Genomic DNA, 115,343 nt, shown 5'->3' with positions numbered 1-115,343 from the left:
CGTGCGCATCGCGGAACGCCCGGACGTGGCGGCGGTGGTGGGCCTCGGCTCCATGATCGAGAACGGCGCGCCGCCGGCGACCATCCCCGACGCGACCTCGGGCCCCGCGGGCTTCCACGAGCCCGCCCCGGCGGCCGGCCCGGCCCCGCAGCCGAACCAGACCCCCGAGGTGGCCACGGAGGTGGCGACGGACTAGCCCGCGGCCCCTCGCCGCGGCCCGTACGGCGGGCCCGTGCCGCGGGCGCGCCTCAGGCGGGGACGTGGACGGCCGAGACGCGGCTCGCCACCAGGCGTTCGCGTTCGCGGCGGTGGGCCCGGCGGCGCAGGCGCAGAATCTGGGTGATCCCCAGGATCTGCAGGACGAAGATGCTCGCGAAGGCGATGCCGTAGCGGTCGCCCGTCGCGTCCAGCAGCAGGCCCACCGCCAGCAGCGTGGTGATCGACGCCGTGAAGCCGCCCATGTTGACGATGCCGGACGCCGTGCCCAGCCGCTCCGGCGGGTTCGCCGGGCGGGCGAAGTCGAAGCCGATCATCGACGCGGGCCCGCACGCGCCCAGCACGCAGCAGAGCACCACCAGCAGCCAGCCCGGCGCGTGCGCCCCCGGCCAGCTCAGCACCGTGCCCCACACCAGCGCCGTCGCCGCCACCGTGCCCAGCGCCAGCGGCAGCCGGGCCGCGTGGTGCCGGGCGACGAGCTGGCCGTAGACGAGGCCGACCGCCATGTTGGAGAGCACCAGCAGCGTCAGCAGTTGGCCGGCCTCGGCGCGGCTCGCGCCCTGGGCCTCGACGAGGAACGGCAGCCCCCACAGCAGCAGGAAGACCATCGCCGGGAACTGGGTGGTGAAGTGCACCCAGAAGCCCAGCCGGGTGCCCGGCTCGCGCCAGGCGCCGGCTATCTGCGCCCTGATGCCGCGGCCGTGGTGGCCCTCGGGGGGCGGGGGCACGTAGTCGCGGGGCTGGTCGCGCAGGAAGAGCAGGACGAGGACGAGCATGACCGCGCCGGCCACCGCGCTGCCCGCGAAGGTCGGGGTCCAGCCGAACTCCTGGAGCATGCGGGAGAGTACGAGCGTCGAGACCAGGTTGCCCGCCATCCCCACGAGCCCCGCGAGCTGCGCTATCAGCGGCCCGCGGCGGGCCGGGAACCAGCGCGCGCCCAGCCGCAGGATGCTGATGAACGTCATCGCGTCGCCGCAGCCGAGCAGCGCGCGGGAGGCGAGGGCGGTGCCGTACGTGCCGGAGAGCGCGAAGCCGAACTGCCCCGCCGTGTAGAGCACGATGCCCATCGCCAGCACCCGGCGCGTGCCGAGCCGGTCGACGAGCAGGCCGACGGGGATCTGCATCCCGGCGTAGACGAGGAGCTGGAGTATGGAGAAGCCCGACAGGGCGGAGGCGCCCACGTCGAAGCGCTCGGCGGCGTCGATGCCGGCGACGCCCAGGCTCGTACGGTACGTGACGGCGACGAAGTAGACGGCGACGCCGAGGCTCCACATGGCGGCGGCCGTCAGGCCGCCGGGCGGGTCGCCGGGCAGGCCGCGGCCGCCCCCCTCGCGCACGGCGGTCACCGCAGGTCCCCGCGGAGCAGGTCCCGTACGGAGGCGACGTGGCCGTGCACCGCGGCGGCGGCGGTGTCGGCGCTGCCGCTGCGCAGCGCCTGGAGGATCTCGGCGTGCTCGGCGAGCGAGCGGCGCATGCGGTCGGGCTGGGCGTTCATGAGCGCGACGCCCATGCGGAGCTGGCGGTCGCGGAGTTGGTCGTAGAGGCGGACGAGGATGGCGTTGCCCGCGTTGCGGACGATCTCGGCGTGGAAGCAGCGGTCGGTGACGGACGCGGCGGCACGGTCGTCGGCCTCCACGTGCCGGCGCTGCTCCTCCAGCAGCTCTTCGAGCCGGGTGAGCAGCGCGGCGGGCGCGGGCACGGACCGGCGGGCGGCGTGCTCCTCGACGAGCATCCGGGTCTCGACGACGTCGGCGATCTCCTGCGCGGAGACGGGCAGGACGAACGCGCCCTTCTTCGGGTACAGCTCCAGCAGCCCCTCGGCCTGCAGCCGCAGCAGCGCCTCGCGCACGGGCGTGCGGGAGACGCCGACGGCGTCGGCCAGCTCGCCCTCGGTGAGCATCGTGCCGCCCTCGTAACGCCGTTCCAGCACGCCTTGTTTGACGTGGGCGTAGACGCGGTCGGCGGCGGGCGCGGGCTTGGCGGGGGCGGCGGGGCTCGGCGGCATGCGCACAGCATAGATACAACAGGTATGCGTACGTGGCCGCCGTCCGCGATGCGGGACAGGAGTAGACGGGTACGTACGCACGCGCACGCCCCCGGCGCCCGTGGGAACGGGACCGGGGGCGTGCGCCTTGCCGGGGGTCAGCCCCAGGTGAGCAGCCGCTTCGGCCGCTCCAGGACCGCCGCGACGTCCGCGAGCACCTTCGAGCCCAACTCTCCGTCGACCAGCCGGTGGTCGAACGAGAGCGCGAGCGTCGTCACGTGCCGCGGCTTGACCTTGCCCTTGTGCACCCACGGCTGCTGCTTGATCGCGCCGAAGGCGAGGATCGCCGGCTCGCCGGGGTTGAGGATCGGCGTGCCGGTGTCGATGCCGAAGACGCCGACGTTGGTGATGGTCACCGAGCCGTTCTGCATCGCCTCCGGCGTGGTCCTGCCCTCGCGGGCGGTGGCCACCAGCCCGGCCAGCTCGGTGGCCAGCTCGGGCAGCGATCTGGCGTGCGCGTCCTTGATGTTCGGCACGATCAGGCCGCGGGGGGTGGCCGCGGCGATGCCGAGGTTCACGTAGTGCCTGCGGACGATCTCCTGACGCTCCTCGTCCCAGGCGGAGTTGACCTCGGGGTTGCGCCGGATCGCCAGCAGCAGGGCCTTGGCGACGATCAGCAGCGGGTTGATCCGCAGCCCGGCGAGATCGGGGTCCTCCTTCAGCTCCCGTACGAGGTTCATCGTGCGGGTGACGTCGACGGTGACGAACTCCGTGACGTGCGGCGCGGTGAAGGCGCTCGCGACCATCGCCTGGGCGGTGGCCTTGCGGACGCCCTTGATGGGGATCCGGGTCTCGCGGGCGGTGGTCGCGGGTTCCGCGGCGGGGGCCGGGTGGGCGGCGGGCTCGGCGGCCGGTACGGGCTGCGCGGGCGCGGCCGGCGCCGGGGCCGCGGCGGCGTGGACGTCGTCACGGGTGATGACGCCGCCGTCGCCGGTGGGGACGACGGCGGCGAGGTCGACGCCGAGGTCCTTGGCGAGCTTGCGCACGGGCGGCTTGGCGAGCACGCGACCGCCGGCGGCGGGCGCGTCGGGTGCCGCGGCTGCGGGCGCGGCCGGCTCCGCGGTGGAGACGTGCGCTCCCGGCATGTCCGTGCCGCCCGCGGCGGTGGCCCCGTGGCCGGCCGCGGGGGCAGCCGTGCCGGTACCGGCCGGGCCGCCGGGCGCCTGCGGCGCCGGCGGCGGTGCCGCCCGGCCGTTCAACTCGCCCTGGATCGACGCCGATGCCTCGGCGCCGGGCTGCGGCTTGCGCGGCCGGCGCTTCGTCGAGCCCTGCGCCACGCCGTAGCCGACGAGCACCGGCTCCCGCTTGGGGGCGTCGCCGGCCGCCGCGGCGTCACCGCCGTCCGGCGCGGCGGCGGCGTCGGACGCCGCCTCCGTCCCGCCGGCGGGCTCCCCGGCTTCCGGGGCCGCCCCGGGTTCCGTGTCGACGGCGATGATCGGCGTACCGACGTCGACCGTGTCGCCCTCGGCGAAGCGGATCTCCTGCACCACCCCGTCGTACGGGATCGGCAGCTCGACGGCCGCCTTCGCCGTCTCCACCTCGCACACCACCATGCCGTCGTGCACGGCGTCGCCAGGCTGGACGTACCACTTGAGGATCTCCGCCTCGGTCAGGCCCTCACCCACGTCGGGCAGCCTGAACTCGCGGAGGCGCGCGGTGTTGCTCATGGTCACGGACACGCTCCCTGTTCAGTACGCAAGCGCGCGGTCGACGGCATCGAGCACCCGGTCCAGGTTGGGGAGGTACTCCTCCTCCAGCCTCGCCGGCGGGTACGGCGCATGGAAGCCGCCGACGCGCAGCACCGGGGCCTCCAGATGGTAGAAGCACCGCTCCGTGATGCGTGCGGCGATCTCCCCGCCGGACCCGTAGAACACCGGGGCCTCGTGCACGACGACCAGCCTGCCGGTCTTCTCCACCGAGCGCTGCAGGGTGTCGAAGTCGATCGGCGACATCGACCGCAGGTCCACGACCTCCAGCGACGTGCCCTCCTCCGCGGCCGCGGAGGCGACCTCCAGACACGTCTTCACCATCGGCCCGTACGCGGCGAGCGTGAGGTCCGTGCCCTCCCGGGCGACCCGCGCCTCGTGCAGCGGGCCGGGGATCGCGGAGGTGTTGACCTCGCCCTTGTCCCAGTAGCGCCGCTTGGGCTCGAAGAAGATCACCGGGTCGTCGCTGTGGATGGCCTGCTGGAGCATCCAGTACGCGTCCGCCGGCGTCGAGGGCGAGACGCACTTCAGCCCCGCCACGTGCGCGAACAGCGCCTCCGGCGACTCGCTGTGGTGCTCGACCGCGCCGATGCCGCCGCCGTAGGGGATCCGGATGACGACCGGCAGCTTGACCCTGCCCAGCGCCCGCGCGTGCATCTTCGCGAGCTGCGTGACGATCTGGTCGTACGCGGGGAAGACGAACCCGTCGAACTGGATCTCCACCACCGGCCGGTAGCCCCGCAGCGCCAGCCCGATCGCGGTGCCGACGATGCCGGACTCGGCCAGCGGCGAGTCGATGACCCGGTCCTCGCCGAAGTCCTTCTGCAGCCCGTCGGTGACGCGGAAGACGCCGCCGAGCTTGCCGACGTCCTCGCCGATGACGAGCACCTTGGCGTCGTCCTCCATGGCCGTGCGCAGCGACGCGTTGATCGCCTTGGCCAGCGCCATCTTCTCGACCGCCATGGTCAGTGCCCCTTCCCGGCGGCGGCGCCCGCCTCGTCCGCGAAGGACGCCTGGTACGCCGCGTACTGCGTCCGCTCCTCGTCGACGAGGGCGTGCCCGTCGGCGTAGATGTTCTCGAACATGGCCATCGGGTCCGGGTCGGCCATGGTCCTGATGGCCTCGCGCACCCGCTTGGCCAGCGCGTCGCTCTCCTCGTCGAGCTCGGCGAAGAACGCCGCGTCGGCGAGGTCCTCCCGCTCCAGCAGGGTGCGCAGCCGCAGGATGGGGTCCTTGGCCTCCCAGGCCGCGCGCTCGTCGTCGCGGCGGTAGCGGGTGGGGTCGTCGGAGGTGGTGTGGGCGCCCATGCGGTACGTGTACGCCTCGATCAGCATCGGGCCCTGGCCGGAGCGGGCGTGCTCCAGCGCCTTGCGGGTGACGGCGAGGACGGCGAGCACGTCGTTGCCGTCGACGCGGACGCCGGGGAAGCCGTAGCCGGCGGCGCGGCGGTAGAGCGGGACGCGGCTCTGGCGCTCGGTGGGCTCGGAGATGGCCCACTGGTTGTTCTGGCAGAAGAAGACGACCGGGGCGTTGTAGACGGCGGCGAAGGTGAACGACTCGGCGACGTCGCCCTGGCTGGAGGCGCCGTCGCCGAAGTACGCCACGACGGCGGAGTCGGCGCCGTCCTTGGCGACGCCCATGGCGTAGCCGGTGGCGTGCAGCGTCTGGGAGCCGATGACGATCGTGTAGAGCTGGAAGTTGTTGCTGTTCGGGTCCCAGCCGCCGTTGTTCACGCCGCGGAACATGCCGAGCAGCAGCGTCGGGTCCACGCCGCGGCACCAGGCGACGCCGTGCTCGCGGTAGGTGGGGAAGACGTAGTCGTCCTCGTGGGTCGCCCGGCCCGAGCCGACCTGGGCGGCCTCCTGGCCGAGCAGCGAGGGCCACAGGCCCAGCTCGCCCTGGCGCTGGAGGGTGACGGCCTCGGCGTCGAAGCGGCGGGTGAGGACCATGTCGCGGTAGAGGCCGCGCAGCTCTTCCGGGCTCGGGTCGACCGCGTACTCGGGGTGCTCGACACGTTCGCCCTCGGGGGTGAGGAGCTGGACCAGCTCGGGGGCGTCGGCGGCGCCGTGCGGCAGGGTGCCGGCGGATGCGGCCGCCTTCCCGGCGGCCTTCGCCGTCTTCGCCGCCGGGGCGGCCCCGGCCTTCTTCGCGGGCCCGGCGGCCCCGGCCGCCTTCTTCGCGGGCACCGTCTTCTTGGCCGCGGACTTCTTGGCCGCGGTCTTCTTGGCGGCGGCCTTCTTCGCGGGCGGCTTGGCGTTCGCCGTCGCCTTCCCGGCCGCTGCCTTCTCCGCGGGCGCCGCGGGCGCCGCGGGCGCTGCCGTCGCGGCGGCGCTCCCGCCGTCGCTCCCGCTGGTGCGCTTGCTGCTGCGGCGCGGGTCGCGCGCGGCAGTGCTCTCGGTCACGGTCTCTCCTGACGTCTCTCCGGCCCCCGGGATCGCCGGTGGCCTTCGGTCCCCCGCGGCAGCGGAGGGCGGCTCACCCGATTCCCATACGTGCACGGGGTGGGTGCACCGATGGGGACGGGGGTGACAGGCGCCCGGCATCCTTCCCACTGGCAGGCACGTTACACAGTGGTCCGCTGCTTCGCGAAGCGGTCCTGACCTGCGGTTTTGCTTTGATTTCCTAGTAACGCAGGAGCCGGCTCGCCTCGTCGGCATCAGGTCCACTGGTCACAGCCTCGCAGGCTGCCGGGACACTGGCACGTTATCCCGGCGGCCCTGAGCGCGGGAAGACCCGGTATGTGAGACTGGGACAGTGGCCATAGATGGAAAAATCACCGTATTCCTACTCGATGACCACGAAGTGGTCCGTCGGGGGGTACACGAGATGCTTCAGGCCGAGCCGGACATCGAGGTCGTCGGCGAGGCCGGCACCGCTGCCGACGCGCTGGTCCGCATCCCCGCGGTCCGGCCCGACGTGGCCGTGCTCGACGTCCGGCTGCCCGACGGCAGCGGCGTCGAGGTCTGCCGCGAGATCCGCTCCCGGGACGAGAGCATCAAGTGCCTCATGCTCACCTCGTTCGCCGACGACGAGGCCCTCTTCGACGCGATCATGGCGGGCGCGTCCGGGTACGTGCTGAAGGCCATCCGCGGCAACGAGCTGCTCACCGCCGTACGGGACGTGGCGGCCGGCAAGTCGCTGCTCGACCCGGTGGCAACGGCGCGGGTGCTGGAGCGGCTGCGCGCCGGCGGGCGCGGCCGGGAGGACGAGCGGCTGGCCGGGCTGACGGACCAGGAGCGCCGGATCCTCGACCTGATCGGCGAGGGGCTGACGAACCGGGCCATCGGCGAGCGGCTGCACCTGGCCGAGAAGACGATCAAGAACTACGTGTCCAGCCTGCTGTCGAAGCTGAACATGGAGCGCAGGTCGCAGGCGGCGGCCTACGTCGCCCGCCGCCAGGCGGAACAGGGCGGCAGCGGCGACCGGGACAGGCCCCGGGAGGAGTAGGGCCGGAGGCGGCGACGCCCCGGCCGTGACCGGGAGGGGCGGCTGCCCCTCCCCTCGGCCTTTGGTGCTCAGCCTTCGGTGTTCAGCCTTCGGTGCCGGCCGCGCCGCCGTTGGCCTGGCCCCCGTCGACGACCTCGCCGCCGATCTCGCCGCCCTCGACCTCGCCCGTCGTCTCCCCGGTGGTCTCGCCCGTGGTCTCGCCGGTCGTCTCCCCGGTGGTCTCGCCCGTCGTGCTGCCGCCGCTCTCGGTCGTACCGCCGCTGCCCTCGCTCGTGCTGCCGCCGACGTCGTCGGTCGGCTCGCTGGGCGATCCCGTGGGGCTGCCGGTGCCGGTCGGGCTGTCCGTCGGCGAGGTGGTGGGCGGAGGCTCGGAGGTCTCCTCCCACGTCGGCTCGTCGTCGTGGTACGTCGGCTCTTCCTCCGTGGGCGAGGGCGAGTCCTCCTCCTTCTCCTTGTCCTTCGTCGGACTCTGCTCCTGCTTCGTCGGCGTCGGCGGCGCCTGCTTCTTGTTCTCGTCGTCCCCGCCGCTCAGCGCGAAGGCCACGCCCAGCACTATGGCGACCACCGCCAGCGCCGCGATCGCCCACATCCGGCCGCGCCCGCGGCCCGCCCGGCGCGGGCCGGGGTCGAAGCCGCCGTCGTCCGGGCCGCTGGGCCGCAGCATCCGCGGCGGGGTGTCGCCGCCCGCGGAGGCGAGCGCCGCGGTGGCCGCGGTGGCGCCGACGGCCGGGGTGCCCATCGGCGGCGTACCGCCGACGGCGACGGCGCCGGTGTCCCACGTGCCGGTGTGCGGGCCGACGTCGCGCAGCATGCGCAGCGCGTACTGCAGGAGGCCGAGCATCTCGTCGGCGGTCTGGAAGCGGTCCTCGGGCTCCTTGGCCAGCGCCCGCATCACCAGGCCGTCCAGCTCCGGCGGCGCGTCCTCGCTGATCTGGGACGGCGGCACGGCGTTGTCCTGCGCGTGCTGGTAGACCACGGCCAGCGGGGTCTCGCCGATGAACGGCGGGCGGCCGGTCAGCAGCTCGTACAGCAGGCAGCCGACCGCGTAGAGGTCGGAGCGGGTGTCGACGGCCCGGCCGAGCGCCTGCTCGGGGGAGAGGTACTGCGGCGTGCCCATGACCATGCCGGTCTGCGTCATGGTGGAGGCCGCGCCGTGCAGCGCGCGGGCGATGCCGAAGTCCATCACCTTCACCGCGCCGGTGGTGGTGATGATGACGTTCGCCGGCTTGATGTCGCGGTGGACGATGCTGTGCTGGTGGCTGTACGCCAGCGCCTCCAGCACGCCCGAGATGATCAGCAGCGCCTGGTCGGGCGGCGGGATCTCGGCGCCGGTGAGCAGCTCCTTGATCGTCCGGCCCTCGACCAGCTCCATGACGATGTACGGCACGGTGCTGCCGGCGACCTGGTCCTCCCCCGAGTCGTACACCGCGACGACCGCGTGGTGGTTCAGGCCCGCGACCGACTGCGCCTCGCGCGTGAAGCGGGCCTTGGACACCGGGTCCTCGGCCAGGTCGCTGCGGAGCAGCTTGACCGCGACCTCGCGGCCCAGGCGCACGTCCTCCGCGGCGAAGACCTCGGCCATGCCGCCGCGGCCGAGGCGGCGGGTGAGCCGGTAGCGCCCGTCCCCGACGAGCCCGCCGACCCCCCAGTTCTCGGGAGAGTCAGCCATACCGCCGCGGCCCGGCCCGTTCGCCGACGGCTCCTCGGGGGGCTCCGTCTGTGACATCAGTTCCTCGCGGTGGTTTGGTCTCGTCGTCGTCTCGTCGTGGTTCCGTCGTCCGTCCGGTTACGGGGAACGCTACCTCCTGCCCCTGACACCGGATCCCGCTGAACGGAACATGCAACCGGGTCCGGGGGTCCGTACGCAAATCCCGGACGGGGCCGGTGGTGGGGAGGGGCGCGCGGTCCGCGGGGCGGGAGGGGCGGCGGTGCGCGGTGGGTGAAGCGTGGGTGAAGCGGCGGGGGACGCGCCGGGGGGACGCGGTGGGTAAAGGGGGTGCAAAGGGACGTCGCAAGGGGGCAGGTGGTCACGGAACGGGCAACCCGCTTGACCTCTCCTCTGCCTGAGGCAGACTTTCTGCATCAGGCAGGCACCCGGGGGAGATCCAGCATGACCGAATACGGCGGCCAGGACGACTACGCCGGCCGATCCGTGGGGGGCGGCCGCTACCGGCTGCTCGACCTGCTGGGCACGGGCGGCATGGCCTCCGTCCACCTCGCCCACGACACCGTCCTCGACCGCCAGGTCGCGGTGAAGACGCTCCACACCGAGCTGGGCCGCGAGGACTCCTTCCGCGAGCGCTTCCGCCGCGAGGCCCAGGCCGTCGCCCGGCTGTCGCACCAGAACGTCGTCTCCGTCTTCGACACGGGCGAGGACCGCTTCGCGGGCGACGGCGGCGGGCCCGTGCCGTACATCGTCATGGAGTACGTCGAGGGCCGCCCGCTGCGCTCGGTGCTCGACGAGGACGTGGCCCAGTTCGGCGCGATGCCCACGGAGAAGGCGCTGCGGATCGTCTCGGACGTGCTGGCCGCGCTCGACGCCAGCCACGAGATGGGGCTCGTCCACCGCGACATCAAGCCGGGGAACGTCATGATGACGCGCCGCGAGCAGGTGAAGGTGATGGACTTCGGCATCGCCCGCGCCGTGCAGTCGGGCGTCACGTCGATGACGCAGACCGGCATGGTCGTCGGCACCCCGCAGTACCTCTCGCCTGAACAGGCCCTGGGCCGCGGCGTCGACGCCCGCTCCGACCTGTATTCGGTGGGCGTGATGCTCTTCGAGCTGCTGACCGGCCGGCTGCCGTTCGACGCCGACTCGCCGCTGGCCATCGCGTACGCGCACGTGCAGGAGCCGCCGCCGGCGCCGTCGTCGATCAACATGACGGTGCCGCCGGTGGTCGACGCGCTGGTGGCGCGGGCGCTGGCCAAGAACCCCGACGAGCGGTTCCGCAGCGCCGAGGAGATGCGCGAGGAGGTGCGCCGGGCGGGCGGCATGACGCCGCCGGGCGCCATGCCGTCCGTCGTCGCGGGGGCGCACGCGCGCGACTCGGGCGCGGGGATCGGCTCGGCGGTCTTCCCGCCGGTCAACCCGTACCACTCGCCGCCGCCCGGCGCCCCCACCCCGTACCAGCCGATGCAGCAGCAGGGCTTCGGCCCGCCGCAGCCTCAGCAGCAGCAGCCGCACGGCGGGTACGCGACGCCCCAGCCGTACTCGCTCAGCCCGCAGGGCGGGCCGGGCGGGGGTCACGGCGGTGGCAAGGGGAACCGGAACGCCGCGGTCATAGGGCTGACCGTCGTCATCGCCATGGTGGTGATCGCGGCCACCGCCATCATCCTCGTACTCAACGGCGGCGACGACGGCGACCCCGAGGCCAAGCCGACCGGCCAGACGGAGCAGCCCAACTCCGACCCGACCGCCGGCACCGGGGACGACAGCGGCGGCGAGGGCGACGCCGGCGGCAAGGGCGACAACGAGATGATCCCGCCGGACCGCTCCCGCACGATCGACAAGACCCGCTGCACGGAGCCGATGACCGACCCCCAGAACGAGAAGCTGGTCCGGGTGCCGGACTTCACCTTCAAGGACTACCAGTCGGTGCGCGAGTGCCTGCGCGCCGCGCAGTGGTCGTACGAGGTGGACGAGGAGCCCGACGAGCTGTGGGGCAAGGACACCGTGCTGGAGCAGAACTTCGACGAGTACGACGACTACTTCGACCCGTCGAAGGACAAGCTGGAGCTGGTCATCGCGACGGGGTACAAGCAGTAGGGCACCCCGTCCCGCACAGGACTACGGGCCGGTCCGTACCGCGGTACGGACCGGCCCGGTGCCGTGTGGAGGCCGGGACTCACGCGTCAGAGGTACGGGCCGCCGGTGCGCCCGTGCTCGGGACCCATCTCGCCCTGGTCGTCGCCGCCGAGGCCGCCGCCGGGCGGCAGCGCCCGGCGCATCTGCTCCAACTGCGCCCGCGCGGCCATCTGCTGGGCGAACAGCGTCGTCTGGATGCCGTGGAAGAGCCCTTCGAGCCAGCCGACCAACTGCGCCTGCGCGATGCGCAGCTCCGCCTCCGTGGGCACGGTCTCGTCGGTGAACGGCAGCGTCAGCCGCTCCAGCTCGTCGATCAGGTCGGGCGCGAGGCCGTCCTCCAGCTCCTTCACGGAACTGGAGTGGATCTCCTTCAGCCGGGCGCGGCTCGCCTCGTCCAGGGGCGCGGCCCGCACCTCCTCCAGCAACTGCTTGATCATGCTGCCGATGCGCATGACCTTCGCCGGCTGCTCGACCTTGTCGGTCAGCGGGATCTCACGGCCCTCCTCGTCCGCGCCGCCGTCGCCCGGCGCGACGGTCCCGCGTGCCATGCCGTCGGGTCCGACCACCACCACCTGGGGGGTCTCGGGCGGGCGCTCGTTGCTCGGAGTATTCATAGGGCCATTGTCGCGCACGAGCCGGGCGCCGGGGGTATCGGGATCCTGGGCGGCGGAGGGGCGGACGGGGCCCGGTCGGGTGCGGTCACTGGTCGGAGGGCCGGGCGCGCCACCGGGCTAGCCGTGCGGCGGACGGCGGAGGTCCAGCATGTGGAAGACCTTGTCGTAGCGGCGCTCCCCGACGGCCACGAACCCGGGCAGCCTGCCGTACTCCGTGAAGCCCAGCGAGCGGTACAGGCGCAGGGCGGCGTCGTTGTCGCCGCGGGCGTCGAGGGTCAGCACCTCGATCCCGGCGGCCCGCGCGTCGGCGACGAGCGCGGCGGCCAGCGCCCGGCCGACCCCGCGGCCGTGCGCCTCGGCGGCCACCGCGAGCTTCTCCAGGTCGGCGTGCGGGCGGTGGGTGGGGCGGGCGTAGCGGAGCCAGTAGCCGACGCCGAGGAGCCGGTCGCCGAGGTACGCGGCACGCAGCGCGGCGTCGCCCGCGCGGGCGGCGGCGGACACGTCGTCGAGGAGCGCGGCCACGTCGGCTGCGGACGGCGGCTCGACCCAGCCGAGCGCGGCACCGCCGCGGACGAGGTCGGCGAGGAGCCGGTGAGCGGCGGCGGGGAAGGCGGCGGGGAGGCGGGGGGTGGCGGCGAGGGCGGGGGCGGTGAGGAGGGTGAGTTCCTCCGCGGCACTCGCGGCACCAGTCACCCTCACGCCCGCCCCAGGGTATTCGCCTGCGCTGACAACGCCCGGGTCACCGGCGTCGCCGGGTGGCCGGGCGCGGAGGCGGGGCGGGGCCGGGGAATCCGCGCCGGCTGCGTTGGCCTGGGCGTTCGTGGGTTTCGCCGGGTCCATGCGGGCAGCGTAGTCGCGCTGCGGGCTCAGCGGCGGCGGAGACGGAGGGCGAAGTACGCCAGGCCCAGGCCGACGAGGGTCATGCCCGTACCGAGGGGCAGGACGCGGTCCGCCGTGCCGGAGCCGCGCCGCGGGACTCGTTCGTCGGCGTCGGCCTGGGCGTCCGGGACGAAGGTGAGGCTCTGCGCCGGGTCGGGGGTGCGGTCGGTGCCGGGGACCGGGGGGTTGCTGCTGCGGTACGGGCCGGGGGCGCGGGGAGGTACCGGGCGGGCGTGCGGGTGGTCCGGGTCCGCCCGGCGGGCGCCGGGGGCGGAGGCGCGGGGGCGAGGGCTGCGGGGGCGGTCGCGTTCGGCGCGGGGCAGGTCGGCGTCGCGGCGTTTGCCGTGGGGGGTGGGCGTGAGCGCGGGGGAGCGGTCGGAGCGCGGCGGGCGGTCCGGACGGCCCTGGTGCGGTGCCGAGGAGTCGGGGCGGGCGGTGCGGTCTTCGCCGGAGGGCCCGGGGCGGTCGGGACGGTCCGGGCGGTCGGGACGCTCGGGGCGCTCGGGGCGGTCAGGGCGCTCGGGGCGGTCAGGGCGCTCGGGGCGGGCTGGCGCGGTGATGTCGCCGGGGGGTGCACCGGGGTGGGGGTGACCGGGGTGGCGGCGTCCTTCGCCGGCGCCGTTGCCGGCGAGGCCGCCGGGGCGGCGGGGGCGGTCGGGTTCGCCGTCGGCGTCCGCGTCGGGAGGACGCGCCGCGGTGCCGCGGACGGCGTCCGCGACAAGGGACTGGCCGGCTGCGGAGCCGGGCCGGTCGGCTGCGGACCCCGGTCGGTCGTCCGTGACGCGCGGTCGGAGGCCGGTCGCGCGGGGCCGGGCGGCTGCGCCGCGGGAGCGCCCGGCTACGGGCCCGGGGCTGCCGTCTGCCGCGCGGGGCCGTCCGTCCGTAGCGCCGGGGCGGCCGGCCGCGGAGTCGGCGTACCGCGGCGGTGCGGCGGGGCCGCGGAGGGCCGCAGCGCTCGCCGGAGGGCCGGCGAGACGGGCGGGCTGCGCCGCCGTGACGGCCCGGGGCGTCTCGTGCCGGGTTCCGGTCGGCGCCGCCTCGCTCACCCCGTACGCGACCCCCTGCCCCGCCACGACCCCCTGCCACAGCGCCACCGCCACCATCCCGGCCGCGGGGCGCAGGCGACGTGCGGGAGCAGCCACGGCGGGGACCCTTCCGTGCCGGCAGTGCTGACGTAACCAGAGTCACATAAGCTAACAAAGCCGACATTCGGGACTACGCCGCACGGCGCACCGCCCGTCCCTCACGTCGTCAGCAGCAGCTTCCCCACGTGCGCGCTCGACTCCATCACCCGATGCGCCTCCCCCGCCTGCTGCACCGGCAGCGTCCGGTCCACGATCGGCCGCACCCGGTCCGCCTCCACCAGTGGCCACACGTGCTCCCGTACCGCCGCCACGATCGCCGCCTTCTCGCCCGGCGGCCGCCCCCGCAGCGAGGTCGCCGTGATCGCCCCGCGCTTGGCCAGCAGCGCCCCGAGGTTCAGCTCCCCCTTCGCGCCGCCCTGCAGCCCGATCACCGCGATCCGGCCGTTGACCGCCAGCGCCTTCACGTTCTGCGCCAGATACGCGGCCCCGACGATGTCCAGGATCACGTCGGCGCCCGCGCCCCCCGTGGCGGCCCGTACCTCCTTGACGAAGTCCTGCTCGCGGTAGTTGATCAGCACGTCCGCGCCCAGCTCGCGGCAGTACTCCAGCTTCTCCACGCTGCCCGCCGTCACCGCCACCCGGGCGCCGACCGCCTTGGCCAGTTGCACCGCCATCGTGCCGATGCCGCTGCCGCCGCCGTGCACGAGCAGCGTCTCGCCCGGGCGCAGATGCGCGATCATGAACACGTTCGACCAGACCGTGCACGCCACTTCGGGCAGTGCGGCGGCGGTCACGGCGTCGTGCCCGCGCGGTACGGGCAGCAGTTGCCCGGCGGGCACCGCGACCAGCTCCGCGTACCCGCCGCCGGCGAGCAGCGCGCACACCTCGTCGCCGACCTGCCAGCCGGCCACGCCGGCGCCGAGCGCGGCGATCCGGCCTGCGCACTCCAGTCCCGGGTACGGGGATGCCCCGGCGGGCGGCTCGTAGAACCCCTGGCGCTGCAGCACGTCTGCGCGGTTCACGCCGGCGGCAGCCACCTCGATCAGCACTTCGCCTTCCGCCGGCACGGGGTCGGGGACCTCGGCCCAGACGAGCGAATCGGGGCCGCCTGGCTCTGAGATGGTGATGGCATGCATGGAGTGGACGCTACTACTCCGCGTCGTCCGTGCCGCCCCCGTCCTCCCCCGGACCGCGGTCGCCGTTCCGGTTCCGGCCGCGGTCCCGGTCGCGGTCGCGGTCGCGGCCCCGGTCCACGCCGCCCAACTCCCCGTGCGCGCCGTAGCCCCTGGCGCCGCGGGGGTCGCGGGTGTCCTCGTAGTCCCGGTAGCCGCGGTCCCGGCGCCCGCCCAGGTCCCAGCCACCCTCGCGGGTGACTACGCGCTCCTTCTCCGGCGTCGTCGCAGGTCCCGCGGCCCGGCTGATGGTGATCAGACGGTCCGTCATCTCCAGCCGGCCGACGTCCGGATCGTCGTACGCCATCAGCCGGTGCCCGCGCTTGACCGCCACCACCAGGTCGTCGGTCTCGCGCGGGTGGAGGCCCGACTCCGCCTTGGTCGCCGGGCGCTCGATGAGATCCAGCCCCGAGCCCTGCACGATCAGGTCCTCCAGCACCGTGCCCGCGCTGGGGCTCAGCACCGACAGGCCGAGGAGCCGGCCCGCCGCGCTGGAGCTGGTGATCACCGCGTCCGCGCCGGACTGGCGCAGCAGCGGGGCGTTCTCCTCCTCCCGCACCGCCGTCACGATCTTGGCCCGCGGGTTCAACTGCCGGACCGTCAGCGTCACCAGCACCGCCGTGTCGTCGCGCTGCGGCGAGACCACGAACTGCGCGGCCCGCTGCCCCTCGGCGCGCAGCAGCACGGCGGAGCGCGTCGCGTCGCCGACGACGCCGGCGAAGCCGTCGGCGTTGGCCGCCTCGATGACCTTGCTGCTCGGGTCGATGATCACGACCTGGCTCTTGTCGAGCCCCTTCGCGCGCAGCGTCTGCAGCGCGGAGCGGCCCTTCGTGCCGTAGCCGACGATGACGGTGTGATCGCGCAACGTGGACCTCCAGCGATCGAGCCGCCACTGCTGGCGGGTGCGCTCGGTGAGCACCTCAAGGGTGGTGCCGACGAGGATGATCAGGAAGAGCACGCGCAGCGGGGTCACCACGAGGACCGTGGTGAGCCGGGTGCCCGGGGTGGCGGGGACGATGTCGCCGTAGCCGGTGGTGGAGAGCGAGACGGTCGCGTAGTACGCGGCGTCCAGCAGGCCGACCTTGCCGCCGGCGTTGTCGTGGTAGCCGTCGCGGCCGAGGTAGACGACGAAGATCGCGAGGGCGAGGACGAAGAGCGCGGCCAGTATGCGGCCGCCGACCTGACGCAGCGGGGCGCGGGGGCGGCGGGGGAGGGCGACGCGTTGGTCGGGGTATTTCACGCGGGGCCTGCCGGGGTGGTCGCGGCCGGGGGGGCGGCGGCCCAGGGGAGGCGGAGGACGCGTACGGGGGTGCCGGCGGGGGCGCCGCCGGGCGGGACGACGGCGAGGGCGTCGGCGACGGCGAGGCCGCGGAGCATGGCGGGCCCCGTGAAGTGCAGGGGGCGCGCGGCGGGGTAGGGGGCGCCGGAGGCCGCGGCGCGGACGGGCGCGGCGTGGGCGCCGCCCGCGGGGGTACGTGCCGGACGCTGGGCGCCCGGGGGCGGGATCTGCGCGGCGGGTGCGGTGGGCGCGGGGCGCTCGGTACGCGCGGGCCGGTGCGCCGCGGGTGCGTGTGCGCCGTGCTCCAGGGCGACCGGCACCAGCCGGGTGTCCGTCGGGTGCCCCTTCACGTCCGCGATGAGCACCGCCTCCGGCGACTCCGGCACGGGCGCGCCGCCGAGCACGCGCACCAGCGGCTCGGCGAGCGTGAGGAGCCCGGAGACCGCCGCCAGCGGGTTGCCGGGCAGCCCCACGACGTGGGCGCCGGTGGGCAGCACCGCGAGCAGCATCGGGTGCCCCGGCCGTACCGCGACGCCGTCGACGACCAGGTCCGCCTTGAGGCGGCGCAGGGTGCCGTGGACGTGGTCGACCGGGCCCGCGGCGGTGCCGCCGGTGGTGACGACGACGTCCGCGGTGGACGTGGCGACGGCCTCGTACAGCAGCTCCGCGTCGTCACCCAGGCGCCGGGTGACGAACGGCTCGGCGCCGCACGCGCGCAGCCACGGCTCCAGCATCGGGCCGAGCGCGTCGCGGATCCGGCCCTCGCGGGGCAGGCCGCGGTGCAGCAACTCGGCGCCGAGGACGAGGATCTCGACGCGGGGGCTTCGGACGACGCGCAGCTCGTCGTGGCCCGCGGCGGCGGCGAGCCCGAGGACGGCGGGGGTGACGCGCGCGCCGGCGGGCAGCAACTCGGCGCCCGCGCGGCACTCCTGGCCGCGGGGGCGGATGTCCTGGCCGGTGCGGACGTCCTGGGCGACGGTGGCCCCGGTGGCGTAGAGGCTGCCGTCGTCGCGGAGTTCGGCGTGCTCGGAGCGGAGGACGCCGGTGGCGCCGGGCGGGACGCGGGCGCCGGTCGCGATGCGGACGGCGTGGCCGTCGGGCAGCGCGGGGTGGGCGGCGTGGCCGGCGAGGATGCCCTGGCCGGAGGCGTCGAGCCGCCAGGGGCCCGGCCCCGCGACGGCGTAGCCGTCCATGGCGGAGGTGTCGAAGGGGGGCAAGTCGGCGAGCGCCCTGAGCGGTTCCGCGAGCACCTGCCCGTACGCCCCGGCCACCGGCACCGCGACGGCACCCAGCCGCCGCCCGGACCGCACGGCCACCCGGCGGGCGGCGTCCCAGGACAGTCCGCGCGGGTCGCCCGGCTCCCGCCGGGCGCGCCCGGCGAGCCCGAGGGCGACGTCCAGCGGATCCCCGCCGCGCCCCGATCCGGTACGCGCCGCGGGCGCACCGGCGCCGTCGGAGCCCGCACGCCCGTCGGGGCGCCGCCCCGGGCCCGTACGGGGAGGAGTCGGGGCGGAGCCGCCCGCGCGTTCCCGGGGGTCACGGTCCGATCCGTCACGCGCCCCGCGACCACTGCTGCGCCCCTCGGCGCGGGGCCCCGGACCCGTACGCGCCGAAGGCGCGGCGAAAGCGTCCCCGCGCCCCCGGGCGCCACGGTCCGCACGTGCACCGGCACCGCGCGCGGCAGCGCCCTCCGTGCCGTTCCGGTCCGTGAACGCCAGGGCGTCGCCGAACTCGTCCGTGCGCGCCCCCTCCCGGGACGTACCCGGCCGGACGCGGCCGGCGGGAGCCTCGGGCGGCGGGGGGTCGGCGAGGGTGAAGGCGTCGCCGTAGGCGGCGGCCAGGTCGCGGCGGTCGTTCGCCAGCGCCAGCGCGTCCGCGAACTCGTCGCCGCGGGCCCCGGTTTCGCCGTCGCTCCCGTTCCCGCTGCCGCCTCCGGCGCCCGCCCCCGGGGTGCGCCGCTCGCCCCGCCGACCAGACGTCATGTGCCCGACCGGCCCTCCTCGGCCGCCTCCTCCGCCCACCGCTCCGTCAGCGCCGTGACCTTGCGCGCCGCTTCCGCGACCGCCTCGGGGCCGCCGCCGGCCCGCCCCGCCGCGTAGCCGACGAGGAACGTCGTCAACGGCGCCGCGGGGCGCGCCACTCCGTGCGCGGCGTCGCGCGCGAGGTCGAGCAGGACGCGGGTGTCCACCTCGGTGTCGAGACCGAGTTCTTCCTTGACCGCTGCGAGCCATTCATCCAGCACGTGCCCATGCTCCCTGATCCGGTCCCTGGCCGTGGCCAGATCTTCCCAGGTGTCGCAGTCGAACGTGGCACCGGATGCCGACCGGACGAGCGTCAGCTCCCCGGTGAGCAGCCGTAGCGGCAGCCCGGCGACCCCTCCGTACTCGACGGCCAGCAGCGCGAGGCCGCGCCGCAGCGACTCGCTCCGGTATGCCGCGACCAGCGGCTGGTCGCGCCCGGTGCCGTCCACGAGCATCGCCCCGTCCACGCCGTCGCCGGCCGCCGCGAGCGCTGCGCGGAGGGTACGGACCGTGCCGTCGTCCAGGAACGGCAGGTCGGCGGAGAGCAGCACGACGGTGCCGGCGGAGGTGAACGGCAGCGCGGCGGCCAGCGCGGCGACGGGGCCGCCGCCGGGCGGCGCCTCGCGGGTCCACGTCACCGGCCGGACCGTGGGGCGCCGGGGCCCCACGACGACGGTCTGCCCGGCGCCGCGGCACGCGCGCAACACCCGGTCCAGCAGGGTTCGCCCGCCGACGCGCAGGGCCATCTTGTCGACCCCGCCGAGCCGCCGTGCGGCGCCTCCGGCGAGCACGACGGCGGCGTACGCCCCGGCCGCCCCGGCGCCCGCACCCGCGTGCGCCGCCCCGGACCCCGTACCACCGGACTCCTCCATGGCACGGGACCCTACCCGCCGCGCGCCGTTCCGCTAGAGCGCCCTGAGCAGCACCGCGGGATGCTCGACGCAGTCGGCCACGTACCGCAGGAAGCCGCCCGCCGTGCCGCCGTCGCACACCCGGTGGTCGAACGTGAACGACAGCTCCACCACGCGCCGTACCGCCAACTCGCCGCCGTACACCCACGGCTTCTCCGCGATCCGCCCCACGCCGAGCATGCCCGCCTCGGGGTGGTTGAGGATCGGGGTCGAGCCGTCGACGCCGAAGACTCCGTAGTTGTTCAGGGTGAACGTGCCGCCGGTCAGCTCCGCGGGCGTCAGCGTGCCGGCCCGTGCCGCCTCCGTCAGCCGCGCCATCTCCGCGGAGAGGCGCTCGGCGGAGAGCGCGTGCGCGTCGCGTACGACCGGGACGACGAGCCCGCGGTCCGTCTGCGCGGCGAACCCGAGGTGGACGGCGGGCAGCCGGACTATCTCCCGGCCTTGCACCGTGGAGTTCAACTCGGGGTAGCGCGCGAGCGCGGCGGTGCAGACACGGCCCAGCAGCGCGAGCAGCGACACCGCGGGGCGGTCCCCCGCCGCGGCGTTCATCGCCCGCCGGGCATCGAGCAGTTCCGTCGCGTCGGCGTCCACCCAGCACGTGACGTCGGGGATCTCCCGGCGGCTGCGCGACAGCTTGTCGGCGATGGCCCCGCGCACTCCCCGCAGCGGCACCCGCTCGCCCTCGGCGAGCCCACCACCCGGGGCCACGGCCCCGGCCTTCCCGGGACCGGCGGTACTGGCCCCGGCAACGGCTGCCCCGTCATCGACGGCCGTACGTCCCGCAGCCGCGGCGGCACCGCGCCCCGCGGGCGTTCCGGCCCGTACCGCGGCCTCGACGTCGGCGCGCAGGATCAGCCCGTGCGGCCCACTGCCGGTGATCGCGCGCAGGTCGAGGCCGGACTCCCGGGCGATCCGCCGCACCAGCGGCGAGATGACCGCCACCGGCCCGTCCGCCGGGACCGCGGGCGCCTTCGCGCCCCGCGGTGCCGGCGCGCCCGCTCCGGGACGGACCGGGCCGCCGCCGAGGGCGGTTCGCCCGGCACCGGCGCTCCGCCGCCGCCTGCGCGCACCGCCGGCGCTCGTGCCGTAGCCGACGAGGACGTTTCCCGAGCCGCCCGTCTCCTCCCCGGCGAACTCCGCCGCGGCCCGCGCGTCGGCCACCGCGCCGTCGTCCGCGCCCGCCGGGCCGCCGTCCGCCGCACCGGCGCTGCGGATCCTGTCCTCGATCCGGTCCCGGTATCCGCCACCGGACCCGGACCCAGGCCCGGGCCCGGGCCCGGTGCCGGCCTCCACCGCCACCGTGACCAGCACGGACCCCACCGGCACCTCCGTGCCCGGGTCGCCGTGGCGGGCGGTGACCACGCCCCCGTAGGGGCACGGCACCTCGACCATCGCCTTGGCCGTCTCCACCTCCACCACCGGCTGGTCGACGGCGATGACGTCGCCCACGTCCACCAGCCAGGTGACGATCTCCGCCTCCGTCAGGCCCTCCCCCAGGTCGGGCAGCGCGAACTCGCGGACCTCCGGCATCAGCCGCCCTCCGTCCACTCGGCCTCCCACTGCAGCCGCGACACCGCGTCCAGCACGCGGTCCACGCCCGGCAGGTGGTGCTTCTCCAGCATCGGCGGCGGGTACGGGATGTCGAGGCCGGCGACGCGCAGCACGGGCGCCTCCAGGTAGTGGAAGCACCGCTCGCCGATGCGGGCGGCGATCTCACCGCCGGGGCCGGCGAAGCCGGGCGACTCGTGGACGACGACGGCCCGGCCCGTGCGCCGTACGGACGCGGTCACCGTCTCCTCGTCGAACGGCACCAGGGAGCGCAGGTCGACGACCTCCAGGTCCCAGCCCTCCTCCCGCGCGGCCTCGGCGGCCTCCAGGCAGACCGGCACCGACGGCCCGTACGTCACGAGCGTCGCCGTCGTGCCCGGCCGGCGCACCACCGCGCGGCCGATGCCGGGCACCTCCTCGGGACGGTCCGGGTCCCAGGCGGCCTTCGACCAGTAGAGCCGCTTGGGCTCCATGAAGACCACGGGGTCGTCGGAGGCGATGGCCGCGCGCAGCAGCCCGTAGGCGTCGGCGACGGTGCCGGGCGTCACCACGTGCAGCCCGGGGGTGGCCATGTAGTACGCCTCGGAGGAGTCGCCGTGGTGCTCGACGCCGCCGATGCCGCCGCCGTACGGGACACGGATGGTCAGCGGCATCGGGGTGGCCCCCCGGGTCCGGTTGCGCATCCGGGAGACGTGGCTGACGAGCTGCTCGAACGCCGGGTACCCGAAGGCGTCGAACTGCATCTCCACCACGGGCCGCAGCCCGTACATCGCCATCCCCACCGCCGTGCCGAGGATGCCGGCCTCGGCCAGCGGGGTGTCCGCGCAGCGATCCTCGCCGAACTCCTCCGCCAGGCCCTGGGTGATGCGGAAGACGCCGCCGAGCTGCCCGACGTCCTCGCCCATGACGTGGACCGCGGGGTCGGCTGCCATGGCGTCGCGCATCGCGCGGGTGAGGGCCTGCGCCATGGTGGCGGGCTTGCGTCCGGCTGCGGTGCCGGCGACGGCCGTCGTCGTCATCGCTCGCCCTCCTCCGCCTGGAGGTCCGCCTCCAGCTCTGCGCGGAGCATGCTCTCCTCCGCGCGGAGCTGCGGGGTCGGCTCGGTGTAGACGTGCGCGAAGAGGTCCATCGGGTCCAGCTCGGCGTCGGCGTGCAGCCGCTCGCGCATGCCCGCCGCCAGCTCCTCCGCCGCCGCGCGGGCCGCTGCGGCGCCCGCCTCGTCGAGCAGCCCGCGGCCTGCCAGCTCGGCCTCCAGCAGCGCGATGGGGTCGTGCGCCCGCCAGGGCTCGACCTCGCTGTCCGTGCGGTACCGCGTGGCGTCGTCGGCGTTGGTGTGCGCGTCCATCCGGTACGTGACGGCCTCGACCAGCGTCGGGCCGCCGCCGCCCCTGGCCCGCTCGACGGCCTCGGCGAGGACCTCGTACGCGGCGACCACGTCATTGCCGTCGACGAGGCGGCCCGGCATCCCGTACCCCACGGCCTTGTGGGCGAGGGAGGGGGCGGCGGTCTGCTTGGCGAGGGGGACGGAGATCGCGAAGCCGTTGTTCTGCACGAGGAAGACCACGGGGGCGCGCCAGACGGCGGCGAAGTTCAGCGCCTCGTGAAAGTCGCCCTCGCTGGTGCCGCCGTCGCCGACCATGGCGAGGGCGACCACGTCGTCACCCTTGAGCTGCGCGGCGCGGGCGAGGCCGACCGCGTGCGGGAGCTGGGTGGCGAGGGGGGTGCACAGCGGGGCGATGCGGTGCTCCGCGGGGTCGTACCCGGTGTGCCAGTCGCCGCGGAGCAGGGTGAGGGCCTGCACGGGGTCGAGGCCGCGGGCGACGGCCGCGAGCGTGTCCCGGTAGCTGGGGAAGAGCCAGTCCTGCGGGCGCAGGGCACGGGCGGCGGCGACCTGGCAGGCTTCCTGGCCGGTCGTGGACGGGTAGACGGCCAGGCGGCCCTGCTTGGTGAGGGTGGTGGCCTGTTCGTTGTACCGCCGGCCGGTGACCAGCGCGCCGTACAGCTCGCGGAGCAGTCCGGCGTCGCTTTTCTCCGCGGCGGAGGTGCCGAGCACGCGGTACGGCTCGGGGTCGGGCAGCAGGGGGGCCGCTTCCGTACGCGGCTTCCAGGCCGGCGGGGGCGCCGGTTGGTAGGCGCGGCCGGGCTGCTCAAGAACCGTCATGACGTCCACCTCCTTGTGGGCGTGGCTGAGTCCTCATGCACTCCCTACCGATTGTTCGGTTGACGGCACATTTTGGCTACAGGGAACCCCAGCCTGTGGACAAACGGTTCTGCACAGCTTCCAATACCAGCAGGTCGTCCAGACAGGGGAGGCGGTACGGCATGGCGGAAGAACAGTTGGCAGGCGACACCCCTGACCTGCCCGCGCCCGCCCCGGCGGTGCCCGCGCCGCGCCCGCCGGCCCGCCGCCTGGACTCCGTCGACCGCGAGATCGTCCGCATCCTGCGCGCCGACGGCCGCGCCTCCGTACGCTCCGTGGCCGAGCAGGTCCACGTCTCCCGCGCCAACGCCTACGCCCGGATCAACCGCCTCATCGACGACGGCGTGATCCGCGGCTTCGCCGCCCGTATCGACCAGGAGCGGGCGGGGCAGGGGACCTCCGCGTACATCACGCTGAAGATCGTCCAGAACACCTGGCGCACCGCCCGCCGCCAGCTCGAACAACTGCCGGGCGCGGCGCACATCGCGCTCGTCGGCGGGGACTTCGACGTGCTGCTGCTGGTACACACGGAGGACAACCGCGCGCTGCGCGACCTGGTGCTGACCCGGATCCAGTCGATCCCGGAGGTGCTGTCGACGCGCACGCTGCTGGTCTTCGAGGAGACGGACGTGCAGAACGACCTGCTGAGCTGAGTACGCACCCGGAGCCCCGCCCGGGGCGGCGGACCCGCCGGGCCGTCCGCCGTCAGGTCCGCAGGCCCGCGAAGGCAAGCGTCACCACGGCCGCCGTGACCTCGGCGTCGTCGTGCGCGTTGCCCGCGCGCGGGCGGTACCACTCCGCGATCGAGTTGATCATGCCGAAGAGCAGTCGCGTGGCCAGCCGGACGTCCACGTCGGCGCGGAGGTCGCCGTCCGCCACCGCCTCCTTGAGCAGCGCCGCCACCCGGGCGTCGAACTCGCGCCGGCGCTCCATCGCCCAGCGCTCCGTCTCGGTGTTGCCGCGCACGCGCAGCAGCAGCGTCACGTACGGCAGCTCCGCCATCAGCACCGCGGTCGTGCCCCGGGCCACGGCCTCCAGCCGGTCCACCGCCCGGCCGGTGCGCGCCGCGGGCTCGTCGAGGACGCCGAAGAGGCCGTCGAGCGCCCGGCTGACCGCCCGGTGCAGCAGTTCCTCCTTGCCGCGCACGTGGTGGTATATCGAGGACTTGGAGATGCCCGCGGCGCGCGAGAGGTGTTCCATCGAGGTGCCGTCGTAGCCCCGCTCCAGGAAGACCTCGACGGCCACGGCGAGCAGCGTCTCAGGGGTGTACGTGTCCCGTTTCGCGCCGCTCTGCGCGCCTGTCCGCCTGCTCTCGGCCACTTATCCACAGCCTCTCTTGCCCCGACCGATCATTCGGTTACTCTAGCCGCGAAGCCCGTTTTCCGCCCAGCTCGACGAGGAGTTGGTTCCGCATGCCCGCCCCCCTCACGCCCGACGCGCTCGCCGAGAAGCACCGCCCGATCCTGGACCAGGCGCTGGACGCGATCCGCACCCGCGCCTTCTGGTCGCCGCACCCCGAGCACCCGAAGGCGTACGGCGAGAGCGCGCCCGCGGACGGCCAGGCGGCCTTCGAGGCGCTGCGCGGCACCCGTATCGACCTCAGCCAGCCCGGCACGGACGGCTGGGCGGGGGACGAGGTCTCGCCGTTCGGGCTGGAGCTGGGGATCACGTATCCGCACGCGGACCCCGACGTGCTGCTGCCCGTGATGCGGGCGGCGACGGGGGCGTGGCGTCAGGCCGGGCCCGAGCTGCGGGCGCTGGTCTGCCTGGAGATCCTGGCCCGGATCAGCGCCCGCACCCACGAGTTCGCGCACGCGGTGATGCACACGTCGGGCCAGGCGTTCATGATGGCGTTCCAGGCCGGCGGGCCGCACGCGCAGGACCGCGGCCTGGAGGCCGTCGCGTACGCGTATGCGGAGCAGAGCCGCACGCCGCTGGTCGCCGAGTGGTCCAAGCCGCAGGGCAAGCGGGACCCGCTGCACCTGCGCAAGACCTTCACGGCCGTGCCGCGCGGCGTCGCGCTGCTCGTGGGGTGCAACACGTTCCCGACGTGGAACGGCTATCCCGGCCTCTTCGCCTCCCTGGCGACGGGGAACGCGGTGCTAGTCAAGCCGCACCCGCGGGCCGTGCTGCCGCTGGCTCTGACCGTGCAGGCCGCCCGCGAGGTGCTGGCGGAGGCCGGCTTCGACCCGAACCTGGTGTGCCTCACCGCCGAGCGGGACGGCGAGGGCGTGGCCAAGTCGCTGGCGCTGCACCCCGAGATCAGGATCGTGGACTACACCGGCTCGTCCGCCTTCGGCGAGTGGCTGGAGGAGAACGCCCGCCAGGCGCAGGTCTACACGGAGAAGGCCGGGGTCAACACGGTCGTGGTCGACTCCACCGACGACTACCGCGGCATGCTCGCCAACCTCGCCTTCTCCCTCTCGCTCTACAGCGGCCAGATGTGCACCACCCCGCAGAACCTGCTGATCCCCCGCGACGGCATCGACACCGACCAGGGCCGCAAGTCGTACGACGAGGTGGTCGCCGGCCTCGCCGCCGCGGTCGACAAGCTCCTCGGCGACGACGAGCGGGCGGCGGCGCTGCTCGGCGCGATCGTCAACCCGGGGGTGAGGGAGCGGCTGGAGGCGGCCCCGGGGCTCGGCGAAGTCGCCCTGGCCACCCGGGCGGTGGTCCACCCGGAGTTCCCCGGGGCCACGGTGCGCACGCCGGTGATCGTCAAGCTCGACGGCGCGAAGCCGGAGGCCGAGGCGGCGTATATGGAAGAGTGCTTCGGCCCGGTGTCGTTCGCGGTCGCGGTCGACTCGACGGGCGACGCGGTGGAGCTGCTGCGGCGCACGATCCGCGAGAAGGGCGCCATGACGGTCGGGGCGTACACGACGTCGACGGAGGTGGAGCGCCAGATCGAGGAGGCGTGCCTGGAGGAGCCGGCTCAGTTGTCCTTCAACCTCACCGGCGGGGTGTATGTGAACCAGACCGCGGCCTTCTCCGACTTCCACGGCTCGGGCGGCAACCCGGCTGCGAGCGCGGCGCTGACGGACGGCGCGTTCGTGGCGAACCGCTTCCGGATGGTGGAGGTCCGCCGCCCCGCGTAGCGCTACTGCGGTCGTTCAGGCCCCGGATTCCCCGCTTGGACACCACACGCACGTAGTGGTCAGGACTTCGCCGCCGCGGGCTTCTCCGGTCGGCGGGGGACGGTCCCGGTCGTGCCGGAGTGGCCGAATACCGTCCGAGACAGGAGCACGGGCCCGTCACGACAGCGTGTAGGTGTCCGACCGTCCTCCCACGCCGCCCCAGCTGATGGTGAGGACGTCGTCAGCGCAGGAGAAGAAGCCGTCGGAGAGCTTGAGGTTGCTGCGGGACGGGTCGACGCCGTCGCCGTTTGTATACTGGGTGATCTTTCCTTTCTTCTGGATGAAGGTAACCATCAGACCGGTCTCGTCTTCTTTGATGCCGTACCGGAACGCGATGGTACCGTTCTGTTTTCCATGAATGGGCGCCCAGGGGGCTGTATTCTCCTCGATTTCTTCATAGCTCGTTGTTGTCTTCAGGGCCTGATCAACCCTGGTCCCAGTGCCATCCGCATGGAACGTGAATACGCTCGATCCGGTGAAGCTGATATTGACACTGTGGGCATCGTGCGGCTCTTCCGTCATCTGCTTGAGCTTCCACGATCCGGGCCGGGCAAGGCATCGTTGGGCAGCGCTCGTCGCGTCGCCTCCCCCGGGGCCGGCGGCGTCGCCACCCTGGACAGCGTAGGCAACGAGAACAGCGGCGCCGACGAGGGCGATCGCCAGACCACCGAAGGCGAGCTTGCGCCGGGTTCTCCACTGCCCGGACGGTGCAGACGGACCGTGGGCGAAGGTCTCGTTGCCGGTGGGAGGGCCGTCAGACATTGTCCTGGACAATTCCTGAACGGCCTCGGACCGGGCCGGCAGAGGGGCGGGGCCCTGCGCCGGGGTGTGCTCGGTGACGACGGTGCCACGAAGGATGCGGGGGCCGTCTTCCTCCGTCTCGGGGTCCAGACCCGATTGCTCAAGTACCTCGGAGAGCATCACTCCGCGCTGTTCGCGGTCGGTGCCGATGAGGTCGAGCTGCTCGTCCATTCTGCGGTCGATCTCCTCGTCCGACATCTGCGGCTCGGGCGCGCGTTCCGGCAGGAGCGTCGGCTCGATGTCCGGGTCGGACGCGGCTTGCTGAAGCTGCTCGAAGTCCCGGTAGATCTCCTGTTGTTCCCGCATGAGCGTCGTCTGCGCCTGCTCGGCGGTATAGCGGTCGCTGCGCGCCCGCTCCAGTTCGGCCTGGACACGGGAGAGACGGAACCGCGCCCGGTCCAGGCTTCGCGCGGCCTGCGCGCGTTCCCTCTCCCGCAACTGCTCGACCTCGTGGGCGAGGTCCGCGACCCTTCTCTCCTGCCATCCGGCGAACTGGAGCAGCAGCCGGATGACGCTCTCGCTGTTCATCGCGACCGACTGGGCCTTGTACAGGGCTTCCGTGGTCTCGGTGAGCCGACGGTAGAGGCTGACCAACTCGCTGCTGGAGCTGTCCTGTGGTGGTGGGGTGCCCTCGGCAGCGGCCTTCCACAGCGCGTTCGCCTCGACCAGGAGGCGCCCGCTCCACTTGTCCGGCCGCATCCGGCGCAGCTCTTGGAGTACGTCGCGCAGGACCGGTTGGGGAATCCGCTTCGCCCCGTTGAGGTACTCCGCCCACGTCGAGCGGCTCCCGATGTGGGGAAAGTGCCCTGCAGCCTTCTTCACGGTGTCGAGCCCGAGGCTTTCGGTGATATCACACAGGAAGCGGGCTAAGGCGATCTCCGCGTCCGTGCCCTTGAACTGGCGTTCTCGCCCCACGATCTCCCCGAGGTTGTCCGGATCTGACCAGGATTTTATCCAGTCAGCGCGCTGGCCACCTGGTCTTTTCCCCGACGAGCCGACGGACAATCAGATCACTCGGCAGGCTTCGTGTCCACGTGCTCGCCATGCGCGCACAAGGCCCCTGCTGGTACGGCAGCTCCGCACCGCCACGGGCGGCTTGCAGCGGTAGGCAGTGCCCTGAGCAGCGTGGCGCGGCGTCGAAACGAGAGGAACGGATCATTGACGAGACACAACCATGTGACGACAAGGGACCCTCAGCGGCGGTGGATCACCGCCGTGGCCGCCCTCGTGGTCACGCTGGCAGGACTGGTCACGAACGTCACGATGACCGCCACGGAGGCGGAGGCCGTGAACTACGGCGACCCTCAGTCGTTCAGCTCGTACAACATGCACGGCCAGTTCCAGGGAACCGAAGGAGAGCCGGGCACTCCGGAATCCCGCTGGACAAACGCCATCCGGACACGGATGGCTGAGACCGATGTCCTGGCACTCCAGGAAGCGGGCAGCGCACCACCGGACACGGCAGGGTGGACGCAGGGTGACCCGAGGTTCGCAGACACGGGGGTAACCGAGCACATCTATCAGATGGGCACCGAATCCAGACCGCACATCGTGCACATCTACTGGGCGGACCCTGGTCAACAGCGAAACGGCTTGGCCTTTGTCACGCGACTACAGGCGGACGAGGCCGTACAGCTTCCCGTCCATTCAAGGTTCGATTCCAGGCCCATCATGGGTATTCGGCTGGGCGATTACTGGTACTTCACCGGTCATGCCAGGTCCAACGGGCCCGATGCGCCCAACGACGCCGAAGACATGATCGAGACCGCCCGGCAGTACATGCAGCGTCGAGGAGTCCCCGACCAGAACTGGATGTTCCCGGGAGACTTCAACCGCCACCCTTCCAGGCTCCCGCGTAGCTTGCAGGACCACGTCCTTGCTGCCGACGCGCCCACGCATCAAAGCGAGAACCAACTCGACTGGATCTACACGGGGCAGCCCACCAACCAGTCGATGCGCCTGAACCGGGAGGGCGTGAACTCCGACCACTTCTGGCTGAAGTACAACGTCAACGACTGCCGCAAACGCGATCTGCGCTGTCAGCAGCCGCTCTCGGGTCACACGTACCGATTCGTCTCGGCCCAGCAGCCTGATCTGGCCATGGCCCGCGGCAACCCGTCACTACTGCCGTACGGGCCGTACCCGAAGGGAGGCCCTGACTTCCAGGTGCAACTGCTGTTCACCGCCGATCCCGAGCAGTACCTGCTGGCCATCGGGGACGCATGCATCCAGCGTCACTCTTTCCGGGATACCACGATGCAGCCCTGTGACCCCGGAAACCACGACCAGCACTGGACTGTGACAGACAGTACGATTCAATCTCCTGACCTGGGTAGCTTCCTGCAACCTGGCCCCGACAACAACCTCATCTCCAGTTACGACTACTTCGCTTGGGCCGCGATGCCGTTGGAAGACAGGGCGGAAACCCCCCGCGACGAGTTGAGGAAGCGAAAGCCCGGAGACGTCGAGGAAGCAGAGCCCGATGACGCATACGACACCGATGTCGGCCAGAGCGACGACATCAGTGGTGCCGGAGAGCAGCCGGGCACGGAAGACTCCTACGCGGACGTAGAAGAGCGCACCAGCGAAAGGCTGGCTGCCACGGACGAGTAGGGGTTCGGTGAGCTAGCGGGGGAAGCCGGGCCGAATCTGGGCGTTCGGCCCGGCCGTGGGCACCAAGGTCGAGGCACGGCTCACCGCCCGGTTACGTGCTCCCAGATGTCTGAGCCGGGACTCCGGGGCCGTCCCCGGTGTCCGGGCCGTCGGTCTGGGACCAGTGGTAGAGGGTCATGGCGACGCTGGTGGCCAGGTTGTAGCTGGAGACCTGCGGGCGCATCGGGAGCGAGACGAGCCGGTCCGCGCGTGTGCGCAGGGCCGGGGAGATGCCGTGCCGTTCGGAGCCGAAGGCGAGGAGTGCGCCGGGCGGCAGGCGCAGGGTGCGCAGGTCGTCGCCGGCGGGGTCGAGGGCGTAGAGCGGGCCGGGGGCGGCGTCGGGGAGGTCGCCGAGCGGGAGGCGGGCGACGGCGGTGGCGTAGTGCAGCCCGGCGGCGCCCCGGACGGCGTGGGGGTGCCAGGGGTCGGCGTCGCCGGTGGTGACGACGCCGGTGGCGCCCATGCCGGCGGCGAGGCGGACGACGGCTCCGACGTTGCCGAGGTTGCGCGGGTTGTCGAGGACGACGACCGGCGCGGAGCGGGGCGCGCGCAGCGCGGCGCGGACGGCGGCCGGTTCCGGCCGGTCGGCCAGCGCGGCGATGCCGGTGGGGTGCCGCCGGGGCACCAGCTCGCGCAGCTCCCGGTCGGGCACCTCGGCGAGCAGGGAGTCGAGGCGGTCGGCGAGGTCGGGGGCCAGTTCACCGGCGAGCGCGCGGGCGTCGGCGCGGGAGGCGGTGACGGCGATCCGGACCCGGGCGCCGAAGCGCAGGGCGTGCTTGAGGGCGTGGAAGCCGTCGAGCAGCACGGCGCGGTCGTCCGCGGCGGCCTCGCGCCACTGCCGTACGACGTCTCCGCTCATGCGCCGAGCCTACGCGTCCCGGCCCGTCGCCCGTCCGGCGGTCTGGGGCCCCGTACGGGCCCGCGGGGCGGGCGCGTACGGAGGCCGTGGCCACGTCGAGTCCGTACCGCGTCAGGGAGCCGCGCCCGGGCGCCGTGTCCACGCCCGCGCCCGCCGTGTCCGGGCCGGGCCTGCCCACCCCGAGGCCCGCGTCCCGGTCCGCGCGCGTCCGCGTACCTCCGCGGCCCTCAGGCCCGGCCGGCGTCCGCGTGCGCTTCCGGGGAGCCCGCCTGGGCCGGGATCCCGGGGTCCGGCCGTTCGGCCTCGGGCCGCTGCGGCGGGTGCTTGTCCGGCGGGGCCGTGCCCGGCACCCTGCCGAGGAGCAGGTTCTTCAGCCCCGTGACCTTGGCGCCCGTCCACACCAGGAAGATCGTCGGCAGGAAGACCAGGTCCGCCGAGATCATCGCCGCCGAGAAGAACGGCAGCCCCATGATCACGGCGATCGACGCGTGGTCGATGATCATGACGGTCAGCAGCACGTTCTTCAGCCGGCGGTTGAAGAGCGTGAACGGGAAGGCGACCTGCACGATGACGGTGCCGTAGCCGAGCAGCATGATCACGGCCCCGTTGCCCGCCATCATGTCCGCGAGCCCCGGCCAGGGCGTGAAGTAGTCCAGCTTGAGCGGGTAGTAGACGGCGGTGCCGTCCTGCCAGCGGGTGCCCTGGACCTTGTACCAGCCGGCGGTCGCGTAGATGAAGCAGACCTGGGCCATGATCACGAGCAGCCCGGCGTTGTGCGCGAGGTTCGCCAGCACGTCGCAGACCGTCCGCGGCTCGGCGGACCTGGCGCGCCGCACCGCCCACCACACCGCGTGCGCGACCCACAGCCCCCAGAAGATCAGCGCCCAGCCCCAGGTCAGATGCCCCAGCACGGTCGCGGCGGCCAGCGCGGCTCCGGTCACCGCCCACAGCACCGTCCCGACCCGGTCCCGCGCCGGAGCGGCCGTGCCGAGCGCCGCCTGCCGCCGCGCGCGCCGCGCGTCGAGCGACCACACCTGGCCGCAGCGCGTGATCACCAGGTACGTGGCCATGAGGTGGATGACGTTGTCGCCGCCGTCGCCCATGAAGATGCTGCGGTTCTGGAGCGACAGCACGCCGATCATGAACAGCACGGACGCCGTCCGCGTCCGCCACCCCAGCAGCAGCATCACGCTGGCGGCGATGGCCAGCAGGTAGACGATCTCGAACCAGAACTCGCTGCGCGACCACATCAGCAGCGTGAACGCGTCGGTCTGGCTGATCAGCCGCTTGCCGAGGTCGTAGCTCCACGGCCCGTCGGGACCGTACAGCTCGTGCCGGTGCGGCAGTTCGCGCAGCAGGAAGCAGAGCCAGGTGAACGCGAAGCCGATGCGCACGACGGCCGTCTGGTACGGGCCGAGCGCCCGTGTCGTGACGTGGCCGAGGCCGCGGGTGAGGGCGTCCTCGAAGCGCCGGCGCAGCTCGCTCGCCGAGGGCACCTTCGGGGGCGTGGGGGGTGTGTGCGGTGCCGAGGTCACTGGGCGCTCTCCTCCCACACCTCACGGTCGCTCTCCATCAGGTCCTCCCCCGTGACGATCCACCACGGCAGCTCCCGGTAGACCGGCGCGGTGTCCCACTGCTCGCTGCTCCACGGCGGCGGCGCGATCCGCCGGCTGGTCTGCCGGAGCTGGATCTTCTCGACCCGGCCCTCGTTCAGCACCGGGCCCAGGCGCCGCATCACGATGCGCTTGACGTAGTCCTCGGCGAGGTCGGCGCGGTCGGAGATGGCGCGGTTGTCCTCGTCGTGGGTGTCGGTCCAGTAGTCCCAGCCGCGGCGCAGTTCGTTCTGCACGGTGTGGCTGGGGGCCGGGTTGCCCCTGATGTTCTCGTGGTCCATGGCGGTGAGGTCGACCCAGCCGGTCTCCTCGGTGTCGCCGCCGGGCATCCGCAACTGGGCGCGTACCTCGACGTGGATGTTCGTCTGCAGCGGGTTGGGCGCGAAGAGCCGCCAGTTCTGCTCGAACTCGGGGAAGACGATGCGGTCGATCGTCTCGTCGTGCTTCTTGCTGAGCGTGTTGGCCGGGGCGACGTGCAGGAAGCCCGCGCCCAGGTGCACGGTGACGACGCCGACCAGCACCGCGATGGCCAGGGCGACGATGATCCGCGAGACCGGCGACAGCCCGGCGACGCCGAGCACCGGCCGCGGCGAGGCCGCCGCCCCGCCCTCCGCGGGCTCCGCCTGCGCCGCCGCTTCCGCCCCCGTGACGCCCCCGCCGTCGGGTATGCCGGCGCGGCTCTCGTCCGGCTGGCGCGATTCCATAACCCCCGGGCTCCCGTCTCCTCCGGTCCTTAGGACCGGCACGCTACCCACCCCGACCGCCTCCGCGCAGTGTACGGGCGCAGAAACCGACCTTGACAGGGTAAGGCCGGGCAAGGAGCATGGAACCGAACGATCGGTCGGTAGGGAGGGCACGGGAGCCGAGATGCCGGAGACGATCAGCGAAAGAGGCCGCGGGCCGGGAGCCGAGCCGGGTCCCCGATCCCGTACGGGCACGGGCACTGCGGAAGCCGCGCCGCAGGCCACCGCCGCGTTCGAGGCGAAGATCGCCGCGGACGAGCGCATCGAGCCGCGCGACTGGATGCCGGACGCCTACCGCGCGACGCTCGTGCGCCAGATCGCCCAGCACGCGCACTCCGAGATCATCGGCATGCAGCCGGAGGCGAACTGGCTGACGCGCGCCCCCTCCCTGCGCCGCAAGGCGATCCTGCTCGCCAAGGTGCAGGACGAGGCGGGCCACGGCCTGTATCTCTACAGCGCCGCCGAGACCCTGGGCACCGGCCGGGACCAGCTGCTGGACAAGCTGCACGCCGGCCGCCAGAAGTACTCCTCGATCTTCAACTACCCCACGCTCACCTGGGCCGACGTCGGTGCCATCGGCTGGCTCGTGGACGGCGCCGCGATCATCAACCAGGTGCCGCTGTGCCGCTGCTCCTACGGCCCGTACGCGCGCGCGATGGTCCGCATCTGCAAGGAGGAGTCCTTCCACCAGCGCCAGGGGTACGAGCTGCTCCACACCCTCGCGCACGGCACCCCGGGGCAGCGCGCGATGGCGCAGGACGCGGTCGACCGCTGGTGGTGGCCGTCGCTGATGATGTTCGGCCCGCCCGACGACGAGTCGGCGCACTCGGCGCAGTCCATGGCCTGGAAGATCAAGCGCCACTCGAACGACGAGCTGCGCCAGCGCTTCGTCGACATCTGCGTGCCGCAGGCCGAGATCCTGGGCCTGACGCTCCCGGACCCCGACCTGCGCTGGAACGAGGAGCGGGGACAGCACGACTTCGGTGCCATCGACTGGACGGAGTTCAAGGAGGTCCTCCGGGGGAACGGGCCGTGCAACGAGCAGCGGACAGGCCGCAGGCGGCAGGCGCACGAGGACGGCGCATGGGTGCGCGACGCCGCCGCGGCGTACGCCGCGAAGCGGGCGCGCGCCGCGGAGTCCGCGGAGGCGGCGGCATGACGGCGCCGGCCGCCGGCGGCGGTGCGGAGCCGGCCGCGGCCACGGGGCGTACGGGCGCGGAGACCGCCCCCGGGTCCGACGGCGCGGAGGCGGCGGGGGACTGGCCGCTGTGGGAGGTGTTCGTACGCAGCAGGCGCGGCCTGTCGCACGTGCACGCCGGCTCGCTGCACGCCCCGGACGCCGCCATGGCCCTGCGCAACGCGCGCGATCTCTACACCCGCCGCCAGGAGGGCGTCTCGGTGTGGGTCGTGCCGTCCGCGGCGGTCACGGCCTCCTCGCCCGACGAGAAGGACCCGTTCTTCGCCCCCGCCGCCGACAAGCCGTACCGGCACCCCACGTTCTACGAGCTGCCGGAGGGGGTGCGGAACCTGTGAGCACCGCCCAGGACCCGGCCACCGCCGCCCCGGCCCCCCTCGACCCGGCCGCCGCCGCGGGCGCGCTGGCGCTGGGGGACGACGCGCTCGTGCTCTCCCACCGGCTCGCGGAGTGGACCGGCCACGCGCCGGTCCTGGAGGAGGAGGTCGCCCTCGCGAACATCGCGCTCGACCTGCTCGGCCAGGCGCGCACGCTGCTCTCCCTCGTCGGGGACGAGGACGAGCTGGCCTTCCTCCGCGAGGAACGCGCCTTCCGCAACGTGCAGTTGGTCGAGCAGCCGAACGGCGACTTCGCGCACACGGTCGCCCGCCAGTTGTACTTCTCCGTCTACCAGGAGCTGCTCTACGGGCAGTTGGCCGCCGCCGGTGAGCCGTCGCCCCTGGCGCCGCTCGCGGCGAAGGCGGTGAAGGAGGTCGCGTACCACCGCGACCACGCCGAGCAGTGGACCCTGCGCCTCGGCGACGGCACGGAGACCTCGCACGCCCGGATGCGGGCGGGCCTCGACGCGCTCTGGCGGTTCACGGGCGAGTTGTTCCGGCCCGTCGGGGGCCTGGCGGTGGACTGGGCCGGGCTGGAGGCGGCGTGGCTGGCGACCGTGGGCGGCGTGCTGGAGCGCGCCACTCTCGCGCTGCCCGAGGGCCCGCGCGGCACCGGCTGGTCGGCCGGGGCCGGCCGCGAGGGCGTGCACACGGAGCCGTTCGGCCGGATGCTCGCGGAGATGCAGCATCTGCACCGCAGCCACCCGGGGGCGTCGTGGTGACGGACGCCCCGGGGGACACCCCGCTGGAGGAGCGGCTGCGGGAGCTGGCCGGCAGTGTGCCGGACCCGGAGCTGCCGATGCTGACGCTCGCGGAGCTGGGCGTGGTCCGCGGAGTGCGCAGGACCGGGGCGGCGGCGGTGGAGGTCGAGCTGACGCCGACGTACACGGGCTGCCCGGCCGTGGAGTCCATGGCCGAGGACATCGAGCGGGTGCTGCGCGAGCGCGGCGGGATGGCTGAGGTACGGGTGCGGCGGGTGCTGGCGCCGCCGTGGACGACGGACGACATCACGCCGGAGGGCCGCCGCAAGCTCGCCGAGTCGGGCATCGCCCCACCCCGTACGACGCGCCCCGAGGGCCCGGTCCCGGTCACGTTCCGCCCCCGGCGCGCCCCGGCTACGCCGTCGCCGGGCGACGGGTCGGCCCCGGCGCCGGGCCGTGCCGGCTCCATGACGCCGGGGACCGCCGTCCCCGTCGCGCCCGCCGCAGGCGTCCCGTGTCCCCACTGCGGCTCCGCCGAGACCGAGTTGCTGTCGCCGTTCTCCTCCACCGCCTGCAAGGCGCTCCGCCGCTGCACCGCCTGCCTGGAGCCCTTCGACCACTTCAAGGAGCTGACGTGACCTCCGCCGCCGCACCCCGGGGGCACGCCGTCTTCCACGACCTCAAGGTCGCCGACGTCCGCCGTCTCACCGACGACGCCGTCGCCGTGACCTTCGCCGTGCCGCCCGAGCTGCGCGCCGCGTACGGCTTCCGGGCCGGGCAGCACGTCGCCCTGCGGATCCCCACCGGCACCGAAGGCGGCACGAGCGACCGGCGGACGTACTCGATCTGCTCCCCCGAGGACCCCGCGCCCGCCGAGCTGACCGTCGGCGTCCGCGAGGTCGCCGACGGCGCCTGCTCGCCGTACGTCAACCGGCGGCTCGCGCCGGGGGAGACCCTGCCCGTGCTCACGCCCGCGGGCCGCTTCGGGCTGCGCGAGGCCCCCGTCCCCGGCGGGCGCTACGGCGCGGTGGTCGGCGGCAGCGGCATCACGCCCGTGCTCTCGATCGCCGCGACCCTCCTCGGGCACGACCCGCGGGCCCGCTTCTGCCTCGTCCGCAGCGACCGCTCGACCGACTCCGCGATGTTCCTGGAGGAGGTCGCCGACCTCAAGGACCGCTATCCCGACCGGCTCCAGGTCGTGCAGGTGCTCAGCCGCGAGGAGCAGCAGGCCGGGCTGGCCGCGGGACGGCTGGACGCGGCGCGGCTGGCGGAGCTGCTGCCCGCGCTGCTGCCGGTGGCGGACGTCGCGGGCTGGTTCCTGTGCGGGCCCTTCGGGCTGATCCAGCAGGCGGAGCGCGGGCTGCGCGGCCTCGGCGTCCCCCGCCGCCGGATCCACGAGGAGATCTTCCACATCGACGACGCCCCGGCTCCCGAGCCCGCAGGCGCCGCGCCCGAGCACAGCACGCTGACCGCCACCCTCGCGGGCCGCTCCGGCAGTTGGCCGCTGCGGCCGGGCGAGAAGCTGCTCGACGCGGTGCTGCGGGCCCGCCCGGACGCCCCGTACGCCTGCAAGGGCGGCGTCTGCGGTACGTGCCGGGCGTTCCTGGTCCGCGGCGAGGTCCGGATGGACCGCAGCTACGCGCTGGAGCCCGACGAGCTGGCCGCCGGCTACGTGCTGGCCTGCCAGTCGCACCCGGTGACCGAGCAGGTGGAGCTGGACTTCGACCGCTGACCGGGCCGTGTCAGAGCACGTGCCCCGCGGCGCCCTTGTCGTCCACGACCGGCCGCCCGGCGGCGGCCCACGCCTCCATGCCCCCGGCGACGTTGACGGCGTCCATCCCCTGCTGCACCAGGTACATCGCCACCTGCGCCGAGCGCCCGCCGGAGCGGCAGATCACGTTGATCCGGCCGTCCTGCGGCGCCGCCTCGGTCACCTCGCCGTAGCGCGCGGCGAACTGGCTCATCGGGACATGCAGGGCGCCCTCGGCGTGACCTGCCTGCCACTCGTCGTCCTCGCGGACGTCCAGGAGGAAGGCGGTCTCCGTCAGCTCGTCGATGCCGACCGTGGGTACGTGACCAAAGCTCATGCCCCGACGCTACCGGACCGCCGCCCGTGCCCGTCCCGGCTCTGTCCGGGCCCCGGCCCCGGCTCAGCCGCGGGCCAGCTCCGCGAGCGCCGCTTCCTTCTCCGACACCCGCGCCAGCAGCTCCTCGGCGATCTCCTCCAGCAACCGGTCCGGATCGTCGGGCGCCAGCTTCAGCATCTGGCCGATCGCGCCCTCCTCCAACTGCGTCGCGACCGACACCAGCAGCTCCTTGCGCTGCGCCAGCCACTCCAGCCGCTCGTACAGCTCCTCGGCCCGGCTGCGCCGGGGCTCCTCGGGCGCGGGCCCGGCCTGCCACTCCGCCTTGAGCGCGGTCAGCACCTCGACGTCCCCGGAGGCGTACGCGGTGTTCACCCGGGCGATGAACGCGCTGCGCCGGTCCGACTCGTGCTCGTCCTGGGCGAGGTCGGGGTGCGCCATGCGGGCCAGCTCGCGGTAGAGCCGCCGGGCCTCCTCGCTGGGCCGCACCCGCGGCGGCGGCGACACCGGCCGGCCGGTGAGCATGTCGGCGGCCTCCGGCGAGAGCCCGTCGGAGTCGAGCCAGCCGCCGAAGAGCTCCTCGACGCCGGGCATCGGCATCACCAGCGCCCGCGCCTCGTCGGCCCGGCGCTTGTCCTCCGGGTCGCCGGTCCGCTCGGCCCTGGCCTCGGCGATGAGGGCGTCCAGCTCGTCGAGGCGGCTGTACATGGGGCCGAGGCGCTGGTGGTGCAGCCGGGAGAAGTTGTCGACCTCGATACGGAACGTCTCGACGGCCACCTCGAACTCGATGAGGGCCTGCTCCGCGGCCCGTACGGCGCGCTCCAGCCGCTCGGCGCCGGTGTCCTCGCCGCCGTCCGCGTCCTCGGCGCGCTCGCCGCCGCCGGGTGTCCCGTCGGCGCGCGCGTGCTCGTCGTCGGGGGGCGTCTGCTCGTCGGGCTCCGCGGGTTCCGTCACCCCGCCAGCGTACGGGGTGGGCCTCCGGGCGGGACGGCCGGTTCCGGGAGGTGTGGCCCGCCGCATACGGCGCCGCCCGCCCCGGTCGCGGTCCGGTCGCGGAAACGGCGGGACCGGCGACGGCAGTGCCGTCGCCGGTCCGCTGATCGGGCAGGGCGGGAGGGCGCGGGCCCGGGGGCTCCGCGGCTCCGCCGCCTCAAGAGCCGTCACCGGCTCGGACGTTGACTCAGACGTTGACGCCGAAGTCCTGTGCGATGCCGCGCAGCCCCGAGGCGTAGCCCTGGCCCACGGCGCGGAACTTCCACTCGGCCCCGTTGCGGTACAGCTCGCCGAAGACCATGGCGGTCTCGGTCGAGGCGTCCTCGCTGAGGTCATAGCGGGCGATCTCGTTGTTGTCGGCCTGGTTGACGACGCGGATGAACGCGTTGCGCACCTGGCCGAAGCTCTGCTGGCGGCTCTCGGCCTCGTAGATCGACACCGGGAAGCTGATCTTCTCGATCTCGGCGGGCACGCCCGCGAGGTTCACCTTCACCTGCTCGTCGTCACCCTCGCCCTCACCGGTGAGGTTGTCACCGGTGTGCTCGACGGAGCCGTCGGGGCTCTTGAGGTTGTTGAAGAAGATGAAGTGCTGGTCCGAGAGGACCTTCCCGTCGGCGCCGAGCAGCAGCGCGCTGGCGTCGAGGTCGAAGTCCGAGCCGGTGGTGGTACGCACGTCCCAGCCGAGACCGACGACGACGGCCGTGAGCCCCGGCGCCTCCTTCGTCAGCGAGACGTTTCCACCCTTAGCGAGGCTGACACCCATGACTTACCCTGCCCCAATCCGGCGCGGGCCGCGCCGCTTGACGAACATTGCTGGGCCCGGCTGACCGCGGCACCCATCGGTGCAACGAGCACCCCGGGACCCCGGTTCCCGCCAGCGTACGGCGACGAATCGGACCTCGTGCCTTTGGGTCTACCACCTTCGCCGATCGCCCCGGAACCCCCCGGGCGGCGCGTTACGCCGTCCGGGCGTTTCACGTGAAACCAGACCGGGCCGCCCCGCGGCGGCCCGACGCTCCCCTCAACCGTTTCACACATCGCCGACCGGCGCCGTGCTGCCGGGAAAGAGCGCAAGCGCATCCGGGCCCCTCGGCCGCGGCACACGCCCGACGAGCGCCAGGCGCGGGGCGCACAACAAAACGACGGAAGGCTCCCCGCACCGGTGACTTGCGTCACCGGGCCGGACACCTTCCGTCGATGCCGTCTGTGTGCGCGAGGGGGGAGTTGAACCCCCACGTCCTTTCGGACACTGGAACCTGAATCCAGCGCGTCTGCCTATTCCGCCACCCGCGCAAAGGGTGTGCCGTACGCGACTGGAAGCCGCCCCGGCGTTGTGCTGACGTCAGGAAGACTAGCACGCGGTCCGGGCCCGAATCACATCCGATTTGCCCGCACCGAGGCCGCTCGGGGCCGCGGGTGCGGGACACTGGGAGGAGCCGCCCGTACCATCCCAGGGGACGCCTGGGCGGACGGTGGAGGAGCAGGGCGGGGCGGCCGGCTGGACGGCCGTCCCGACAGGTGCGAGACAGGTGTGAGAGAGGACACCAGGTACCGGCGGCGGGGACCGGGAACCAGTCCATTCGCCCGCGCGTGGATACGATCAGCGTGCAGTTTCGAGCAGCATGTTCGAGGGCCCGGCGGGAAGGCCCGTAGGAGAGGAGGTGCCCCGTGGGAGTACTCAAGCGCTTCGAGCAGCGTCTCGAGGGTCTCGTCAACGGCACCTTCGCCAAGGTGTTCAAGTCCGAGGTGCAGCCGGTGGAGATCGCCGGCGCCCTGCAGCGCGAGTGCGACAACAACGCCACGATCTGGAACCGTGAGCGCACCGTCGTACCCAACGACTTCATCGTGGAGCTGAGCGCCCCCGACTACGACCGGCTCGCTCCCTACTCCGGCCAGCTCGGCGAGGAGCTGGCCGCCATGGTCCGCGACTACGCCCAGCAGCAGCGCTACACCTTCATGGGCCCGATAAAGGTGCACCTGGAGAAGGCCGAGGACCTCGACACGGGCCTCTACCGGATCCGCAGCCGCACCCTGGCGGGCAGCCACTCCCAGGCGCCCGCGCGGGGCCGGCCCGGCGGGGCGCCCACCATGCCCCCGGGACCCGCGGGCCCCGGCAGCTACGGCTCCCAGCCCAGCGACTACGCCGCCTACGGCCGGCCGCCGCAGCACCAGCCGCCGCCCATGCCCGCAGGACCGCCGCCAGGACCGCCCGGCGGCGCCCCCGCCGGTGCCGCAGCCGGCGCGCGCCGGCTGCGGCACTGGCTGGAGATCAACGGCGTACGCCACCAGATGACCAGGCAGTCGCTGGTCCTGGGCCGCAGCACGGAAGCCGACGTGCGGATCGACGACCCCGGCGTCTCCCGCCGGCACGCCGAGATCCGCACCTTCGACGGCGGCGCGATGGTGCAGGATCTCGGGTCCACGAACGGCATCGTGGTGGACGACCAGCACACCCAGCGCGCTACGCTCCGCGACGGCTCACGCATCCGCGTGGGCAACACCACCGTCCTCTACCGGCAAGAAGGGTGAAGCGGGGCCGATGTCAGAGCTGACCCTGACGGTCATGCGGCTGGGTTTCCTCGCCGTACTGTGGCTGTTCGTCATCGTCGCCGTACAGGTCATCCGCAGCGACCTGTTCGGCACCCGGGTCACCCGGCGGGCGGCGGCCGCCCAGGACCGGCCGCCGCCGCGGCCACAGGCGCCGCCGCAGGACGCCAGGGGCGGCCGCGGCGGGCGCCGGGGCCAGCGCGGGGCCCCGACCAAACTCGTGGTCACCGAGGGGTCGCTCACCGGCACCACCGTCACCCTGCAGGGGCAGACCATCACCCTGGGACGGGCCCACGATTCGACAATCGTGCTGGACGACGACTACGCCTCCTCGCGGCATGCCAGGATCTATCCGGACCGTGACGGGCGCTGGATCGTGGAGGACCTCGGTTCCACCAACGGCACCTACCTCGACCGGACCCGGCTGACCGTGCCGGTGCCGATCCCGCCCGGCGCACCGATCCGGATCGGCAAGACCGTCATCGAGCTGCGGAAGTAGAAGACCATGACCGGAGGGCGGGCACCATGCGGATGTACCCGGAGCCGACCGGCGAGGTGCGCATGAGCCTCTCTCTGCGCTTCGCCGCCGGGTCGCACGAGGGCATGATCCGTGACCACAACGAGGACTCCGGCTACGCCGGTCCCCGGCTGCTCGCCATCGCCGACGGCATGGGCGGCCAGGCCGCCGGCGAGGTCGCCAGCTCCGAGGTCATCTCCGTCATGGTCGCCCTCGACGAGGACGTCCCGGGCTCCGACCTGCTCACCGCACTCGGTACGACCGTGGAGCACGCCAACGACCGGCTGCGCCGCATGGTCGAGGAGGACCCGCGCCTGGAGGGCATGGGCACCACGCTCACGGCCCTGCTCTGGACGGGCCAGCGGCTGGGCCTCGTGCACGTCGGCGACTCCCGCGCGTACCTGCTGCGCGACGGTGCGCTGACGCAGATCACCAAGGACCACACCTGGGTGCAGCGGCTCGTCGACGAGAACCGCATCACCGAGGAGGAGGCGACCACCCACCCGCAGCGCTCGCTGCTCATGCGCGCGCTCGGCAGCGGCGACCAGGTCGAGCCCGACCTGTCCATCCGCGAGGTGCGCGCCGGCGACCGCTACCTGGTCTGCTCCGACGGCCTGTCGTCCGTGGTCAGCCACGAGACGATGGAGAACACCCTCGCCGGTTACGCCGGGCCGCAGGAGACGGTGCAGGAGCTGATCGAGCTCGCGCTCCGCGGCGGCGGCCCGGACAACATCACCGTCATCATCGCCGACGTCCTCGACGCCGCCGACGACGACACCATGGCCGGCCGGCTCAACGACGCCCCCCTGGTCGTCGGCGCCGTCGCCGAGAACCAGCACCAGATCGACACCGCCGGCATGCAGACCCCGGCCGCCCGCGCCGCGGGCCTGGGCCGGCCCACGCCCCCGCAGGCCGGCGGCTTCGGCCCGGCCGGCGACGGCGGCGACCCGTACGGGCTGTCGTACAACGACGAGGACTTCGTCAAGGCCCCGCCCCGCTTCAAGTGGCTCAAGCGCGGGCTGCTGATCGCCGTGGTCCTCGGCGGGCTGGGGTTCGGCGGCTACAAGGCGTACGACTGGACCCAGTCCCAGTACTACGTGGGCATGAAGGACGACCACGTCGCCGTCTACCAGGGCATCGACCAGAAGCTCGCCTGGATGAGCCTCTCCTCCGTCCACCAGGACCACCCCGACATCGAGCTGAAGTACCTCCCCACGTACCAGCAGAAGCGTGTCGAGGACAACATCGCCGAGGAGAGCCTCGGCGACGCCCAGGCGAAGGTGGCCGACCTCCAGGAGCAGGCCGACGTCTGCCGTACGGTCGCGGAGGCCGAGGCCGCCGACTCCCGTGCACGGGAGGAGGAGCGGCGGCAGCAGGAGCAGGAGAAGCAGAACCCCGACAAGCAGGGCGACGCAGGGGACAAGGCCGGAGACAGGGCGGGGGACGAGAAGCCCGAGTCGCCGGCGCCCGGAGCCTCGTTCACCGAGGAAGAGCAGAAACTGGCGAGGCAGTGCCCGAACCAATAACCCGTTGGGGGGCGGACCGTACATGAGCAGCAGCCACACCAGCACCATCAGTTCGGTGGCTGCGCCCAGTCGGCGCAACACAGAGCTGGCGATGCTCGTCTTCGCCGTGCTGATCCCGGTCTTCGCGTACGTGAACGTGGGTCTGGCGAAGGAGGACACGGTCCCGGCCGGCGTCCTCGGCTACGCGGCGGGGCTCGGCTGTCTGGCCGCCGTCGCGCACCTGGTGGTGCGGAAGTTCGCCCCGTACTCCGACCCGCTGCTGCTGCCGATCGCCACCCTTCTCAACGGCCTGGGCCTGGTGCTGATCTGGCGCCTCGACCAGGAGCCGTCGCTCACCACGCCCGCGCTCGGCGGCCCGATGGCGCCCGGCCAGCTCATGTGGTCCGCGGTCGGCGTCGGGCTCTTCGTCGTCGTGCTGCTCTTCCTTAAGGACCACCGGGTCCTGCAGCGTTACACGTACATCTCCATGGCCGCGGCGCTGATCCTGCTCATCATGCCGATGGTGCCGGGACTGGGCGCGAACGTGAACGGCGCCCGCATCTGGATCCGCATCCCGGGCCTCGGCTCGCTGCAGCCGGGCGAGTTCGCGAAGATCGTCATCGCGGTCTTCTTCGCCGGCTACCTGATGGTCAAGCGGGACGCGCTGGCCCTGGCCAGCCGCCGCTTCATGGGGCTGTACCTGCCGCGCGGCCGCGACCTCGGCCCGATCCTGGTGATCTGGGGCCTCAGCCTCATGATCCTGGTCTTCGAGACCGACCTCGGCACCTCGCTGCTCTTCTTCGGCCTCTTCGTGATCATGCTCTACGTGGCCACGGAGCGCACGAGCTGGATCGTCTTCGGCCTGCTGCTGTCCGCACTCGGCGCGGTGAGCGTGGCCTCCTTCAACAGCCACATCGGCGACCGCGTCGACAACTGGCTGAACCCGCTGGCACGCAGCCCCGTCAACGACGGTGTCACCGAGACCGCCCAGGCGATGTACTCCTTCGGTTCCGGCGGCCTCTTCGGCTCCGGCCTCGGCCAGGGCTTCTCGCGGCTGATCGGCGGCATCGCCACCAAGAGCGACTACATCCTCGCCACCGTCGGCGAGGAGCTGGGCCTGACCGGCCTGATGGCGATCGTCGTCCTCTACGGGCTCCTCATCGAGCGCGGCATGCGCACGGCCCTCGCGGCCCGCGACCCGTTCGGCAAGCTGCTCGCGGTCGGCCTCTCCGGCGCGTTCGCGCTGCAGTGCTTCGTCGTCGCCGGCGGCGTCACCGCGCTCATCCCGCTGACCGGCATGACGATGCCGTTCCTCGCCCAGGGTGGCTCCTCGGTCATCGCCAACTGGGCACTGATCGCGATCCTGCTGCGCATCAGCGACACCGCGCGCAGGCCGGCACCGGCGCCCGCACCTTCGCCCGACGCCGAGATGACCCAGGTGGTACGCACATGAACAAGCCACTCCGCCGCGTCGCCGTCTTCTGCTGCCTGCTGGTGATAGCCCTGCTCGTCCGGGTCAACTGGATCCAGTTCGTCGAGGCCGACGAGCTGCGCAACCACGAGGACAACCGGCGCGTGGCCATCGAGCGCTACGCCCATCCCCGGGGCAACATCATCGTCGGTGACAAGGCGATCACCGGCTCGGCCGAGACCTCGGGCAGCGACTTCAGGTACAAGCGCACCTACAAGGACGGCCCCCTGTGGGCCCCCGTCACCGGCTACGCCTCCCAGGCGTTCGGCGCCAACCAGCTCGAGGCGCTGAACGACGGCATCCTCACCGGCAACGACGACCGGCTGTTCTTCAACCGCACGATCGACATGATCACCGGCAAGGACAAGAAGGGCGGCAACGTCGTCACCACCCTCGACGCGAACGTGCAGAAGGCCGCGTTCGAGGGCCTGGGCGACCGCAAGGGCGCCGTCGCCGCCATCGACCCGGAGACCGGCGCGATCCTCGGCCTGGCCAGCAGCCCCAGCTACGACCCGTCCTCCTTCGCGGGCAACTCCGACAAGGACTCGGAGAACTGGGTCGCGCTGAACAAGGACAAGGACAAGCCGATGCTCAACCGGGCGCTGCGCGAGACGTACCCGCCCGGGTCGACGTTCAAGGTCGTCACCGCCGCGGCGGCGCTGGAGAGCGGCGAGTACGACATGGACGAGCCGACCGGCGCCCCCGAGACGTACAAGCTGCCGCTGTCGACCAACACCCTGGGCAACGAGGTCAAGAACGTGTGCGAGGACGCGACCCTGCGCGAGGCGCTGCAGTGGTCGTGCAACTCCGTCTACGCGATGATCAGCGACAAGGTCGGCAACGAGGGCATGATCGAGATGTCCGAGAAGTTCGGCTTCGGCAACTCCGAGCTCGACACCCCGGTCCGCGCCGCCGAGAGCATCTACCCGGAGATGGACCGCCCGCAGAACGCCATGGGCGGCATCGGCCAGGCGTCCAACCGCGCGACGCCGCTGCAGATGGCGATGGTCGCCTCGGCCGTCGCCAACGACGGCGAGCTGATGAAGCCGTACATGGTCGAGAAGCTGGTGGCGCCGAACCTCAACGACATCGAGGTGACGCAGCCGCAGACGCTGAGCGAGCCGCTCTCCGGCGAGAACGCGCAGAAGATGCAGCAGATGATGGAGACCGTCGTCAACGAGGGCACGGGCTCCAACGCCAGGATCGACGGGGCCACCGTCGGCGGCAAGACGGGTACCGCGCAGCACGGCATCGACAACCGCGACCTGCCGTACGCCTGGTTCATCTCGTACGCCAAGGACCCCGACAGCGACAAGCAGATCGCCGTCGCCGTCGTCGTCGAGGACGCGAGCGCGAACCGCGACGACATCTCCGGCGGCGGCGTCGCGGCGCCGATCGCGAAGAGCGTCATGGAAGCCGGTCTGGGGCGGTAGCGGACCGCACGCAAGCGGAACGCAGGCGGGGAACGAAAGGGTGAGGAGTGGAGCGGCGGGGGATGTCACCCGGGGGGAGTGCCGGGAAAGTGACCGCATGAAGGGAACCGCGGAGCGGGTGCGCGGCGTCACCCGATAGCGGTCGGATACCGGTCGGATATCGGCTGACGGTCTGGCCCGAGCGGTGTCATCCGCGCCCGGTACGGTATGCCGAGCAGCACGAGCCGGACACCCCGTGCCGGTGCTCCACTTCGGCACGGGGGCAGGAACGGAAGAGGGCTGGGAGAAGCTATGGAAGAGCCGCGTCGCCTCGGCGGGCGGTACGAGCTGGGCCAGGTGCTCGGCCGCGGCGGGATGGCCGAGGTGTACCTCGCCCACGACACCCGCCTCGGCCGTACGGTCGCGGTCAAGACGCTCCGCGCCGACATGGCCCGCGACCCCTCGTTCCAGGCCCGCTTCCGCCGCGAGGCCCAGTCCGCGGCCTCCCTGAACCACCCCGCCATCGTCGCCGTGTACGACACCGGCGAGGACTACATCGACAGCGTCTCCATCCCGTACATCGTCATGGAGTACGTCGACGGCTCCACGCTGCGCGAGCTGCTGCACTCCGGGCGCAAGCTGCTGCCCGAGCGCACGCTGGAGATGTGCACGGGCATCCTCCAGGCCCTGGAGTACTCGCACCGCAGCGGCATCGTCCACCGCGACATCAAGCCGGCGAACGTCATGCTGACGCGCACCGGCCAGGTCAAGGTCATGGACTTCGGCATCGCCCGCGCGATGGGCGACTCCGGCATGACGATGACGCAGACCGCGGCGGTCATCGGCACCGCGCAGTACCTCTCCCCCGAGCAGGCCAAGGGCGAGCAGGTCGACGCCCGCTCCGACCTGTACTCGACGGGCTGCCTGCTGTACGAGCTGCTGACCGGCCGGCCGCCGTTCGTCGGCGACTCCCCGGTGGCGGTGGCGTACCAGCACGTACGCGAGGAGGCGCCGCCGCCGAGCACGTTCGACCCCGAGGTCACGCCCGAGATGGACGCCATCGTGATGAAGGCGCTCGTCAAGGACCCGGACTACCGGTACCAGAGCGCCGACGAGATGCGCGCCGACATCGACGCCGCGCTGGAGGGCCTGCCCGTCGCTGCGGCCGCCGCGATGGGCGCCGTCGGCTACGGCGGCGACACCCCGACCACCGCCATGACCCCGCAGAACGGCTACGGCACCACGATGCTGCCGCCCGCGCGGGACGACGACGGCGGCATGGGCTACGACGGCGGGCAGGGCCGCCGCCGGCAGCAGAAGCGAAGCGGCGCGACGTCGACGGTGCTGCTGATCCTCGCCGGCATCCTGGTCCTGGTGGGCGCCATCTTCATCGGGAAGTCCCTCTTCGGCGAACAGGGGGCGGACCCGGTCACGGTGCCGAACGTCGTCGGCGACAAGTTCGCGGACGCCCAGAACGCCATGAGCAACGTCAAGCTCACCCTGACGAAGTCCGGCGAGGAGCGCTGCGACGAGCCCAAGGGCACGGTGTGCAGCACCACCCCGGCGGCCGGCGAGGACGTCGACCGCGGCTCGACGGTCACGGCGGTCGTCTCCAAGGGCCCGGGCACGCAGAAGGTCACCGTCCCGAACGTGGAGGGCGTCGACGCCGACGAGGCCGAGGACACCCTGCGGGAGGCGGGCTTCGACGTCGAGCAGGAGGACCAGGAGTCCAGCGAGCCGGAGGGGCAGGTGCTGAGCCAGGACCCCGAAGGCGACACCAAGGCCCCGAAGGGCGCGACCGTGACGCTCACCGTCGCGGTCGAGCCGGAGGAGACGGAGCCGGCGACGATCAACATCCCGCGGGTCATCGACCTCTCGTACGAGGACGCGAAGTCGACCCTGGAGGGCCAGGGCTTCGTCGTCTCGCGCACCGACCAGCAGACGGCCGACGCCGCCCCGGAGACGGTCATCGCGCAGAGCCCGGAGGGCGGCACCGCGGCCACGGAGGGCGACACGGTCACGGTGACCGTCGCCGTCGAGCCGGACGAGCCGTCGACGGTGGCGGTGCCGTCGGACCTGGTCAACAAGACGGTCGGGGAGGCGAAGGCCCAGTTGCAGGGCATGGGCCTGGTCGCCGGCTTCATCCCCGGCGCCCCCTCGGACGACGCCGCGATCGTCATGGCGCACGACCCGCCGGCGGGCACCGAGGTGGAGCCGGGCAGCACCGTGAACCTGGTCACGCGGCCGGGCGACGGCAGGTAGGGCCCCCGGGCCCGGCTCCCGGCCGGGGAGATCACCGCGATGCGAGCGCCCCCGCCGAGCGGGTAGGCTGGGGGCCGCTTCGGGGCCTTAGCTCAGTTGGTAGAGCGCTGTCTTTGCATGGCAGATGTCAGGAGTTCGACTCTCCTAGGCTCCACGACCTGCGCCCGCGGACCGGATGCAGGGGAACGCCCTCCGGAAGGGATCTTCCGGAGGGCGTTCCTTTGTGTGGGGAAGGGGTCCCGGTGGTGACGGCCGCGGCGGCTTCGGCGTGATCGACGCCACACGGGCCGGCGGCTGGAGCGTCACCCGCCGTCAGAGGTCGTCCTCGCGTTCGTAGTACGCGCGGCCGGTGTCCGTGGGCTCGCCCGCCTCCGAGCGGGCCGTGCCGCCGCCCTCGGCGTCCATGTCCGCCGCCTGGCGGGCCTCGGCGTCCGCGTCCCGGCCTGCGTCGGCGCGGTCGACGCGGGTCTCGCGGTCCATGTACGCGGTGTCGTCGACGATCCGGGTGGTGGAGGCGTCGCTTCCGGGTTCCGTGGCCTCCGGGGGTTCGACCATCCAGTCCGGGTTGACCTGGCGGTCCCACCAGTGCCAGGCGACGACCGCCGCGGCGCCGAGGGCGCCGACGACGGCGGTGCGCTTGACCGTACGGCCGACGGCCGCGCGGCGCTGCCGCCTGCGCGCCAGCCGGTCGATCTCCGCCGGGCTCACCTCGCCGCGCAGCGCCGACAGCGCCGCGGTGCCGCGGACGGCGGCCTGCCTGGTCGCGGGGCCCGCGGCGGCCTTCGTCGCCACCGCCGCGGCCTTCGTCGCCGCGGCGGCGCCCAGGACGCGCGGGGCCGCGTACGCCGCCGCCCCGCGCGCCCGGCGGGCCATTCCGGAGGCGGTCCTGTCCAGTTCGCCGGGCACCGCCTGGCGCACCTTCCGTACCTGGGGCTCCAGGTGGGCGCCGTACGCCACCTGGGCGTTCGCGGCCATGTCGGAGACCATCGGGCGGAAGCGCTCCAGCGCCTCGTGCGCCATGTGGGCGCATTGGTCCCTGGCGGTGGCGGCGTACGGCGCCACCGCCTCGGCCGCCTGCTGCACGCTCTGCTTCGCCGTGTCAGTGGCCGTGCGCGCACCGTTCTTGCGGGTCACGGATCTCTCCTTCGTACGGGCCGGGTGGCACTGTGCGCCTCTTCACTGCGTACAGATCATGCCCAGATTCAACCTTTTAAGCATGTTATGTCACGCCGATCACTTGGCAGGAGGCTGGGGATCGCCCGGGCGGGCGTGCGAGGATCGGGGGACGCAAATGAATCCGTAAGGAAGGCACATCGTGGCCGAGCAGCTCTACGCCACCCTGAAGACGAACCACGGCGACATCGAGGTGAAGCTCCTGCCGAACCACGCGCCGAAGACGGTGCAGAACTTCGTCGGGCTCGCCACCGGCGAGCGCGAGTGGACCCACCCGGCGACGGGTCAGGTCTCCCACGAGCGTCTGTACGACGGCACCGTGTTCCACCGCGTCATCAGCGGCTTCATGATCCAGGGCGGTGACCCGCTGGGCAACGGCACCGGCGGCCCCGGCTACGAGTTCGGTGACGAGTTCCACCCGGACCTGGCCTTCGACCGCCCGTACCTGCTGGCGATGGCGAACGCCGGGCCCGGCACCAACGGTTCGCAGTTCTTCATCACCGTGGCGCCGACCGCCTGGCTGACCGGCAAGCACACCATCTTCGGTGAGGTCGCCGACGAGGCCGGCAAGAAGGTCGTCGACGAGATCGCGGCCGTCCGGACGAAGCGGGCCGACCGCCCCGAGAAGGACGTGGTCATCGAGTCCGTGGAGATCACGCGCCGCTGACCCCGGGAACCTGAGCGCCCCGCCCGTCGTACCACCAGCAGGTGAGTCGACGGGCGGGAGTGCGGGGCGGGGCCGTGCGGAGAACCAGAGGGGACGCGGTGCAATGACGGACCAGGCGCCGGGAGGGGCGGAGAGACCGGCCGGGGACAGCGGGCTGCCCGGCTGCTACCGGCACCCGGACCGCGAGACCGGCGTGCGCTGCGTCCGCTGCGACCGGCCCATCTGCCCGGAGTGCATGATAAGCGCGTCGGTCGGCTTCCAGTGCCCCGAGTGCGTCCGCGGCGGCTCGGGTACGGGTGCCGCGCCGGGCGCCTCCGCGCCCCGTACGCTCGCGGGCGGCGTCATGTCGGAGGACCCGCGGCTCATCACCAAGATCATCCTCGGTCTCAACCTCGCGGTCTTCCTCGCCGTGCTCACCGGCGGCGACCGGGTCAGCGACCCGATGCTCCTCGTCGGGAAGGCCATCTTCTCCTTCGGCGGGTCGCTCGAAGGCGTCGCGGAGGGCCAGTACTACCGGCTGCTCAGCTCCGTCTTCCTGCACGAGGAAGTCGCCCACATCGCGCTGAACATGCTGGCGCTGTGGTTCCTCGGGCCGCCGCTGGAGGCCGCGCTCGGCCGGCTGCGGTTCGTCACGCTCTACGTGCTCTCCGGCCTCGGCGGCAGCGCGCTGTTCTATCTGGTCGCCGCGCCCAACGACGCCGCGCTCGGCGCCTCCGGCGCCATCTTCGGCCTCTTCGGCGCCACCGCGGTGCTGATGCGCCGGATGAACTACGACATGCGGCCCGTGCTGGTGCTGCTGGCGATCAACCTGGTCTTCACCTTCACCTGGTCGGGCATCGCCTGGCAGGGCCACATCGGCGGGCTGGTGATCGGCACGGCCGTGGCGTACGGGTTCGTGCACGCGCCCCGCGACAAGCGGGTCCTGGTGCAGCGGGCGGTGGCGGCGGCGGCGCTGCTGGCGATCGTCGCGGTGGTCGTGATCCGCACCCTGCAACTGACGTAGCGCCCGCCGCGGCGGGCCACGTAACCTCCGGGCCGCAGCCGCGTTGAGAGGGGTGGGGCAAGCAGCCACGCCCGAAGTTGTCCACAGGTAGTCAGCGATCCTGTGCGTACCGTGGGGACAGCCGTTCGCTATCGAACGCCCCTGCGTTTTCCTTGGCAGGTCGCGGAATCACCGCTGGTCCGGACGGTGTACCGCGGTCGGACCGGCGTCAACGCCGCTGAGGTTATCCACAGATCTTCTGCTTTCTGCACAGCATGTGGATGACCTGTGGATAACTCTGCCCGCGGGGGCCGCGAGGGGGAGTCCGGCAGCTACTTCCACTGCGTGGAGACGACGAACCCCGCGAGGATGAAGCCGAAGCCGACCACGATGTTCCAGTTGCCGATCGATTCGAGCGGCAGGTCCCCGGTGGTGACGTAGAACACGACGATCCAGGCGAGTCCGATGACGAACAACGCCAGCATCAGCGGTGCCACCCAGCTCCTGCCGGTGCCTGACAGCTTGAACTCGCCCGACTTCGCCGGCGGCGGGGTGTAATCGGCCTTCTTACGGATCCGTGACTTCGGCACGAGAGACTCTCCTGTCGACGCTGCGGTTGCGGGCCTGTCGGGGAGGCCCCGAGCCGCGGGGGCGGCTCCTTCCCCGGGCGTGTCCGTTAGCGTAGTCCTTCCACCGGGGGTAAGGAGACAAGGGTACGGTGACCAATTCCGCACGGCGGCTCCGTATCAGGCCCGCACGGCTGTTCACCTTCGCCGCCTTCGCCCTCGCCGGGCTGATCTTCTGGACCAGCTTCAACACCGCGCAGGGCACCAACCTGCGCACCGACGACTCCATGCTCCGCCTCACCGACCTCATCTACGAGCGCGACCGTGCCAACCAGCGCCTCGACGGCGGCAACGCCTCCCTCCGCGAGGACGTCGACTCCCTCGCCGAGCGCGACCACGGCGCCGGCTCCGCCCCCCGCAAGGAGTTGCGGGAGGCGGAGCGGGCGGCCGGGGCCACCGAGGTCGACGGCGCCGGGCTCACCGTGACGCTCACCGACGCCCCGCCGGACGCCACCGCGCTCATCCCCGGGGTGCCGGACCCCACGCCGGACACCCTCGTCGTGCACCAGCAGGATCTCCAGGCCGTCGTCAACGCCCTGTGGGCGGGCGGCGCGGAGGGCATCCGGGTCATGGACCAGCGGCTCATCTCCACCAGCGCGGTGCGCTGCGTCGGCAACACCCTGATCCTCCAGGGCCGGGTGTACTCACCCCCGTACAAGATCACCGCGGTCGGCGACCGGCAGGACCTCCAGGCCGCCCTGGACGCCGAGCCCGCGGTGCAGAACTATCTGCGCTACGTCGAGGCGTACGGCCTCGGCTACGAGGTCGACCGGCACGATTCCGTGACGCTCCCCGGCTACTCCGGCACCGTCGGCCTGCACCACGCCCGCCCCGTGGAGTGACCACTCCCACGTCCCCCCGGCCGGTGGCGCGGGCGAAGCCCGCCGCTTCGTGGGGCACGGGTCGTTAGTCTGGTGACTCGTACGGACGAATTCGGCAGCGGCGCACGGCCGCACGCGGGCCGCGGAGGGCCCCGCGAGGGCAGTGCGAGGCAACGCAGGGACAACGGCGAAGATCGGCGAAGAGGGACGCATGTACGGCTGGATCTGGCGGCATCTGCCGGGCAACGCGCTGGTACGGGCGCTGATCTCGCTCATCCTCGTCCTCGGCATCGTCTTCCTCCTCTTCCAGTACGTGTTCCCCTGGGCCGAGCCGCTGCTGCCGTTCAACGACGTCACCGTCGACGAGGGAGCCGCCCGGCGATGAGCGCGCGCATTCTGGTCGTGGACAACTACGACAGCTTCGTCTTCAACCTGGTCCAGTACCTGTGCCAGCTCGACGCCTCGTGCGAGGTGCTGCGCAACGACGAGGTGACGCCGCGGCACGCCGTGGGCCCCACCTCGCCGAAGGCGGGCGAGGGAGGCTTCGACGGCGTGCTGCTCTCCCCCGGGCCCGGGACCCCGGAGCAGGCGGGGGTGTGCGTCGACATGGTGCGGCACTGCGCGGAGCGGGGGCTGCCGGTGTTCGGGGTCTGCCTCGGACTGCAGTCGATGGCGGTCGCGTACGGCGGTGTGGTCGGCCGGGCGCCGGAGTTGCTGCACGGCAAGACCTCGCCGGTGACGCACGGCGGCGCGGGCGTGTTCGCCGGGCTGCCGTCGCCGTTCACGGCGACGCGGTACCACTCGCTGGCCGTCGAGCGCGAGTCGCTGCCCGACGAACTGGCGGTCACGGCGGAGACGGACAGCGGCCTGGTGATGGGGCTGCGCCACCGCGATCTGCCGGTGGAGGGCGTGCAGTTCCACCCGGAGTCGGTGCTGACGGAGTGGGGCCACCGGATGCTGGCGAACTGGCTGGTCGAGTGCGGCGACGCCGGTGCCGTCGAGCGGTCGGCGGGGCTGGCGCCGGTGACGGGCGGGCCGGTGACGGGCCCGGCACAAGGGCCGGCACCTGACGTGGCGCCCGTGGGCGGGTTGGCGCCCGCGGGCGGCGGGGCGGCCGGGACAGCGGGGTGACCGACACCCGGCCGGACGACAACGCACCGGGGCGCGCGGAGGAGCGCGAGCCGGGGCGCGAAGCGCGTTACCGCGGCTTCCACGACTCAAGCGCCCCCGGCCGGCCGGCGGACGACGCCGCGGACCCGCTCACCGACCCGCAGTCCGGCGGCCGGCCGCCGCTGCCGCGCCGGGACACGTCGGGAGCGGGCGGGCGTGCGGGCCCCGGTGCGGGGGGCCGCGGGCAGGGCGCCGGGATGTCCGGCGCGGGTGCCGGATCGTCCGGTACGCGGCCGGGGTTCGGCTCCGGTACGGGGCCGGGGCCCGCCGGTTACGGCGCGGGCGCCGAGGGCGGCTCCGGGACGTACGAACAGGGACAGGGCGGCCGGGGCCGGGGGCGCGGGAGCTACGGCGCCGGCGGACAGGATCCGCTGGAGCAGGGCCACCTGCCGGAGTACGCCCACCGCAACCCGCTCCGCGGCGACCCCCTGCCGCCGCCGCGCAGCGCGGACGCGGGGCCGCGGCCGGAGCAGGGCGCACTGCCGCCGCAGGGGCAGGATCCCTTCACGCGGCAGCCCTCGCAGGGCGAGCACCCGCGGCCCCGGCATCCGCAGACCGCCTACCCGCAGCCGCAGGTGCCGCGGCAGGAGCCCGCTGCCGTGGAAGGACCGCGACCGCGGCCGCTGGAGCGGCCCGAGTCGCCGACCTCGGCGGTCTCGCGCTGGTTCCGCCCGCACACCCCGCCGGACGGCCGCGACCCGAACGCCGCCCCGGCCGCCTACGCGCCCCCCGCGCACGGCACCCCGCGAAACGATCCGCCGCCCCACGACGGCCCTCACCCGGGCGACCACCACCCCGGCGGCTACGCGCCCGACCCGGACCCCGCCCCGCACGCCCACCACCCGGACGACCGCGCCGCCCCCGGCGCCCACGCGCCCCCGGCGTACCCCGCGCACACCGATGCGCCGGCCGGCCAGACGGCGATCGTGCCGCAGGAGGGGACCGCGGCGCAGTACCCGATGTCGTCGTACGACGCGGGCCACCCGTCGCCGTACGCGGAGGCGCCGCAGGCGGCCGCGTACGGGCAGAGCACCTCCGCGTACGACCCGCAGGGCCCGGCGGCGTACGACCCGCAGCTCCTCGGCTACGACCAGGCCCCCGCCGACCCCCTCGGCGCCTCCTACCCGGCGGCGACCGGCGACCCGCTGACCGACCCCCTCGACCCGGCACCCCCGACCGGCCGCCGCCGGGCCGGGACCGGCGACCCCCTCACCGATCCGCTCGACCCGCCCGCCGCCCCCCAGCCCTCCCCGCGGCGTCACGCCGGGCGGCCCGCGGTCGAGGAGCAGCAACAGCCGTACACCGTGCCCGCCCAGGGCCGGCACGCCGGCGGCGCCGCCCCGGCGAGCGCCGCCGCCTCAGGTGCAGCCGTCGGCGCCGACCCCTCGGCGCACCGCGACCCCTCCCCCTGGGGCGACCTCTCCGCCGCCGCCCACGCCGGCGGCCCCGCCGCAGCCGACCCGGCGCAGGCCCCGGCAGCAGCCCAGCCGCACGCCCAGGCCCAGACCGCGGTGCAGCCACGGACCCGGGTGCAGCCGCCGGCCCCCGCCCCCGACCAGCCCGCGAACGGCGACCAGCGCCTCACCTGGGGCACCGCCCCCGCCACCCGCCGCCGCGGCATGGGCGACGACGTCCGCGAGGGACGGGGCGACCGCGACGACCGCACCGTTCAGACGATGTCCCTGAACGTCGCCCGCGCGCTGGGCACCCGGATGTCCGCCCGCAAGGCCGCCCGCGCCGCCAAGCAGCAGCGCACCGTGCTGATCAGCCGCATCACCGGCGAGGCGTTCATCACCCTGGGCGTGCTGATGCTCCTCTTCGTCGTGTACCAGCTCTGGTGGACCAACGTCCTGGCCGACCGCGAGTCCCGGCAGGAGGCCCGGCAACTGGAGGAGCAGTGGAAGCGCGGCGACGGCGCGGGCAAGGAGAACGCCCGCGACCCGGGGGCGTTCGAGGCCGGCGAGGGCTTCGCGATCATGCACATCCCGTCGCTGGACGTGAACCGCCCGGTCGCGCAGGGCATCGACAAGCAGAAGGTCCTGGACCGCGGCCTCCTCGGCCACTACTCGGAGGGCGACCTCAAGACCGCGATGCCGTGGGACGAGAAGGGGAACTTCGCGGTCGCCGGGCACCGCAACACCCACGGCGAGCCCTTCCGGTACATCAACCGACTGGAGAAGGGCGAGGAGATCATCGTCGAGACCAAGGACACGTACTACATCTACGAGGTGGCCAGCACGCTCCCGTCGACTTCGCCGTCGAACACCGATGTCATCGACCCGGTGCCCGAGGGGTCCGGATTCACCGAGCCGGGGCGCTACGTCACACTAACGACCTGCACGCCTGAGTACACGTCCAAATATCGGCTTATTGTCTGGGGCAAGATGATCGAGGAGCGTCCGCGCAGCGAGGGCAAGCCCGACGCGCTCATGGACTGAGCGGTACGGGCGGCCGGAGGCCGGCGGACGGAACGGACGGGGAAGCGGTGGCAGCGACGGACGATGAGCGGGAGAGCAGACCCGCAGCGGAGGCCGCGGGAGAGGCTGCGCCGAAGGCCCGGGAGCCGGAGGACGCCGGGGAAGAAGCGGCCGGGCCCGTACGGGACGACGGGGAAACGGCCGCGGAGGAAGAAGCCGGAGAAGCGGCCCCGCCCCGGCCCCGCCGCCGCGGTCTCCTCGCCGGGGCCGTCAGCCTCTTCGGCGAGGTGCTGATCACCGTCGGCGTCCTGATGGCCCTCTTCGTCGTCTACTCCCTGTACTGGACCAACGTCCAGGCCAACCGCGAAGCCGGCCGCATGACCGACGACCTCCGCGACTCCTGGGAGAACACCCCGGACGACGGCAAGCCCCGCCCCGTGGACATCGGCGACCTCAAGGGCGGCATCGGCTTCCTGCACGTGCCCGCGATGGAGGAGAACATCCTCGTCCGCAAGGGCACGGCGACCGACGACCTGAACAAGGGCGTCGCCGGCTACTACACCGAGCCGAAGAAGTCGGCCATGCCCTGGGACCGCCGCGGCAACTTCACGCTCGCCGCCCACCGCGACGGGCACGGCGCGAAGTTCCACGACATCCACCGCATAGAGGAGGGCGACCCGATCGTCTTCGAGACGAAGGACCGCTGGTACGTCTACAAGACGTACGCCGTGCTCTCCGAGACGTCGAAGTACAACACCGCCGTGCTGGACAAGACCCCGGAGGAGTCCGGGAAGACGAAGCCCGGACGGTACATCACGCTCACCACGTGCACCCCGATGTACACCTCCCGGCACCGCTACGTCGTCTGGGGTGAGCTGGAGCGCGTGGACCGCGTCGACGAGGAGCGCACCCCGCCGCCCGAGCTGTCCTGAGCCCCCGGCGGGTGCCCGGAGTGGCACGCGTAGACCGTCGCGGACGTGGAAGAACGCGTCCCGGTTATCTCACCTCCCCGAGGTCTGTCTGGGGGCGGTCCCGCTCCGTAGGATGCAGTTCGCAAGCGCGAATCTGGACTCGGGGACATCTGGGGAGGCCGCACGGCATGGGAGCTCCACGGCAGGACACCAGCGAACGCGCACGAGAACTACAGCGAAGCTGGTATGGCGAACCGCTGGGCGTGCTGTTCCGGCGGCTGATCGACGATCTCGGCCTGAACCAGGCACGGCTGGCCGCCGTGCTCGGCATCTCGGCGCCGATGCTGTCGCAGCTCATGAGCGGGCAGCGGGCGAAGATCGGCAATCCGTCGGTGGTACAGCGCGTACAGGCGTTGCAGGAGTTGGCCGCCGAGGTGACGAGCGGCAGCGTGTCCGCGGCGGAGGCGGCGGAACGGATGGAGGGGATCCGCAAGAGCGCGGGAGGCGCGGTGCTCGGGACGGCGCAGACGCAGTCGTCGACCGGATCGACGACGGTGCGCCGGGTCGTACGGGAGATCCAGTCCCTGCTGCGCTCGGTGGCCGCCGCCGGCGACATCATCGACGCGGCGGACAGGCTCGCGCCGACGCAGCCGGAGCTGGCAGAGTTCCTCCGGGTGTACGGCGCCGGGCGCACCGCCGATGCCGTAGCACATTACGAAGCACATCAGTCATAACCGGGTGAATTACTAACGAAGCCGTACAAGGGGCGGGCGCAGCAGCATGGGTGAGGTCTTCGCTGGGCGGTACGAGCTGATCGATCCGATCGGCCGGGGCGGGGTGGGCGCGGTCTGGCGCGCCTGGGATCACCGGCGACGGCGCTATGTGGCGGCCAAGGTGCTGCAGCAGAGCGACGCGCACACGCTGCTGCGCTTCGTCCGCGAGCAGGCGGTGCGCATCGACCACCCGCACGTGCTGGCACCCGCCAGTTGGGCGGCCGACGACGACAAGGTGCTCTTCACGATGGATCTGGTGGGCGGCGGCTCACTGGCCCATCTGATCGGCGACTACGGACCGCTCCCGCCGCGGTTCGTCTGCCTGCTGCTCGACCAACTGCTCGCCGGCCTGGCCGCGGTGCACGGCGAGAACGTCGTGCACCGCGACATCAAGCCGGCGAACGTGTTGCTGGAGGCGACCGGCACCGGCCGGCCGCACCTCCGGCTCTCCGACTTCGGCATCTCCATGCGCAAGGGCGAGCCGCGGCTGACCGACACCAACTTCGTCGTCGGGACGCCCGGTTACTTCGCGCCCGAGCAGATGCTGGGCGCCGAGCCCGACTTTCCCGCGGACCTGTTCGCGGTGGGTCTGCTGGCGCTGTACCTGCTGACCGGGGAGCGTCCGGACAGCCAGGCGCTGGTGGAGATGTATCTGAAGAACGGCGTGCCGCCGGCCCCGAAGGACGTGCCGGAGCCGCTGTGGCAGGTGCTCGCGAGCCTGCTGCAGCCGGATCCGGAGATGCGGTTCCGCACCGCGACGGGTACGCGGAAGGCGCTGGCGGAGGCGGCGGAGCTGCTGCCGGAGCTGGATCCGGCGGAGGAGCCGGTGGAGGTCTTCGACCAGCTCGGGCCGCTGCCGGTGGGGTTCGGGCCGCGAGGTCCCGAGCGAGCGCAGGAAAGGGCGGCGGAGGCCGCGCCGGGGCCGGGTCCGGGACTTGGTGCCGGTGCGGGTCTCGGCCCTGGTGCCGGTGCGGGGCCCGGTCCCGGTGCCGGTTTCGGTCCCGGTACGGGTACGGGGCCGGCCGGTGACGCCGGCGCCGCGGGCCCGGCGGGGCCCACGTACGCGCCGCCGGGCGGCGCCGGATACGTACCCCCGCCCGCGGCCGCCGCGCCCGAGCCGGGCACGGCGGGGCCCGGCACCGCGCACCCGCCCGCGGCGGGCCCGCCCGGCCCCGGCGACCCGGCCGAGGCGACCAGCTACGGCATCGCGCCACCCGCCGCGTCGCAGCCGCCGACGCCCACCGCCCCGTACACGACGGCCCGGCCGCAGCCGCGGTCCCAGCCGCCGCAGCCCCGGCCCGGCGCCGCGGTGCCGCAACGGCGACCGGGACCGCCGGCGAAGGTGGCGATCCCGGTCGCGGTGCTCGCGGTGCTGCTGATGGCGGCCGGCGTCTGGGCGCTGGTGTCGGGCTGACGCCCGTACGCCCGCGGTCCCGCTGGGCGGCTTCCCCTACTGCCGCCAGTTCTGCTGCGGCGGCAGCGGCGGGTGCCCGTCCCCGTACGGCCGCTCGCCGTACGCCGGACCGCCGGCTCCGCTCCCGTACGCCCCGGGCGCCGTCTGCGTGTCCGCGCCCGCCACCTGCGGGCCGCCCGCCGCGCCCGGCACCGCCCGGCGCCGTGCCAGCAGCGTCCACAGGCCCAGACCCGCCAGCAGGACCACGCCCGCGCCGATCCCGGCGATCGCCAGGATCTTCTTCCCGGCACCGTCCCCGTCGCTCTCCGCGCCGGCCGCCGTGCCCTCCGCCGCCGTGTCGCGGTCGTCGTCCGTCACCCCGAAGCCGGCCGCCGCCGCGTCCCCGTCGTACGCCGGGCCCTCCTCGGGCTCGCCCTTGACGGTCGTCCGCAGCTCCACCGGCACCGGCCCGTCCGCGAACTCCCCGACCTCCTCGGAGACGCTGACGGCGAGGTAGTACCAGCCCGCGAAGCCGACGTTGCCGAGTTCACGGCTGTAAGACGCGTAGCGGTTCTCGTACGCCACCGGCGGGGCCACGGCGGGGATCGCCGCGGGGTCGTCGCCGAAGTACGTCTCGTTCTCGTCGGCGACGAACCCGCGGGCGGGGTTGTAGAAGTCGACGCGCACCCCGTTGGAGGCGAACGCCGTCTCGTCGCTCACCCGCGTCGTGCCGAACTCGGTCTGCAGGAAGAGCTGCTGGCCCCAGTCGAGCGGCACCCGGTAGAAGTGCGTGGCGCCCGGCCGGATCTCGTCCGTCCACACGCCGTGGTCGATGGCGACCGCGTCGTTGAACCCGGTGCCGCCCTTGCGCGGCTCGGCCTTGCCGGTCGGCGGCGGCGGGGCCTCGGTGGGGATCGACTGCGGGTCCGGCGGGGTCGTCGGCCCGGCCTTCGCCAGCGGCGGCTCCGCCATGAAGCGCAGCTCCAGCGGCCACTCCGCCGGGCTGGAGGTCGCGTCGCTGACGCGGGTGACGATGAGGTGGTAGACGCCGGCCTCCTGGCAGGCGCCGCCGGGCTGGACGACGCGCCCGACGTAGTCGGCGATCGGCCGGGCCGCGCCGTCGGCGGCGAAGTCGACGTCGGAGCTGCTGCACCGGTCGCCGCCCTTGCTCTCCAGCTCCAGCTCGATGCCGTCGCCGTACGCGACCTTGGTGCCCGGCTTCGGCGCGGCCACGGCGGATATCCAGGCGTGGGACTTCGCGTCGAGCGTGACGCTGTAGTACAGCTCGTCGCCGGGGGCGAGGGAGTCGGTGTAGGTCTTGCCGGCCTCCACCTTCTCGCCGCCGGTGCTGCTCGCGGCGCCCTCGATGGGCTCGGCGTCCTCCGCCGTCCGGTACTCGCCGGCGTCGACCGGCGAGTCCACCGGCGCCGCGCCCTGCCGGCCGGCCGCCGCCGCGGCCGGAGCCGCCGCCGGGAGCGCGGCCTGCGCCGCCAGCGCGGCCACCGCCAGCGCCGCGGCCGGCCCCGCCATCGTTCGCGTCCTCACCATCCACCCCTTACGCCGTTGCCTGCCGCCGCTTCCGCGGGCGCTTCACCCGCGGGCCGCCGCTTCCGGTTCCGTACGATCACGAACGCGGCCCCCGCGCCGACGAGCAGCACCCCGCCCGCGATCCCGCCGGCGAGCGGCAGGACGGAGTCCGATGATTCCCCCTCCGCCCCGGCCCGCGCATCCCTCCCGCCGTCCTCGCCGTTCGCGCCGCCGCTCCCGTCACCGGCGACGGCAGGCGCCCCGTGCCGCGGCCCCGACTTCTCCTCGCCCAGCACGTCGACGCGGAGCATGACGCCGATGGCCGTGTTCCGCGCGAAGCGCGCGGCGTCGGGACCCAGCGAGACCGACAGGTAGTACGCGCCGCCGCGGCGCACGGGCACGACCTCCGCGGCGGTCTCGTAGCGGTTCGTCCAACTGACCGGCACCGTACCGAGGTCGGCGGCGACGGGCTCACCGTAGTAGCTCCGGCTGCTGCTGAACGGGCCTTCGCCGACGACGGCGCGGCCGGGCGAGTAGAGGTCGGTGGCGGCGAAGCTGGAGGTCCCGGCGGCGCCGTCGAGCGTGGGCTCGTTGGCGAACTCGACGCGGTAGCGGAGCTGCTGGCCCCAGCCGACGACGACCTTGTAGAAGCGCGTCTGCGCGGGCAGCAGTTCGTCGCGCCAGACGCCGGGGCCGATCGCCTTCGCGTCGTTGAAGCCCGTACCGCCGGTGATGTCCTCTGGGTCCGCGGTGGGCAGTTCGGCGCCCTCGGCGCCGGCCGGGCCGTAGTCCGTCTCGGACTGCGCGGGCGTGACGCCGGCGCGCAGCGGCTCCTCCCGGCCGACGGCCAGCTCCAGCGGCCAGCGGGCCCGGTCGGAGCCGGCGGCGCTCGTGCGGTGGACGCTGAGGAGATAGCGGCCGGCGGCGTCGCAGGGCTCGCCGCCCTCGGCGCTGGGTATGCGGCTGACCGCGGCGGTCAGCGGCTGCGCGCCCTCGTCCTGCTCGAAGTGCCCGTCCCTGGCGTCGCACCGGGTGCCGTTGCCCTCGGTGGCGTGCAGCTCCAGCTCGATGCCGTCGCCGTACGCGACGGGCACACCCGGCTGCGGCACGGCGGTGACGCCGAAGTCGGCGGCGGAGGCGGCGTCCAGCTCGGCGGCGTACCACTTGGTCTCGCCCGCGCCGATGCTGTCGAGATACTGGCCGGGCCGGACGTCCGCGGCGCCGCCGCGGCCGAGGCCGCCCTCGACCGGGTCGCCGCGGAAGCGGTACCCGTCGGCCGAGAGGCGGGCCGCGCGCTGGAGCTGGCGGGCGAGCGCGTCGGCGTCGGGGGCGTCGTAGTACGCGCCGTGTCCCTTCTCCGCGATGCACTTCAGCTCGTCGCGGGCCTTGCCGCCGACCTGGAAGCCGACCGTGTCGATGCGCAGGGCGCCGAAGGCGCCGCCGGTCTCGCCGAGTCGCGCCGCGACCTCGCAGGGGTCGGGGGTGCCGCAGGTGTCCTCGCCGTCCGAGACGAGGAGGAGGGAGCGATGGCCGAGGGCGCCGGGCGGGCGCTCGGGGAGGTCCCGGGCGGCCTGCCGGAGCGCGTGGCCGATGGGGGTGTCGCCCTTCGGCTTCACATCTGCTACGGCGCCCTTGATGCGGTCCCGGTCCAGCGCCGCGACGGGCACGGCGAGGCGGGTGTCGGTGCAGCCGCCGGCGCGGTCGGCGCCGTAGACGCGCAGGCCGGTCGGGTAGCCGTCGGGCAAGGCGTCGACGACGGTGCCGACGGCCGCGCGGGCGGACTCGATCCGGGTGGCGCCGGAGCCGTCGTCGTCGGCCATGGAGCCGGAGGAGTCCAGCACCATCACCAGGCCGCCGCCGGTCGGCGCGGGCGCGGCGGGCGCGCCGGGCGTTCCCGGTGCGGCGGGTGCGGCGGTCGCCGCGGAGAGCGGTCCCGCGGTCAGCGCGGCGGCGAGCACCGCTGCCACGCCGGCGTACGCGGGCCGTCGCGGGCGGCCGCGTGGTGGTCGTTCCATGACATGTCCCCCCTCGTTCTCTGCCATGTGCTCATGCACCGTAAAGCGTGTGCAGTAGCAAATAACAGGGGGCGTGCGTCACGGTCGTGCAACAGCGCTCCGGTCATGCCGAGGCCCCGGCCGCACTGCCGCGCGAGCGGCGGGGCCGGGGCCCGGGGGCCTGCCCGGAACGGGCGGCTCTGCTCGGAACTCTCGCGTCTCAGACGCCCGAAGAGGAGGGCACCGAGTCGGTGGCCTCCGTCCACAGGTCTTGCTCGGCGCGATCCGCCTGGATCTGGCGGTACACGAGAAGCCCGCCCAGAGCGGCCAATGCGATCAGGAACAGCTTCTTCACCGCGCTACCTCGTCCTTCCAGAGACATTCGACTACGAAGCCCGATGATACACAGCGCAAACGACACCGGAGCCGGGCTCGGGACCGCGGCACCAGGATCGCTCCAGCTGCATAAACCCCCCTGTCACCCGATCATGCAGTAGTCCCGTGCCCTGAGCAGGGAGGAGATTACCAGGAGGCGCCCGGGAGGCCGGAGCTCAGCGCACCCGTCAGGTTCTCCTGACGGCAGCGGCCCAGGTGTTCGTTGTGCAGGGTGTGAACGCACCCATACGTGCCATCGCCGGCCGCGCTCAGGTGGGCCTGGGCACCGTGTACCGACACTTTCCGTACAGCTCAAGATCCACTTTCGACACGGCCTAAAAGACGTCGCGCAGGGTCTCCACGAGGCGGGCTATGTTCGCCTCGTCGCGGCGGTAGTAGGTCCACTTCCCCCGCCGGGTGGCGACCACCAACCCCGCTTGCCGCAGCATCGCGAGGTACTGCGAGGTGGTCGGCTGGCTCAGACCTGCACGTTGCCGGACGTCGGTCACGCAGACGCCAATCTCGACGTCGTCGGGATCCTGGCCGGGGAAGCTCATCGGCTCCTTGAGCCACACCAGCATCTGGCGGCGGGCCGGGTTGGACAGGGCCCGGAACACAGCCAGCAACTCCTCCTCCGAGAACACGCGCCCATCATAACAGATGCATTGGTGATTTGGAATATGTCAATCTAAGATTGACGCATGTCAACCTCGATGCGTGTGATGGAACTCGTCCGCTTCGGTGGCGCGGACACCGCGTTCGCCACCCGAGAGCTGCCACGGCCCACTCCGGGGCCCGGCCAGGTGCTGGTACGTGTGATGGCCACCTCCGTGAACCCCCTCGACCTGCAGACCCGGCGCGGCGACTACCGAGACCAGGTGGCGCTGCCCGCGGTCATCGGCAACGACGTGTCTGGCGTGGTGGCCGGGACCGGACCCGGGGCGGACGACTTCCGGCAGGGCGACGAGGTCTGGTACCTGGCGCCGGTGTTCGCCGGGCAGGGAACCTATGCCGAGTTCCACGTAGTCGACCAGGCTCTGGTCGCCCGCAAGCCCGCGCGCTTGTCGCACGTCGAGGCTGCCGGTCTCGCGCTTGTGGGCGTGACGGTGTGGGAAGCACTGGTCGAACGCGCCGGGTTGCGGGCCGGGGAGCGCGTCCTGGTGCACGGTGGAGCGGGCGGGGCCGGCTCGGTCGCCGTCCAGGTCGCCAGCGCGCTCGGGGCCGAGGTGGTGACCACCGCGCGGGCCAGGGATCACGAGTTCGTCACCGAACTCGGCGCCGACCTCGCGATTGACTTCTCGACCGGTGACTACGTGCCACAGGTCCGCGCGATGGGCGGGGTCGACGTCGTACTGGACACCGTAGGCGGGGACACCCTCACCCGCAGCCCGGAAGTCCTCGCCGACCGAGGCCGCGTGGTGTCCATCGTCGACAACTCCGAACCTCAGAACCTGCTCGCCGCGTGGGGCGTGAACGCGACCTACCACTTCGTCTTCGTCAGCCCCGGCCGGGCGAAGCTCGAGGCCCTCGGCCGACTGGTCGACCAGGGAGAACTCCGACCGGTGATCGGCGCCGTGCTACCGCTGGCCGACATCGCACAGGCGCACACGCTGCTGGAAGGCGGCTCTACCAGCGAGGGCCGCAGACGCCCCCGTGGCAAGATCGCCATCGCCGTGCGTCCCCTGGACCAGCCGCCGCACGGGACAGGGCCCCTGGCTCGGAAGAGCTAGGGTCTGTCTTCCATCTCGCGTCGTTCGCCCGCAGGGGGGGGCGGGGCAGGGGGCACCGCCCACGCCCTCCGGGGCGTAGGGGGAGGCTGGTGCGTGCGATCGCAAGGCGGAGGGCTGACCGCATAGGGGGCCTCTTCGGCCGATCCCGACAACGCAGCGAGCGTGCGTGCCAGACTCCCCCAGCGCGCTGCGCGCAATCGTGCGGCTGCCGAAGCGGGCCGAGAGCCGGGGTGCGAGCTGGGAGGCGATGACGGTCACCGGCGGGCTGCTCACGGGCGCCGGTTTCCTCTGGCAGGCGGCGGCGATGGACGCGGACGGCGCCTTCCTCTCCGCGATCCTCGGCCCGGCCCTCCCGATGGCCGCGGGCCAGGCCGTCCTGCTGGCGCTCCTCACGGACGTCTCCACGTCGGGCGTCGGCGAGCGGGACGCCGGCGGCGTCTCGGGCCTGGTCAACACCTCGCGCCAGATCGGCGCGGTGCCGGGCCTGGCGATCCTCGGCGCGGTCGCCTCCGCGGGCCACGGCGCCCCCGAGGACGGCTACGCCCGCGCCTTCCTGGCCGCGGGCCTCATCACCGCCGCCTCGATGCTCCTGGTCCCCTTCCTCCCCCGCCCGGGCAAGCAGACGCGACCGGTCTCCGGGTCCGTGGCCGCGTGAGCCCGGCGGCATGACAAAGCCGAAGGGCGCCCCCTCGTCACAAGGAGGCGCCCTTCGCCATTTCCGGTGCGGCTACCAGGACTTGAACCTGGGGCCTCATCCTTATCAGGGATGCGCTCTAACCGACTGAGCTATAGCCGCGCGCTGCACAGAGATTACCCCACCGCCGAGCCGCGGCCCAAATCGATAGCGGGCGTTACCCGGCGGGCGCTACTCGTCCTCCGCCAGCGTGACCTCGATGCCCCCGACGAAGCCCGCGGAGAGGTTGTAGATGAACGCGCCCAGCGTCGCCAGCGCCGTGGCGAGGACCACGTCGATCAGCGCCACCACCGCCGTGAAGCCGGCCACCCGGGGCAGCGACAGGAACGACTCCAGGTCGAAGCCGGCCGAGTCGTCCGAACCGGTGGCCTCGCTGATCGTGCCGCCGACCGTGCTGAAGACGCCCATCGCGTCCAGCACCATCCACAGCACCGTCACCGCCACGATCGTGCAGATGCCGAGCGCGATGGAGAGCAGGAAGCTGACCTTCATCACCGACCACGGGTCGGCCTTCGCGATCCGCAGCCGCGCCTTGCGGGTGCGCGGGACGGTCCTGGCGCCGGTACGCGACCTGCGTACCCCGGCGGCCGTCTGCTGCGCCTGCTCGTACGCCTGACCGCCGTGCCCCGCCGTGTGCCCCGCGGCGTGGCCGCCGGCCACGCCGCCCGGCGGGGTGTACGCCTGCGGCGGCTGGTGCGGCGCCGGCGGGGCGGCGGGGGCCGTCGACGGCGGGGGCATCGGGCCCTCGGGGGCGGCGGCGTACGGATACGCGTGCCCCTGCGGGTCCTCCGCGCCCCCGGCGCCGGAGGCACCGCGTCTGCGCCCGCGCCGGCCGCCGTGCCCGCCGCCGGCGTCGTCCGGACCCGGCGGGGGGTTCGGCTGGGCGTACCCCTCCGCCCTCGCCGGCCCGGCGCCGGCACCCGTGGCTCCACTCACGACCTACTCCTCGCCTTCACCGTCCGCGGCGGGGGACTGGGCCCCGGCGTCCGTGCTCCCGGCCTCGTCGGCGGCGACGGCGGCGTCGGCGGCCTCCTCGACCTCCTCCGCCTCCCGACCGGCTTCGGCGTTCCGCGCGATGCCGACCACGGCGTCCCGCTTCCCCAGGTTGATCAGTTGGACACCCATGGTGTCACGGCCCGTCTCCCTGACCTCGTCGACCCGCGTACGGATCACGCCGCCGCCGAGCGTGATGGCGAGGATCTCGTCCGACTCCTCCACCACCAGCGCGCCCACCAGCGAACCCCGGTCCTCCACCAGCTTCGCCGCCTTGATGCCGAGGCCACCTCGTCCCTGAACGCGATAGTCGTCCACGTTCGTACGCTTCGCGTAACCGCCGTCGGTGGCGGTGAACACGAACGTACCGGGCCGCACGACATTCATCGAGAGGAGTTCGTCACCCTCGCGGAAGCTCATGCCCTTCACACCGGAGGTCGCGCGCCCCATCGGGCGCAGCGCCTCGTCCGTTGCGGTGAACCGGATCGATTGGGCCTTCCTGCTGACGAGCAGCAGGTCGTCCTCGGGCGAGACCAGCTCGGCGCCGATCACCTCGTCCGGCGAGCCGTCGGGCATCTCCCGCAGGTTGATCGCGATCACGCCGCCCTGGCGGGGCGAGTCGTAGTCCTTGAGCACCGTCTTCTTCACCAGCCCGGCCTTGGTGGCGAGCACCAGGTACGGGGCGGCCGCGTAGTCCCGGATCGCCAGGATCTCCGCGATGTGCTCGTCGGGCTGGAACGCCAGCAGGTTCGCGACGTGCTGGCCCTTGGCGTCGCGGCCGGCGTCCGGCAGCTCGTACGCCTTGGCGCGGTACACCCGGCCCTTGTTCGTGAAGAACAGCAGCCAGTGGTGGGTGGTGGAGACGAAGAAGTGGTCGACGATGTCGTCCTCGCGCAGCCGCGTCCCGCGTACGCCCTTGCCGCCGCGCTTCTGCGCCCGGTAGTCGGTGCTCTTCGTCCGCTTCACATAGCCGCCGCGGGTGATCGTGACGACGATGTCCTCCTCGGCGATCAGGTCCTCGATGGACACGTCGCCGTCGAAGGGCACGAGCTGCGTGCGCCGGTCGTCGCCGAACTTCGCGACGATCGCCGCCAGCTCCTCGCTGATGATCAGCCGCTGCCGCTCGGGGGAGGCGAGGATCGCGTTGTAGTCGTCGATCTTCGCCTGGAGGTCGTCGTGCTCCGCGGTGATCTTCTGCCGCTCCAGGGCGGCCAGCCGGCGGAGCTGCATCTCCAGGATCGCGTTCGCCTGGATCTCGTCGATCTCCAGCAGGTCCATCAGGCCCCGGCGCGCGACGTCCACCGTCTGGGAGGCCCGGATCAGCGCGATGACCTCGTCGATGGCGTCCAGCGCCTTCAGCAGGCCGCGCAGGATGTGCGCCCGCTCCTCGGCCTTGCGCAGCCGGAAGGTGGTCCGGCGGACGATGACGTCGATCTGGTGCTCCACCCAGTGGCGGATGAAGGCGTCCAGCGACAGCGTGCGCGGCACGCCGTCGACCAGCGCGAGCATGTTGGCGCCGAAGTTCGTCTGCAGGTCGGTGTGCTTGTAGAGGTTGTTCAGCACGACCTTCGCGACGGCGTCCCGGCGCAGCACGATGACCAGGCGCTGGCCCGTCCGCGACGAGGTCTCGTCCCGGACGTCGGCGATGCCCGTCAGCCGGCCGTCCTTCACCCCGTCGGCGATCTTCTGCGCGAGGTTGTCGGGGTTGACCTGGTAGGGCAGCTCGGTGACGACCAGGCACTGCCGGTCCTGGATCTCCTCGACCTCGACCACCGCGCGCATCGGGATCGAGCCGCGGCCGGTGCGGTACGCCTCCTCGATGCCCTTGCGGCCGACGACCAGCGCGCCGCTGGGGAAGTCGGGGCCCTTGATGCGCTCCAGGAGGGCTTCGAGCAGCTCGTCGTTGGACGCCTGGGGGTGCTCCAGGTACCACTGCACCCCGTCGGCGACCTCGCGCAGGTTGTGCGGCGGGATGTTCGTCGCCATGCCGACCGCGATCCCCGCCGAGCCGTTGATCAGCAGGTTCGGGAAGCGTGCGGGCAGGACGGTGGGCTCCTGGGAGCGGCCGTCGTAGTTGTCCCCGAAGTCGACGGTCTCCTCGTCGATGTCGCGGAGCATCTCCATGGCGAGCTGCGCCATGCGGCACTCGGTGTAGCGCATGGCGGCGGCGGGGTCGTTGCCCGGGGAGCCGAAGTTCCCGTTGCCGTCGACGAGCGGCATCCGCATCGACCAGGGCTGGGCCAGCCGCACCAGGGCGTCGTAGATCGCCGAGTCGCCGTGCGGGTGGTAGTTGCCCATGACGTCGCCGACGACGCGCGCGCACTTGAAGTACCCGCGCTCCGGGCGGTAACCGCCCTCGTACATCGAGTACAGGACGCGGCGGTGCACGGGCTTCAGGCCGTCGCGGATGTCCGGCAGCGCACGCGAGACGATGACGCTCATCGCGTAGTCGAGATAACTGCGCTGCATCTCCGTCTCGAGCGAGACGGCGTCCACGCGCAGCACGATGCCGCCGTCTTCGCCCTCGCCGTCCGGCTGCGGGTCGGGGTTCTGGGGAGTGAGCTCGTCGGCCATTGCGGGTCTTTTCTACCTTTTCGAAGAGGTCTCGAAGGCGGTCGGTCGCACCCGGGCGGGGAGCCCCGGGAAACCCGGGCGGGAGGCCGCCCGGGCGGGGCCGACTCAGATGTCGAGGAAGCGGACGTCCTTGGCGTTGCGCTGGATGAACGAGCGGCGCGCCTCGACGTCCTCGCCCATGAGCACGGAGAACAGGTCGTCGGCCGCGGCGGCGTCGTCGAGCGTCACCTGGCGCAGTACGCGGTGCGCCTGGTCCATGGTGGTGATCCGCAGCTCCTCCGCGTTCATCTCGCCCAGGCCCTTGAAGCGCTGGATCGAGTCGTCCCTGATCCGCTTGGACTGCGAGCGGCCCAGCTCGATGAGCTGGTCCCGCTCGCGGTCGGAGTACGCGTACTCGAACTCGTCCCTGGTCCACTTGATCTTGTACAGCGGCGGCTGGGCCAGGAAGACGTGCCCGCCCTCGATCAGCGGGCGCATGAAGCGGAACAGCAGCGTCAGCAGCAGGGTCTGGATGTGCTGGCCGTCGACGTCCGCGTCGGCCATCAGCACGATCTTGTGATAGCGCAGCTTGCCGAGGTCGAAGTCCTCGTGGATGCCGGTGCCGAACGCCGAGATCAGCGCCTGCACCTCGGTGTTCTGCAGCACCCGGTCGATCCGGGCCTTCTCCACGTTGAGGATCTTGCCGCGGATCGGGAGGATCGCCTGGTACCGCGGGTTGCGGCCGGACTTCGCCGAGCCGCCCGCGGAGTCCCCCTCCACGATGAAGATCTCGCACTTGGACGGGTCGTTCGACTGGCAGTCGCTCAGCTTGCCCGGCAGCGACGCGGTCTCCAGCAGCCCCTTGCGCCGTGTCAGGTCGCGCGCCTTGCGGGCGGCCACACGGGCCGTCGCCGCCTGGATGGACTTGCGGACGATGTCCGCCGCCTCGTTCGGGTTCCGGTCGAGCCAGTCCGTCAGGTGCTCGTGCGTGACCTTCTGCACGAAGGTCTTCGCCTCCGTGTTGCCCAGCTTGGTCTTCGTCTGGCCCTCGAACTGGGGCTCGCCCAGCCGGACCGAGATGATCGCCGTCAGGCCCTCGCGGATGTCCTCGCCGGTGAGGTTGTCGTCCTTCTCGCGGAGCAGCTTCTTGTCCCGCGCGTACCGGTTGATCAGCCCCGTCAGCGCGGCCCGGAAGCCCTCCTCGTGCGTACCGCCCTCGTGGGTGTGGATGACGTTGGCGAAGCTGTAGACGCCCTCGCTGTACTGCGTGTTCCACTGCATCGCGATCTCGACCGACATCAGCCGCTCGGTGTCCGCGGCCTCGAAGTCGATCACCGAGGGGTGCACCGGCTCGCCCTTGCGCGAGTTCAGGTGGCGTACGAAGTCGGAGATGCCGCCCTCGTAGTGGTACGTGACGCTGCGCGCCTTGTCCTCGTCCTCGTCGCCCGCGGTGTCCGCGCCCGAGGTCTGCTTGGCCGCCGCCCGCTCGTCGGTGAGCGAGATGGTGAGGCCCTTGTTGAGGAACGCCATCTCCTGGAAGCGGCGCGACAGCGTCTCGAACGAGTAGTCCGTCGTCTCGAAGACGTCGCCGTCCGCCCAGAACGTGACCGTGGTGCCGGTCTCGTCCGTCTCCTCGTTCCGCGCCAGCGGCTCGGTCGGGATGCCCAGCTTGTAGTCCTGCGTCCAGCGGTAGCCATCGGTCTTGACCTCCACCGACAGGCGGGTCGAGAGCGCGTTCACGACCGAGACGCCGACGCCGTGCAGACCGCCGGAGACCGCGTAGCCGCCGCCGCCGAACTTGCCGCCCGCGTGCAGGACGGTCAGCACGACCTCCACCGCGGGCTTGTTCTCCGACGGCACGATGCCCACGGGGATGCCGCGGCCGTTGTCGACGACGCGCACGCCGCCGTCGGCGAGCAGCGTCACCTCGATCGTGTCCGCGTGGCCGGCCATCGCCTCGTCCACCGAGTTGTCCACGACCTCCTGCACCAGGTGGTGCAGACCGCGCTCACCGGTCGAGCCGATGTACATGCCCGGGCGCTTGCGTACGGCGTCGAGGCCCTCCAGGACCGTGATCGCGTTCGCGTCGTACGCCGCGTCCTCGACGGCCTCCGCCTCCGCGCGCGCGTGCGCCCGTGCGGCCTCAGCGGCCGCCTCCGCGGCGCCGTCGGCGCCTGGAGGCACGTTCTCGCTGGCAGGGATGTTCTCGTTGGAGTTGCCGGAATCGGCCACGAAGCGCCCTTTCTGGCACAGCACGGGCCACTCTCCTGGCTGAGCGGGGAGCGGCCGCGTCGTTGTTGGTCAGCGTGTTCCGCAAGTGGGCGGGTTGCTCCCAGTCTACCGGTAGCCCACGACAGAATGGCGGTTTGCCGGTGCCTGAACCCGCATGTGGCGCCCTGAACATCTGCCCACCGAGGGGGACTGCACACACCGGGGCCTGCAGAGCCTCTGAGCGCCACTCAGCGCTTCGGGGCGTCAACCATCAGCTACTGTGACCGACCTCACTCCATCACAGGTTTACCGCCGGGGTTCAGCAGAAGGTAGGGGGCTACCCGTACGTGTCCCCGGGCCCCTGGCTCCCCGGCGCCCGCAGCGGCCCGAAGCGCCGCCCGCCGCCGCCGGGACCCACCACTTTGATCAGCTTCACGGTGCCGTGGCCCAGCTCCTCGTTGAGCCGCGCCACCAACTGCGGCGCCAGCAGCCGCAACTGCGTCGCCCACGCCGTGGAGTCGCACGCCACCACGAGCACCCGCTCCTGCTCGTCGTACCGCTCGGGCGCGCAGTGCTGCGCCACCTCGGGACCGACGAGCTGCGGCCAGCGGCCCATCACGCCGCCCACCGCCGCCGGCGCCTCCCAGCCGCGCTCGGTGATCAGCCTGCTCACCGCGGCACCCAGCGGCAGCGGATCGCGGCCGTCGGCGCGGGCGCCCGAGCGCAGCCCGCCGCCGCGGCGGGCCTGCCGGCGCTGCTGCGCCGCCGCCCCCCGCGCCCGGGCCTCCGCCCGCGCCGCCCGCAGGGCCACACGCGCCAGGTCGACCCCGGAGGGCTCGGGCGCGGCGGGGGACTCCGCGGCCCCGGAGTCCGCGGACGGGTCCTGGCGGGCGCCCCCGGGGCGTACGGGCTCCTCGCTCATCCGCGCTCCACCCGCCCGTCGGCCACCGTGAACCGCGCCCCCGCCAGCACCTCCGGCACGTCCTCCGCCACCGCCGCCGTCACGAGCACCTGCTCGCCGGGCGCCACCAGCTCCGCCAGCCGCTCCCGCCGCCGCGCGTCCAGCTCCGCGAACACGTCGTCCAGCACCAGCACCGGCTCCCCGCCGCCCTCGCCGCGCAGCAGCTCGTACGACGCGAGCCGCAGCGCCAGCGCGTACGACCACGACTCCCCGTGCGACGCATAGCCCTTCGCCGGCAACTCGCCCAGCTTCAGCACCAGATCGTCGCGGTGCGGACCGACCAGCGTCACGCCCCGCTCGATCTCCTGCTTCCGCGCCTCCGCCATCGCCTCCAGCAGCAGGCCCGCGAACTCCTCGCGCGTACGCGCCTCCGCGAACCGCCCGCCCGCCGGCGACCTGTACTCGAACGCCGTCGGCCCGCCGCCCGGCGCCACCTGCTCGTACGCCTTGTCCACCAGCGGCTGCAGCACCGCGATCAGCTCCAGCCGCTGCGCCAGCAGCTCCGCCCCGGCCCGTGCCAGATGCTGGTCCCAGACGTCCAGCGTCGACAGGTCGAGCTGCCGCCCGCCGTGCCGCCGCGCCATCGCGGCCGTCTTCAGCAGCGTGTTGCGCTGCTTGAGCACCCGGTCGTAGTCGCTGCGCACTCCCGCCAGCCGCGGCGCCCGCGCCGTGATCAGCTCGTCGAGGAAGCGGCGCCGCTGGTCCGGGTCGCCCTTGACCAGCGCCAGGTCCTCCGGCGCGAAGAGCACGGAACGCAGCACGCCCAGCAGATCGCGCGGCCGCACCTGCGAGGAGCGGTTCAGCCGCGCCCGGTTCGCCTTGCCCGGGTTCAGCTCCAGCTCCACGAGCTGCTGCCGGCCGTCCTGCGTCACCGCGGCCCGGACCACCGCACGCGCCGCGCCCATGCGCACCAGCGGCGCGTCCGCGGACACCCGGTGGCTGCCCAGGGTCGCGAGATAGCCGACCGCCTCGACCAGGTTCGTCTTGCCCTGGCCGTTCGGCCCGACGAAGGCCGTCACCCCCGGGTCGAGGGGCACCTCCGCCCGCTCGTACGAACGGAAGTCGGCCAGCGAGAGATGAGACACGTGCATGGCCCGACGCCGACCTCCCCAGGCACTCGGCCGATTCAGCTTCGATTCAGCTTGGGCGAACAGCGGGCCGGCGCTCCCGCCGGCCGCCCGGCAGAGCTACTTCTCCTCCTTGACCGCGTGGCCGCCGAACTGGTTCCGCAGCGCGGCGATCATCTTCATCTGCGGCGAGTCGTCCTGGCGCGAGGCGAACCGGGCGAAGAGCGACGCCGTTATCGCCGGCAGCGGCACCGCGTGGTCGATCGCCGCCTCCACCGTCCACCGGCCCTCGCCGGAGTCCTCCGCGTACCCGCGGAGCTTGCCCAGGTGCTCGTCGTCGTCCAGCGCCCGGACCGCCAGGTCCAGCAGCCAGGAGCGGATGACCGTGCCCTCCTGCCAGGAGCGGAAGACCTCGCGCACGTCGGTGACCGAGTCGGCGGCCTCCAGCAGCTCCCAGCCCTCGGCGAATGCCTGCATCATCGCGTACTCGATGCCGTTGTGGACCATCTTCGCGAAGTGCCCCGCGCCGACCTTGCCGGCGTGGACGGCGCCGTACTCGCCCTCCGGCTTCAGCGCGTCGAAGACGGGCTGCACCCGCGCCACGTGCTCGGCGTCGCCGCCGTACATCAGCGCATAGCCGTTCTCCAGGCCCCACACGCCCCCGGAGACACCGCAGTCCACGAAGCCGATGCCCTTCGCCCCCAGCTCCACGGCGTGCTTCTCGTCGTCCGTCCAGCGCGAGTTGCCACCGTCCACGAGCACGTCGCCGGGCTCCAGCAGCTCGGCCAGCTCGTCGACGGTCGACTGCGTGGCCGCGCCCGCGGGCACCATCACCCACACCACACGGGGGGCGGGCAGTGCGTCCACAAGCTCCCGCAGGCTGTGGACATCGGCCCTGTCCGGGTTGTGGTCGTACCCCACGACGGTGTGGCCCGCGCGCCGGATGCGCTCACGCATGTTCCCGCCCATCCGGCCGAGACCCACAAGACCGAGCTCCATCACTGCCCCTTCGTCCGCCTGTGCGTCCTATCGGGTCCGAGCCTACGCCGGGCCTCAGCCGCTCAGCCGCACGGGCATGATCAGGTACTTGTACGCCTCGTCCGCCTCGGCGTCGAGCGCGGGCTTGCCGCTGAGCAGCGCCGGCTTCGTCGACGTCGTGAACGAGAGCTGCGCGGCGGGAGAGTCGATCGCGCTCAGCCCGTCGAGGAGGAAGAGCGGGTTGAAGGCGATCGAGATGTCGTCGCCCTCCAACTGTGCGTCCACCCTTTCCACAGCCTGTGCATCGTCGCTCGACCCCGCCTCCAGGGTCAGCACGCCCTGCTCGAAGCTCAGCCGCACCGGCGTGTTCCGCTCGGCCACGAGCGCCACGCGCTTGACGGCCTCGACGAACGGCGGGGTCTCGATGACCGCCACCGAGTTGAACTCCGTGGGGAACAGCGTGCGGTACTTCGGCAGGTCGCCCTCGATCAGCCGCGTCGTCGTCCGCCGGCCGGCGCCCTCGAAGCCGATCAGGCCCTCGCCCGCGCCGGCGCCCGACAGCGCGAGCGTCACGATGTCGCCGCTGGTCAGCGACTTGGCCGTGTCCAGCAGCGTCTTGGCGGGGACGAGCGCCACCGAGGAGGCATCGGCGGTCTCCGGCTTCCACAGGAACTCGCGGACCGCGAAGCGGTACCGGTCCGTGGAGGCCAGCGTGACCGTGTCGCCCTCGATCTCGATGCGCACGCCCGTGAGCACCGGCAGGGTGTCGTCCCGGCCGGCTGCGATGGCGACCTGCGAGACGGCGGCGGCGAAGACCTCGCCGGAGACCGTGCCGGTCGCGGTCGGCATCTCGGGCAGCGCCGGATACTCCTCCACAGGCAGGGTGTGGAGTGTGAACCGCGAGGAGCCGCAGACCACGGTGACCCGGACGCCGTCGGTGGAGATCTCCACAGGTCTGTTGGGAAGTGCGCGCGAGATGTCGGCGAGCAGCCGCCCGGAGACGAGGACCTTGCCGTCCTCCTCCACGTCCGCCTCCACGGAGACGCGGGCGGAGACCTCGTAGTCGAAGCCGGAGAGGCTGAGCGTCCCGCCGTCCGCGCCGTCGGCCTTCAGCAGCAGTCCCGCGAGCACCGGCGCGGGCGGCCGGGCCGGGAGGCTGCGCGCTGCCCACGCCACTGCCTCCGCGAGTACGTCGCGCTCCACCCGGATCTTCACGGAGACCGCCTCCTGGTGCTCTCGGCCCTTGCCGGCTCGGTTGGTGTGGGGGACCAGTCTGACGCACGGCACCGACACAGGGGGCAGGTCGGGGTCAACTCGTCGCTGCCGCTCCTGGAGGCCGTCGACCGCACTTGTGCACAGGCCCCGCTTCGAAGCGGATTCCGAGCTAGCTACGTGTAGAGGTAGTAGTAGGGCTTGTGGAAACCGTGGAAAACCTTGTCTGCGCAGGTCAGCCCGCGAATTTTGCCCACAGGCGGGTTGGGGACGAAGAGTGGATAACCCGCTGTTCCTGTGGACGATGCGCGGCTGTACACAGGCCGTTCACAGGCGGGGGCCACTTAGCCACAGCTCCGTCCCCAGAGTTACCCGGGTTTCTGCACAGCCAATCCTGCTTCTCGGTGTGACGGCTTTCACTCGACCTGGTGAAGGGGCGCGTTGCGTTGCCGAACAGTGGACAAACTTGTGGACAGGCTGTGTACAGAGCGGGGTTTTCTGTGGGTGAGTGGTCTTCCGCGGTGGACAGCGCTCGGCGCCGATCGGACCGGCGGACGGTGTCCACAGGGTGTGGGCAACGCTCACCCACAAATCCACACCCCCATGAGCTGCGCGGACGCGAGTTGTCCAGACTGCGTCCACACCCGCCCGTGGGTAACTCGCCGATCCCCAGGGTGTGGACGGCGGAAAAGCCGCCGAGGTGTGGAGAAGCGCCTGGTCAGGGCCTGGAATCGAACACGGCGTGGGGGCTCGGCTGTTCGGGTACGTGCCGGGGGGCGTGCGGATGCGGCCGGACGCGTGCGGAAGACCTGTGCAGAACCGGCTGCCGGGGACGCGTGGGAGCCCGCGAGGCGCCGTGGAGCGGCGCGGGGCACGGTGGAGCGGCGCGGTGGAGCGGCGCGGTGGAGCGGTGGGGGACGTACGGACCGGCGGCGGGGCCGCTAGCTGTTCTTGATGCGGTTGGTCAGCTCGGTGACCTGGTTGTAGATCGAGCGCCGCTCGGCCATCAGCGCCCGGATCTTGCGGTCCGCGTGCATCACGGTGGTGTGGTCCCGGTTGCCGAACTGGGCGCCGATCTTCGGCAGGGAGAGGTCCGTCAGCTCCCGGCACAGGTACATGGCGATCTGGCGCGCGGTGACCAGCACGCGGCTGCGGGAGGAACCGCAGAGATCCTCCACCGTCAGCCCGAAGTAGTCGGCGGTGGCGGCCATGATCGCGGCGGCGGTGATCTCCGGGGCCGTGTCCTCGCCGCCGGGGATGAGGTCCTTCAGCACGATCTCGGTGAGCCCGAGGTCCACCGGCTGCCGATTGAGCGAGGCGAAGGCCGTGACCCGGATCAGGGCGCCCTCCAGCTCACGGATGTTGCGGGAGATCCGGGAGGCGATGAACTCCAGCACCTCCGGCGGTGCGTTCAACTGCTCCTGGACCGCCTTCTTCCGCAGGATCGCGATCCGGGTCTCCAGCTCCGGCGGCTGCACGTCGGTGATCAGGCCCCACTCGAAGCGGTTGCGGAGCCGGTCCTCCAGGGTGATCAGTTGCTTGGGCGGCCGGTCGCTGGAGAGCACGATCTGCTTGTTGGCGTTGTGCAGGGTGTTGAAGGTGTGGAAGAACTCCTCCTGCGTCGACTCCTTGCTCGCCAGGAACTGGACGTCGTCGACCAGGAGGATGTCCATGTCGCGGTAGCGCTTGCGGAACGTGTCCGCCTTGCCGTCGCGGATGGAATTGATGAACTCGTTGGTGAACTCCTCGGAGCTCACGTACCGCACCCGGGTGCCGGGGTAGAGGCTCCGGGCGTAGTGGCCGATGGCGTGCAGCAGGTGCGTCTTGCCCAGGCCGGACTCGCCGTAGATGAACAGCGGGTTGTACGCCTTGGCCGGGGCCTCGGCGACGGCGACCGCCGCGGCGTGCGCGAAGCGGTTGGAGGCGCCGATGACGAAGGTGTCGAAGAGGTACTTCGGGTTCAGCCGCGCGGTCGGCTCGCCCGGTCCCGTCGCCGGGGCGGGCTGGGCGGCGAGCGGGCCGGGCGCGCCGCTGGGCGCGGGCAGCTCGACGTTCCCCATGGCCTGCACCAGGGGCGGGATCGGGGCGCCGGAGGGGCTGTGCCCGCCCGTGTGCCCGCCCGTGTGCCCGCCCGTGTGACTGCCGGGGTGCGCGTACCGGTCGTGGGCGGGGCGCTGCGCGAGGTGGTCGTGGGCCGGGTAGAAGTCCGTGCCGTCGGGCCCCGCCGAGGTGTCCGGCTGGGTGCCGGGCGGGCCCGGGTGGTGGTCGGCGCGGGGCCAGGCGGCCGGCGCCGGGCGCGGCTGCGCGTACTCGGGGTACGTCGGGGCGGCGGTGGGGAGGCGGTCGTCCCCGGGCGCCGGGCGGCTGTACGCGTCGTACGGCGGCTCGGGCAGCGGCCCGCCGTGGCTCTGGTGCGGCGGCTGGTGGCTCTGATGCGTGGGCTGCGCGGCGGTGTGCGGCAGCGGCAGGTGCGGGGCGCCGGGGTGCGCGGCCTGCTCGTGCGCCGGCGGCTGCGGAGCCTGCGGGGAATGGGGTACGTGCGGGCCGTGCCCGCCCGACTCGGGGCCCGGCTGCGCCGGCGGGCCCTGCTGCGGCTTCGACTCCGGCTCACCGGGGCTGACGGTGACGGCCAGGCCGATGGGCTGGCGGCAGGCGTGGCTCAGCGCATCGGTGATCTTGGAGGCGAGACGGCCCTCGAAAACGCCCTTCGCGTACTCGTTGGGCACGGCCAGCACCGCGGTCCCGGCCACGAGGACGAGCGGCTGGCAGTCGCGCAGCCAGCGGTGGTCCTTGGCTTCGACGCCCTGTTCGTCCGCGAGTAGTCGCTCGAGCACGCGTGGCCACACTGCAGCGAGATCGGCAGGCAGGTCGGCCACGGGGCACGCTCTTTCAGGTCACGGCAGGTCACGAAGGTGTGATCTCGGGACGGGTGGGATGGATCCGCGCAAGGGTCGGAAGTCCAGCCACGGTAGTCACGCCGAGCTGCCCCATTCAAGTCGCTGTCCACAGGCTGTGCACAGTGTCCTGTGGCGTGTCGGCCGCACAGGGCGGGTTTGACCGGACGGCGGCCGCCCGCGTACCGTGTCGAGGTCGAGATGTCGACGGCTGCTGCCGCCTGCCTCCGATCAGTCTCAGGCCGCGACAGTGATCATGTCACGTGTCGGGCGATGACGAGCCGGCTCGAGGGCGCACGGTGGCAGCCGTTCGGCGCCTAACCACCCGTGACGAATCTCCTGGAGCCCCCGAGTGAGCAAGCGCACTTTCCAGCCGAACAACCGCAAGCGTGCCAAGACGCACGGCTTCCGGCTGCGTATGCGTACCCGCGCCGGCCGTGCCATCATCACGGCCCGTCGCACCAAGGGCCGCGCACGCCTGTCCGCCTGACCTCTTGGTGTGCTCGTGTTGCCCGCTGAGCACCGGCTGCGGCGGCGCGAGGACTTCGCCCGAGCGGTACGCCGCGGACGACGGGCCGGCCGCCCGCTGCTCGTCGTCCATCTGAACAGCGGCGGAGACCCGCATGCCGCCGGGGAGGACGCCTCCCCGACGCGTGCGGGTTTCGTCGTCAGCAGGGCCGTCGGACCGGCGGTCGCGCGCAACCTCGTCAAGCGTCGCCTGCGTCATCTCCTACGGGATCGGTTGGATCTGCTGCCCGCAGGTAGCCTGGTGGTCGTACGGGCGCTGCCCGGCGCCGCGGAGGCCGGCTACGACCGGCTGCGCGATGACCTGGACGCAGCGCTGGGGCGGTTGCTGGGAAGGGCGCCGCGATGAAGTATCCGCTGCTTTGGTTGATCAAGCTGTACCAGTGGACCCTCAGCCCGCTGCTGGGGCCGGTCTGCAAGTACTACCCGTCGTGCTCGCACTACGGCTATGAGGCGATCAGGCTGCACGGTGCGGTCAAAGGCACGGGCCTGACCGCCTGGCGCATCCTGCGCTGCAACCCGTGGTCGCTCGGCGGGGTCGATCACGTTCCGCCCCGTAAGCATCCGGTCTGGCACCAGCGGCTGCGCAGCCGGCTGGGCAAGACGCAGCCCAAGGCCCAAGGAGCCTGATTCGTGGACACGGTCCTCAAACCTCTCTATATCGCCGTTTCCTGGATCATCGTCCAGTTCCACTCGCTGTTCAGCCTGGTCTTCGACCCGGCCAGCGGCTGGGCATGGGGGCTGTCCATCGTGGCGCTGGTGGTCGTCATCCGGATCGCGCTGATCCCGCTCTTCGTGAAGCAGATCAAGGCGACGCGGAACATGCAGGTGCTCCAGCCGAAGATGAAGGCGATCCAGGAGCGCTACAAGAGCGACAAGCAGCGCCAGTCCGAGGAGATGATGAAGCTGTACCGGGAGACGGGTACCAACCCGCTCTCGAGCTGTCTTCCGATCCTCGCCCAGTCGCCCTTCTTCCTGGCGCTCTTCCAGGTGCTGAACAAGATCGCCGGTAACCACGAGGTCGGCGTCCTCAACGCCACGCAGGTCGCGGAGGCCCGGCAGGCCCACGTCTTCGGTGCCCCGATCGCGGCGAAGTTCATGGACAGCGCCGGCAAGGTGGAGAGCCTCGGCGCCACGCTCGCCGACGTGCGGGTCGTCACCGTCATCATGATCGTGCTGATGTCGGGGTCGCAGTTCTACACGCAGCGCCAGCTCATGACGAAGAACGTCGACCTCACGGTCAAGACGCCGTTCATGCAGCAGCAGAAGATGCTGATGTACATCTTCCCGGTCATGTTCGCCGTCTTCGGCATCAACTTCCCGGTCGGCGTCCTCATCTACTGGCTGACCACCAACGTCTGGTCCATGGGCCAGCAGATGTACGTGATCAAGCGGAACCCCACCCCGGGCAGCAAGTCCTACGCGCACCTGCTGGAGCGCATGCAGAAGCACGTCATCGACCGCGGCGGCGTGCGCGGCCGCCGCGACCGCTACGTCGTCAAGCAGATGGTCGCCAAGGGCAAGGACCGCAACGAGGACGAGCGGAAGTTCGTCTCCGCGCTCGCCAAGCACGACCTGCTCCCTCAGGCGGACGGCACCATCGTCAAGAGCGAGACGCCGCTGGCGGACGCCAAGCCCGGCAGCGGCGACCCCAGCCGGCGGCAGCAGCCGAAGCGGCAGTCGAAGTCCCAGCGCCGCAGCCACGCCCAGTCCGGCGGCTCCGGCCAGCGGCAGGAGGACGCGGACGGCGCCGCGGAACCCGAGGACAAGAAGCCCGCGTCGAGCGCCGCGAAGAAGAAGGCGGGCGGCTCATCCGGCCGCGGCGGTGCGGGTGGCAACGCCCGTAACGCGAAGTCCGGTCAGCGCAAGGGGCCGCAGCGGCCCAAGCACCCGTCGAAGAAGTAAGAAGGAGTCCCCACGTGACGGACACCGCGTCCACGACCGGCGAAACCGGTTCGGACACCGAGGCCCAGCCCGAGCAGCCCGAGGCCTCGGCCGAGGACGTCCTGACGCGCCTGGAGCAGGAAGGCGAGATCGCCGCCGACTATCTGGAGGAGCTGCTCGACATCGCGGACCTGGATGGCGACATCGACATGGACGTCGAGGGCGGCCGGGCCTCGGTGTCGATCATCGGCGAAGGATCGTCGGACCGCCATTTGCAGAAGCTGGTGGGGCGCGAAGGCGAGGTGCTGGAGGCGCTGCAGGAGCTGACCCGGCTGGCCGTGCACCGGGAGACGGGCGACCGCAGCCGGCTGATGCTGGACATCGCGGGGTTCCGGGCACGCAAGCGCGCGGAGCTGACCGAGCTGGGCACCGAGGCCGTCGAGCGGGTCAAGGAGAGCGGCGAGCCGGAGAAGCTGCGGCCGATGTCCCCGTTCGAGCGCAAGGTGGTGCACGACGCGGTGAAGGCCGCCGGGCTGCGCAGCGAGTCGGAGGGCGAGGAGCCCGAGCGGCGCGTGGTCGTGCTCCCGGCCTGACCGGAACGTCGTCGCTCCACCCCTGGGCCGGTTGTTCCGACCGGCCCAGACTGCTCCCCTGCCACCCGCCGTCGCCTGCCCGCCCGTGCTCCAGCGAGAGGACGTTCCCGTGTCCGAAGTAGCGGATCTTCCGCCGGCGCCGCAAGCCGCCGACAAGGTCTTCGGCGGTGCCCTTCCGGACGCGGTGCGCTACGCCGAGCTGCTGGCCGACACGGCGGTGACCCGCGGGCTGATCGGCCCGCGGGAGGTCCCCCGGCTGTGGGAGCGGCACCTGCTGAACTGCGCGGTGCTCGCCGAAGTGGTGCCCGACGGCGTCGCGGTCTGCGACGTCGGCTCGGGCGCCGGTCTGCCGGGCATCCCGCTGGCCCTCGTCCGTCCCGACCTGCGGATCACGCTGCTGGAGCCGTTGCTGCGGCGCACCCGGTTTCTGCAGGAGGTCACCGAGTTGCTGGGGCTGGAGCAGCAGGTGACCGTCGTCCGCGGCCGGGCCGAGGAGGTCCTCGGCACGCTGGAGCCGGTTCATGTGGTCACCGCGCGGGCGGTCGCCCCGCTGGACCGGCTGGCCGGCTGGGGCGTTCCGCTGCTGCGCCCGTACGGCGAGATGCTGGCGCTCAAGGGTGAGAGCGCCGAGGAAGAACTGCGTGCCTCGAAGGCCGCGCTGCACAAGCTCGGCGTCACGGAGACCGAGATCGTGCAGGTCGGAGCCGATGTGGTGGACCCGCCGGCGACCGTCGTACGGGCCGTGGTGGGCGAGAGTCCCGGAGGCGTACGCTTCGCCGCCAAGCGGGCCCGCGCCGCTCGCAAGGGCGGTCGCGGCGGGCACGGCCGACGCCGTTAGTCTGCTCGTATCCGAAAGAGGGCCGTTCGGTCCATTAAAGCCGCCTACCGTACATACACCGGAGTGTCGCTGCGGTGGTACCCGCGGGGCTGTGCATCGTGTTTCACGTGAAACATCGTTCGTTGCTCCCCGGGATCCTCAGCCGAGGACGCGGTGCCGCAGAGGCCCGCGAGCCGGCTGTGGATAAGGAATCATCCACAGGAGAACGGGCCTCGCTGGTTCGCGACCCCGAAAGCATGGCAGGCTCTGTGCAGTGCGAGTCTGAAGTCGAGGAGAGTGAATCCTTGCGGTCCGACGCCAATGTCGCGGGGCCGATGGCCGATCCGGTCCCCGGTCCCCGCTCCGAATCGGCGGATGTTTCACGTGAAACACCGCCTCCGATGGACGACACTCCGATCGGCCGTGCCGCTCAACTCGCCGTAGAGGCGCTCGGGCGGGCCGGTCAGGGTCTGCCACGCCCTGAGCAGACCCGTGTGATGGTCGTCGCCAACCAGAAGGGCGGGGTCGGCAAGACCACCACCACGGTCAACCTGGCGGCATCACTGGCCCTGCACGGGGCCCGGGTGCTGGTCATCGACCTCGACCCGCAGGGCAATGCCTCGACCGCACTGGGCGTCGACCACCACGCGGAGGTGCCGTCGGTTTACGACGTGCTGGTGGAGGCCAAGCCGCTGGCCGAGGTGGTGCAGCCGGTTCCCGATGTCGAGGGGCTGTTCTGTGCGCCGGCGACGATCGATCTCGCGGGCGCGGAGATCGAGTTGGTCTCGCTGGTGGCGCGGGAGAGCCGGCTGAAGCGGGCGATCGACGCCTACGAGCAGCCGTTGGACTACATCTTCATCGACTGCCCGCCCTCGCTCGGCCTGTTGACCGTCAACGCCATGGTGGCGGGCAACGAGGTGCTCATCCCCATCCAGTGCGAGTACTACGCGCTGGAAGGGCTGGGACAACTGCTCCACAACGTCGACCTGGTGCGCGGGCATCTCAACCCCCGGCTCCATGTGTCGACGATCCTCCTCACGATGTACGACGGGAGGACGCGCCTGGCCTCCCAGGTGGCGGACGAGGTCCGCGGCCACTTCGGCAACGAGGTGCTGAGGACCAGCATCCCGCGCTCGGTGCGCATCTCGGAGGCACCGAGCTACGGGCAGACGGTCCTCACCTACGATCCGGGGTCGAGCGGCTCGCTCTCCTATCTGGAGGCGGCCCGCGAGATGGCCCTGCGCGGTATGCCCAGACAGGGCGAAGCTCATCACGAGCGGCACGACGGAGGGGCTCAGTGACGGAACGACGCAGAGGGCTGGGTCGCGGGCTGGGGGCGCTGATCCCCGCCGCTCCCACTCCCGCCGATGACTCGGGACCGCTGGTCGGTGGCGCCACCATGTCGCCGGGAGCGGTGCCCGTCATAGTGTCGGAGCGGGCGCCGCAGCCTGAGCCACAGGGATACGAGGAGCAGGTGCCGCCGGAGCACGCCTACGAGGCGCCGCCGGCCGTCGAGGGTGCCGCGGACAGCGGCGAAGTGGCCGGTGCGCACTTCGCCGAGGTTCCGCTGGACGCCATCACGCCGAACCCGCGGCAGCCCCGCGAGGTGTTCGACGAGGATTCCCTCGCCGAACTGGTCACCTCCATCCAGGAGGTCGGGCTCCTCCAGCCGGTCGTCGTCCGCCGGCTGGGCTCGGACCGCTATGAGCTGGTCATGGGTGAGCGCCGCTGGCGTGCCTGCCGCGAGGCGGGCATGGAGCGGATTCCCGCGATCGTCCGCGCCACGGACGACGAGAAGCTCCTCCTGGACGCACTGCTCGAAAACCTGCATCGAGCACAGCTCAACCCGCTGGAAGAGGCGGCCGCCTACGACCAGTTGCTGCGGGACTTCGAGTGCACGCACGACCAGCTCGCCGACCGGATCGGCCGCTCCCGTCCGCAGGTCTCCAACACGCTGCGGCTGCTGCGGCTCTCGCCGCCCGTGCAGCGACGGGTGGCGGCCGGGGTGATCTCGGCGGGCCATGCGCGGGCGCTGCTCTCCGTGGAGGACGCCAGCGAGCAGGACCGGCTGGCGCACCGCATCGTGGCCGAGGGGCTGTCGGTGCGGGCCGTCGAGGAGATCGTGACCCTGATGGCATCGGAGCCCAAGACCGGGCGCCGGCCGAAGGCGCCGCGTGCGGGCAACCGGATGTCTCCGGCGCTGACCGATCTGGCGTCCCGGCTCTCCGACCGCTTCGAGACCCGGGTGAAGGTCGACCTGGGGCAGAAGAAGGGAAAGATCGTCGTCGAGTTCGCCTCGATAGAGGATCTGGAGCGCATCCTCGGATCGATGGCTCCCGGCGAGGGCAGGGTGCTGGAGAAGAAGCTGAGCGACGAGGACGCCGACGAGGACGAGTGACCCCTCCCCTCGATTTCACGAGACAGGCCGCGGAGGGAATCCGCGGCCTGTTTTGTCGTCTCCGGATACGATGCATACGGGTATCGAGGGGGATGCCGGTGAAGGAGAGGATCGGGCTGCATGGGGCGAAGGCTCGTACCGCTCACCCTGGACAATCTCCCGGACTTTCCCCGGCGGTGCCGCTCGTGCGTCTTCTGGGAGCTGGATCCCGTCAGCGGTGAAGCCGCCGTCAAGTCCGGGCACCCGGAGCGGGAGAAGGAGGCCTGGATCTCCTCCGTCCTGCTGGAGTGGGGCTCCTGCGGCCGGGTCCTCTACGTCGACGATGTGCCGGCCGGGTTCGTGATGTACGCCCCGCCCGCCTACGTGCCCCGCTCCCTCGCCTTCCCGACGAGCCCGGTGTCGGCGGACGCCGTCCAGCTCATGACCGCGTGGCTGAACCCGGGATATCAGGGGCAGGGCCTGGGCCGGACCCTCGTCCAGACGGTCGCGAAGGATCTGCTGCGCCGGGGCGTCAAAGCCGTCGAGGCGTTCGGGGACGCGGCCTGGAAGGAGCCCGCGTGCGTGCTGCCGGCGGACCATCTGGTGGCGGTCGGCTTCAAGACCGTACGCCCCCACCACCGCCATCCCCGGATGCGGTTGGAGCTGCGCTCCGCGATCTCCTGGAAGGAGGACGTGGAGCTGGCGCTCGACAAGCTGCTCGGCGGCGCACGCAAGGATCCGGTGCTGCGTCCGCTCTGACTCCGCGTCCCGGCACGACGAAGGGCCCGTCCCTCACGGGGACGGGCCCTTCGGCTCCCGCGGCGGCGTTTCACACGCCACGCGCACGTTTCACGTGAAACGAGGTTCGCTTCGTCAGCCGATGAACTCGCTGAGGTCGCGCTCCAGGGCGGTCTTCGGCTTGGCGCCGACGATGGTCTTCACGACCTCGCCGCCCTGGTAGACGTTCATCGTCGGGATCGACATGATCCCGTACTTCGCGGCCGTCGCCGGGTTCTCGTCGATGTTGAGCTTGACGATGGTGATCTTCTCGGGGTTCTCCGCGGCGATGGCCTCCAGCGACGGAGCGATCTGGCGGCACGGGCCGCACCAGGCAGCCCAGAAGTCGACCAGTACGGGCTTGTCGCTCTTGAGGACCTTCTCCTCGAAGTCCGCATCGGTTGCGGTCACCGTGGCACCGGCCATGGCGTACTCCTTACGTCGTTGTGCGTTGATGGCTGCTGGGTCTCAGACGGCGTCTGCGACCTTCTCCGGCTCCGCCGACTTCTCCTTGTCGGCGATTGCGGCGAGGTAGCGCTCGGCGTCCAGCGCCGAAGAGCAACCCGTCCCGGCGGCGGTGATCGCCTGGCGGTAGGTGTGGTCGACAACGTCGCCCGATGCGAAGACCCCGGGGAGGTTGGTGCGGGTGGAGGGGGCGTCGACCGTGAGGTAACCCTCCCCGTCGAGCTCCAACTGCCCCTTGAACAGCTCCGTGCGCGGGTCGTGCCCGATGGCGATGAAGAGACCCGTGACCGCGATCTCGGACTCCTCGCCGGTCTTGGTGTTCCTGAGGGTCAGACCGGAGAGCTTGTCGCCGCCCTGGATGGCGGCGACCTCGCTGTCCCAGATGAACGAGATCTTCGGGTCCGCGAAGGCCCGCTCCTGCATCGCCTTGCTGGCGCGCAGGCTGTCCCGGCGGTGGACGACCGTGACGCTCTTGGCGAAGCGGGAGAGGAACGTGGCCTCCTCCATCGCGGTGTCGCCACCGCCGACGACCACGATGTCCTGCTCGCGGAAGAAGAAGCCGTCACAGGTGGCACACCACGAGATGCCCCGGCCGGACAGCTCGTCCTCCCGGGGCAGCCCCAGCTTGCGGTGCTGCGATCCGGTGGAGACGATCACGGTCCGCGCTCGGTGCACCGTGCCCGCGGTGTCGGTGACGGTCTTGATGTCGCCGGTGAGGTCCACGGACACCACGTCGTCGGGCACGAGCTCGGCGCCGAAGCGCTCCGCCTGTGCCCGCATGTTGTCCATCAGATCCGGGCCCATGATCCCGTCACGGAACCCCGGGAAGTTCTCCACGTCCGTGGTGTTCATGAGCGCGCCACCCGCGGTGACGGCGCCTTCGAAGACCAGCGGCTGCAGCGCGGCGCGGGCGGTGTACAGCGCGGCGGTATAGCCCGCCGGCCCCGAGCCGATGATGATCACGTTGCGAACGTCGCTCACGGACTCTTCCTTGTCTACGACCGGCTGCCTGAAGGGGTGGGGAAACGCTTGCGTCCTGTCCCTCTCACCCACCCAACGGATCCTACGGGCCGGACATTCCCGCGGGCGGGTGGGCGCGGCTCAGGGTCGCTGGAAGGTGTCGCTGTGCAGAATCTCGCCCGGCTGGTCCGGGGAGGCTGCGCAGGAAGAATCCACCACGTAGGCGTCCACTCGCTGAGCGTCGCCGGGGTGCGGCAGCACGACGACGTAGGCGGGGGATCCCTCGTACGTGTCGGTCTCGGCCGCGAGTGGCGCTTCGGATCGGTTGAGGGCGGCCCGTACGCACTCGGGCACCTGGGGGTCGTCCCCCTCGGCGACGAGCGGGTCGTCGCCGGTGTCGGCCGTGCCCTCGCCGGCGCCGCCGCCCTCGCGTCGCTCGGGCTGCTGGAGCATGCCGAGGACGCGGGTCTCCAGTGAGTCGGCGCCCAGCGGCCCCTGGCTGCCGGCGCTCGGCGCGACCTTCGGGGCGTTCCCCTGGGACTGCTCTTGGTTGGCCGTCATGTCTGCGGCGCTGTCGTCGTTGCCTCCGCTCTCCGGGAGCTGGAAGAGGACGACGGTGAGTGCGACGAGCGCGGCCGCCCCGGCGGCGCCGAGGAGGACGCGCGGCCAGCGCCGGGCGGGCCGGCCGGGGCCGGTGGCGTCCGCACGGTGTGCGGCGGGCCGGCGGTGCGAGCGGCGGGATCGTGTTTCACGTGAAACAGACTCGCGCGGCGCGGGCACATGGGTCTCCGGCGGCGCGGTTTCACGTGAAACATCGACGGCGGACACATCGGCGTCGTAGCGCGCCTCGGCCGCCAGTGCGGCATCGATACGCCCCGCGATCTCGGCAGGCATCGGGGCGGGCTCCGGGAGGCTGCCGAGGAGCCCGCGTACGCCGTCGAGGGCGTCCCGGGTCTCACGGCAGGTGGCGCACTCGTCGAGATGGCGGTGGAGCTGCTGCGTGCGGGCGGGGGAGGTCAGGCCCTCGGCGAGGTCGGCCAGTTCTTCGACCTCCGGGTGCCCGTCGTCGGCGCCGGAGGACCGCGGGGGCTGCGTCATGGCTTCTCACCTCCACCCTTCGCCGCGCGTACGTCGTGCTGCTCTGCCGTCGGTGGGACGGATGTCCCCTGCGCCGGGTTCCGTCCGCCCGCCCCGGAGTCGGCGGCGGACAGCCGCAGATGACGTACGAGAGGGAGGAGACGGGCACGGCCGCGGGCGCAGCGACTCTTCACGGTACCCGCGGGAACGCCGAGGATGTCGGCGGCCTCCGCGACGGGATAGCCCGCCATGTCGACGAGCACCAGGGCGGCCCGCTGCTCCACGGGCAGGGTCGCCAGCGCCTCGCGCAGCTCCCGGCCGGTGTCCTCCCGCTCCGCGGGCGCCTCGGCGGACTCCTCCGGCTCCAGCAACTGCTCGAAGCGCTCGGTGTCCGCGACCGGTGCCGCGCGGCGGCTGGCGGCCTTGCGGGCCCGGTCCAGGCAGGCGTTCACGGTGATGCGGTGCAGCCAGGTGGTGACGGCGGACTGGCCGCGGAAGGTGTGCGCCGCGCGGAAGGCGGAGAGCAGCGCGTCCTGCACCGCGTCCGCGGCCTCCTCGCGGTCGCCGAGGGTGCGGAGCGCCACGGCCCACAGCCGGTCCCGGTGACGCCGGACGATCTCGGCGAAGGCGTACGGGTCCTCACCGGAGACATGGCGGGCGAGGAGTGTGCGGTCGTCGACGTCGCCGCCGCTGGCGTTCTCCAACGCCGACCCCTCCCCCTGATCGAGTACTGCGCGCTCAGCTCCGAACCTGGATGTCGGAGATCTTGCCACGGAAGTTGCCCTCGTTCGACGGCGGAATCTCCGTGAGCCACAGCAGAACGTACTGGGTGACGACCGGCTTGGTGGGCTTGAGCGTCAGATTGGTGCCGTCCGCCGCGTCGAACTCCTCGAAGCCGGAGAGGTCCGTCGGCATCGACCCGGTTTCCTGCGGGGTGGCCATGGCCGTCAGCTTGCTGTCGCCGATGAGGGACACCTTCACGCTGCCGACGCGCTGGGGCTCACCGAGATCCAGGACCAGCCCGACGCCTTCCTTGAGGTTCCCGAAGACCGCGCTGGTGTACCACTTGGTCTCCCAGTAGCTCGACGGGTCGGAGTCGTAGGCCGCGGGCACGCTGCTCGGGGACTCGCTGCCGGTGCCGTACGGGTCGAAGTCCCGGGCGCTCTCGATCTCCACCGGCTTGCCGCCCTCGCGGCCGCCGCCGGATCCCCCGCCCCCGCCGCCGGGCTGGGCCGCCGAATTGCCGGTGTCGCCGCCGCGGCCGTCGTGGTTGATGAGGGCGTCGGCGAGCTGCCAACTGCCGAGGGCGAGCGCGACGATCAGCAGCACGGACACGCACCACTTCACGGCCTTCCCGGTCCGCCCCGGCAGCGTGGGCGGGGCGGGCGGTGGCACGGCGGCGACGGGGCGCGCGGCGGGCCCGGGGCGGCCGCCGCTCTGCGCGTAGCCCTGCTGGTACGTCGTCTGCTGGTACGGCGCGGACCGCGGGAACTGCGGCTCCGGTGGGCGGATGCGCGGCAGCTCGGCGCAGGCGGCGCTCAGCTCCGCGGGCGTCGTGCACGGCCGCGGGTGCTCCGCGGCGGCGGGGGAGCCGGCCGCGAGCGCGCGCATCGCCAGCTCCGAGAGCCCGCGGTGCACCCCCGCGCGCACCTTCTCCGGCGCGATGAGGCCCACGTGCTTGGGCAGCCCGACAAGCCCGTAGGCGTCCCCCTCGTACGGCCAGCGGCCCGTCAGCGCGGCGTACAGCAGCGCGCCGACGGCCTCGGTGTCGGTGCGCTGCGGGTCGTCCGCCTCGGTGCCGTGCAGCGCCGCGTGGATGGAGAGCCCGCGGATGCGCCACTGCCCGCTGCCCGTCCGCAGCACGGCCGACGGGGTGAGCCTCAGGTGCGCGAGGTCCTTGCGGTGGGCGGCGGCCAGCGCCTGGGAGACCTGCGTGACGAGCTCGTACGCCTCGTGCGGCTCCATGGGCGCGCCGCCGGCGAGCAGCGTGGACAACTCGGTGGCGTCGGGGAGCCATTCGTGGACCACGTAGACGACGTCGTCCTCCTCGACGGCGTCGAGGATCTGGACGAAGCGCGGGTCGCCGATGAGGGCCGCGGCGCGGGCGGCGTCGAGGACGGCCTCGGCGTGGTCGTGCCCGGCGGCCAGGACGTGGATGCCGACGGCGCGGCGGAGTTTCTCGTCGACCGCGCGCCAACTGCTGAAGCCGTCGAGGCGGGTGACGCACTCCTCCAGCCGGTAGCGGTCGGCGAGCTTGTGGCCGCTGTGCATGTCGGCGACCGGAACGCCGGCCCGCGGCGGTCCCTCGGGCGCGGGCGGCTTTCCTGCCGAGGAGTCCGGTGCGGGCGGCTCCGCGGCGGCCGGCCGCGTATCACCGGCTTCCGTCTCGGCGGCTGCCGCGGCGCCGGAGTCGGGGGCTGCCGCGGCACGGGCCCCGGCAGCGGGCGCCTCCGTGGCGCCCGTTGGGTCTTCCGTGTCCGCCGCCTCAGTCGTGTCGGCCGCATCGCTGCGGTCGTCCGCCGAGCCGTCGACGGCTGCCGTGCTCCGTTCCGCCACCGCCGTTCCTGCCTCCCCAACTCTCGTGTCGTGCAGCCGCGCCATGACAATTGTGCCTACAGCCTCACGTCATCCACGACACACGGCGATGACGGAAGGTTGTGCCCCCGGTTACCGGCCGAGGCGGCCGCGGACCATCCCCATCATCGCGTTCAGCTCCTGGATCCGCATCCGCCGGGCGGCCACGTAGAAGATCGCGCCGAGGACGAGTGAGCCGACGACGAGCGCCGCGAGGGACCCCGTGACGCCCTCCCCGAGCTTGTCCGTCACGGCCCACGCGGCCGCGCCGCCGGCGAGCGCCGCCGGGATGCTGGCGCCGATGAGGCGGGCGTACGTGCGGACGACGTGGGCGCCGTCGAGGTCGTTGGTCCCCATCCGCTGCTTCAGCCGCCGCCAGGCGACGCCGACGCCGACCACGTAGGCGACGCCGTAGCAGGCGGCCATGCCGATGACCGCGTGCCGGTCGGGGAGGAGGAGGAAGGAGATCGCCGAGCCGGTCGCGAAGACCGCGGCGACGATCAGGGTGTTGTAGAAGGGCGTGCGGGTGTCCTCGTAGGCGTAGAAGCCGCGCAGGACGACGTACTGCACGGAGAAGGGGATCAGCCCGAGGCCGAAGGCCATCAGGACGTACCCGATCGAGGTGGCGGCGTCGCTGCCGACCGCGGCGAAGAGCAGGGTGCACATCGGGATGCCGAGCGCGACGAGCGCGAAGGCGATCGGCACGATGGCGACGGCCGAGGTGCGCAGGCCGTGCGAGATGTCGTCGCGCACCGCGTTGGGGTCGCCGTCGGAGGCCGCCCGGGAGATGCGCGGCAGCATCGCGGCCATCACCGACACCGTGATGATCGCCTGCGGCATCTGCCAGATCAGCAGCGCGTTCTGGAAGGCCATGATGCCGGTGCCCTTGTGGCCCACCTCGGCGGCGGACTCGCCGGCCCAGGTGGCGAGCTGCGTGACGACGAGCATGCCGGCCTGGTTGGCGAGGACGAAGAGGAACGTCCACTTGGCGAGCTTGGCCGCCTTGCCGAGGCCGTGGCCCTTCCAGTCGAAGCGCGGCCGGATCCTGAAGCCCGTCTGCCGCAGGTACGGGATCATCGCCAGCGACTGCACCACGAGGCCCAGGAGCGTGCCGACGCCGAGGAGCCGCACGCCCTCCGCCGGGATGGTGGTCTCGTCCATCGCCGAGGAGTCGGAGGTGCCGTAGACCCAGAGGAAGAGGCCGAAGGTGGCGATGATGACGATGTTGTTGAGGACCGGCGTCCACATCATCGGGCCGAAGCTGCCGCGTGCGTTGAGGATCTGCCCCATCACCACGTGGATGCCCATGAAGAAGATGGTGGGCAGGCAGTACTGCGCGAAGGTGATCGCGACCTCGTTGGAGTGCGGGTTGTCGGCGATCTTCACCGACATCGCGCGGATGAGCAGCGGGGCGGCGAACACCGCGATGAGGACCATCCCGCCGAGGATCACCGAGACGAGGGTCAGCAGCCGGTTCGCGTAGGCGATGCCGCCGTCGGGGTCGTTCTTCATCGCGCGCACGAGCTGCGGGACGAAGACGGAGTTGAGGCCGCCGCCGATGGTGAGGATGTAGATCATCGTCGGCAGCGTGTACGCGACGGTGTAGGTGTCGCCGAGGACCGCGACGCCCAGGGCCGCGGAGATCACCAGCGTGCGCAGGAACCCCGTGATGCGCGAGACGAGGGTGCCGGCGGCCATGACGGCGCTGGAGCGCGCCAGGCTCGCGACGCGGCCGCCGCGGCGCTGCGGCGGTACGGGCGCGGGCGCCGCCGCGGGCTGCGGCTGGAGGCCCGGCGGCGGCTGCGGGGCGCGCTGGTCGCGGAAGAGGTGGGCGAAGGCGTCCGGCTCCGGCTGCGCCGGTCGGCCGGCCCCGGTGACGAGGTCGTCCATGCCGACGAACTGGGTGGTCTCGTCGCCGTAGCGCAGGTGCCGGGTGGGTCCGTCGGGTTCGGGCGCGGGCGGGTCGGCCCACTGCCGGGGGTCCGTGCGGTAGTGCGGTGAGGGCGGCTGCTGGTACGGCGGCTGGGCGGCGGGCCGGCTGCCCGCGGGCGGCGGGGGGTGGGCGGCGTGGTCGTAGAACGCGTCGCCGAGGGGGTCGGCGCGCTGCTGGTACGGGTCGGGCGCGTAGGCGTCCTGGAGGTACGGGTCGTGGGAGTAGGGCGCTGACGGGCCGGGCGCGCCCTGGGCGGCGGTCTGGGCGTACGGGTCCCGGGGGTCGGCGTGCGGGTGCTGCGGCTGCCCGCCCTGGGGGTGGTGCGGCTGCTGCGGGTAGTGCGGGGCCCGGGGGTCGCTCTGCTGGTACGGGGAGCGGGGGTCGTGCGGCGCCTGGGGGGCGGAGGGCTGCGGGCCGGCGGCGTACGGGTCGGCGGGCCGGCCGTAGGGGTCCTGGCCCTGCCTGCCGTACGGGTCGGGCGCGTGCTGGCCGCCGGGCTGCCCCTGGTACGCGGGGGGCGTGGGGGGGCCGTACTGATCGGGGTGGGCCTGCTGCGGAGGGCCACCGTGCTGCGGCGGTTGCGGCTGCCCGTAGTGGGGCTGCCCGCCGTGCTGGCCGGGCTGTGCGTGCTGACCCTGCTGGCCGGGCTGTGCGTAGGGGTCCTGTGTCCCCGGGTGGGCCTGGGGCGGGTGCTGGGCGTAGGGGTCGGCAGCGGCGGGGTGTCCGTAGTGGCCCGGACCTCCCTGGCCGTACGGGTCGGCGGCCGGCGGGGCGTAGTGCTCCTGCGGGTACTGCGCGTACGGGTCCTGGAGGGGCTGCGCGTAGGGGTCGGGCGCGTACGGATCGGCGTTCTGCTGATCGGCCGGGGACTGCGGGTGGGCAGGCGGAGGCGACCCGGCGGGCGGAAGGTTCGCGGGATCGCCGGTGCCCTGACTGCGGTCACCGTCGTACGGCGCGTTCATCGACACCCCACAAGGGTCATGGCCGGCCTGGAAACGGCCTGGTCGTTCTCACCGCTCCACTCTCTCACTGGCACCCGACCGGGCACCGCTTTCCGTGTCGGTGTCGTCGGCGCGGTCGCCCCCGGTGTGGTGCGTTCCGTGTGCCTCCTTGTCGGCTTCCCCGGTATCGCCGTCGCTACCGGGATCCGCCGAGTCCTCCGGGCTCCCGGCACCGCCGGTGCCGCCGCCCCCGTGCCCGTTTCCGTCCTCGTCCCTGTTCCCGTCCGCCTCTTCGCCCGTCTCCGCGGTCCGGGCGGCGCGCTTGCGCTGCGAGTACATGCGTACCCCGGCAAGGACGAGCAGCAGGATCCCGGCGCCGATGACGAGCAGCACCGTGGAGGTGATGGACGTCACCTCCACCTGGAAGGTCTTCTTTGCACCGAAGGGCCTGCCGTCCGCGGTGTAGAGCTGGGCGGTGATGGTCACCGGGCCGCTGGCCCGCGCGGACGCCTCGAACTTCACCGAGGTGCTGTGGCCGCCCGCCACCTCGATGGACTGCCGCTCCTCCTCGATCCGCAGCCGGCTGGGCACGTCCGACGTCAGCCGCAGCTCCAGCCCGCGGACGTTCTGCAGGAGGTTGTTCTGCACCGTCACCGGGATCGTGCCGCTGTTGCCGGACAGCGTGAGGTCCGACTTGTCGATGAGCTGCACCTGCGAGGTGAGGTCCTCCAGGTAGCCCTGTACCTCCCGCCGGAACGCCTCCGCCTCCGTCTTCCGCCCGCGCCACTGCGTGGACATCTCGCGCAGCAGCGCGTTGCCGAAGGGAACGGTGACCCGGAGGCTGTTGTCGAGGATGACGGAGAAGTTGTCGAGGTGCTGCCGGGTGTCGAGGATCCGCTCGAAGGCCGCGCGCGGGATCTCCTGCTTCCGCAGCTTCTTCGGATACGCCCCGGTGCTCGGCACCGCCCGGTTGGCGCCCGGGTCCGCCGGCTCCACCGCGGCGCTGCTGAGGTTCAGCGGCGTCATCCACGTGCTGGTGTCGAGGCCGCCGAGTGCCTCGGCCATCGCCTGCACCTGGCCGAGCGTGGGTGTGCGCTGCGGCGCGACCACGATGCTGCGCTGCAGATTGGGCTGCTGTAGCGTCGTCACGAGGGTCTGGGCCAGGTACTCCTGGATGGCCAGGGAGTAGGTCTCCGCCCGGCTCATGTCCCCCTCGAAGGCCCGGGAGAGCTGTGCGTCGGCCACCAGCGCCTTCCGGCCGCCGCCGATGGGGCGGGCCGCGGTCGGCGTATACGACAGGCCGCTCTCGGTCATGCTGTCGCTGCGGGCGAGGATCCACTGCGCCCCGGCCGCGCCCGCGACGCCGACGATGCGCTTGTCGATCGCGCCCTCCGCCGGCCAGGCGAGGTCGGTCTCCGGCTCCAGGTGGAGCTCCGACTCGACGGTCGTACGGGCCAGAGTGGTGGCGTCACCGAGCTGATCGAGGGTGCCGGAGACCTTGCGGCCGCGATGGGCGATGGCGGCCAGGTCGGGGTCGCCGAAGGGGAGCGCGACGACCTCGCGGCCCTTCACGGCGTTCCGCAGGTCGGCCAGCCACTGCCGTGCGGTGTCCTGGCCCTTGCCGGGGACGGTCTCGCCGTCCTCGTCCACCACGTTGTACGCCTCCGTCATCGCGGACGCCGTGGCCAGCAGGTCCGGGTCGATGACCCAGGTCACGGGCAACTCCTCGCCGAGCGCGACCATCTGCTGCAGCCGGCCGCCGGGCTCCATCTGCTCCAGCAGCCGGTCGCTGGCGAGCACCGGCGTCTGTGTCTGCTGCTCGTCCGGCTCGGTGCGCGCGGTGAGCTGGGGGGTGGCGATGACGGGCCAGACGAAGGTGAGCCGGGTCTTGGTCGACAGGTCGTCGGGCTGCCAGGGGAGGAAGGTGTGCTCGATGCCGAGCACCTGCTCGTAACCGGCGGCGGCGGAGGTGCCGCTGAGGGAGACCGCGAGCTGGTAGACGCCGGGCGCGTCCAGCGGCAGCCGGTTCACGGGGATCGTGATGCTGAAGTCGCGGCTCATCCCGGGAGCCAGGGTCTTCAGCTCCTCGGTGCCGGGGCCGTCGATCTCCGTCCCGTCGTAGTCCGAGAGCCAGCCCGTGCGCTCGGTGGCCTGGGTGACCTCGCTGCGGCTCGTCAGCGGGCCGCTGAGGCGCAGGGAGACATGCGGGTCGGTGATCTTGGCGTCGGTCTTGTTGGTGACCTTGCCGGAGACCGTCAGATCGTCGCCCCCGGAGGGGACGGAGGGGTTCAGATAGTCCACGGACACGTTCACCGAGCGGGAGCCGGACGGCTGCGCGTGGGCCGTGCCCGCCGTCGGGATCTGCACCAGTGCGGCCGGCAGCAGCAGCGCCACGAGCAGCAGGGCGGTCAGCAGCCGCCGGTGGGCCGGGGGACGGGCGGGAGAGCCGCCCGGGGACCCGGTCAAATGTGCCAGCTCGGCCACGCGCTCGCCCGTCCTCATAGTCCTCGTGCCCGGCCCGCGGCCTTGTGCCGCCTGCCTTGGACCCCGATGGTAACGAGGTACGGGACGCCGGGTGGCGGGGACCGCGTCAACCTCCGGGCGCTCCGCCACCCGATCGGCACCCGGGCCGAACGGAGAGGCCGCGGAGGGTGGCCAGTTGCGGTCCCGCGGCGCACGGGCCGTACCCTGTTCTGTTGTGCCGAATGCCCGCGAAGACCACCGAACCCAGCAGGCCACGCTCAGCCGTGCCCAGCGCAGCGCCGTCAGCGAGCTGCTGCGCGTCTCCCCCGTCGCCGACGACTTGGCGCACCGCTTCCAGGACGCCGGCGCCCGGCTGGCGCTCGTAGGCGGCTCCGTCCGGGACGCGCTGCTCGGCCGGCTCGGCAACGATCTCGACTTCACCACCGACGCCCGCCCCGAGCGGGTGCTCGACATCGTCCGCCCCTGGGCCGACGCGGTGTGGGAGGTGGGCATCGCGTTCGGCACCGTCGGCTGCCGCAAGGGCGAGCTGCAGATCGAGATCACGACGTACCGCTCCGAGGCGTACGACCGGACGTCCCGCAAGCCCGAGGTGTCGTACGGCGACTCCATCGAGGAGGACCTCGTCCGCCGCGACTTCACGGTCAACGCGATGGCCGTGGCGCTGCCGGAGAAGGAGTTCGTCGACCCGCACGGCGGTCTGGACGACCTGGCGGCCCGGGTGCTCCGCACCCCCGGCACCCCGGAGGAGTCCTTCGGCGACGACCCGCTGCGGATGATGCGGGCCGCACGGTTCGCGGCCCAGTTGGGCTTCGAGGTGGCGCCGGAGGTCGTCGCGGCGATGACGGACATGGCCGCGCGCATCGAGATCGTGTCCGCCGAGCGGGTGAGGGACGAGCTGAACAAGCTCCTCCTGGCACCCCGCCCGCGCCTGGGTCTGCACCTCCTCGTGGACACCGGGCTGGCCGGGCACGTGCTGCCCGAGCTGCCCGCGCTGCGGCTGGAGCGCGACGAGCACCACCGGCACAAGGACGTCTACGAGCACTCCCTGATCGTGCTGGAGCAGGCCATCGCGCTGGAGGAGAGCGGGCCCGACCTGGTGCTGCGCCTCGCGGCGCTCCTCCACGACATCGGCAAGCCGCGCACGCGCCGCTTCGAGAAGGACGGCCGGGTCTCGTTCCACCACCACGAGGTGGTGGGCGCCAAGATGACCAAGGCCCGGATGACGAAGCTGAAGTACCCCAACGACCAGATCAAGGACGTCTCCCGCCTGGTCGAGCTGCACCTGCGCTTCCACGGCTACGGCACCGGCGAGTGGACCGACTCCGCCGTGCGCCGCTATGTGCGCGACGCCGGGCCGCTGCTGGAGCGGCTGCACAAGCTGACCCGCTCCGACTGCACCACGCGCAACAAGCGCAAGGCGCTGGCCCTGCAGCGGGCGTACGACGGGCTGGAGGAGCGCATCGCCCGGCTGCAGGCGCAGGAGGAGCTGGACGCGATCCGTCCCGACCTCGACGGCAACGAGATCATGAAGATCCTCGGCATCGGCCCCGGGCCGGCGGTCGGCGGCGCGTACCGGCACATGCTGGAGCTGCGGCTGGAGCACGGGCCGATGGGCCACGAGGCGGCGGTCGAGGCGCTGCGCGCGTGGTGGGCGGAGCAGAACCCGCCGGCGTAGGGCCTACGGGTCCGTAGGCCGGCGGCGTACCAGAACAGCGGCAGCGCACCCGCGTGGGTCTCACGTTTCACGTGAAACATGGGGCTCGGCGCCGCCCTCCAGGACCGGCGGGTGCTCCTGTTCCACGGGCACGTGTTTCACGTGAAACATCGACAAGGCGATGACCGCGAAGATCACCGAGACTCCCGCCACCAGCAGCGCCGAGCGCCCGTCCGCGGGCAGCAGCGCCGAAGCTGCGGCCGCGGCCCCCACGAAGGCGACGTTGAAGAGCATGTCGTAGAGGGAGAAGACCCGGCCGCGGTATGCGTCGTCCACCGACGACTGCACCACCGTGTCCGTCGTGATCTTGACGCCCTGCGTGGTCACGCCGAGGACGAACGCCGCGACCAGCATCGGCCCCGGCGCGAAGGAGAGCGCCAGTACCGGCGTCAGCACCGCCGCCAGCGCCGCGCACAGCGTCATCCAGCCGGACCGGCCCAGCCGTGTCACCAGCGACGGCGTCACCACCGCCGCGACGAAGAACCCCAGCCCCGACAGCCCGACGGCCACACCGAGCAGCGCCATGCCGTCGTCCTCGCCGTCGGACCAGGCGTAGCGGCAGAGCATCAGCAGCATCACCGTCAGGGCACCGAAGCAGAATCGCATCAGGGCCATGGCGGACAGCGCCTGCGCCGCCTCGCGCCGCTCACGCAGATGCCGTACCCCCGCGACGAGCCCGCGGGCGGTGCTGGCGACCGCCGCCCTTATGCGCGGCAGCACCAGTTCCGGGTCCGGCCCCAGCGCCCCCGGCGCCATCCGCAGCGACGCCACCGCCGCGCAAAGATAGAGCCCCGAGCCGACCAGCACCGTCAGCGCGTCCGCCGTGCCCCCCTTGGGCCCGGCCAGCCCGACGAGGAAGGCGACGCCACCGCCGGCCGTGGCGGCCAGCGTGCCCGCGGTCGGCGACAGGGAGTTGCCGACCACGAGTTGCTCCTCGGTGTCCACCACACGCGGCAGCGCGGCGGAGAGCCCGGAGAGCACGAAGCGGTTGACGGCGGTGACGGAGAGCGCGGACAGATAGAACAGCCAGTCCGGCACCCCGGCCAGCAGCAGCGCCGCCGTGCCCGCGGCGAAGACGGCGCGCAGCAGGTTCCCGTAGAGCAGCACCTGCCGGCGCCGCCAGCGGTCCAGCAGCACGCCCGCGAAGGGGCCGACGAGCGAGTACGGCAGCAGCAGCACCGCCATCGCGGAGGCGATGGCGGCCGGCGAGGTCTGCCGCTCGGGGGAGAAGACCACGTACGCGGCGAGCGCCACCTGGTAGACGCCGTCGGCGCCCTGGGAGAGCAGCCGTACGGCCAGCAGCCGGCGGAAGCCGTGCAGCCGCAGCAGACTGCGGAGGTCGCGGACAACGGGCATGGCGTTCAGCATCACATGCCCAGGGGCCCCGGGCTGCAGCCCGGGGCCCCTGAAGACGGCGAGTCGTCGGCGGTGGAGTGGCGCTCAGCGCTCGACTTCACCGCGGATGAACTTCTCCACGTTCTCCCGCGCCTCGTCGTCGAAGTACTGCACGGGCGGGGACTTCATGAAGTACGAGGACGCGGAGAGCACCGGGCCGCCGATGCCGCGGTCCTTGGCGATCTTCGCGGCGCGCAGCGCGTCGATGATGATGCCCGCGGAGTTCGGGGAGTCCCAGACTTCCAGCTTGTACTCCAGGTTGAGCGGCACCTCGCCGAAGGCGCGGCCCTCCAGCCGCACGTACGCCCACTTGCGGTCGTCCAGCCAGGCGACGTAGTCAGACGGGCCGATGTGCACGTTGTGCTCGCCCAGGTCGCGGTCGGGGATCTGGGACGTGACGGCCTGGGTCTTGGAGATCTTCTTGGACTCCAGCCGGTCACGCTCCAGCATGTTCTTGAAGTCCATGTTGCCGCCGACGTTGAGCTGCATCGTACGGTCCAGGATGACGCCCCGGTCCTCGAAGAGCTTCGCCATGACGCGGTGCGTGATGGTGGCACCGACCTGCGACTTGATGTCGTCGCCGACGATCGGCACGCCGGCCGCGGTGAACTTGTCCGCCCACTCCTTGGTGCCCGCGATGAACACCGGCAGCGCGTTGACGAAGCCCACGCCGGCGTCGATGGCGCACTGCGCGTAGAACTTCGCGGCGTCCTCGGAGCCCACCGGCAGGTAGCAGACCAGCACATCGACCTGCCGGTCCCGCAGCACCTGCACGACGTCGACGGGCTCCTCGGCGGACTCCTCGATCGTCTCGCGGTAGTAGCGCCCGAGGCCGTCGAGCGTGTGGCCGCGCTGCACGGTCACGCCGCTGTTGGGCACGTCACAGATCTTGATGGTGTTGTTCTCGCTCGCCCCGATGGCGTCGGCCAGGTCGAGGCCGACCTTCTTGGAGTCGACGTCGAACGCCGCGACGAACTCGACGTCACGGATGTGGTAGTCCCCGAACTGGACATGCATCAGCCCGGGCACCCGGCTGCCCGGGGCGGCGTCCTTGTAGAACTCGACGCCCTGCACGAGGGACGCGGCGCAGTTGCCCACGCCGACGATGGCTACACGAACCGAACCCATTGACGGTTGCTCCCTGTTCTTCGTTGAGGCCGTGCCAGGGCAGGGCCTCAGATGGCGGTGTCGTCGGACGGATCCGGCCGGGTGCTGTCCCGGTCACGGGGCAGGCCGCCCGTCTCTGCCGAACCGGCGTTCCCCGAAGGGCGCTCGTCGCGCCCCGCCCGTTCGCTCTCGATCAGCTCGGTCAGCCAGCGCACCTCGCGCTCGACGGACTCCATCCCGTGCCGCTGCAGCTCCAGGGTGTAGTCGTCGAGTCGCTCGCGCGTGCGCGCCAGCGACGTCCTCATCTTGTCCAGGCGCTCCTCCAGCCGGCTGCGCCGGCCTTCGAGCACGCGGACCCGTACGTCACGCGACGTCTGGCCGAAGAAGGCGAAGCGGACGCCGAAGTGCTCGTCCTCCCACGCCTCGGGCCCGGTTTGGGCGAGCAGTTCCTCGAAGTGCTCCTTGCCCTCGGCCGTCAGCCGGTAGACGATCTTGGCGCGCCGGCCCGCCAGCGGTACGGCGGGACCGTCCTGGGGTGCAGGAGCGGTCTCCTCCGTCAGCCATCCCTGTGCGACGAGAGTCTTCAGACAGGGATAGAGGCTGCCGTAGCTGAACGCGCGGAACACCCCTAGCGAGCTGTTGAGCCGCTTGCGCAGCTCGTAGCCGTGCATGGGGGACTCGCGGAGCAGACCGAGGATGGCGAATTCCAGGATGCCTGAGCGCCTGCTCATCGCCGCCTCCTTCCGTGCCGCGGATGTCCCGCTCGGGTATACCGGGCCGATGTGTCGCACCGATGTGTCGCGCGGATGTATCGACTCGATACATCTAAACGATAGGGCGGTGCTCGGGCAGCAGCAAGTGAGGGTTCTGTGAACGGCGTCACATCGGCTTGACCGGGCGCGCCGAAGTGTCCGGTAAAGCGCGTAATACCCGGCGCAAAGCGGGCAACGCCGGTGCGTACTCTGTTCCGCATGCTGTCCGAAGGGAACCGGGAGCCGCATGCGGACGTCTTCGTCCTCGGTACAGTGCGGCTGGTTGCCAGAGGACAGAGAACCGGTCGTGCATCGGGGGGACCGGCTGACAGAAAACGCCCACAGGCGATGCCACCTGTTCGAGGAGTAGTCCCTTCATGAGCGAGCACCGTCGCAAGCCGCCGAACAGCGGCCGCGGAGGAGGCCGTCACGGCGCGCACTCCGGCCGCCGCGGGACGCCCGGCGCGGACGGGGGCGTCTCGGCCGGCCGCCGGGCCGCCGGAGGCGGCGGTGGCAGAAGGAGAGCCCCCGACGGGAACACCGCCTACGGTGCGGGTGCCGGAGCGGGTGCGGGTGCGGCGGCCGGAGCGGCCGCCGGGCACGGCCGCAGCCACTCCGCCGCCGGCGGCTACGACGGCCCGCGCCGCAGGCGCCGCCCCGAGCCGCCGCCGCGGAAGCGCTTCATCGACTACCCCCGCTCCAACCACACCGGCCTGCGCCGCTGGCTCCCCTCCTGGAAGCAGGTCATGGGGATGTGCGTGCTCGGGTTCGGCGCACTCGTCGGGCTCTTCTTCCTCGGCTACATGCTGGTGAGCGTGCCCGACGTCGCGGCCGCCGCCCGGGCCCAGAACAATGTCTACTACTGGTCCGACGGCACCCAGATGGCGACGTACGGCGGTGAGAGGAACCGCCAGATCGTCGATCTGGAAGACATCCCGAAGGAGATGCAGAACGCGGTCATCGCCGCGGAGAACGCCACCTTCTACTCCGACCCGGGCATCGACCCCAAGGGCATCACCCGCGCCGTCATCAACATGGCGGGCGGCGGCTCCACCCAGAGCGGCTCGACCATCACGCAGCAGTACGTGAAGAACGCCATGCTCGACGACCAGTCGCAGACGCTCTCCCGCAAGGTCAAGGAGCTGTTCGTCTCCATCAAGGTGGGCGCGAAGGTCGACAAGAACGAGATCCTCGCCGGCTACCTCAACACCGCGTACTACGGCCGCGGCGCCTACGGCATCCAGGCAGCCGCCCAGGCGTACTTCCGCGTCGACGCCGAGAACCTCAAGCCCGACCAGTCCGCCTTCCTCGCCGCCGTCCTCAAGGGTCCCGACCTCTACGATCCCCAGGGCGGCTCCGTCCCGGGCGCCTCGCCGGAGGACAACCGCAAGCGCGCCGAGGAGCGCTGGGAGTGGATCCTCGACCGGCAGACCGAGGTCGAGCTGGACGGCCAGAAGATGATGTCACCGGCCGAGCGGGCCAAGTACGACAAGTTCCCCGAGATCGAGAAGTACAACCCCAGCGCGGGACTGACGGGTCAGAAGGGCTATCTCATCGAGACGGCCAACAGATACGTCCTGAAGAACTCCAACATCGGCAAGGAAGAGCTGGAGCGCGGCGGCTACCGCATCTACACGACCTTCGACAAGAAGAAGGTCGCGCAGATGGAGAAGGCGGTCGACGACGCCCGCAAGGAGTACCTCGACCCGAAGACCCGGGAGAAGGACAAGTACGTCCAGTTCGGCGGAGCCTCCGTCGATCCGACGACGGGGAAGATCGTCGCCCTCTACGGCGGCGAGGGCTTCGACAACGACCACTTCACCAACAACGCCGACACCCTCGGCGTCCCCGTGGGCTCCACCTGGAAGCCCTTCGTCCTCGCGTCCGCCTTCGAGAACGGCACGTACCGGAGCGAGGGCGAGCCGATCTCGCCCGAGAGCAAGTACAACGGCAACAACAAGATCATCATCCGGGACCAGAACGGCGACCCCATGCCCGGCCCGGACGGTGAGGACTTCAGACAGGTCAACGAGAGCGACTACCCCTACGGGTACGTGACGCTGGAGAAGGCGATGGGGCTGTCCATCAACTCCCCCTTCGTCCAGCTCGGCGTCGACGTCGGTCTGTCGAACGTCCAGAAGACCGCCTTGTCGGCGGGCATCCTCGAGGAGTCCATGCCGAAGCGCGAGGATCTGGACGCCTCGTTCTCGCTCGGTACGTCCACCCCCAGCGCCATTCGCATGGCCAGCGCCTACGCGACCTTCGCGGCCTCCGGCGAGCACATCGAGCCGTACTCGGTGACGAAGGTGATCAAGAAAGGCGACGAACTGCCGGGGTACGACGACCATCCGACCGAGCGCGGCATGGACGCCAACGTCGCCGACAACGTCACCAAGATCCTCAACGAGCAGGTGGTGAACGGCGAGTACGGCGAGCTGGGCGAGGGCACCGGCGCCGCCGCCAAGGACCTGGGCCGTCCGGCCGCGGGGAAGACCGGTACCACCGACGAGAACAAGTCCGCGTGGTGGGTCGGCTACACCCCGCAGTTGTCCACGGCGGTCACCCTCTTCCGCACCGACCCGCGGAGCGAGAAGCAGGAACTCCTCTCGATGAACGGGACCGGCGGCTTCGACTCCATCCACGGTGGCCAGATCCCGACCGAGATCTGGACCAACTACATGAAGGAAGCCCTCAAGGGCACGGACGTCATCGAGTTCCCCGTCCCCGACCCGCTCGGCGACATCGTCGACGGCGGCGGCGTCCCCAGCCCCACCCAGTCGTCGATCGACCCCGAGCCGACCGAGAGCGAGCCCAGCGAGGAGCCGGACGACCCCACCAGCAGCCCGCCGCCCTCGACGTCGCCCCCGCCCAGCCAGACGTGTGAGCCGTGGGACCTGGAGTGCCAGTCCGGCGGCGCCACCAACGGCGGTGATCCCGGCGGTGAGACGACCGGGGAGACGACGACCGGTGAGACGACCGGGGAGACGACGACCGGTGAGACGACAGGAGAGACGACCACCGGCGGCCAGCCCAACGGCGGCAACGGCAACGGAGGAAGCGGCGGCGACGACGGCGGAGGACTGATCCCCTGACGCCCGCCGCCCCGCCCCGGGCCTCCGTCTCCTGAGCGGCCCCGCGGGAGCCCCGGCCCCGGTCGCCTCTGCGCGGCCGGGGCCGGCCCGTTCCACCGGGCGCGGTGCACGTACGCCCGCCTGCGCCCCGCCCCCGTACGGCAGGATGGCCCCATGACGAGCGTGGACCACGACCCGGCCCGGCGGCCGGCCGCCGCCCCGGCGCCGGACGAGCCGCCCGTCCCCCCCACCCGGCACGACGAGATCGCCGCCCGCGGCAGCGAGGTCCTCGGTGGCCCGCTCGGGCGCCGGGCGCTGCTCGGCGGCTCCTGGTGGACTCCGGTGCGGGTGATCGCGCTCGTGGCGATCGGGATGTTCGCGCTCGGCATGGTGCAGAAGTACCCGTGCTACGACGGCGCCTGGTTCTCCGGCGCCAACGCCCAGTACACCCGCGCCTGCTACTCCGACATCCCGCACCTCTACCAGGGCCGCGGCTTCGCCGACGACCTCACGCCGTACTTCGACCGCATCCCGCCGGAGGCGTCCGGCGGGATGGAGTTCCTCGAGTACCCGGTGCTGACCGGGCTGTTCATGGAGGTCGCCTCCTGGCTCACGCCCGGCGGCGACGACCTCGTGCACCGCGAGCAGGTCTACTGGCTCGTCAACGCCGGCATGCTGATGATCTGCGTCGCGATCGTCGCCGTCTGCGTCGCCCGTACGCACCGGCGCCGGCCCTGGGACGCGCTCCTCGTCGCCCTCGCCCCCGCGCTCGCGCTCACGGCGACGATCAACTGGGACCTGCTCGCCGTCGCCCTCACCGCCGCCGCGATGCTCGCCTGGTCCCGCAGCCGCCCCGTCGCCGCCGGCGTGCTCCTCGGCCTCGCCACCGCCGCCAAGCTCTACCCCGTGCTGCTGCTGTGGCCCCTGCTGCTGCTCTGCCTGCGTGCCGGGCGGCTACGGCAGTTCGCCACCGCGACCGCAGCCGCGGCCGGCGCCTGGCTCGTCGTCAACCTGCCCGTGATGATCAGGGCGCCGGACGGCTGGGCGAAGTTCTACACCTTCAGCCAGGAGCGGGGCGTCGACTTCGGCTCCTTCTGGCTGATCATCTCCCAGCGCTCCGGCGAGCCCCTGGACGACGCCAACATCTACGCCGCCGCCCTGATGGTCCTCGGCTGCCTCGGCATCGGCGCCCTCGCGCTCGCCGCGCCGCGCCGCCCGCGCTTCGCGCAGCTCGCGTTCCTGATCGTGGCGCTGTTCATCGTCACCAACAAGGTCTATTCGCCGCAGTACGTGCTCTGGCTCATCCCGCTCGCCGCCCTGGCCCGGCCGCGCTGGCGCGACTTCCTCATCTGGCAGGGCTGCGAGGTCGGGTACTACATGGGCATCTGGCTCTACCTCGCCTACACCAACGGCGGCGAGGACGCCAAGGGCCTGCCCCCGGACGGCTACCACGTGGCCATCGCCGCGCATCTGCTGGGCACGCTGTACCTGTGCGCGGTGGTCGTACGGGACATCGTGATGCCGGACCGCGATCCCGTGCGCCGCCTCGGCGACGACGACCCCGGCGGCGGTGTCCTGGACCGGGCGCGGGACGTGCGGGTGCTGGCCGAGGCAGGCCACGGGCGGCACGCGGCGGGCGTGCACGGCGGGCCGGGCTTCGGGGGCGGGCCGGGTGCGCCGGGCGCCCCGGGAGCGGGCGGAGCGCCGGGCACGATGCGCGTGCGGTGGGGTGTGGAACGTAGCGCGCAGGCGGGCCGGGTGTCCCCCGTCGAGTGACATCGCACGGCGTCCGACCGGGCATTCTGAGCGGTTGGTCAGGCCGGGCCGTCCCGCTCCGGACACCAGCGAGGGCCCGGAGCCGCGGCTCCGGGCCCTTCGTGCGTCCTACGCCGTACGCGGCACACTCCGTGCCGTACGCGGTGGGCGAACCGCTAGCGTTCCACCACCCGGTCCGGCTGCGTCGTCGTGTGCCGCAGATGCGCGACCATCTCGTCCCCCTGCACCGGCGCCGACGACTCCGCCGGCAGGTACAGGATCGACACCTGCATGTGCGGCGGCTCCGCGAACCACCGCTGCTTGCCTTCCCACACGAACGGCGACAGGTTCCGGTTCACCGTCGCCAGCCCCGCCCGCGCCACGCCCTTGGCCCGCGGCGCCAGCCCGTGCATCGCCTTCGGCGCCTCCAGGCCGACGCCCTGCGACGTACCGCCGGCGACCACCACCAGGTGGCCGTCGCCCGACACCTTCTGCTGCCGGTAGCCGAAGCGGTCGCCCTTCGCCACGCGCGTGACGTCCAGCACCGTGCCCCGGTAGTGCGTCGCGTCGTGGTCGCCCAGCCACAGCCGGGTGCCGATCCGCGCCCGGAAGCGCGTCTGCGGGAACTGCCGCTGCAACTGCTCGAACTCGTCCGCCCGCAGATGGCTCACGTACATCGTGTGCAGCGGCAGCCGGGCCGCGCGCAGCCGGTCCATCCACGCTATGACCTCGTCCACCGCGCTGGAGCCGTCCGTGCGGTCCAGCGGCAGGTGGATCGCGAAGCCCTCCAGCGTCACGTCCGACAGCAGCGACGCCAGCTTCGGCAGCTCCTCCTCCGTCACGCCGTGCCGCCGCATCGAACTCATCACCTCGATGACGACCCGGGCCCCGACCAGCCGCCCCACCGCGTCCACCGACGCGACGGTGCGGATCACCCGCGTCGGCAGCGGGACGGGCTCCTCGGTGAGCTGGTACGGGGTGAGGACGAGCAGGTCGCCGCTGACGAAGTCGCGCGCCCGCGCCGCCTCGTACACCGTGCCGACCGCCAGCGGACTCGCCCCCAGCCGGCCGGCCTCCGCGGCCAGGCGCTCGTGGCCGAAGCCGTACCCGTTGCCCTTGCAGACGGGGACGAGTCCGGGGAACTGCTCCAGGATGTGCTGCTGGTGTGCGCGCCACCGCGCGGAATCGACGTAGAGGGTGAGCGGCATGGCGGTCGATGTACCTTCCTTCGCGGTGTCGGGGGCTCTTTCCTTCGCGTGAAGTCCGCTGCTTCGCGTGAAGTCGCCGTGGTCAGCGGCGGGACATGTAGATGTCGAGAGCCTTGTGGAGCAGCTTATTCAGTGGGTAGTCCCACTCGCCCAGGTATTCGGCCGCCTGCCCGCCCGTGCCCACCTTGAACTGGATCAGCCCGAAGAGGTGGTCGCTGTCGACGAGCGCGTCGCCGATGCCCCGCAGGTCGTACACGTGCGCGCCGGCGGCGTGCGCGTCCTTCATCATCTGCCACTGGATGGCGTTCGACGGGCGCACCTCGCGCCCGTGGTTGGCGGAGGCACCGTACGAGTACCACACGTGCCCGCCCACCGTCAGCATCGTCGTCGCCGCCAGGCACTCGCCCTGGTAGAGCGCGAAGTACAGCCGCATGCGGCCCGGCTCCTCGGCGTTGAGCACCTTCCACATGCGCTCGAAGTACCCCTGCGGCCGGGGCCGGAACTTGTCGCGCTCGGCCGTGATCTCGTACAGCCGCTGCCACTCGCCGAAGTGCTCGAGACCGCCCTGCACCACCTCGACGCCGGCCTTCTCGGCCTTCTTCACGTTGCGCCGCCAGAGCTGGTTGAAGCCCTTGAAGATCTCGTCCAGGGACCGCCCCGCCAGCGGCACCTGGAAGACGTACCGCGGCTGTACGTCGCCGAAGCCCGCACCGCCGTCCTCGCCCTGCTGCCAGCCCATCCGCCGCAGCCGCTCGGCGACCTCGAAGGCCCGGGGCTCGACGACGTCCGCGTTGACGTCGCGCAGCCGCTTGACGTCCGGGTCGGCGATGCCCGCCTTGATCGTCGGCGCCTCCCAGCGGCGGATGATCACCGGCGGGCCCATCTTCACGGAGAACGCGCCCTGGCTCTTCAGATGCGCCAGCATCGGGTTGAGCCACGCGTCGAGGTTCGGCGCGTACCAGTCGATGACCGGCCCCTCCGGCAGATACGCCAGATACCGCTTCACCTTCGGCAACTGCCGGTACAGCACCAGCGCCGCGCCCACCTGCCGGCCGTCGGCGTCGAACCAGCCCAGGTTCTCCGCGCGCCACTCGGACTTCACGTCCGCCCACGCCGGGATCTGGCAGTGGCTCGCGGCGGGCAGACTGCGGATGTACGCCAGATGCTGCTCGCGGCTGATGGGCTGCAGGGTCAGGCTCATGGCGGCGCTCCTCGTGCTGCGGCGGGTTGCCGACTGCGGCAGGCTTCTCGCGGGTGAAGCCTACTGCGGGCGCACCTCACCCCAGGAGGGAAGGCCCAAGCGGCGGGGCCGTGCAGACACGGAGAGCGCCGGTGGTGTAGGGCGGCGGCGCCGTACGGATCAGAGGGAGAAGCCCCCGCGCGCCATCGCCAGGAAGAACCCGAGGCCGGAGGCCCCCAGCCCCAGGAGGATCAGGAACCGCTCCCTGGTGGTCACGGAGATCATCTGTCCCCACGCCCCGGTGACGATCCCGATCAGTCCCGCCCAGGTCGCCGGCACGTGCAGGCCGCGCCACTGGGCCAGGACGAGCGCGATCGCCCCGACGGCGAGGGTGATGGCCAGGAGCGTGTCCTGGGCGACGTGGTATTCGCCGTCGCTGGCGAAGAGGCCGATGTTGCGCTGCGGGGGCTGTACTGCCTGAGGCATAAGGGCACCTCCATGCCCGTATGGCGGCGCCGGGCTCCAGAGTCGTAGGTGACGCCGCTCACACCCGATGTGTACAGATTGCCGGGAATCGTGGCCGGATTTCAACCGGAAGGGCCGCTGCGGGTACTGTGTACGGTCTGTAGCGGAGTCTGCCCAGGCCACCCCACCGCACCGGCGCCCCATCCGGCGCCGCCCCCGCGGTTGTCAGTGCCGGGCGCTACCGTTGCGACGCAATGAAGAACCTCCTGCCACGGAGAGACCGTGGCCGCCGAGTCCAGAGGAGGTGGGTTCCACAATGCGTCACTACGAGGTGATGGTCATCCTCGACCCCGATCTCGAGGAGCGTGCAGTCTCCCCGTTGATCGAGTCCTTCCTGTCCGTGATCCGTGAGGCCAAGGGCAAGGTGGAGAAGGTCGACACCTGGGGCCGTCGTCGTCTCGCTTACGAGATCAAGAAGAAGCCCGAGGGCATCTACTCGGTCATCGACATCCAGGCCGAGGCCGATGTCGTCAAGGAGCTCGACCGGCAGATGAACCTCAACGAGTCGGTGCTGCGGACCAAGGTCCTGCGCCCCGCAATCCACTGACCGCAACCGACGAGCAGACCGCGTACGGCCCGTCCGGCGACGGACGGACCGCGTACGAGTAACCGGACCGACTGAACCGACAGCGCTGGCCGTGCGCACAGCACTGGACAGCACTGACAGCACTGACAAGCCAGACCGCACCACCCGGCAGCAACCGCGAGAGGTCAAGACATGGCAGGCGAGACCGTCATCACCGTCGTCGGAAACCTGACCGATGACCCCGAGCTGCGCTTCACGCCGTCCGGCGCGGCCGTCGCGAACTTCACGATCGCGTCGACCCCCCGGACGTTCGACCGGCAGACCAACGAGTGGAAGGACGGCGACCCGCTGTTCCTCCGCGCGTCGATCTGGCGCCAGGCGGCGGAGAACGTCGCCGAGTCGCTGACGCGCGGCACGCGCGTGGTTGCCCAGGGCCGGCTCCGCCAGCGTTCGTACGAGACCCAGCAGGGCGAGAAGCGGACCGTGGTGGAGCTGGAGGTCGACGAGATCGGCCCCGCGCTCCGGTATGCCACCGCCAAGGTCACCAAGACCACCGGCAGGGGCGGCCAGGGCGGCGGCTTCGGCGGTGGCGGCGGCCAGCAGGGCGGCCAGGGCGGCGGCTGGGGCGGAAACCCCGGCGGCGGCCAGGGCGGTCAGGGCGGCGGCGGCCCGCAGGGCGACCCGTGGGCGACGTCGGGCGGCGGTCAGCAGGGCGGTCAGGGCGGCGGCTGGGGTGGGAACTCCGGCGGCGGCCAGGGCGGCCAGGGCGGCGGTTACTCGGACGAGCCCCCGTTCTGATCCCGGGCTTCCCGGGGCGTGACGAGCGTGCTCGTACACCACACTTCTTGATCACACTGGAGTAAGAGACATCATGGCGAAGCCGCCTCCGCGCAAGCCGAAGAAGAAGGTTTGCGTCTTCTGCAAGGAGAAGATCTCCTACGTCGACTACAAGGACACGAACCTGCTGCGGAAGTTCATCTCCGACCGCGGCAAGATCCGTGCCCGCCGGGTCACCGGCAACTGCACCCAGCATCAGCGTGACGTCGCCACGGCCGTGAAGAACAGCCGGGAGATGGCGCTGCTGCCCTACACCTCGACCGCGCGCTGACTGGGAGGGTGAGACAAGCATGAAGATCATCCTCAAGGGTGAGGTCTCCGGCCTCGGTGCCGCGGGCGATGTCGTCGAGGTCAAGGACGGGTACGCCCGCAACTACCTGATCCCCAACGGGCTGGCGATCCGCTGGACCCGCGGCGGGGAGAAGGACGTGGCGCAGATCCGCCGCGGCCGCAAGCTGCGCGAGATCGCCTCGGTCGAGCAGGCCAACGCCGTCAAGTCGGAGCTGGAGGGCGTGCAGGTGCGCCTGTCCACGCGGGCCGGCGCCAGCGGCCGGCTCTTCGGCGCCGTCACCCCGGCCGACATCGCCACGGCGATCAAGCAGGCCGGCGGTCCGGACGTCGACAAGCGGCGCATCGAGCTGTCCGCGCCGATCAAGAGCCTCGGCGCCCACCAGGTGTCCGTACGGCTGCATCCCGAGGTCGACGCGAAGGTCGGCGTCGAGGTCGTGGCCGGCTGACGCCGTTCGGCGACGGGTAGGACGAAGGACGGGCCGCGCCCTTGCGGGGGCGCGGCCCGTTCGCGTACCGGGACGGCGGGCTCACGCGGGCCGGGCCCCTACGAGGGCTGCGCGCGGCCCGGACTCGTACCGGGCTACGCCCGGACGGCGCCCGTGACCAGCCACCGCCCGGACCGTGCCCGCAGCCACAGCGTCACCAGCCGCGTCAGCATCATCAGCCCCATCGACCACCACACGGCCGTCAGCCCCCCGCCCAGTGACGGCACCGCCAGCGCCACGGGCGCGAAGACGGCCAGCGTGAGCAGCATCGCCCAGGCCAGATACGGCCCGTCGCCCGCGCCCATGAGCACGCCGTCGAGCACGAACACCACCCCCGCCAGCGGCTGCGTCACCGCGACGACCAGCAGCGCGGGCAGCAGCACGTCGTGCACCCGCGCGTCGTCCGTGAAGAGGGGCAGGATCAGCGGCCGGGCGGCCACCACCAGCGCACCCAGCACCGCGCCGGTCGCCACCCCCCACTGCACCATCCGCCGGCACGCCTCCCGCGCCCCGTCCACGTCCCCCGCGCCCAGATACCGGCCGATGATCGCCTGCCCGGCGATCGCTATCGCGTCCAGCGCGAACGCCAGCAGCGACCAGATGCTCAGCACCACCTGGTGCGCGGCGACCGACTCGTCCCCGAGTCCCGCGGCCACCGCGGTCGCGATGAGGCCGATGGCGCGCAGCGAGAGGGTACGGATGAGCAGCGGCACCCCGGCCCGTGCGGAGGCGCGTATGCCGGCCGGCTGCGGGCGCAGCGCGGCGCCGTGCTTGCGGGCGCCCCGTACGACGACGACCAGGTAGACCGCGGCCATGCCCCACTGGGCGAGCACGGTGCCCCAGGCGGAGCCGGCGATGCCGAGGCCGGCGCCGTAGACGAGGGCGATGTTGAGCACGGCGTTGGCGGTGAAGCCGCCGATGGCGACGTACAGCGGCGTGCGGGTGTCCTGCAAGCCGCGCAGCACGCCGGTGGCGGCGAAGACGATGAGCATGGCGGGGATGCCGAAGGCGCTGATGCGCAGATACGTCACCGCGTACGGCGCGGCGGTGTCGGAGGCGCCGAAGAGCCCGACGAGCCCGGGCGCGGCGGGGACGGTGACCGCGACGAGCACGGCGCCGAGCAGCGCGGCGAGCCAGATGCCGTCGACGCCCTGCTGGATCGCGGAGCGCAGATCGCCGGCGCCGACGCGGCGGGCGACGGCGGCGGTCGTGGCGTAGGCGAGGAAGACGAAGACGCTCACGGCGGTGGTGAGGAGCGCGGCGGCGACGCCGAGCCCGGCGAGATGCGGGGTGCCGAGGTGGCCGACGATGGCGCTGTCGGCGAGCACGAAGAGCGGCTCGGCGACGAGGGCGCCGAAGGCGGGGACGGCGAGGGCGACGATCTCGCGGTCGTGCCGCCGCCGGATACGGCGTCGCTGCTCGCCGGGCGTGCCCTGGCCGGCGGCGGTGGTCGCGGGGACGTCGTGCATGCAGCAAATCTAATAGTCCACAGGTAACAGACGCAACAGGATGTGGGTACTTACAAGATGACGTGTACGGGGTGATCACGCGCGGCGTGCGCCGCGACCTCGGCCCCGCGGGGAAAGTTTTTCTCCTCCACCGGGGGTGGACGAAGAATCAGCAGGTCAAACGGGTGATCGCGGAGCGATAGTGTGCTTGTCCACAGCGCTGTCCCCCGGCTCGTACACAGCTTTCCCCAAGTAATCCACAGGTTGGGCGCGGCTTTCCACACCCCCTGTGGATAGCGCAATTGGCGACAGCCCGCCGCGGACCTACCGTTGACCCTCCCCCCTGCCGGCAGCGGCGCCGCCGCCCCGCGGTCCGGGGGCCCGGCCGACGCGCCGGAAGCGGAACGCCGCGGGCGATTTGTCAGCGGTGTGCCGTAAGAAAGAGGGGCGCCCTGAGAGGTCCGCCGCGAGGCGGGTGGGAGGAGGTGGGGGCAGCCGTGTCAGAGCACGGGGACTATGTCGACACCATGCCCGGGGACGTCCGTCCACTGCGCCGCGAGGACCGGCACAGCCGGCCGGACCAGCCCGCGCCGGATGACCCCTGGGGTCCCGGCGCCCCCGCCGCCTTCGAGCGCGTACCCCCGCAGGATCTGGACGCCGAGCAGTCCGTCCTCGGCGGCATGCTGCTGTCGAAGGACGCCATCGCCGACGTCGTCGAGGTCCTCAAGGGCCACGACTTCTACCGCCCGGCGCACGAGACGGTCTACACCGCGATCCTCGACCTCTACGCCCGCGGCGAGCCCGCCGACCCCATCACCGTCTCCGCCGAGCTCACCAAGCGCGGCGAGCTCGCCCGCGTGGGCGGCGCCTCCTACCTCCACACCCTCGTCCAATCCGTCCCCACGGCCGCCAACGCGGAGTACTACGCCGAGATCGTCCACCAGCGCGCCATCCTGCGCCGCCTGGTCGAGGCCGGCACGCGGATCACGCAGATGGGATACGCGGCCGACGGCGAGGTCGACGACATCGTCAACTCCGCCCAGGCCGAGATCTACGCCGTCACCGAACAGCGCACCGCGGAGGACTACCTCCCCCTCGGCGAGATCATGGAGGGCGCCCTCGACGAGATCGAGGCCATCGGCTCCCGCAGCGGTCAGATGTCCGGCGTCCCCACGGGCTTCACCGACCTCGACTCCCTCACCAACGGCCTCCACCCCGGCCAGATGATCGTCGTGGCCGCCCGCCCCGCCATGGGGAAGTCCACGCTCGCCCTGGACTTCGCCCGCGCCTGTTCGATCAAGAACAATCTGCCGAGCGTCATCTTCTCGCTGGAGATGGGCCGCAACGAGATCGCGATGCGACTGCTCTCCGCGGAGGCCCGCGTGGCGCTCCACCACATGCGCTCCGGCAGTATGACCGACGACGACTGGACCCGCCTGGCCCGCCGGATGCCGGAGGTGACGGGCGCCCCGCTCTACATCGACGACTCGCCGAACCTGTCGATGATGGAGATCCGCGCCAAGTGCCGTCGGCTGAAGCAGCGCAACGACCTGCAGATGATCGTCATCGACTACCTCCAACTGATGCAGACGGGCGGCTCCCGCCGCCCGGAGAGCCGCCAGCAGGAGGTCTCGGAGATGTCCCGGAACCTCAAGCTCCTGGCCAAGGAGCTGGAGGTCCCGGTGATCGCCCTCTCCCAGCTCAACCGCGGCCCGGAACAGCGCACCGACAAGAAGCCGATGGTCTCTGACCTCCGTGAATCGGGATGCGTCACCGCGTCGACCCGCGTTCTGCGAGCCGACACCGGCAGCGAGGTCACCATCGGTGAGCTGCTCACCCGCGGCGAGAAGGACATCCCGGTCTGGTCGCTGGACGAGCAACTCCGGGTCGTCCCACGGACGATGACGCACGTCTTCTCCAGCGGGGTCAAGGAGGTCTTCCGCTTGCGGCTCGCTTCGGGCCGGGAGATCGAGGCGACGGCAAACCACCCGTTCCTGACGTACGACGGCTGGACTCCCCTCGGCCAACTCGCCGCGGGCTCACGTATCGCCACACCGCGGCAGATCAGAGGGCCTGTGCAGCAGAGGGCCTGGCCCGAAGCCGAGGTGATCATGCTCGGGCACCTGCTCGGAGACGGCTGCATCGCACCGCGCCAGCCCGTGCACTACACGAGCAAAGACGAGGCCAACCTCGCCGCAGTGGAAGAGGCGGCGGCCCACTTCGGCATCACTCCCCGGCGTACTGCCCAAGGCACCTGGTCGCACGTCCGTCTGCCCGCCCCCTTCCGCCTCGCACGCGGACGGCTCAACCCCATCGCCGCCTGGCTGGACGGCATGGGCCTGTACGGCAAGCGCGCGCACGAGAAATTCCTCCCGCGCGAGGTGTTCGCCCTGCCCGACGAGCAGGTGCGGCTCTTCCTGCGCCACTTGTGGGCGACGGACGGTTCGGTGACGGTGTCGGGTTCCGGCGCTGTCCGCGTCTCCTACGCGACAACGAGCGAACGTCTCGCCCGGGACCTGCAGCAACTCCTGCTGCGCCTCGACATCCGCGCCCGACTGCGGGCAGTGGGCAACACCACCGGCCGTCCCGGCTGGACCGTGGATGTCTCCGGGGTGGACGACCAACGTCGGTTCCTGCAGAACGTCGGCGTCCATGGCGACCGCTCCCGCCATGTCGTCTCCGCGGTGGAGCGCCTACGACACGTGCAGGCCAACCCCAACGTCGACACCGTCCCGCGCGACGTCTGGGAGCAGGTCCGCGAGCAGATGCGTGAGCAGTCCCTGACGACGCGCGCTTTCCAGGCCGCACCGGGCACCAAGTCCTGGGGAAGCGCGCTCTACAAGAGGTCGCCCGGTCGAGTCCGGCTCGGGCACATCGCGGAGATCCTGCAGAGCGCGGATCTGGAGATGCTTGCGACCAGCGACGTGTTCTGGGACGAGGTTGTCTCGATCGAGGCCCTGGGCGAGCAGGAGGTCTACGACGCCACCGTGCTCGGCACGCACAACTTCATCGCCAACGGGATCAGCGTGCACAATAGTATCGAACAGGATGCTGACATGGTCATCCTGTTGCACCGTGAGGACGCGTACGAAAAGGAGTCGCCACGCGCCGGCGAGGCGGACCTGATCGTCGCGAAGCACCGCAACGGCCCGACGGCGACGATCACGGTGGCGTTCCAGGGCCACTACTCCCGCTTCGTGGACATGGCCCAGACCTGACCCGCGGCGTGTGGTGAGACAGCGGGAAGCTGCTCAGCGCCTCGTCTCGTACCTGGTCAGGACCACGCCGCCGGGAAACGTCCGCGTCTCCACCAGGTCCAGGTTCACCTGGCCGTCCAGCGCGGCGAAGAACGGCGTCCCGCCGCCCACCAGGACCGGCGCGGTGGCCAGCACGTACTCGTCGATCAGCCCGGCCCGCATGGCCGCCCCGGCGAGCGTCGCGCCGCCGATGTCCATCGGGCCGCCGTCCTCGGCCTTGAGCCGGGTGATCTCGGATACACGCCCGAGATACCTGCGGAAGTGCGCACTCGCCCAGGGCGGCGCCCCGGGCGGCGCGTTGGGCGAAGACGTCCTCGCGGTCCCGGCTCTTCCCCCTGCTGCTCCGCCCGGTGCGGACGTAGGAGACGATCCCCTCCTGCGTCCAGCGGTGCCCGAGGGCCTTGACCAGGGAGCGTACGAGCTGGTTGATCCCGCTGCGGCAGTGGTCGAGAACGGCGGCCTGGAGGAGC

General features: G+C 72.3%; 96 protein-coding genes, 3 tRNA genes and 3 pseudogenes (1 of these 102 running past the window's edge). 47 read left to right on the top strand and 55 right to left on the bottom strand.

Annotated elements, in window-relative coordinates; genetic code table 11:
* On the top strand, positions 1-196 hold the 3' end of the coding sequence (locus FB457_RS21145; RefSeq protein ID WP_047016856.1) for a rod shape-determining protein. It extends 929 nt beyond the left edge of the window; 196 of the gene's 1,125 nt are visible here — the last part of the coding sequence; its start codon lies beyond the left edge, outside the window; the stop codon is at positions 194-196.
* A 52-nt stretch (positions 197-248) separates the two neighbouring features.
* Here the strand turns inward: FB457_RS21145 and FB457_RS21140 are convergent, their stop codons facing one another.
* The 5 genes from FB457_RS21140 to pdhA (FB457_RS21120) form a co-directional block, all read right to left on the bottom strand.
* Complete coding sequence (locus tag FB457_RS21140; protein WP_186462023.1) at positions 249-1,562, bottom strand: MFS transporter; 1,314 nt, start codon at positions 1,560-1,562, stop codon at positions 249-251.
* On the bottom strand, positions 1,559-2,221 hold the full coding sequence (locus FB457_RS21135; RefSeq protein WP_047016854.1) for a GntR family transcriptional regulator: 663 nt from the start codon (positions 2,219-2,221) through the stop codon (positions 1,559-1,561). The genes FB457_RS21140 and FB457_RS21135 overlap by 4 nt, the downstream gene beginning before the upstream one ends.
* Before the next feature lie 137 nt (positions 2,222-2,358).
* On the bottom strand, positions 2,359-3,927 hold the full coding sequence (locus FB457_RS21130) for a dihydrolipoamide acetyltransferase family protein (protein ID WP_145782843.1): 1,569 nt from the start codon (positions 3,925-3,927) through the stop codon (positions 2,359-2,361).
* A 21-nt stretch (positions 3,928-3,948) separates the two neighbouring features.
* Positions 3,949-4,929 (bottom strand): alpha-ketoacid dehydrogenase subunit beta, encoded by a 981-nt coding sequence (locus FB457_RS21125; protein WP_047016853.1) that lies wholly within the window; start codon positions 4,927-4,929, stop codon positions 3,949-3,951.
* A 2-nt stretch (positions 4,930-4,931) separates the two neighbouring features.
* Positions 4,932-6,368 (bottom strand): pyruvate dehydrogenase (acetyl-transferring) E1 component subunit alpha, encoded by a 1,437-nt coding sequence (gene pdhA / locus FB457_RS21120; RefSeq protein WP_145782823.1) that lies wholly within the window; start codon positions 6,366-6,368, stop codon positions 4,932-4,934.
* A 352-nt stretch (positions 6,369-6,720) separates the two neighbouring features.
* On the opposite strand from pdhA (FB457_RS21120), the gene FB457_RS21115 reads away from it, so the two are divergent.
* Positions 6,721-7,413 (top strand): response regulator, encoded by a 693-nt coding sequence (locus FB457_RS21115; RefSeq protein WP_078898333.1) that lies wholly within the window; start codon positions 6,721-6,723, stop codon positions 7,411-7,413.
* 82 nt (positions 7,414-7,495) lie between these two features.
* Here the strand turns inward: FB457_RS21115 and FB457_RS21110 are convergent, their stop codons facing one another.
* A complete protein-coding gene (locus FB457_RS21110) occupies positions 7,496-9,139 on the bottom strand; it encodes a protein kinase domain-containing protein (protein WP_047016850.1) in 1,644 nt (547 codons plus the stop codon).
* A 384-nt stretch (positions 9,140-9,523) separates the two neighbouring features.
* On the opposite strand from FB457_RS21110, the gene FB457_RS21105 reads away from it, so the two are divergent.
* Positions 9,524-11,179 (top strand): protein kinase domain-containing protein, encoded by a 1,656-nt coding sequence (locus tag FB457_RS21105; protein WP_047016849.1) that lies wholly within the window; start codon positions 9,524-9,526, stop codon positions 11,177-11,179.
* 86 nt (positions 11,180-11,265) lie between these two features.
* Here the strand turns inward: FB457_RS21105 and FB457_RS21100 are convergent, their stop codons facing one another.
* From FB457_RS21100 to pdhA (FB457_RS21060), 10 genes and pseudogenes are all read right to left on the bottom strand, one after another.
* Positions 11,266-11,832 carry a bacterial proteasome activator family protein gene (locus tag FB457_RS21100; protein WP_047016848.1) on the bottom strand — a complete coding sequence of 189 codons (567 nt, stop codon included), beginning with the start codon at positions 11,830-11,832 and terminating at the stop codon, positions 11,266-11,268.
* A gap of 117 nt (positions 11,833-11,949) precedes the next feature.
* Complete coding sequence (locus tag FB457_RS21095; protein WP_145782821.1) at positions 11,950-12,531, bottom strand: GNAT family N-acetyltransferase; 582 nt, start codon at positions 12,529-12,531, stop codon at positions 11,950-11,952.
* A 167-nt stretch (positions 12,532-12,698) separates the two neighbouring features.
* Positions 12,699-13,853, bottom strand: a complete 1,155-nt coding sequence (locus FB457_RS35320) for a hypothetical protein (protein ID WP_186462022.1) — start codon at positions 13,851-13,853, stop codon at positions 12,699-12,701.
* Between the two features lie 101 nt (positions 13,854-13,954).
* A complete protein-coding gene (locus tag FB457_RS21090; protein ID WP_047016845.1) occupies positions 13,955-14,932 on the bottom strand; it encodes an NAD(P)H-quinone oxidoreductase in 978 nt (325 codons plus the stop codon).
* 265 nt (positions 14,933-15,197) lie between these two features.
* Positions 15,198-16,208 (bottom strand): annotated as a pseudogene (locus FB457_RS21085) (potassium channel family protein); the annotation flags it as partial.
* Positions 16,205-18,229 (bottom strand): molybdopterin molybdotransferase MoeA, encoded by a 2,025-nt coding sequence (locus FB457_RS21080; protein WP_145782819.1) that lies wholly within the window; start codon positions 18,227-18,229, stop codon positions 16,205-16,207. The gene FB457_RS21080 and the pseudogene FB457_RS21085, both read right to left, overlap by 4 nt.
* Positions 18,226-19,140 carry a DUF6457 domain-containing protein gene (locus FB457_RS21075; RefSeq protein ID WP_145782817.1) on the bottom strand — a complete coding sequence of 305 codons (915 nt, stop codon included), beginning with the start codon at positions 19,138-19,140 and terminating at the stop codon, positions 18,226-18,228. The genes FB457_RS21080 and FB457_RS21075 overlap by 4 nt, the downstream gene beginning before the upstream one ends.
* A gap of 33 nt (positions 19,141-19,173) precedes the next feature.
* Positions 19,174-20,709, bottom strand: a complete 1,536-nt coding sequence (locus FB457_RS21070; RefSeq protein ID WP_145782816.1) for a dihydrolipoamide acetyltransferase family protein — start codon at positions 20,707-20,709, stop codon at positions 19,174-19,176.
* Complete coding sequence (locus FB457_RS21065; RefSeq protein WP_047016841.1) at positions 20,709-21,746, bottom strand: alpha-ketoacid dehydrogenase subunit beta; 1,038 nt, start codon at positions 21,744-21,746, stop codon at positions 20,709-20,711. Before FB457_RS21065 ends, FB457_RS21070 begins: the two co-directional genes overlap by 1 nt.
* Positions 21,743-22,888: a pyruvate dehydrogenase (acetyl-transferring) E1 component subunit alpha gene (gene pdhA / locus FB457_RS21060; protein WP_145782815.1), complete on the bottom strand. Its 1,146-nt coding sequence runs from the start codon at positions 22,886-22,888 to the stop codon at positions 21,743-21,745. The genes FB457_RS21065 and pdhA (FB457_RS21060) overlap by 4 nt, the downstream gene beginning before the upstream one ends.
* A 161-nt stretch (positions 22,889-23,049) precedes the next feature.
* Between pdhA (FB457_RS21060) and FB457_RS21055 the strand changes: the two genes are divergently transcribed.
* Positions 23,050-23,580 carry a winged helix-turn-helix transcriptional regulator gene (locus FB457_RS21055; RefSeq protein ID WP_145782814.1) on the top strand — a complete coding sequence of 177 codons (531 nt, stop codon included), beginning with the start codon at positions 23,050-23,052 and terminating at the stop codon, positions 23,578-23,580.
* A 52-nt stretch (positions 23,581-23,632) separates the two neighbouring features.
* Here FB457_RS21055 and FB457_RS21050 read toward each other — a convergent pair whose 3' ends face one another.
* On the bottom strand, positions 23,633-24,247 hold the full coding sequence (locus FB457_RS21050) for a TetR/AcrR family transcriptional regulator (protein WP_047016838.1): 615 nt from the start codon (positions 24,245-24,247) through the stop codon (positions 23,633-23,635).
* Between the two features lie 92 nt (positions 24,248-24,339).
* Between FB457_RS21050 and paaN the strand changes: the two genes are divergently transcribed.
* A complete protein-coding gene (paaN, locus tag FB457_RS21045) occupies positions 24,340-26,022 on the top strand; it encodes a phenylacetic acid degradation protein PaaN (protein ID WP_145782812.1) in 1,683 nt (560 codons plus the stop codon).
* 156 nt (positions 26,023-26,178) lie between these two features.
* Here paaN and FB457_RS21040 read toward each other — a convergent pair whose 3' ends face one another.
* Entirely contained in the window at positions 26,179-27,777 is a 1,599-nt protein-coding gene (locus FB457_RS21040; protein ID WP_047016836.1) for a hypothetical protein, read from the bottom strand.
* Between the two features lie 300 nt (positions 27,778-28,077).
* On the opposite strand from FB457_RS21040, the gene FB457_RS21035 reads away from it, so the two are divergent.
* Positions 28,078-29,475, top strand: coding sequence for an endonuclease/exonuclease/phosphatase family protein (locus FB457_RS21035; protein WP_145782810.1), 1,398 nt, complete (start codon positions 28,078-28,080; stop codon positions 29,473-29,475).
* A gap of 91 nt (positions 29,476-29,566) precedes the next feature.
* Here FB457_RS21035 and FB457_RS21030 read toward each other — a convergent pair whose 3' ends face one another.
* The 3 genes from FB457_RS21030 to FB457_RS21020 all read right to left on the bottom strand — a co-directional run bounded on the left by FB457_RS21030 (position 29,567) and on the right by FB457_RS21020 (position 32,690).
* On the bottom strand, positions 29,567-30,373 hold the full coding sequence (locus FB457_RS21030) for a TrmH family RNA methyltransferase (protein ID WP_145782808.1): 807 nt from the start codon (positions 30,371-30,373) through the stop codon (positions 29,567-29,569).
* Positions 30,374-30,600: 227 nt separating this feature from the next.
* Positions 30,601-31,908 (bottom strand): HTTM domain-containing protein, encoded by a 1,308-nt coding sequence (locus tag FB457_RS21025; RefSeq protein ID WP_173534861.1) that lies wholly within the window; start codon positions 31,906-31,908, stop codon positions 30,601-30,603.
* Entirely contained in the window at positions 31,905-32,690 is a 786-nt protein-coding gene (locus FB457_RS21020; protein WP_047016833.1) for a DUF5819 family protein, read from the bottom strand. Before FB457_RS21020 ends, FB457_RS21025 begins: the two co-directional genes overlap by 4 nt.
* Before the next feature lie 163 nt (positions 32,691-32,853).
* Between FB457_RS21020 and paaA the strand changes: the two genes are divergently transcribed.
* From paaA to FB457_RS20995, 5 genes are read left to right on the top strand one after another with little or no spacing between them, the layout of a single operon-like run.
* Positions 32,854-33,888, top strand: a complete 1,035-nt coding sequence (gene paaA / locus FB457_RS21015) for a 1,2-phenylacetyl-CoA epoxidase subunit PaaA (protein ID WP_145782807.1) — start codon at positions 32,854-32,856, stop codon at positions 33,886-33,888.
* Positions 33,885-34,262, top strand: coding sequence for a 1,2-phenylacetyl-CoA epoxidase subunit PaaB (paaB, locus tag FB457_RS21010; RefSeq protein WP_253911312.1), 378 nt, complete (start codon positions 33,885-33,887; stop codon positions 34,260-34,262). The genes paaA and paaB overlap by 4 nt, the downstream gene beginning before the upstream one ends.
* The gene (paaC, locus tag FB457_RS21005) at positions 34,259-35,023 is read left to right on the top strand and encodes a 1,2-phenylacetyl-CoA epoxidase subunit PaaC (RefSeq protein ID WP_145782804.1); all 765 of its coding nucleotides are present in this window, start codon (positions 34,259-34,261) and stop codon (positions 35,021-35,023) included. The genes paaB and paaC overlap by 4 nt, the downstream gene beginning before the upstream one ends.
* Positions 35,017-35,640 (top strand): 1,2-phenylacetyl-CoA epoxidase subunit PaaD, encoded by a 624-nt coding sequence (gene paaD, locus FB457_RS21000; protein WP_078898331.1) that lies wholly within the window; start codon positions 35,017-35,019, stop codon positions 35,638-35,640. Before paaC ends, paaD begins: the two co-directional genes overlap by 7 nt.
* Positions 35,637-36,734: a 2Fe-2S iron-sulfur cluster-binding protein gene (locus FB457_RS20995; protein ID WP_145782803.1), complete on the top strand. Its 1,098-nt coding sequence runs from the start codon at positions 35,637-35,639 to the stop codon at positions 36,732-36,734. Before paaD ends, FB457_RS20995 begins: the two co-directional genes overlap by 4 nt.
* 10 nt (positions 36,735-36,744) lie before the next feature.
* Here FB457_RS20995 and FB457_RS20990 read toward each other — a convergent pair whose 3' ends face one another.
* The 4 genes from FB457_RS20990 to FB457_RS20975 form a co-directional block, all read right to left on the bottom strand.
* The gene (locus FB457_RS20990; protein WP_047016830.1) at positions 36,745-37,089 is read right to left on the bottom strand and encodes a rhodanese-like domain-containing protein; all 345 of its coding nucleotides are present in this window, start codon (positions 37,087-37,089) and stop codon (positions 36,745-36,747) included.
* Between the two features lie 63 nt (positions 37,090-37,152).
* Positions 37,153-38,040: a J domain-containing protein gene (locus FB457_RS20985; protein WP_145782801.1), complete on the bottom strand. Its 888-nt coding sequence runs from the start codon at positions 38,038-38,040 to the stop codon at positions 37,153-37,155.
* 226 nt (positions 38,041-38,266) lie between these two features.
* Positions 38,267-38,842, bottom strand: a complete 576-nt coding sequence (locus FB457_RS20980) for a TerD family protein (protein ID WP_047016828.1) — start codon at positions 38,840-38,842, stop codon at positions 38,267-38,269.
* Between the two features lie 446 nt (positions 38,843-39,288).
* Positions 39,289-39,372 (bottom strand) — tRNA-Leu (locus FB457_RS20975).
* Positions 39,373-39,747: 375 nt separating this feature from the next.
* Here FB457_RS20975 and FB457_RS20970 point away from each other — a divergent pair.
* The 7 genes from FB457_RS20970 (at position 39,748) to FB457_RS20940 (ending at position 47,947) form a co-directional block, all read left to right on the top strand.
* Entirely contained in the window at positions 39,748-40,608 is an 861-nt protein-coding gene (locus FB457_RS20970) for a DUF3662 and FHA domain-containing protein (protein ID WP_145782799.1), read from the top strand.
* Between the two features lie 10 nt (positions 40,609-40,618).
* Positions 40,619-41,125, top strand: coding sequence for an FHA domain-containing protein FhaB/FipA (locus FB457_RS20965; protein WP_047016826.1), 507 nt, complete (start codon positions 40,619-40,621; stop codon positions 41,123-41,125).
* Positions 41,126-41,151: 26 nt separating this feature from the next.
* On the top strand, positions 41,152-42,669 hold the full coding sequence (locus tag FB457_RS20960; RefSeq protein WP_047016825.1) for a PP2C family protein-serine/threonine phosphatase: 1,518 nt from the start codon (positions 41,152-41,154) through the stop codon (positions 42,667-42,669).
* 22 nt (positions 42,670-42,691) lie between these two features.
* Positions 42,692-44,101, top strand: coding sequence for an FtsW/RodA/SpoVE family cell cycle protein (locus FB457_RS20955; protein WP_047016824.1), 1,410 nt, complete (start codon positions 42,692-42,694; stop codon positions 44,099-44,101).
* Positions 44,098-45,552 carry a penicillin-binding transpeptidase domain-containing protein gene (locus FB457_RS20950; protein WP_145782798.1) on the top strand — a complete coding sequence of 485 codons (1,455 nt, stop codon included), beginning with the start codon at positions 44,098-44,100 and terminating at the stop codon, positions 45,550-45,552. The genes FB457_RS20955 and FB457_RS20950 overlap by 4 nt, the downstream gene beginning before the upstream one ends.
* A gap of 291 nt (positions 45,553-45,843) precedes the next feature.
* Positions 45,844-47,793: a Stk1 family PASTA domain-containing Ser/Thr kinase gene (gene pknB, locus FB457_RS20945; protein ID WP_145782796.1), complete on the top strand. Its 1,950-nt coding sequence runs from the start codon at positions 45,844-45,846 to the stop codon at positions 47,791-47,793.
* Between the two features lie 81 nt (positions 47,794-47,874).
* Positions 47,875-47,947, top strand: a tRNA-Ala gene (locus FB457_RS20940).
* Positions 47,948-48,105: 158 nt separating this feature from the next.
* On the opposite strand, the gene FB457_RS20935 is transcribed toward FB457_RS20940, so the two are convergent.
* On the bottom strand, positions 48,106-48,927 hold the full coding sequence (locus tag FB457_RS20935) for a DUF5324 family protein (RefSeq protein ID WP_145782795.1): 822 nt from the start codon (positions 48,925-48,927) through the stop codon (positions 48,106-48,108).
* Positions 48,928-49,108: 181 nt separating this feature from the next.
* On the opposite strand from FB457_RS20935, the gene FB457_RS20930 reads away from it, so the two are divergent.
* Entirely contained in the window at positions 49,109-49,633 is a 525-nt protein-coding gene (locus FB457_RS20930) for a peptidylprolyl isomerase (RefSeq protein WP_047016820.1), read from the top strand.
* A gap of 103 nt (positions 49,634-49,736) precedes the next feature.
* Entirely contained in the window at positions 49,737-50,636 is a 900-nt protein-coding gene (locus FB457_RS20925; RefSeq protein ID WP_047016819.1) for a rhomboid family intramembrane serine protease, read from the top strand.
* A gap of 311 nt (positions 50,637-50,947) precedes the next feature.
* On the opposite strand, the gene crgA is transcribed toward FB457_RS20925, so the two are convergent.
* On the bottom strand, positions 50,948-51,205 hold the full coding sequence (gene crgA / locus FB457_RS20920) for a cell division protein CrgA (protein ID WP_047016818.1): 258 nt from the start codon (positions 51,203-51,205) through the stop codon (positions 50,948-50,950).
* 128 nt (positions 51,206-51,333) lie between these two features.
* Here crgA and FB457_RS20915 point away from each other — a divergent pair, with 128 nt between their 5' ends.
* The 7 genes from FB457_RS20915 (at position 51,334) to FB457_RS20890 (ending at position 58,747) form a co-directional block, all read left to right on the top strand.
* Positions 51,334-52,083 carry a DUF881 domain-containing protein gene (locus tag FB457_RS20915; RefSeq protein WP_145782794.1) on the top strand — a complete coding sequence of 250 codons (750 nt, stop codon included), beginning with the start codon at positions 51,334-51,336 and terminating at the stop codon, positions 52,081-52,083.
* A gap of 190 nt (positions 52,084-52,273) precedes the next feature.
* Positions 52,274-52,447, top strand: coding sequence for a hypothetical protein (locus FB457_RS35315; protein WP_027774183.1), 174 nt, complete (start codon positions 52,274-52,276; stop codon positions 52,445-52,447).
* Positions 52,444-53,193, top strand: a complete 750-nt coding sequence (locus tag FB457_RS20910; protein WP_047016816.1) for an aminodeoxychorismate/anthranilate synthase component II — start codon at positions 52,444-52,446, stop codon at positions 53,191-53,193. Before FB457_RS35315 ends, FB457_RS20910 begins: the two co-directional genes overlap by 4 nt.
* Positions 53,190-55,670: a class E sortase gene (locus FB457_RS20905; RefSeq protein ID WP_078898330.1), complete on the top strand. Its 2,481-nt coding sequence runs from the start codon at positions 53,190-53,192 to the stop codon at positions 55,668-55,670. Before FB457_RS20910 ends, FB457_RS20905 begins: the two co-directional genes overlap by 4 nt.
* A 47-nt stretch (positions 55,671-55,717) precedes the next feature.
* Positions 55,718-56,581, top strand: a complete 864-nt coding sequence (locus tag FB457_RS20900; protein ID WP_047016815.1) for a class E sortase — start codon at positions 55,718-55,720, stop codon at positions 56,579-56,581.
* A 167-nt stretch (positions 56,582-56,748) separates the two neighbouring features.
* Positions 56,749-57,294, top strand: coding sequence for a helix-turn-helix domain-containing protein (locus FB457_RS20895; RefSeq protein ID WP_047016814.1), 546 nt, complete (start codon positions 56,749-56,751; stop codon positions 57,292-57,294).
* 46 nt (positions 57,295-57,340) lie between these two features.
* Entirely contained in the window at positions 57,341-58,747 is a 1,407-nt protein-coding gene (locus FB457_RS20890) for a serine/threonine-protein kinase (protein ID WP_145782792.1), read from the top strand.
* Positions 58,748-58,783: 36 nt separating this feature from the next.
* Here the strand turns inward: FB457_RS20890 and FB457_RS20885 are convergent, their stop codons facing one another.
* The 3 genes from FB457_RS20885 to FB457_RS35705 all read right to left on the bottom strand — a co-directional run bounded on the left by FB457_RS20885 (position 58,784) and on the right by FB457_RS35705 (position 62,602).
* Positions 58,784-60,256 (bottom strand): hypothetical protein, encoded by a 1,473-nt coding sequence (locus FB457_RS20885; protein ID WP_347612048.1) that lies wholly within the window; start codon positions 60,254-60,256, stop codon positions 58,784-58,786.
* An 11-nt stretch (positions 60,257-60,267) separates the two neighbouring features.
* A complete protein-coding gene (locus FB457_RS20880; RefSeq protein WP_145782790.1) occupies positions 60,268-62,268 on the bottom strand; it encodes a VWA domain-containing protein in 2,001 nt (666 codons plus the stop codon).
* Positions 62,269-62,467: 199 nt separating this feature from the next.
* A complete protein-coding gene (locus FB457_RS35705) occupies positions 62,468-62,602 on the bottom strand; it encodes a DLW-39 family protein (RefSeq protein WP_018838829.1) in 135 nt (44 codons plus the stop codon).
* A 188-nt stretch (positions 62,603-62,790) separates the two neighbouring features.
* Between FB457_RS35705 and FB457_RS20875 the strand changes: the two are divergent.
* Positions 62,791-62,928 (top strand): annotated as a pseudogene (locus FB457_RS20875) (TetR family transcriptional regulator); the annotation flags it as partial.
* Positions 62,929-62,957: 29 nt separating this feature from the next.
* Here FB457_RS20875 and FB457_RS20870 read toward each other — a convergent pair.
* Positions 62,958-63,266, bottom strand: coding sequence for an ArsR/SmtB family transcription factor (locus tag FB457_RS20870; RefSeq protein WP_047016810.1), 309 nt, complete (start codon positions 63,264-63,266; stop codon positions 62,958-62,960).
* 57 nt (positions 63,267-63,323) lie between these two features.
* Here FB457_RS20870 and FB457_RS20865 point away from each other — a divergent pair, with 57 nt between their 5' ends.
* The gene (locus FB457_RS20865; RefSeq protein ID WP_047016809.1) at positions 63,324-64,352 is read left to right on the top strand and encodes a zinc-binding dehydrogenase; all 1,029 of its coding nucleotides are present in this window, start codon (positions 63,324-63,326) and stop codon (positions 64,350-64,352) included.
* 166 nt (positions 64,353-64,518) lie between these two features.
* Entirely contained in the window at positions 64,519-65,007 is a 489-nt protein-coding gene (locus FB457_RS20860) for an MFS transporter (protein WP_253911309.1), read from the top strand.
* Between the two features lie 67 nt (positions 65,008-65,074).
* Here the strand turns inward: FB457_RS20860 and FB457_RS20855 are convergent.
* The 9 genes from FB457_RS20855 to dnaA form a co-directional block, all read right to left on the bottom strand.
* Positions 65,075-65,148: transfer RNA gene (locus tag FB457_RS20855), tRNA-Ile, on the bottom strand.
* A gap of 69 nt (positions 65,149-65,217) precedes the next feature.
* Positions 65,218-65,982 (bottom strand): DUF3566 domain-containing protein, encoded by a 765-nt coding sequence (locus FB457_RS20850; RefSeq protein ID WP_047016807.1) that lies wholly within the window; start codon positions 65,980-65,982, stop codon positions 65,218-65,220.
* A 3-nt stretch (positions 65,983-65,985) separates the two neighbouring features.
* Positions 65,986-68,613: a DNA gyrase subunit A gene (gyrA, locus tag FB457_RS20845; RefSeq protein ID WP_145782789.1), complete on the bottom strand. Its 2,628-nt coding sequence runs from the start codon at positions 68,611-68,613 to the stop codon at positions 65,986-65,988.
* A 105-nt stretch (positions 68,614-68,718) separates the two neighbouring features.
* Positions 68,719-70,848, bottom strand: coding sequence for a DNA topoisomerase (ATP-hydrolyzing) subunit B (gene gyrB / locus FB457_RS20840; protein ID WP_047016805.1), 2,130 nt, complete (start codon positions 70,846-70,848; stop codon positions 68,719-68,721).
* A 292-nt stretch (positions 70,849-71,140) separates the two neighbouring features.
* Positions 71,141-71,725 (bottom strand): DciA family protein, encoded by a 585-nt coding sequence (locus FB457_RS20835; protein WP_047016804.1) that lies wholly within the window; start codon positions 71,723-71,725, stop codon positions 71,141-71,143.
* Positions 71,722-72,855 (bottom strand): DNA replication/repair protein RecF, encoded by a 1,134-nt coding sequence (gene recF / locus FB457_RS20830; RefSeq protein ID WP_145782787.1) that lies wholly within the window; start codon positions 72,853-72,855, stop codon positions 71,722-71,724. The genes FB457_RS20835 and recF overlap by 4 nt, the downstream gene beginning before the upstream one ends.
* A 96-nt stretch (positions 72,856-72,951) precedes the next feature.
* A complete protein-coding gene (gene gnd, locus FB457_RS20825; RefSeq protein WP_047016802.1) occupies positions 72,952-73,830 on the bottom strand; it encodes a phosphogluconate dehydrogenase (NAD(+)-dependent, decarboxylating) in 879 nt (292 codons plus the stop codon).
* 54 nt (positions 73,831-73,884) lie between these two features.
* Positions 73,885-75,024, bottom strand: a complete 1,140-nt coding sequence (gene dnaN, locus FB457_RS20820) for a DNA polymerase III subunit beta (protein ID WP_047020125.1) — start codon at positions 75,022-75,024, stop codon at positions 73,885-73,887.
* Positions 75,025-75,962: 938 nt separating this feature from the next.
* Positions 75,963-77,855 (bottom strand): chromosomal replication initiator protein DnaA, encoded by a 1,893-nt coding sequence (gene dnaA, locus FB457_RS20815; protein WP_486589089.1) that lies wholly within the window; start codon positions 77,853-77,855, stop codon positions 75,963-75,965.
* A 412-nt stretch (positions 77,856-78,267) separates the two neighbouring features.
* Here dnaA and rpmH point away from each other — a divergent pair, with 412 nt between their 5' ends.
* The 9 genes from rpmH to FB457_RS20770 all read left to right on the top strand — a co-directional run bounded on the left by rpmH (position 78,268) and on the right by FB457_RS20770 (position 84,870).
* A complete protein-coding gene (rpmH, locus tag FB457_RS20810) occupies positions 78,268-78,405 on the top strand; it encodes a 50S ribosomal protein L34 (protein WP_027773413.1) in 138 nt (45 codons plus the stop codon).
* Positions 78,406-78,420: 15 nt separating this feature from the next.
* Positions 78,421-78,789 carry a ribonuclease P protein component gene (rnpA, locus tag FB457_RS20805; protein WP_047020124.1) on the top strand — a complete coding sequence of 123 codons (369 nt, stop codon included), beginning with the start codon at positions 78,421-78,423 and terminating at the stop codon, positions 78,787-78,789.
* Entirely contained in the window at positions 78,786-79,070 is a 285-nt protein-coding gene (gene yidD, locus FB457_RS20800) for a membrane protein insertion efficiency factor YidD (RefSeq protein WP_145782785.1), read from the top strand. The genes rnpA and yidD overlap by 4 nt, the downstream gene beginning before the upstream one ends.
* Before the next feature lie 3 nt (positions 79,071-79,073).
* Entirely contained in the window at positions 79,074-80,345 is a 1,272-nt protein-coding gene (yidC, locus tag FB457_RS20795) for a membrane protein insertase YidC (protein ID WP_047016800.1), read from the top strand.
* 101 nt (positions 80,346-80,446) lie between these two features.
* Positions 80,447-80,917 (top strand): Jag family protein, encoded by a 471-nt coding sequence (locus FB457_RS20790; RefSeq protein ID WP_047020123.1) that lies wholly within the window; start codon positions 80,447-80,449, stop codon positions 80,915-80,917.
* A 109-nt stretch (positions 80,918-81,026) separates the two neighbouring features.
* Positions 81,027-81,755, top strand: coding sequence for a 16S rRNA (guanine(527)-N(7))-methyltransferase RsmG (gene rsmG, locus FB457_RS20785; RefSeq protein WP_145782784.1), 729 nt, complete (start codon positions 81,027-81,029; stop codon positions 81,753-81,755).
* Positions 81,756-81,991: 236 nt separating this feature from the next.
* Positions 81,992-83,035: a ParA family protein gene (locus tag FB457_RS20780; RefSeq protein WP_078898328.1), complete on the top strand. Its 1,044-nt coding sequence runs from the start codon at positions 81,992-81,994 to the stop codon at positions 83,033-83,035.
* Entirely contained in the window at positions 83,032-84,132 is a 1,101-nt protein-coding gene (locus tag FB457_RS20775) for a ParB/RepB/Spo0J family partition protein (RefSeq protein ID WP_173534860.1), read from the top strand. The genes FB457_RS20780 and FB457_RS20775 overlap by 4 nt, the downstream gene beginning before the upstream one ends.
* Positions 84,133-84,252: 120 nt before the next feature.
* Positions 84,253-84,870 carry a GNAT family N-acetyltransferase gene (locus FB457_RS20770; RefSeq protein WP_047016797.1) on the top strand — a complete coding sequence of 206 codons (618 nt, stop codon included), beginning with the start codon at positions 84,253-84,255 and terminating at the stop codon, positions 84,868-84,870.
* 114 nt (positions 84,871-84,984) lie between these two features.
* Here FB457_RS20770 and trxA read toward each other — a convergent pair whose 3' ends face one another.
* The 7 genes from trxA to FB457_RS20735 form a co-directional block, all read right to left on the bottom strand.
* On the bottom strand, positions 84,985-85,344 hold the full coding sequence (trxA, locus tag FB457_RS20765) for a thioredoxin (RefSeq protein WP_346429540.1): 360 nt from the start codon (positions 85,342-85,344) through the stop codon (positions 84,985-84,987).
* Between the two features lie 12 nt (positions 85,345-85,356).
* On the bottom strand, positions 85,357-86,334 hold the full coding sequence (gene trxB, locus FB457_RS20760; RefSeq protein WP_047016795.1) for a thioredoxin-disulfide reductase: 978 nt from the start codon (positions 86,332-86,334) through the stop codon (positions 85,357-85,359).
* 120 nt (positions 86,335-86,454) lie between these two features.
* Positions 86,455-87,411, bottom strand: a complete 957-nt coding sequence (locus FB457_RS20755) for an anti-sigma factor (protein ID WP_145782782.1) — start codon at positions 87,409-87,411, stop codon at positions 86,455-86,457.
* Positions 87,408-88,094, bottom strand: coding sequence for an RNA polymerase sigma factor SigM (gene sigM / locus FB457_RS20750; RefSeq protein WP_145782781.1), 687 nt, complete (start codon positions 88,092-88,094; stop codon positions 87,408-87,410). Before sigM ends, FB457_RS20755 begins: the two co-directional genes overlap by 4 nt.
* Positions 88,095-88,128: 34 nt before the next feature.
* Positions 88,129-89,946, bottom strand: coding sequence for a protein kinase family protein (locus FB457_RS20745; RefSeq protein WP_145782779.1), 1,818 nt, complete (start codon positions 89,944-89,946; stop codon positions 88,129-88,131).
* 111 nt (positions 89,947-90,057) lie between these two features.
* Positions 90,058-92,859: a murein biosynthesis integral membrane protein MurJ gene (gene murJ / locus FB457_RS20740; protein WP_047020121.1), complete on the bottom strand. Its 2,802-nt coding sequence runs from the start codon at positions 92,857-92,859 to the stop codon at positions 90,058-90,060.
* 48 nt (positions 92,860-92,907) lie between these two features.
* Positions 92,908-95,304 carry a DUF6049 family protein gene (locus FB457_RS20735; RefSeq protein ID WP_145782841.1) on the bottom strand — a complete coding sequence of 799 codons (2,397 nt, stop codon included), beginning with the start codon at positions 95,302-95,304 and terminating at the stop codon, positions 92,908-92,910.
* A 232-nt stretch (positions 95,305-95,536) separates the two neighbouring features.
* On the opposite strand from FB457_RS20735, the gene FB457_RS20730 reads away from it, so the two are divergent.
* On the top strand, positions 95,537-96,997 hold the full coding sequence (locus tag FB457_RS20730; RefSeq protein WP_047016791.1) for a CCA tRNA nucleotidyltransferase: 1,461 nt from the start codon (positions 95,537-95,539) through the stop codon (positions 96,995-96,997).
* Between the two features lie 60 nt (positions 96,998-97,057).
* Here FB457_RS20730 and FB457_RS20725 read toward each other — a convergent pair whose 3' ends face one another.
* The 3 genes from FB457_RS20725 to FB457_RS20715 all read right to left on the bottom strand — a co-directional run bounded on the left by FB457_RS20725 (position 97,058) and on the right by FB457_RS20715 (position 100,269).
* Positions 97,058-98,392, bottom strand: a complete 1,335-nt coding sequence (locus FB457_RS20725; protein ID WP_186462021.1) for an MFS transporter — start codon at positions 98,390-98,392, stop codon at positions 97,058-97,060.
* 84 nt (positions 98,393-98,476) lie between these two features.
* On the bottom strand, positions 98,477-99,559 hold the full coding sequence (locus FB457_RS20720; RefSeq protein WP_047016790.1) for an inositol-3-phosphate synthase: 1,083 nt from the start codon (positions 99,557-99,559) through the stop codon (positions 98,477-98,479).
* Between the two features lie 47 nt (positions 99,560-99,606).
* Positions 99,607-100,269, bottom strand: coding sequence for a PadR family transcriptional regulator (locus FB457_RS20715; RefSeq protein WP_047016789.1), 663 nt, complete (start codon positions 100,267-100,269; stop codon positions 99,607-99,609).
* Between the two features lie 398 nt (positions 100,270-100,667).
* On the opposite strand from FB457_RS20715, the gene FB457_RS20710 reads away from it, so the two are divergent.
* Together FB457_RS20710 and FB457_RS20705 are read left to right on the top strand one after the other, a co-directional pair.
* Complete coding sequence (locus FB457_RS20710) at positions 100,668-103,382, top strand: transglycosylase domain-containing protein (RefSeq protein ID WP_145782778.1); 2,715 nt, start codon at positions 100,668-100,670, stop codon at positions 103,380-103,382.
* Positions 103,383-103,535: 153 nt separating this feature from the next.
* Entirely contained in the window at positions 103,536-105,137 is a 1,602-nt protein-coding gene (locus FB457_RS20705) for a glycosyltransferase family 87 protein (RefSeq protein ID WP_047016787.1), read from the top strand.
* A 155-nt stretch (positions 105,138-105,292) separates the two neighbouring features.
* Here FB457_RS20705 and FB457_RS20700 read toward each other — a convergent pair whose 3' ends face one another.
* The 3 genes from FB457_RS20700 to FB457_RS20690 all read right to left on the bottom strand — a co-directional run bounded on the left by FB457_RS20700 (position 105,293) and on the right by FB457_RS20690 (position 107,990).
* Positions 105,293-106,324 (bottom strand): alanine racemase, encoded by a 1,032-nt coding sequence (locus FB457_RS20700; RefSeq protein ID WP_047016786.1) that lies wholly within the window; start codon positions 106,322-106,324, stop codon positions 105,293-105,295.
* A gap of 82 nt (positions 106,325-106,406) precedes the next feature.
* Positions 106,407-107,525 carry a lipid II:glycine glycyltransferase FemX gene (locus FB457_RS20695; protein ID WP_047016785.1) on the bottom strand — a complete coding sequence of 373 codons (1,119 nt, stop codon included), beginning with the start codon at positions 107,523-107,525 and terminating at the stop codon, positions 106,407-106,409.
* A 159-nt stretch (positions 107,526-107,684) separates the two neighbouring features.
* Positions 107,685-107,990, bottom strand: a complete 306-nt coding sequence (locus FB457_RS20690) for a hypothetical protein (protein WP_047016784.1) — start codon at positions 107,988-107,990, stop codon at positions 107,685-107,687.
* 295 nt (positions 107,991-108,285) lie between these two features.
* Here FB457_RS20690 and rpsF point away from each other — a divergent pair, with 295 nt between their 5' ends.
* The 4 genes from rpsF (at position 108,286) to rplI (ending at position 110,129) form a co-directional block, all read left to right on the top strand.
* A complete protein-coding gene (rpsF, locus tag FB457_RS20685; RefSeq protein ID WP_018838796.1) occupies positions 108,286-108,576 on the top strand; it encodes a 30S ribosomal protein S6 in 291 nt (96 codons plus the stop codon).
* A gap of 171 nt (positions 108,577-108,747) precedes the next feature.
* Positions 108,748-109,353: a single-stranded DNA-binding protein gene (locus FB457_RS20680; protein ID WP_047016783.1), complete on the top strand. Its 606-nt coding sequence runs from the start codon at positions 108,748-108,750 to the stop codon at positions 109,351-109,353.
* 73 nt (positions 109,354-109,426) lie between these two features.
* Positions 109,427-109,663 carry a 30S ribosomal protein S18 gene (gene rpsR / locus FB457_RS20675; RefSeq protein ID WP_018838794.1) on the top strand — a complete coding sequence of 79 codons (237 nt, stop codon included), beginning with the start codon at positions 109,427-109,429 and terminating at the stop codon, positions 109,661-109,663.
* Positions 109,664-109,682: 19 nt separating this feature from the next.
* Entirely contained in the window at positions 109,683-110,129 is a 447-nt protein-coding gene (rplI, locus tag FB457_RS20670; RefSeq protein WP_027741613.1) for a 50S ribosomal protein L9, read from the top strand.
* Positions 110,130-110,263: 134 nt separating this feature from the next.
* Here the strand turns inward: rplI and FB457_RS20665 are convergent, their stop codons facing one another.
* Positions 110,264-111,637 carry an MATE family efflux transporter gene (locus FB457_RS20665; protein ID WP_347612074.1) on the bottom strand — a complete coding sequence of 458 codons (1,374 nt, stop codon included), beginning with the start codon at positions 111,635-111,637 and terminating at the stop codon, positions 110,264-110,266.
* A gap of 506 nt (positions 111,638-112,143) precedes the next feature.
* On the opposite strand from FB457_RS20665, the gene FB457_RS20660 reads away from it, so the two are divergent.
* Positions 112,144-114,834 (top strand): replicative DNA helicase, encoded by a 2,691-nt coding sequence (locus tag FB457_RS20660; protein WP_486589091.1) that lies wholly within the window; start codon positions 112,144-112,146, stop codon positions 114,832-114,834.
* A gap of 33 nt (positions 114,835-114,867) precedes the next feature.
* On the opposite strand, the pseudogene FB457_RS20655 reads toward FB457_RS20660, so the two are convergent.
* Positions 114,868-115,113, bottom strand: a pseudogene (locus FB457_RS20655) (dihydrofolate reductase family protein); the annotation flags it as partial.
* Positions 115,114-115,343: the final 230 nt, after the last annotated feature.

The sequence above is a fragment of the Streptomyces sp. CNZ287 genome, from assembly GCF_007827615.1.
Note: the sequence above shows the minus strand (reverse complement) of the source record. Positions and strands in the feature narration are given on the sequence as shown.

Bases quoted from the DNA above. Each gene is read 5' to 3' on its own strand.
- FB457_RS20710 (WP_145782778.1), top strand. From the start codon at position 100,668: ATGAGCGAGCACCGTCGCAAGCCGCCGAACAGCGGCCGCGGAGGAGGC.
- FB457_RS21055 (WP_145782814.1), top strand. From the start codon at position 23,050: ATGGCGGAAGAACAGTTGGCAGGCGACACCCCTGACCTGCCCGCGCCC.
- FB457_RS20695 (WP_047016785.1), bottom strand. From the start codon at position 107,525: ATGAGCCTGACCCTGCAGCCCATCAGCCGCGAGCAGCATCTGGCGTAC.
- recF (WP_145782787.1), bottom strand. From the start codon at position 72,855: ATGCACGTGTCTCATCTCTCGCTGGCCGACTTCCGTTCGTACGAGCGG.
- FB457_RS21080 (WP_145782819.1), bottom strand. From the start codon at position 18,229: ATGACGTCTGGTCGGCGGGGCGAGCGGCGCACCCCGGGGGCGGGCGCC.
- FB457_RS20835 (WP_047016804.1), bottom strand. From the start codon at position 71,725: ATGAGCGAGGAGCCCGTACGCCCCGGGGGCGCCCGCCAGGACCCGTCC.
- FB457_RS20715 (WP_047016789.1), bottom strand. From the start codon at position 100,269: ATGAGCAGGCGCTCAGGCATCCTGGAATTCGCCATCCTCGGTCTGCTC.
- FB457_RS21100 (WP_047016848.1), bottom strand. From the start codon at position 11,832: ATGAATACTCCGAGCAACGAGCGCCCGCCCGAGACCCCCCAGGTGGTG.
- FB457_RS20990 (WP_047016830.1), bottom strand. From the start codon at position 37,089: ATGAGCTTTGGTCACGTACCCACGGTCGGCATCGACGAGCTGACGGAG.
- FB457_RS20925 (WP_047016819.1), top strand. From the start codon at position 49,737: ATGACGGACCAGGCGCCGGGAGGGGCGGAGAGACCGGCCGGGGACAGC.
- FB457_RS20910 (WP_047016816.1), top strand. From the start codon at position 52,444: ATGAGCGCGCGCATTCTGGTCGTGGACAACTACGACAGCTTCGTCTTC.
- yidD (WP_145782785.1), top strand. From the start codon at position 78,786: ATGAAGTATCCGCTGCTTTGGTTGATCAAGCTGTACCAGTGGACCCTC.
- FB457_RS20880 (WP_145782790.1), bottom strand. From the start codon at position 62,268: ATGGAACGACCACCACGCGGCCGCCCGCGACGGCCCGCGTACGCCGGC.
- FB457_RS20885 (WP_347612048.1), bottom strand. From the start codon at position 60,256: ATGGCGGGGCCGGCCGCGGCGCTGGCGGTGGCCGCGCTGGCGGCGCAG.
- FB457_RS21065 (WP_047016841.1), bottom strand. From the start codon at position 21,746: ATGACGACGACGGCCGTCGCCGGCACCGCAGCCGGACGCAAGCCCGCC.
- FB457_RS20980 (WP_047016828.1), bottom strand. From the start codon at position 38,842: ATGGGTGTCAGCCTCGCTAAGGGTGGAAACGTCTCGCTGACGAAGGAG.
- murJ (WP_047020121.1), bottom strand. From the start codon at position 92,859: ATGAACGCGCCGTACGACGGTGACCGCAGTCAGGGCACCGGCGATCCC.
- FB457_RS21125 (WP_047016853.1), bottom strand. From the start codon at position 4,929: ATGGCGGTCGAGAAGATGGCGCTGGCCAAGGCGATCAACGCGTCGCTG.
- rpsF (WP_018838796.1), top strand. From the start codon at position 108,286: ATGCGTCACTACGAGGTGATGGTCATCCTCGACCCCGATCTCGAGGAG.
- FB457_RS20955 (WP_047016824.1), top strand. From the start codon at position 42,692: ATGAGCAGCAGCCACACCAGCACCATCAGTTCGGTGGCTGCGCCCAGT.
- gnd (WP_047016802.1), bottom strand. From the start codon at position 73,830: ATGGAGCTCGGTCTTGTGGGTCTCGGCCGGATGGGCGGGAACATGCGT.
- pdhA (WP_145782815.1), bottom strand. From the start codon at position 22,888: ATGACGGTTCTTGAGCAGCCCGGCCGCGCCTACCAACCGGCGCCCCCG.
- paaN (WP_145782812.1), top strand. From the start codon at position 24,340: ATGCCCGCCCCCCTCACGCCCGACGCGCTCGCCGAGAAGCACCGCCCG.
- FB457_RS21130 (WP_145782843.1), bottom strand. From the start codon at position 3,927: ATGAGCAACACCGCGCGCCTCCGCGAGTTCAGGCTGCCCGACGTGGGT.
- FB457_RS20660 (WP_486589091.1), top strand. From the start codon at position 112,144: ATGCCCGGGGACGTCCGTCCACTGCGCCGCGAGGACCGGCACAGCCGG.
- FB457_RS20680 (WP_047016783.1), top strand. From the start codon at position 108,748: ATGGCAGGCGAGACCGTCATCACCGTCGTCGGAAACCTGACCGATGAC.
- FB457_RS21105 (WP_047016849.1), top strand. From the start codon at position 9,524: ATGACCGAATACGGCGGCCAGGACGACTACGCCGGCCGATCCGTGGGG.
- FB457_RS20965 (WP_047016826.1), top strand. From the start codon at position 40,619: ATGTCAGAGCTGACCCTGACGGTCATGCGGCTGGGTTTCCTCGCCGTA.
- FB457_RS20895 (WP_047016814.1), top strand. From the start codon at position 56,749: ATGGGAGCTCCACGGCAGGACACCAGCGAACGCGCACGAGAACTACAG.
- paaA (WP_145782807.1), top strand. From the start codon at position 32,854: ATGCCGGAGACGATCAGCGAAAGAGGCCGCGGGCCGGGAGCCGAGCCG.
- FB457_RS20960 (WP_047016825.1), top strand. From the start codon at position 41,152: ATGCGGATGTACCCGGAGCCGACCGGCGAGGTGCGCATGAGCCTCTCT.
- FB457_RS35315 (WP_027774183.1), top strand. From the start codon at position 52,274: ATGTACGGCTGGATCTGGCGGCATCTGCCGGGCAACGCGCTGGTACGG.
- FB457_RS20705 (WP_047016787.1), top strand. From the start codon at position 103,536: ATGACGAGCGTGGACCACGACCCGGCCCGGCGGCCGGCCGCCGCCCCG.
- FB457_RS20690 (WP_047016784.1), bottom strand. From the start codon at position 107,990: ATGCCTCAGGCAGTACAGCCCCCGCAGCGCAACATCGGCCTCTTCGCC.
- FB457_RS21030 (WP_145782808.1), bottom strand. From the start codon at position 30,373: ATGAGCGGAGACGTCGTACGGCAGTGGCGCGAGGCCGCCGCGGACGAC.
- paaB (WP_253911312.1), top strand. From the start codon at position 33,885: ATGACGGCGCCGGCCGCCGGCGGCGGTGCGGAGCCGGCCGCGGCCACG.
- FB457_RS20780 (WP_078898328.1), top strand. From the start codon at position 81,992: ATGGCAGGCTCTGTGCAGTGCGAGTCTGAAGTCGAGGAGAGTGAATCC.
- FB457_RS20700 (WP_047016786.1), bottom strand. From the start codon at position 106,324: ATGCCGCTCACCCTCTACGTCGATTCCGCGCGGTGGCGCGCACACCAG.
- FB457_RS21110 (WP_047016850.1), bottom strand. From the start codon at position 9,139: ATGTCACAGACGGAGCCCCCCGAGGAGCCGTCGGCGAACGGGCCGGGC.
- rpsR (WP_018838794.1), top strand. From the start codon at position 109,427: ATGGCGAAGCCGCCTCCGCGCAAGCCGAAGAAGAAGGTTTGCGTCTTC.
- rplI (WP_027741613.1), top strand. From the start codon at position 109,683: ATGAAGATCATCCTCAAGGGTGAGGTCTCCGGCCTCGGTGCCGCGGGC.
- FB457_RS20770 (WP_047016797.1), top strand. From the start codon at position 84,253: ATGGGGCGAAGGCTCGTACCGCTCACCCTGGACAATCTCCCGGACTTT.
- FB457_RS20950 (WP_145782798.1), top strand. From the start codon at position 44,098: ATGAACAAGCCACTCCGCCGCGTCGCCGTCTTCTGCTGCCTGCTGGTG.
- FB457_RS20725 (WP_186462021.1), bottom strand. From the start codon at position 98,392: ATGCCCGTTGTCCGCGACCTCCGCAGTCTGCTGCGGCTGCACGGCTTC.
- FB457_RS20665 (WP_347612074.1), bottom strand. From the start codon at position 111,637: ATGCACGACGTCCCCGCGACCACCGCCGCCGGCCAGGGCACGCCCGGC.
- FB457_RS21135 (WP_047016854.1), bottom strand. From the start codon at position 2,221: ATGCCGCCGAGCCCCGCCGCCCCCGCCAAGCCCGCGCCCGCCGCCGAC.
- FB457_RS20865 (WP_047016809.1), top strand. From the start codon at position 63,324: ATGTCAACCTCGATGCGTGTGATGGAACTCGTCCGCTTCGGTGGCGCG.
- FB457_RS20890 (WP_145782792.1), top strand. From the start codon at position 57,341: ATGGGTGAGGTCTTCGCTGGGCGGTACGAGCTGATCGATCCGATCGGC.
- gyrA (WP_145782789.1), bottom strand. From the start codon at position 68,613: ATGGCCGACGAGCTCACTCCCCAGAACCCCGACCCGCAGCCGGACGGC.
- FB457_RS20755 (WP_145782782.1), bottom strand. From the start codon at position 87,411: ATGACGCAGCCCCCGCGGTCCTCCGGCGCCGACGACGGGCACCCGGAG.
- FB457_RS21020 (WP_047016833.1), bottom strand. From the start codon at position 32,690: ATGGAATCGCGCCAGCCGGACGAGAGCCGCGCCGGCATACCCGACGGC.
- FB457_RS21075 (WP_145782817.1), bottom strand. From the start codon at position 19,140: ATGGAGGAGTCCGGTGGTACGGGGTCCGGGGCGGCGCACGCGGGTGCG.
- pknB (WP_145782796.1), top strand. From the start codon at position 45,844: ATGGAAGAGCCGCGTCGCCTCGGCGGGCGGTACGAGCTGGGCCAGGTG.
- FB457_RS20720 (WP_047016790.1), bottom strand. From the start codon at position 99,559: ATGGGTTCGGTTCGTGTAGCCATCGTCGGCGTGGGCAACTGCGCCGCG.
- FB457_RS21090 (WP_047016845.1), bottom strand. From the start codon at position 14,932: ATGCATGCCATCACCATCTCAGAGCCAGGCGGCCCCGATTCGCTCGTC.
- FB457_RS21070 (WP_145782816.1), bottom strand. From the start codon at position 20,709: ATGCCGGAGGTCCGCGAGTTCGCGCTGCCCGACCTGGGGGAGGGCCTG.